This window comes from Mesorhizobium sp. WSM4817, assembly GCF_055811135.1.
The window spans coordinates 72,429-186,748 of the sequence record NZ_JBVVQQ010000002.1 but is presented as its reverse complement, the minus strand read 5'-3'; the positions used below and the strand labels follow the sequence as shown (position 1 = coordinate 186,748).

102 protein-coding genes and 1 pseudogene (1 of these 103 only partly in view) are annotated in these 114,320 nt (G+C 60.6%); 37 read left to right on the top strand and 66 right to left on the bottom strand.

All coding sequences use genetic code 11. From position 1 onward, the window contains the following. Positions 1–200: the final stretch of an acyltransferase family protein gene (locus tag AC0L2K_RS03560; protein WP_473530622.1), read on the top strand. Its footprint begins 856 nt before the window's first position; only the last 200 of its 1,056 coding nucleotides appear in the window; the start codon falls outside the window, past its left edge; its stop codon occupies positions 198–200. Positions 201–999: 799 nt separating this feature from the next. On the opposite strand, the gene AC0L2K_RS03555 is transcribed toward AC0L2K_RS03560, so the two are convergent. Then, positions 1,000–2,289, bottom strand: coding sequence for a glycosyltransferase family 4 protein (locus tag AC0L2K_RS03555; RefSeq protein WP_473530621.1), 1,290 nt, complete (start codon positions 2,287–2,289; stop codon positions 1,000–1,002). Between the two features lie 23 nt (positions 2,290–2,312). Continuing rightward, positions 2,313–3,275 carry an NAD-dependent epimerase/dehydratase family protein gene (locus AC0L2K_RS03550; RefSeq protein WP_128245266.1) on the bottom strand — a complete coding sequence of 321 codons (963 nt, stop codon included), beginning with the start codon at positions 3,273–3,275 and terminating at the stop codon, positions 2,313–2,315. A gap of 325 nt (positions 3,276–3,600) precedes the next feature. Here AC0L2K_RS03550 and AC0L2K_RS03545 point away from each other — a divergent pair, with 325 nt between their 5' ends. After that, positions 3,601–4,941 carry a nucleotide sugar dehydrogenase gene (locus tag AC0L2K_RS03545; RefSeq protein WP_287175395.1) on the top strand — a complete coding sequence of 447 codons (1,341 nt, stop codon included), beginning with the start codon at positions 3,601–3,603 and terminating at the stop codon, positions 4,939–4,941. Positions 4,942–5,144: 203 nt separating this feature from the next. Here the strand turns inward: AC0L2K_RS03545 and AC0L2K_RS03540 are convergent, their stop codons facing one another. Genes AC0L2K_RS03540 through AC0L2K_RS03530 form a run of 3 tightly spaced genes read right to left on the bottom strand, consistent with a single transcriptional unit; the run spans position 5,145 to position 8,127 of the window. After that, positions 5,145–7,523 (bottom strand): FG-GAP repeat domain-containing protein, encoded by a 2,379-nt coding sequence (locus AC0L2K_RS03540; RefSeq protein ID WP_473530620.1) that lies wholly within the window; start codon positions 7,521–7,523, stop codon positions 5,145–5,147. Beyond that, positions 7,520–7,957, bottom strand: coding sequence for a PIG-L deacetylase family protein (locus AC0L2K_RS03535; protein ID WP_473530619.1), 438 nt, complete (start codon positions 7,955–7,957; stop codon positions 7,520–7,522). The genes AC0L2K_RS03540 and AC0L2K_RS03535 overlap by 4 nt, the downstream gene beginning before the upstream one ends. Continuing rightward, positions 7,888–8,127, bottom strand: a complete 240-nt coding sequence (locus tag AC0L2K_RS03530) for a PIG-L family deacetylase (RefSeq protein ID WP_353817072.1) — start codon at positions 8,125–8,127, stop codon at positions 7,888–7,890. Before AC0L2K_RS03530 ends, AC0L2K_RS03535 begins: the two co-directional genes overlap by 70 nt. A 409-nt stretch (positions 8,128–8,536) precedes the next feature. Here AC0L2K_RS03530 and AC0L2K_RS03525 point away from each other — a divergent pair, with 409 nt between their 5' ends. From AC0L2K_RS03525 to AC0L2K_RS03505, 5 genes are all read left to right on the top strand, one after another. Continuing rightward, positions 8,537–9,790, top strand: coding sequence for a class I SAM-dependent methyltransferase (locus AC0L2K_RS03525; RefSeq protein WP_287061278.1), 1,254 nt, complete (start codon positions 8,537–8,539; stop codon positions 9,788–9,790). Continuing rightward, positions 9,787–11,010: a class I SAM-dependent methyltransferase gene (locus tag AC0L2K_RS03520; protein WP_473530618.1), complete on the top strand. Its 1,224-nt coding sequence runs from the start codon at positions 9,787–9,789 to the stop codon at positions 11,008–11,010. Before AC0L2K_RS03525 ends, AC0L2K_RS03520 begins: the two co-directional genes overlap by 4 nt. Before the next feature lie 773 nt (positions 11,011–11,783). After that, positions 11,784–13,229: a lipopolysaccharide biosynthesis protein gene (locus AC0L2K_RS03515; protein ID WP_128245263.1), complete on the top strand. Its 1,446-nt coding sequence runs from the start codon at positions 11,784–11,786 to the stop codon at positions 13,227–13,229. 157 nt (positions 13,230–13,386) lie between these two features. After that, a complete protein-coding gene (locus AC0L2K_RS03510; RefSeq protein WP_287061281.1) occupies positions 13,387–13,533 on the top strand; it encodes a hypothetical protein in 147 nt (48 codons plus the stop codon). Beyond that, positions 13,530–13,811, top strand: coding sequence for a Rossmann-fold NAD(P)-binding domain-containing protein (locus AC0L2K_RS03505; protein WP_473530617.1), 282 nt, complete (start codon positions 13,530–13,532; stop codon positions 13,809–13,811). Before AC0L2K_RS03510 ends, AC0L2K_RS03505 begins: the two co-directional genes overlap by 4 nt. Before the next feature lie 61 nt (positions 13,812–13,872). Here AC0L2K_RS03505 and AC0L2K_RS03500 read toward each other — a convergent pair whose 3' ends face one another. The 4 genes from AC0L2K_RS03500 to AC0L2K_RS03485 are packed head-to-tail and all read right to left on the bottom strand — an operon-like array spanning position 13,873 to position 18,393. Next, entirely contained in the window at positions 13,873–14,862 is a 990-nt protein-coding gene (locus AC0L2K_RS03500) for a hypothetical protein (RefSeq protein ID WP_287237082.1), read from the bottom strand. A gap of 40 nt (positions 14,863–14,902) precedes the next feature. Beyond that, on the bottom strand, positions 14,903–15,862 hold the full coding sequence (locus AC0L2K_RS03495) for a glycosyltransferase family 2 protein (RefSeq protein WP_128245261.1): 960 nt from the start codon (positions 15,860–15,862) through the stop codon (positions 14,903–14,905). 30 nt (positions 15,863–15,892) lie between these two features. Further along, positions 15,893–17,113 (bottom strand): class I SAM-dependent methyltransferase, encoded by a 1,221-nt coding sequence (locus tag AC0L2K_RS03490; RefSeq protein WP_473530616.1) that lies wholly within the window; start codon positions 17,111–17,113, stop codon positions 15,893–15,895. Then, on the bottom strand, positions 17,110–18,393 hold the full coding sequence (locus AC0L2K_RS03485; protein WP_473530764.1) for a glycosyltransferase: 1,284 nt from the start codon (positions 18,391–18,393) through the stop codon (positions 17,110–17,112). The genes AC0L2K_RS03490 and AC0L2K_RS03485 overlap by 4 nt, the downstream gene beginning before the upstream one ends. A gap of 346 nt (positions 18,394–18,739) precedes the next feature. On the opposite strand from AC0L2K_RS03485, the gene AC0L2K_RS03480 reads away from it, so the two are divergent. The 3 genes from AC0L2K_RS03480 (at position 18,740) to AC0L2K_RS03470 (ending at position 21,992) form a co-directional block, all read left to right on the top strand. Further along, the gene (locus AC0L2K_RS03480; protein WP_128245259.1) at positions 18,740–19,606 is read left to right on the top strand and encodes a glycosyltransferase family 2 protein; all 867 of its coding nucleotides are present in this window, start codon (positions 18,740–18,742) and stop codon (positions 19,604–19,606) included. 178 nt (positions 19,607–19,784) lie between these two features. Then, positions 19,785–21,080 carry a polysaccharide biosynthesis/export family protein gene (locus AC0L2K_RS03475; RefSeq protein WP_288141948.1) on the top strand — a complete coding sequence of 432 codons (1,296 nt, stop codon included), beginning with the start codon at positions 19,785–19,787 and terminating at the stop codon, positions 21,078–21,080. 138 nt (positions 21,081–21,218) lie between these two features. Then, positions 21,219–21,992: a TylF/MycF/NovP-related O-methyltransferase gene (locus AC0L2K_RS03470; protein ID WP_473530615.1), complete on the top strand. Its 774-nt coding sequence runs from the start codon at positions 21,219–21,221 to the stop codon at positions 21,990–21,992. Between the two features lie 12 nt (positions 21,993–22,004). Here the strand turns inward: AC0L2K_RS03470 and AC0L2K_RS03465 are convergent, their stop codons facing one another. Then, positions 22,005–23,480, bottom strand: coding sequence for a hypothetical protein (locus AC0L2K_RS03465; protein WP_288141918.1), 1,476 nt, complete (start codon positions 23,478–23,480; stop codon positions 22,005–22,007). Positions 23,481–23,624: 144 nt separating this feature from the next. Here AC0L2K_RS03465 and AC0L2K_RS03460 point away from each other — a divergent pair, with 144 nt between their 5' ends. Then, positions 23,625–23,867, top strand: a complete 243-nt coding sequence (locus tag AC0L2K_RS03460; protein WP_128245256.1) for a hypothetical protein — start codon at positions 23,625–23,627, stop codon at positions 23,865–23,867. Between the two features lie 75 nt (positions 23,868–23,942). On the opposite strand, the gene AC0L2K_RS03455 is transcribed toward AC0L2K_RS03460, so the two are convergent. The 8 genes from AC0L2K_RS03455 to AC0L2K_RS03420 form a co-directional block, all read right to left on the bottom strand. After that, entirely contained in the window at positions 23,943–24,530 is a 588-nt protein-coding gene (locus tag AC0L2K_RS03455) for a sugar transferase (protein ID WP_473530763.1), read from the bottom strand. A 717-nt stretch (positions 24,531–25,247) separates the two neighbouring features. Then, positions 25,248–27,188 carry a GNVR domain-containing protein gene (locus AC0L2K_RS03450; protein WP_288141947.1) on the bottom strand — a complete coding sequence of 647 codons (1,941 nt, stop codon included), beginning with the start codon at positions 27,186–27,188 and terminating at the stop codon, positions 25,248–25,250. 59 nt (positions 27,189–27,247) lie between these two features. Continuing rightward, positions 27,248–28,018: a response regulator transcription factor gene (locus AC0L2K_RS03445; protein WP_128245255.1), complete on the bottom strand. Its 771-nt coding sequence runs from the start codon at positions 28,016–28,018 to the stop codon at positions 27,248–27,250. Between the two features lie 409 nt (positions 28,019–28,427). Continuing rightward, entirely contained in the window at positions 28,428–29,147 is a 720-nt protein-coding gene (locus AC0L2K_RS03440) for a Crp/Fnr family transcriptional regulator (RefSeq protein ID WP_473530614.1), read from the bottom strand. 1,041 nt (positions 29,148–30,188) lie between these two features. Then, a complete protein-coding gene (locus tag AC0L2K_RS03435) occupies positions 30,189–31,328 on the bottom strand; it encodes an acyltransferase family protein (RefSeq protein WP_128245253.1) in 1,140 nt (379 codons plus the stop codon). A gap of 816 nt (positions 31,329–32,144) precedes the next feature. Further along, complete coding sequence (locus tag AC0L2K_RS03430; RefSeq protein WP_473530613.1) at positions 32,145–32,876, bottom strand: glycosyltransferase; 732 nt, start codon at positions 32,874–32,876, stop codon at positions 32,145–32,147. 78 nt (positions 32,877–32,954) lie between these two features. Next, complete coding sequence (locus AC0L2K_RS03425; RefSeq protein ID WP_128245251.1) at positions 32,955–33,770, bottom strand: glycosyltransferase family 2 protein; 816 nt, start codon at positions 33,768–33,770, stop codon at positions 32,955–32,957. 106 nt (positions 33,771–33,876) lie between these two features. Then, entirely contained in the window at positions 33,877–35,040 is a 1,164-nt protein-coding gene (locus tag AC0L2K_RS03420) for a glycosyltransferase family 4 protein (RefSeq protein ID WP_473530612.1), read from the bottom strand. Between the two features lie 116 nt (positions 35,041–35,156). Between AC0L2K_RS03420 and AC0L2K_RS03415 the strand changes: the two genes are divergently transcribed. Continuing rightward, complete coding sequence (locus tag AC0L2K_RS03415) at positions 35,157–36,221, top strand: glycosyltransferase family 2 protein (protein ID WP_473530611.1); 1,065 nt, start codon at positions 35,157–35,159, stop codon at positions 36,219–36,221. A gap of 30 nt (positions 36,222–36,251) precedes the next feature. Here the strand turns inward: AC0L2K_RS03415 and AC0L2K_RS03410 are convergent, their stop codons facing one another. The 10 genes from AC0L2K_RS03410 to AC0L2K_RS03365 all read right to left on the bottom strand — a co-directional run bounded on the left by AC0L2K_RS03410 (position 36,252) and on the right by AC0L2K_RS03365 (position 47,021). Continuing rightward, a complete protein-coding gene (locus AC0L2K_RS03410) occupies positions 36,252–36,941 on the bottom strand; it encodes a sulfotransferase family protein (protein ID WP_473530610.1) in 690 nt (229 codons plus the stop codon). A 5-nt stretch (positions 36,942–36,946) separates the two neighbouring features. Then, positions 36,947–37,720, bottom strand: coding sequence for a sulfotransferase domain-containing protein (locus AC0L2K_RS03405; RefSeq protein ID WP_473530609.1), 774 nt, complete (start codon positions 37,718–37,720; stop codon positions 36,947–36,949). A gap of 318 nt (positions 37,721–38,038) precedes the next feature. Beyond that, positions 38,039–39,238 carry a glycosyltransferase family 9 protein gene (locus tag AC0L2K_RS03400; protein WP_473530608.1) on the bottom strand — a complete coding sequence of 400 codons (1,200 nt, stop codon included), beginning with the start codon at positions 39,236–39,238 and terminating at the stop codon, positions 38,039–38,041. Further along, positions 39,228–40,415: a glycosyltransferase family 9 protein gene (locus tag AC0L2K_RS03395; RefSeq protein WP_473530607.1), complete on the bottom strand. Its 1,188-nt coding sequence runs from the start codon at positions 40,413–40,415 to the stop codon at positions 39,228–39,230. Before AC0L2K_RS03395 ends, AC0L2K_RS03400 begins: the two co-directional genes overlap by 11 nt. Positions 40,416–40,423: 8 nt before the next feature. Beyond that, complete coding sequence (locus tag AC0L2K_RS03390; RefSeq protein ID WP_473530606.1) at positions 40,424–41,602, bottom strand: hypothetical protein; 1,179 nt, start codon at positions 41,600–41,602, stop codon at positions 40,424–40,426. A gap of 6 nt (positions 41,603–41,608) precedes the next feature. After that, on the bottom strand, positions 41,609–43,414 hold the full coding sequence (locus AC0L2K_RS03385; protein WP_473530605.1) for an ABC transporter ATP-binding protein: 1,806 nt from the start codon (positions 43,412–43,414) through the stop codon (positions 41,609–41,611). 168 nt (positions 43,415–43,582) lie between these two features. Then, entirely contained in the window at positions 43,583–44,410 is an 828-nt protein-coding gene (locus tag AC0L2K_RS03380) for a hypothetical protein (RefSeq protein WP_473530604.1), read from the bottom strand. Between the two features lie 146 nt (positions 44,411–44,556). Then, positions 44,557–45,363 carry a polysaccharide pyruvyl transferase family protein gene (locus AC0L2K_RS03375; RefSeq protein ID WP_473530603.1) on the bottom strand — a complete coding sequence of 269 codons (807 nt, stop codon included), beginning with the start codon at positions 45,361–45,363 and terminating at the stop codon, positions 44,557–44,559. Positions 45,364–45,411: 48 nt separating this feature from the next. Continuing rightward, positions 45,412–46,149, bottom strand: a complete 738-nt coding sequence (locus tag AC0L2K_RS03370) for a TylF/MycF/NovP-related O-methyltransferase (RefSeq protein WP_473530602.1) — start codon at positions 46,147–46,149, stop codon at positions 45,412–45,414. A 302-nt stretch (positions 46,150–46,451) separates the two neighbouring features. Further along, positions 46,452–47,021, bottom strand: a complete 570-nt coding sequence (locus AC0L2K_RS03365) for a transglutaminase-like cysteine peptidase (RefSeq protein ID WP_287394686.1) — start codon at positions 47,019–47,021, stop codon at positions 46,452–46,454. 584 nt (positions 47,022–47,605) lie between these two features. Between AC0L2K_RS03365 and AC0L2K_RS03360 the strand changes: the two genes are divergently transcribed. Then, positions 47,606–47,848, top strand: coding sequence for a hypothetical protein (locus AC0L2K_RS03360; protein WP_287237070.1), 243 nt, complete (start codon positions 47,606–47,608; stop codon positions 47,846–47,848). Between the two features lie 212 nt (positions 47,849–48,060). Here AC0L2K_RS03360 and AC0L2K_RS03355 read toward each other — a convergent pair. Next, positions 48,061–48,282 (bottom strand): annotated as a pseudogene (locus AC0L2K_RS03355) (plasmid stabilization protein). 233 nt (positions 48,283–48,515) lie between these two features. Here AC0L2K_RS03355 and AC0L2K_RS03350 point away from each other — a divergent pair. The 8 genes from AC0L2K_RS03350 to hutC all read left to right on the top strand — a co-directional run bounded on the left by AC0L2K_RS03350 (position 48,516) and on the right by hutC (position 56,604). Beyond that, positions 48,516–49,289: an SDR family NAD(P)-dependent oxidoreductase gene (locus tag AC0L2K_RS03350; protein ID WP_473530601.1), complete on the top strand. Its 774-nt coding sequence runs from the start codon at positions 48,516–48,518 to the stop codon at positions 49,287–49,289. Positions 49,290–49,391: 102 nt separating this feature from the next. After that, positions 49,392–50,537 (top strand): ABC transporter ATP-binding protein, encoded by a 1,146-nt coding sequence (locus AC0L2K_RS03345; protein ID WP_128245238.1) that lies wholly within the window; start codon positions 49,392–49,394, stop codon positions 50,535–50,537. A gap of 35 nt (positions 50,538–50,572) precedes the next feature. Continuing rightward, positions 50,573–51,679: an ABC transporter substrate-binding protein gene (locus AC0L2K_RS03340; protein ID WP_023799632.1), complete on the top strand. Its 1,107-nt coding sequence runs from the start codon at positions 50,573–50,575 to the stop codon at positions 51,677–51,679. Positions 51,680–51,744: 65 nt separating this feature from the next. Then, complete coding sequence (locus tag AC0L2K_RS03335) at positions 51,745–52,689, top strand: ABC transporter permease (RefSeq protein ID WP_128245237.1); 945 nt, start codon at positions 51,745–51,747, stop codon at positions 52,687–52,689. Further along, complete coding sequence (locus AC0L2K_RS03330) at positions 52,686–53,486, top strand: ABC transporter permease (RefSeq protein WP_027156432.1); 801 nt, start codon at positions 52,686–52,688, stop codon at positions 53,484–53,486. The genes AC0L2K_RS03335 and AC0L2K_RS03330 overlap by 4 nt, the downstream gene beginning before the upstream one ends. Before the next feature lie 35 nt (positions 53,487–53,521). Continuing rightward, positions 53,522–54,844, top strand: coding sequence for a histidinol dehydrogenase (hisD, locus tag AC0L2K_RS03325; RefSeq protein ID WP_287394689.1), 1,323 nt, complete (start codon positions 53,522–53,524; stop codon positions 54,842–54,844). A 6-nt stretch (positions 54,845–54,850) separates the two neighbouring features. Then, positions 54,851–55,873, top strand: coding sequence for a zinc-dependent alcohol dehydrogenase (locus AC0L2K_RS03320; protein ID WP_287394690.1), 1,023 nt, complete (start codon positions 54,851–54,853; stop codon positions 55,871–55,873). Continuing rightward, on the top strand, positions 55,870–56,604 hold the full coding sequence (gene hutC / locus AC0L2K_RS03315) for a histidine utilization repressor (RefSeq protein ID WP_023799637.1): 735 nt from the start codon (positions 55,870–55,872) through the stop codon (positions 56,602–56,604). Before AC0L2K_RS03320 ends, hutC begins: the two co-directional genes overlap by 4 nt. 176 nt (positions 56,605–56,780) lie before the next feature. On the opposite strand, the gene AC0L2K_RS03310 is transcribed toward hutC, so the two are convergent. The 3 genes from AC0L2K_RS03310 to AC0L2K_RS03300 form a co-directional block, all read right to left on the bottom strand. Beyond that, complete coding sequence (locus AC0L2K_RS03310; protein ID WP_128172146.1) at positions 56,781–58,130, bottom strand: SLC13 family permease; 1,350 nt, start codon at positions 58,128–58,130, stop codon at positions 56,781–56,783. Positions 58,131–58,355: 225 nt separating this feature from the next. Further along, the gene (locus AC0L2K_RS03305) at positions 58,356–59,876 is read right to left on the bottom strand and encodes a malonate--CoA ligase (RefSeq protein WP_473530600.1); all 1,521 of its coding nucleotides are present in this window, start codon (positions 59,874–59,876) and stop codon (positions 58,356–58,358) included. A gap of 22 nt (positions 59,877–59,898) precedes the next feature. Continuing rightward, the gene (locus AC0L2K_RS03300) at positions 59,899–61,293 is read right to left on the bottom strand and encodes a malonyl-CoA decarboxylase (protein ID WP_287394692.1); all 1,395 of its coding nucleotides are present in this window, start codon (positions 61,291–61,293) and stop codon (positions 59,899–59,901) included. Between the two features lie 199 nt (positions 61,294–61,492). On the opposite strand from AC0L2K_RS03300, the gene AC0L2K_RS03295 reads away from it, so the two are divergent. From AC0L2K_RS03295 to AC0L2K_RS03285, 3 genes are all read left to right on the top strand, one after another. Beyond that, positions 61,493–62,143: a GntR family transcriptional regulator gene (locus AC0L2K_RS03295; protein ID WP_128245230.1), complete on the top strand. Its 651-nt coding sequence runs from the start codon at positions 61,493–61,495 to the stop codon at positions 62,141–62,143. 268 nt (positions 62,144–62,411) lie between these two features. Beyond that, positions 62,412–62,885: a hypothetical protein gene (locus tag AC0L2K_RS03290; protein WP_128245229.1), complete on the top strand. Its 474-nt coding sequence runs from the start codon at positions 62,412–62,414 to the stop codon at positions 62,883–62,885. Positions 62,886–62,988: 103 nt separating this feature from the next. After that, positions 62,989–65,064 (top strand): sigma-54-dependent Fis family transcriptional regulator, encoded by a 2,076-nt coding sequence (locus AC0L2K_RS03285; protein WP_287394693.1) that lies wholly within the window; start codon positions 62,989–62,991, stop codon positions 65,062–65,064. A 186-nt stretch (positions 65,065–65,250) separates the two neighbouring features. Here AC0L2K_RS03285 and AC0L2K_RS03280 read toward each other — a convergent pair whose 3' ends face one another. The 8 genes from AC0L2K_RS03280 to AC0L2K_RS03245 all read right to left on the bottom strand — a co-directional run bounded on the left by AC0L2K_RS03280 (position 65,251) and on the right by AC0L2K_RS03245 (position 74,231). Further along, positions 65,251–66,294: an NAD(P)-dependent alcohol dehydrogenase gene (locus AC0L2K_RS03280; RefSeq protein WP_473530599.1), complete on the bottom strand. Its 1,044-nt coding sequence runs from the start codon at positions 66,292–66,294 to the stop codon at positions 65,251–65,253. Between the two features lie 38 nt (positions 66,295–66,332). Further along, complete coding sequence (gene groEL / locus AC0L2K_RS03275) at positions 66,333–67,964, bottom strand: molecular chaperone GroEL (RefSeq protein ID WP_287394694.1); 1,632 nt, start codon at positions 67,962–67,964, stop codon at positions 66,333–66,335. Between the two features lie 77 nt (positions 67,965–68,041). Continuing rightward, a complete protein-coding gene (locus AC0L2K_RS03270) occupies positions 68,042–68,842 on the bottom strand; it encodes an iron-sulfur cluster assembly protein (protein ID WP_287394695.1) in 801 nt (266 codons plus the stop codon). A gap of 5 nt (positions 68,843–68,847) precedes the next feature. Continuing rightward, the gene (locus AC0L2K_RS03265; protein WP_128245224.1) at positions 68,848–69,870 is read right to left on the bottom strand and encodes an amidohydrolase family protein; all 1,023 of its coding nucleotides are present in this window, start codon (positions 69,868–69,870) and stop codon (positions 68,848–68,850) included. Between the two features lie 73 nt (positions 69,871–69,943). Further along, positions 69,944–70,315 (bottom strand): MmoB/DmpM family protein, encoded by a 372-nt coding sequence (locus tag AC0L2K_RS03260; RefSeq protein WP_091589951.1) that lies wholly within the window; start codon positions 70,313–70,315, stop codon positions 69,944–69,946. A 17-nt stretch (positions 70,316–70,332) separates the two neighbouring features. Then, positions 70,333–71,391 (bottom strand): aromatic/alkene monooxygenase hydroxylase subunit beta, encoded by a 1,059-nt coding sequence (locus tag AC0L2K_RS03255; RefSeq protein WP_287394696.1) that lies wholly within the window; start codon positions 71,389–71,391, stop codon positions 70,333–70,335. A 50-nt stretch (positions 71,392–71,441) separates the two neighbouring features. After that, positions 71,442–72,503: an NADH:ubiquinone reductase (Na(+)-transporting) subunit F gene (locus tag AC0L2K_RS03250; protein WP_128167864.1), complete on the bottom strand. Its 1,062-nt coding sequence runs from the start codon at positions 72,501–72,503 to the stop codon at positions 71,442–71,444. Positions 72,504–72,557: 54 nt separating this feature from the next. Beyond that, the gene (locus AC0L2K_RS03245) at positions 72,558–74,231 is read right to left on the bottom strand and encodes an aromatic/alkene/methane monooxygenase hydroxylase/oxygenase subunit alpha (RefSeq protein ID WP_023799652.1); all 1,674 of its coding nucleotides are present in this window, start codon (positions 74,229–74,231) and stop codon (positions 72,558–72,560) included. A gap of 561 nt (positions 74,232–74,792) precedes the next feature. On the opposite strand from AC0L2K_RS03245, the gene AC0L2K_RS03240 reads away from it, so the two are divergent. From AC0L2K_RS03240 to AC0L2K_RS03225, 4 genes are read left to right on the top strand one after another with little or no spacing between them, the layout of a single operon-like run. Further along, positions 74,793–75,302 carry a hypothetical protein gene (locus AC0L2K_RS03240; RefSeq protein WP_473530598.1) on the top strand — a complete coding sequence of 170 codons (510 nt, stop codon included), beginning with the start codon at positions 74,793–74,795 and terminating at the stop codon, positions 75,300–75,302. Further along, the gene (locus AC0L2K_RS03235) at positions 75,280–75,591 is read left to right on the top strand and encodes a hypothetical protein (RefSeq protein WP_473530597.1); all 312 of its coding nucleotides are present in this window, start codon (positions 75,280–75,282) and stop codon (positions 75,589–75,591) included. Before AC0L2K_RS03240 ends, AC0L2K_RS03235 begins: the two co-directional genes overlap by 23 nt. 14 nt (positions 75,592–75,605) lie before the next feature. Then, positions 75,606–76,733, top strand: a complete 1,128-nt coding sequence (locus AC0L2K_RS03230; RefSeq protein WP_473530596.1) for a WD40 repeat domain-containing protein — start codon at positions 75,606–75,608, stop codon at positions 76,731–76,733. Between the two features lie 32 nt (positions 76,734–76,765). Next, on the top strand, positions 76,766–76,939 hold the full coding sequence (locus tag AC0L2K_RS03225; protein ID WP_167366274.1) for a hypothetical protein: 174 nt from the start codon (positions 76,766–76,768) through the stop codon (positions 76,937–76,939). Positions 76,940–77,210: 271 nt separating this feature from the next. On the opposite strand, the gene AC0L2K_RS03220 is transcribed toward AC0L2K_RS03225, so the two are convergent. Next, on the bottom strand, positions 77,211–79,379 hold the full coding sequence (locus AC0L2K_RS03220) for an amylo-alpha-1,6-glucosidase (protein WP_473530595.1): 2,169 nt from the start codon (positions 79,377–79,379) through the stop codon (positions 77,211–77,213). A 75-nt stretch (positions 79,380–79,454) separates the two neighbouring features. Continuing rightward, positions 79,455–80,549, bottom strand: a complete 1,095-nt coding sequence (locus AC0L2K_RS03215) for a glycosyltransferase family 4 protein (RefSeq protein ID WP_128172134.1) — start codon at positions 80,547–80,549, stop codon at positions 79,455–79,457. A gap of 180 nt (positions 80,550–80,729) precedes the next feature. On the opposite strand from AC0L2K_RS03215, the gene AC0L2K_RS03210 reads away from it, so the two are divergent. The 7 genes from AC0L2K_RS03210 (at position 80,730) to AC0L2K_RS03180 (ending at position 86,125) form a co-directional block, all read left to right on the top strand. Continuing rightward, positions 80,730–80,876: a hypothetical protein gene (locus tag AC0L2K_RS03210; RefSeq protein ID WP_202363833.1), complete on the top strand. Its 147-nt coding sequence runs from the start codon at positions 80,730–80,732 to the stop codon at positions 80,874–80,876. 51 nt (positions 80,877–80,927) lie between these two features. Further along, entirely contained in the window at positions 80,928–81,128 is a 201-nt protein-coding gene (locus AC0L2K_RS03205; RefSeq protein ID WP_128172133.1) for a hypothetical protein, read from the top strand. A gap of 320 nt (positions 81,129–81,448) precedes the next feature. Beyond that, a complete protein-coding gene (locus AC0L2K_RS03200) occupies positions 81,449–82,204 on the top strand; it encodes an ABC transporter ATP-binding protein (protein WP_287061335.1) in 756 nt (251 codons plus the stop codon). Beyond that, positions 82,197–82,943 carry an ABC transporter ATP-binding protein gene (locus AC0L2K_RS03195; RefSeq protein WP_128245217.1) on the top strand — a complete coding sequence of 249 codons (747 nt, stop codon included), beginning with the start codon at positions 82,197–82,199 and terminating at the stop codon, positions 82,941–82,943. Before AC0L2K_RS03200 ends, AC0L2K_RS03195 begins: the two co-directional genes overlap by 8 nt. A gap of 54 nt (positions 82,944–82,997) precedes the next feature. Beyond that, the gene (locus AC0L2K_RS03190; RefSeq protein WP_413468402.1) at positions 82,998–84,185 is read left to right on the top strand and encodes an ABC transporter substrate-binding protein; all 1,188 of its coding nucleotides are present in this window, start codon (positions 82,998–83,000) and stop codon (positions 84,183–84,185) included. A 69-nt stretch (positions 84,186–84,254) separates the two neighbouring features. After that, a complete protein-coding gene (locus AC0L2K_RS03185) occupies positions 84,255–85,142 on the top strand; it encodes a branched-chain amino acid ABC transporter permease (protein WP_027156409.1) in 888 nt (295 codons plus the stop codon). Further along, the gene (locus tag AC0L2K_RS03180; protein ID WP_473495896.1) at positions 85,142–86,125 is read left to right on the top strand and encodes a branched-chain amino acid ABC transporter permease; all 984 of its coding nucleotides are present in this window, start codon (positions 85,142–85,144) and stop codon (positions 86,123–86,125) included. The genes AC0L2K_RS03185 and AC0L2K_RS03180 overlap by 1 nt, the downstream gene beginning before the upstream one ends. 95 nt (positions 86,126–86,220) lie before the next feature. Here AC0L2K_RS03180 and AC0L2K_RS03175 read toward each other — a convergent pair whose 3' ends face one another. From AC0L2K_RS03175 to AC0L2K_RS03120, 12 genes are all read right to left on the bottom strand, one after another. Beyond that, positions 86,221–87,075 carry a PCC domain-containing protein gene (locus tag AC0L2K_RS03175; protein WP_287394706.1) on the bottom strand — a complete coding sequence of 285 codons (855 nt, stop codon included), beginning with the start codon at positions 87,073–87,075 and terminating at the stop codon, positions 86,221–86,223. Between the two features lie 10 nt (positions 87,076–87,085). After that, positions 87,086–87,844 carry an SDR family NAD(P)-dependent oxidoreductase gene (locus AC0L2K_RS03170; RefSeq protein WP_473530594.1) on the bottom strand — a complete coding sequence of 253 codons (759 nt, stop codon included), beginning with the start codon at positions 87,842–87,844 and terminating at the stop codon, positions 87,086–87,088. A gap of 10 nt (positions 87,845–87,854) precedes the next feature. Then, positions 87,855–89,480 carry an acyl-CoA synthetase gene (locus tag AC0L2K_RS03165; protein ID WP_473530593.1) on the bottom strand — a complete coding sequence of 542 codons (1,626 nt, stop codon included), beginning with the start codon at positions 89,478–89,480 and terminating at the stop codon, positions 87,855–87,857. Continuing rightward, positions 89,477–89,647 (bottom strand): hypothetical protein, encoded by a 171-nt coding sequence (locus AC0L2K_RS03160; protein ID WP_287172632.1) that lies wholly within the window; start codon positions 89,645–89,647, stop codon positions 89,477–89,479. The genes AC0L2K_RS03165 and AC0L2K_RS03160 overlap by 4 nt, the downstream gene beginning before the upstream one ends. Next, positions 89,644–90,495 (bottom strand): IclR family transcriptional regulator, encoded by an 852-nt coding sequence (locus AC0L2K_RS03155; RefSeq protein WP_287172635.1) that lies wholly within the window; start codon positions 90,493–90,495, stop codon positions 89,644–89,646. The genes AC0L2K_RS03160 and AC0L2K_RS03155 overlap by 4 nt, the downstream gene beginning before the upstream one ends. Positions 90,496–90,503: 8 nt before the next feature. Further along, the gene (locus AC0L2K_RS03150; RefSeq protein WP_473530762.1) at positions 90,504–91,307 is read right to left on the bottom strand and encodes an SDR family NAD(P)-dependent oxidoreductase; all 804 of its coding nucleotides are present in this window, start codon (positions 91,305–91,307) and stop codon (positions 90,504–90,506) included. 80 nt (positions 91,308–91,387) lie between these two features. After that, positions 91,388–92,404 (bottom strand): TRAP transporter substrate-binding protein, encoded by a 1,017-nt coding sequence (locus tag AC0L2K_RS03145; RefSeq protein WP_128167878.1) that lies wholly within the window; start codon positions 92,402–92,404, stop codon positions 91,388–91,390. A gap of 29 nt (positions 92,405–92,433) precedes the next feature. Further along, positions 92,434–94,278: a TRAP transporter large permease gene (locus tag AC0L2K_RS03140; protein WP_473530761.1), complete on the bottom strand. Its 1,845-nt coding sequence runs from the start codon at positions 94,276–94,278 to the stop codon at positions 92,434–92,436. Positions 94,279–94,569: 291 nt separating this feature from the next. Further along, on the bottom strand, positions 94,570–96,147 hold the full coding sequence (locus tag AC0L2K_RS03135; protein ID WP_473530592.1) for an ABC transporter transmembrane domain-containing protein: 1,578 nt from the start codon (positions 96,145–96,147) through the stop codon (positions 94,570–94,572). Further along, on the bottom strand, positions 96,126–97,208 hold the full coding sequence (locus AC0L2K_RS03130) for a P-loop NTPase family protein (RefSeq protein ID WP_473530591.1): 1,083 nt from the start codon (positions 97,206–97,208) through the stop codon (positions 96,126–96,128). The genes AC0L2K_RS03135 and AC0L2K_RS03130 overlap by 22 nt, the downstream gene beginning before the upstream one ends. 155 nt (positions 97,209–97,363) lie before the next feature. Continuing rightward, positions 97,364–97,768, bottom strand: a complete 405-nt coding sequence (locus AC0L2K_RS03125) for a type II toxin-antitoxin system VapC family toxin (protein WP_128172121.1) — start codon at positions 97,766–97,768, stop codon at positions 97,364–97,366. Continuing rightward, positions 97,765–97,998 (bottom strand): AbrB/MazE/SpoVT family DNA-binding domain-containing protein, encoded by a 234-nt coding sequence (locus AC0L2K_RS03120; protein WP_254023080.1) that lies wholly within the window; start codon positions 97,996–97,998, stop codon positions 97,765–97,767. Before AC0L2K_RS03120 ends, AC0L2K_RS03125 begins: the two co-directional genes overlap by 4 nt. Positions 97,999–98,159: 161 nt before the next feature. On the opposite strand from AC0L2K_RS03120, the gene AC0L2K_RS03115 reads away from it, so the two are divergent. Further along, entirely contained in the window at positions 98,160–99,104 is a 945-nt protein-coding gene (locus AC0L2K_RS03115; RefSeq protein ID WP_473530590.1) for a lipid kinase, read from the top strand. 103 nt (positions 99,105–99,207) lie between these two features. Here AC0L2K_RS03115 and AC0L2K_RS03110 read toward each other — a convergent pair whose 3' ends face one another. From AC0L2K_RS03110 to AC0L2K_RS03095, 4 genes are all read right to left on the bottom strand, one after another. Beyond that, positions 99,208–99,702, bottom strand: a complete 495-nt coding sequence (locus AC0L2K_RS03110) for a hypothetical protein (protein ID WP_473522467.1) — start codon at positions 99,700–99,702, stop codon at positions 99,208–99,210. Positions 99,703–99,972: 270 nt separating this feature from the next. Then, positions 99,973–100,758 (bottom strand): ABC transporter ATP-binding protein, encoded by a 786-nt coding sequence (locus AC0L2K_RS03105; RefSeq protein ID WP_287258349.1) that lies wholly within the window; start codon positions 100,756–100,758, stop codon positions 99,973–99,975. Beyond that, positions 100,752–101,819, bottom strand: coding sequence for a FecCD family ABC transporter permease (locus tag AC0L2K_RS03100; RefSeq protein WP_473530589.1), 1,068 nt, complete (start codon positions 101,817–101,819; stop codon positions 100,752–100,754). The genes AC0L2K_RS03105 and AC0L2K_RS03100 overlap by 7 nt, the downstream gene beginning before the upstream one ends. Next, positions 101,809–102,939 carry an ABC transporter substrate-binding protein gene (locus tag AC0L2K_RS03095; RefSeq protein WP_473530588.1) on the bottom strand — a complete coding sequence of 377 codons (1,131 nt, stop codon included), beginning with the start codon at positions 102,937–102,939 and terminating at the stop codon, positions 101,809–101,811. The genes AC0L2K_RS03100 and AC0L2K_RS03095 overlap by 11 nt, the downstream gene beginning before the upstream one ends. Positions 102,940–103,052: 113 nt before the next feature. On the opposite strand from AC0L2K_RS03095, the gene AC0L2K_RS03090 reads away from it, so the two are divergent. Further along, the gene (locus AC0L2K_RS03090; RefSeq protein ID WP_287258347.1) at positions 103,053–103,841 is read left to right on the top strand and encodes a class I SAM-dependent methyltransferase; all 789 of its coding nucleotides are present in this window, start codon (positions 103,053–103,055) and stop codon (positions 103,839–103,841) included. Between the two features lie 44 nt (positions 103,842–103,885). Here AC0L2K_RS03090 and AC0L2K_RS03085 read toward each other — a convergent pair whose 3' ends face one another. From AC0L2K_RS03085 to AC0L2K_RS03050, 8 genes are read right to left on the bottom strand one after another with little or no spacing between them, the layout of a single operon-like run. After that, positions 103,886–105,508 (bottom strand): GMC family oxidoreductase, encoded by a 1,623-nt coding sequence (locus AC0L2K_RS03085; protein WP_473530587.1) that lies wholly within the window; start codon positions 105,506–105,508, stop codon positions 103,886–103,888. Beyond that, a complete protein-coding gene (locus AC0L2K_RS03080) occupies positions 105,505–107,019 on the bottom strand; it encodes an FGGY-family carbohydrate kinase (RefSeq protein ID WP_473530586.1) in 1,515 nt (504 codons plus the stop codon). Before AC0L2K_RS03080 ends, AC0L2K_RS03085 begins: the two co-directional genes overlap by 4 nt. Positions 107,020–107,044: 25 nt before the next feature. After that, the gene (locus AC0L2K_RS03075) at positions 107,045–107,887 is read right to left on the bottom strand and encodes a class I fructose-bisphosphate aldolase (RefSeq protein ID WP_473530585.1); all 843 of its coding nucleotides are present in this window, start codon (positions 107,885–107,887) and stop codon (positions 107,045–107,047) included. Continuing rightward, positions 107,860–109,596 (bottom strand): glycerol-3-phosphate dehydrogenase/oxidase, encoded by a 1,737-nt coding sequence (locus AC0L2K_RS03070; RefSeq protein ID WP_128172112.1) that lies wholly within the window; start codon positions 109,594–109,596, stop codon positions 107,860–107,862. The genes AC0L2K_RS03075 and AC0L2K_RS03070 overlap by 28 nt, the downstream gene beginning before the upstream one ends. A gap of 18 nt (positions 109,597–109,614) precedes the next feature. Beyond that, a complete protein-coding gene (locus AC0L2K_RS03065) occupies positions 109,615–110,610 on the bottom strand; it encodes an aldo/keto reductase (RefSeq protein WP_473530584.1) in 996 nt (331 codons plus the stop codon). Then, positions 110,607–111,587, bottom strand: a complete 981-nt coding sequence (locus tag AC0L2K_RS03060) for a sugar-binding transcriptional regulator (protein WP_128167893.1) — start codon at positions 111,585–111,587, stop codon at positions 110,607–110,609. Before AC0L2K_RS03060 ends, AC0L2K_RS03065 begins: the two co-directional genes overlap by 4 nt. Positions 111,588–111,615: 28 nt before the next feature. Further along, positions 111,616–112,605, bottom strand: a complete 990-nt coding sequence (locus tag AC0L2K_RS03055; RefSeq protein WP_128245196.1) for an ABC transporter permease — start codon at positions 112,603–112,605, stop codon at positions 111,616–111,618. A 19-nt stretch (positions 112,606–112,624) separates the two neighbouring features. Beyond that, positions 112,625–114,166: a sugar ABC transporter ATP-binding protein gene (locus AC0L2K_RS03050; RefSeq protein WP_473530583.1), complete on the bottom strand. Its 1,542-nt coding sequence runs from the start codon at positions 114,164–114,166 to the stop codon at positions 112,625–112,627. Between the last annotated feature and the right edge of the window lie 154 nt (positions 114,167–114,320).

Genomic DNA, 114,320 nt, shown 5'->3' with positions numbered 1-114,320 from the left:
GAAGGAATGATATATCGTACGGCGTGTATCTCTACGCATGGCCGATTCAGAAGCTACTGATCATGTACGTTCCGGCAATCACGCCTACGCAGCTAACGATCTTGACCTTGCCTATAGCAGTCTGCGCGGGCTTTCTCAGCTGGCATCTTGTTGAGAAACGCGCGATCCATATGCGGCTGCCGATCCTCCGCACTGCATAGTTCGGCTGTCGTTGGGCCGGTGCCCATGTTTGAAGACGACCTCGGTCGAAGGCGACGGCTCCGCCCGTCGGATAGACGCGGTTTCGCTCGCCGGACCGCCATCACATGCTCGACGTGCCGGTTCCCATTGGCGTAGGAGGCGGGCAGAATGGTTACTCATAGTCCATCGATGCCATAAACGACGCGATCGCCCGGGACCTTCAGCTGAAGCCCCTCGCGCCTGGCGTCGTCGAGTTCATAGATCACCTGTGGGCGGTGCGCACTTAGGACCGACCGCTTCGGCGAACACGCAGATGGTGTCGACCTGTTGGGCCGAGCGCTCTGCTCAATCGCGGCAGCGCTTTGCGCACCGGTTCAGATGCGTAGGCGCGCCCTGCCGCCCCCCACGCGGGCGCGCCGCAATCGATGTCGTAGACAACGTCACCTGCGTTCAGGTTCGATGCAAGTAGCTGCTGGACCGGCGGCTCGTAGGCGCCCCGCGCAAAATCTGGGTCGCCGCCTCTCGTTACGATCCTGAGGCCACCCGCCTCGCCACCAGCAATGCGTTGCGATTTGGAGAACAGATTGCGGAGCGTTACAGCCAGGTTCACTCGGCCTCTCTCCGCCCTTTGGGCTGGGTGCCCCTGACGCCCGTTACGGAAGAGAACGGCGGGGCCTGACGGGCCTATTTCAATCCGACATGGTTGGCCGTAGACCGATACGCTCACTGGGTTGAGCGCTACACTGAGGGTCGCCGCATGAGCATCACATCGGCCTACAAGCTGCGAGGCACTTGGCGATCGCCGCCCACCGCTAAGGCTCAATGGCTCACGATCTTTGTGGAAACATGGACCAGCGTGCCTGGGCGCAGTTTCTGATAGACGGACTTGAGCCGTTCTGCGCGCGCCTCCCACGAATACAGCTCGACGGCACGCTTGCGCCCCTCGTTTCCCATTTCGCTTGCCCGGACGGTATCCTCCAGCATCGTGATCAATGCCTGGGCGAGTTCGCCAGGAGCATCGACTTCGACCAGCATCCCGGTGCTGCCAGCTAGAATGGATTCACACATCCCGCCCACGCGCGTTCCAACCACCGGTATCCCGCAGGCCATGCCCTCCACGACCGATATTCCGAAGCTCTCGCTGAGTGACGGATTCACCACAATGTTGGCCTCATGGTACGTCGCTACGAGGTCCTTGTGGGGCACGTTGCCCACGAAGTGAACTCGATCACGTAACCCGTGGCTCTCGATAAGTTCTTCTAAGTGTTCCCGATATTTGCAATTGCCCCAGCGATCGTAGAAACGGCTCAACGCGGTAACCCGCGGATCCGACGAGAGGCTGGTCAGGAAGTCCGCCGGGAGCGGAGAATGCGGCCCTGCGATCCGAAGTTCCACGTCCGCGAACCTGGTCGCAACCTCACTGAAGGCCTCGATCAGTGTGTGTAGCCCCTTCTCTGGCGACACCCGCCCAACGAACAGGATGACATGTCGGGTTCTGGTGGATGCGGAAGCCCGCTGCTCGCTCGGCCGAAAGTAAGAAACGTCCACGCCATTACCGACAGTGGCAACGACGCCAGGATAGTCCGGGAATGCAGAACGAAAGGTGCTTGCGATGTGGTCGCTGACGGCGACCACAGCATCCACCACCTTGAGCTGACGGGCCACCTGATCGCGGTCACGCTGTGACAGCCACTCACACTGCATCTCAAGCACGAGCCGATGAGATGAGCTGGCTGCTTTCAGTTCGCGGCACCATGCCCAGTAATTCATCAAATGGACGATATCTGGTTGATCGACGGCGAGGTAGCGACGAACCTTGTTACGATATTGCGAGTGGTCATCGGCCTTCCGATCCAGCCGCAGCCAGCGCGCCAGGCGCGGAAACTGGTGGATGATCCGCTGCAGCGCGCGGTCGCGCCGCGCCGCAGCCCGCCGCACCGCGAACGGCAGGTCCGCGGGCACCGTATCGTCTCGATAATGCTTGCCATAGAGCGTAATCTGCAGGCCTTCGCCGAGCCGCAGCGCCGTATTGTAGACGATCAGACCGATTGAGTTTTGAACAGGCGGAAAAAGTCTATCGTACGGCTGACCGACGTATACGAGCTTCATGTCACTCCCCACCGTCAGCTCGTTCAGGCGACTCTTCTAAGTGCAGGGCGGTCTTCGGGTCGGGAGAGGTGGTCGGCGAGGCGGCGAATGCCCTCTTCGAGCGGCACCAGGGGACGGTTCAATATAGCCTTCATCTTGTTCGTGTCAGGACAGCGGCGCGTCATGTCGCCCTCCGCAAGGGGCGGTCGGAATTCCAACTTCGATGACGAGCCCAGCACTTCGATGACAAACTCGGCCAGCTGTCGAATGCTCATTTCCACGTCGCTGCCCACGTTGATCACTTCGTTCTCGTGCGCGCGCGTTCGATGAACCGCGATGCAAGCGTCAACCGTGTCGTCGACATAGCAGAAGGTGCGGGTCTGCGAACCGTCCCCGTAAATCGTCAGGGGCTCGCCGCGCTGGGCGGCACGCACAAATCGCGGCAGAACGAAATCCTCGCTCTGACGTGGTCCGTAGGTGTTGAAGAAGCGAAAAATGGTAAATGGCAGTCCAAACTCACGCTGAAAAGTGCGCAGATAGACCTCTCCAAGATTCTTCACCACTGCATATGGCAGACGAGAGTTAAGCGGCGTGGTGCTCTCGTTTTGAGGAATCTCGAAAGGCTCGCCATATACCTCCGATGACGAAGCGAAGTAGACACGCTCGGCGCCGGTGTTCTTGCATAGCCTCAGCACGTTCTCGATACCGGTGATGTCGCGCAGCACGAGCAACGGATTTGCCAAAGTCCGCTGCACACCGACCACGGCTGCGAAGTGGAAGACGTGGGTGAAATGGAAACGGTAGAACAACGACGAGATGTCGTCGAAATCGTTCGCATCCGCCTTTACTACGGTCAGATTGCCCGCGTCTATTTGTACCTTGTCTCGACTTCCGGTCGACAGGTTGTCAGCGACGACCACCTGGGTCTGAGGTAGCTTGACCAACGCGCGAGTGAGGGCGCTGCCGATATTGCCCGCTCCACCAGTTACCAGGATCGATTGCATCATATTCCCCACCTCAACCGAACAGTTTAATCGTCTGACGCAGTGTGCGTCCCTTCGCCAAACGCGACATCTTCGATCTCGCGAGCGAAGGTGGCCCCTAGATCCTTTAGGACGTCGCTTGAAAGTTAAATGTGGCAGCGCCAGGTTTATTTGACAACGTGGCTTGGGGTAAGCATTTCGGCTGTTCTCCCAATGGTGCAATCCATGCTATTTTCAGCTCTGGGGCTGGCTAAGCACATACATTTTGCTGATTGCTGTGAACTGCTTCCCCGCGGTAATTGAGGCGATCCTTTATTGTCGACATTGAAGCGAAAGTTGCCAGCATCTCATGCAAACTGCTCCAGATCTTCAGGAACTGGTTAACCGCATCCGAACGCGGGACTATACCATTGGCATCATGGGCCTTGGCTACGTTGGCCTGCCGCTCGCCATGATCTCGCTGGACGCGGGGTTCAAAGTCATCGGTTTCGACATCGACGCGTCTCGGGTTGCACTTCTTAACCGCGGAGAAACAGGCATAGATCATTTGCCTGGTGCTGCCATCAAAGTGGCTGTCGACAGCAAGCGGTTTCGCGCCACCAGCGATTTCGCCGACCTAAGCGAACCTGACGCGATCTTGATAGCGGTGCCAACGCCGCTTACCAAAAACCGGGAGCCGAACCTGTCGTTCGTCGAAAACAGCGCACGTGCGATCGCGGAGCGGCTGCGCCCTGGTCAACTTGTCGTTCTGGAGTCGACGACCTGGCCAGGAACGACGCGGGAGGTCGTGCAGCCGTTGCTCGAGGCGACGAATCTTTCTCTGGGAAAGGACTTTTTCCTCGCCTATTCGCCCGAACGGGTGGACCCAGGCAACGACGTACACACCACCGCCACAGTTGCAAAGGTGATAGGCGCCGACGATCCATCGTCCCTACAAGTTGCAAAGGAACTGTATGATCAGATCATCGTGCAAACCGTTCCCGTTGCCTCCACCGCAACGGCAGAGGCTGTGAAGCTGACCGAGAACATATTCCGCTCTGTGAACATTGCGTTGGTCAATGAGCTAAAGGTGATTTTTGACAGGATGGGCATCGACGTCTGGGAGGTCATCGAAGCCGCCAAGACCAAGCCGTTCGGATATATGGCGTTTTATCCAGGCCCCGGCCTCGGCGGGCACTGCATCCCGATCGACCCATTCTACCTGACCTGGAAGGCAAGAGAGTACGAAGTAACAACACGCTTCATTGAGCTTGCCGGTGAAATCAACACGAACATGCCGCATTATGTGGTTGACCGCCTTGTGGAGGCCTTGGACCGGCGAGCGAGCCGCGGCCTGAGCGGTTCGCGGATCTTGGTGATCGGGATGTCCTACAAGAAAAACGTGGGTGACACACGAGAAAGCCCATCGTTGAAGCTGATCGACATCATGGAGCGACGCGGGGCAGTCGTTGATTACCACGACCCCTACGTACCGGAGATACCCGGAACAAGAGAGTACGCCAACCTGGCAGGTCGCCCCTCTGTGGACATCTGCGCTAGCAGTTTGGCATCGTATGATGCCGTTGTCATCTCGACAGATCATGATGCGATTGATTGGCACAACATCACCAAGCACGCAAAGCTGGTGCTCGATACCAGAAATGCTTGTGCGCGCAGTCAGTCACGCACCGACAACGTCGTAAAGGCATGAGCGTCCCGACTTGCGCACTGGCTTGGTCAACCTGCTAGCGACAACGTCGAATAGTTTAACACGCCGAGCGAATGAATTCATTCAGCGCAGCGCAATTTTCCCGGACTTGAGCGTCGAGGCATGAGCGCCGGCGCAGCCGTGTAAACAGGTGGAGCCGGCCGAGCTCGCTACGGTTCATGCTGCGCCGGCCGATGCTCCCACCGTCAGCGGGCCTTTTGGTCGCCATCAGCATCCTTGCCGACCGCGTCATTCCGCCAGACATGGATCGGTTCGAATGCGTCCCATGCGATCGACACAATGTCGAGATCCCCGTCACCGTCGAGGTCGACCGTCCTTGCTCCGAGATGGCTTTCCATCCCTTCGCCGACCAGCTGCTCGATGAACCGTCCCCCACCCAGATTATGCCAGCTCGAGAGGCGAAGTGCGCCGCGATGCTCGCCCATGATAAGATCCGCCCTGCCGTCCCCAGTCATATCGGACACTGAAAGGCTATTAAGGGAACCGCGCGAGGTGATTTCGTGTTGCTCCCAGTCGGAGGAGCTGTCGCCGGGGTTTTGCCACCAATACGCCTTAGCGCTGTCGGCATTGCCATTTTCCTCGGTCACGACGATGTCCGCACGTCCATCGCCATCAAGATCGGCGGCCGCGACGCGGTCGGGATAGACCATTTCAGGAACTTTTCCAACATGCCGAAGCTCCCAGTCTGGCGAGCCGTCACCTGGATTGCGCCACCATGCGGCCGTCTTTGCATCGCCGGTCGTGGCGACAAGGTCAAGTAGACCGTCGCCATCGATATCGGCGAATGCGATCCCTTCATCAGACGCTTCGGCGCAGATGCGGGTGCGCGGCCATGGCTCGACTGTTGGATCGTCAGGAATCTTAAAATAGAAAACCCCACCCCCACTCGAGACCGCCAGCTCTGGCTTCCCACCTTTTACGACCTGGGCTAGGGCATGGCCCTGAGAGCCGAGCTCATGACTGGCGGCGGGAACCTCTCCGATCTCGTGCTCTTCAAAGCGGTGCGCTTCAATGTCCTTGGCATGGAGCCACACCAGGTGCAGAGCCCTGCCTTCGCCGCGCTGTGCTATGACCTCCCCGCGCCCGTCACCATCGAGATCCAGGGCTGCGACCGCGTCCACACCCTCGGGAAGCGGTGTCCGTTCCCATTCTGTGTTCCAGGCTTCGGACGGTTGACGGTACCAGAACGGACCCGAGATGATGTCAGTGAGATCATCACCATCCATGGCGGAAAAAGCGACCCCAAAGGAGCGGACGTGCCCGTTCGTGATACGATGATAGGTCCAGCGATCGAGGCGGACCGATGCAGGCGGATCCAGCCGATTGATCCACACTCTGACTGGCGGGTTGCCCACCCAGTTCGCCCCATAGATGTCAAAATCGCCGTCCCTGTCGACATCGGCGACGACGCCGTTGTGGAGACCCACATCGTCGATCACTTGACGGGCCCAGCGCGTTCCTCGCCCGTCGACATTGTAATGAATCGCGAGCTTGCGCTCCTCGGTCGTATGCATCTGCCCGACAACGACATCGTTGTCCCCGTCTCCGTCCATGTCGGCGGCCTGCAGCGTATGGGCGCCCGCGACAGAAGGCTGAATGACATGGCGGATCCAGCGGCCCGTCGGTCCGGCGAGGGGCTGGAACCAGGCGACGTCGTCAGTGTGCTCGGAACTTGAAGTCAGAATGTCGGCGCGGCCGTCCTGGTCAAGGTCGGTGACGAGCGCCTTGAATGCAGGATTGAACGGACCAAGCTCATAGCTGCGCCATAGTGCTGCATCGCGTGCTGCCGCTGCGCCCGGATTCGACGCCCATACTCCGTGCAGGACGAGATCGACATCAGCATCGCCGTCAATATCACCAATTGCCATTCCCTCTTCGCCAAGGTTGAAGAAAAAGCCAACGCGGGCCCAGGAGTTGGGGCTTTCTTGGAAGAAAATCATCACTTCGCCAGGCGCCCGAACGACGATATCAACGAGGCCGTCCCCGTCGAAATCAGCCGCCTTGATGTCTTTGCCCCAGCTGCCGACTGCACCGATTTCCCGACGATTCCAGCTGGGACCGTGGGTCGGGTTACCATTCGGCCGCGGGTTCTCGAACCAGACGAGATTGACAGCATCGGGCCCATCGGCCGTGACGATGTCGGGATCACCGTCCCCGTCGATGTCGGCAAGCACTCCGTCGGTGGTGAACTCGACGCGAGGCCTCGCGATTACGGTGTGAACCAGATCGGGCCACCGCCACCAAGACATCGCATCCTCGGGGAAGCCGCCAAGGACGAAATCTAGTCGACTGTCGCCGTCTATATCGCCAACAAGCTTTACGTCTCCTGAATAGGGGGCAATCTCTTTGCGTTCAAAAACAAGACCCGACTGTAGAATTTCTTCGGGAGGCCCCTGTCCCCGAGCGGCCTCGCAACTTGCGAGGGTGTACCCGATCACCAGGACCGCGATCAGGCGGCCGAACATGCTAAATGTTGATTTCGCAGCGTGTGAACATTTCGTAGTCGGCCAGCGACCGCCCGACGAAATCTCCCCCTGACAAGTCCGACAGCGTCCGCCATTCATCTTGGTTCTCCAGGCGCTGCATCTGCGCGCATGCGCCGCCAGCGCTTCCCGCATATGCCGATAACGTCGCCAAGATAGGCGAGGCTATTGAGCGTGGACGACGCAATGGTACCAATCCAGACTGGATACTCTAATACCGCAACAGGGCGACCATAAGCACGAAGCGCCGCGCGAACTACTGCATTGACGGCGACATGATCGGAAGTCGGATCCTTTGCATAGTTCACGAAAACGCTCCGCGGCCGCCATGATTTGAGCATCGACACGACCGCATTTGTTATCTCATGAACGTGATGATTGGCCGCCCCGCCTGGAAGGCGTAAGAATGTAACACTTTCGGATGCGCCCAGACGATGCACTGCTTCTATGGCTCCGGCCTCGCGTGTCCGCAAGGTTTCAGGATGCCTAAGGTCGCGGTGAGGAGACGGCGCCATCGGTGACAAAAAACAAAACGGACCTGGGCACCCGAGGCAATCTTTTTGGCCGCAACGCCACCGCAACCCAGCATCTCATCATCCGGATGCGGCACAACAACGACAGCCGACGCTGACCAGTCGCCTACCTCAAACGGCCTAAGTCGCAGTCGCAATTGACTAGCAAGCATGGTGCTGAAGGTCCGCCTAATCCCCATTGGTGCGCTTCCATCATCCGTTCGCTCGCATTGTTGAACGCCGATCGCCCATGGTAACAGAACTCACTGGCGTTCGAGGCCTGTGTCTGTTGGTGGGGAAGACTTTTATGAAAGTGGGTACCCTCGGGGGAGGATTTGGGACACGGCTGGCCGAGGAAACCGAGAGCCTGCACGCGTTCAAGCCGCAATGGACGGCCGACGCGGCGTCGCGCAGCTCCACGAGGCATTCGGCACTGTTGGTCTCTTGCTTGAAGAGTTCGAGGGGAGCGCTTCAAGCGCATCGCCCACGTGAAAAAGCTGATCCGCGATTGCGAACTGGACGAGCACCTGGTCTCGTTCCCGTTCTGGCCAAAGCAGACTGAGCAGGGCTAAGGGGGACGATATGGACATGATGTGCCTAGATGCGAAGTCGGTGACCGAGCGGGCCTGCCGATCTTGCGGTGGAAGTGGCATTGAGACGTTTCTCGAGTTCGGTAAAACGCCACTGGCCGATCGCCTTCTCACCAGCAGCGACATCAGCGAACCGGAGCCCATTTTTCCGCTGCGCGTCGCGTTCTGCAAAGACTGCAGCCTCGTCCAGATCACCGAGACGGTGAATCCGATAATCCTTTTTGCCGATTCTTATCCATATTATTCTTCTTTCTCCCCTGCTCTCTTGAAGCATTCGCGTGCGAATGCGCTTGATCTGATCAACCGCCGCGGTCTTGGCCCGGAGAGCCTTGTCATCGAATTGGCCAGCAATGATGGTTATCTGCTGAAGAACTACGTCGAAGCGGGAATCCGGGTGCTCGGAATTGATCCCGCCGACGGACCTGCCGCCGCTGCCGAGAGGGTCGGCGTGCCCACGCGCTGTGCGTTCTTCACCCGCGATCTCGCTGAAACGCTGCGCGCGCAAGGCATGCGCGCGGACATTGTCCATGCCAATAACGTGCTCGCCCACGTGGCCGACACCAACGGATTTGTGGCAGGAATTGCCCGACTTCTCAAGGATGACGGTGTGGCGGTTATCGAGGCACCCTATGTCGAACCTTTGATCGAACATTGTGAGTTCGACACGATCTATCACGAGCATCTTTGCTATTTTTCAGTTACTGCACTGGACAAGCTGTTTCGCCGTCACGGGCTTTACCTCAACGAGGTCAAGCACCTTTCAATCCACGGCGGTTCGCTGCGCCTTTACGTGGAAACGCGCGAGAACGTGGGTGCGACAGTAAAGGAACAACTTGCCCATGAGGCCTCGCGCGGGATCGATGCAATCGGCTATTTCCGCGATTTCTCCACCAAGGTCGACGCGCTGAAGCGCGACCTTTCCACGCTCTTGCGCCGGTTAAAGTCGCAGGGTGCCACGATTGCCGCATATGGAGCGGCAGCCAAGGGAGCAACGCTGATTAACACCGTCGGCATCGGGTGCGACCTCGTGGACTTCGTCGTGGATCGCAACGTCCATAAACACAACAAATATATGCCCGGACAGCGCCTGCCGATCCGCTCGACTGAAGCGCTTCTCGAGGTGCAACCCGATTACGTCCTTCTCCTTGCTTGGAATTTCGTAGACGAAATTCTCGATCAACAGGCCGAGTATCGTGCACGCGGCGGAAAATTCATCCTCCCCGTCCCAACGCCGAGAATCATATGACAAAACAGGCGGACCGCGCGCAAATGGCTTGCCTGAAAGCCGACGGACCGACGCAGTCGGCGGGTTCCATTCGAACCGATTGCTTGGTCTGCGGTCAGCGAAATCTGCTCAATTCGGTGCTATTCGAAGCGTTGCCCCTGCTCTGCAACGCGCTTTGTGCGGACGCGGCATCGGCGCGCGCGGCACAGACCGGCAGATTTGCGACTACCTTCTGCCTCGGCTGCACGCACGTCTTCAATGCCTCATTCGAGGAAAATCGCATTGGTTATACGCAAAGCTACGAGAATTCGCTTCATTTCTCCCCCCGTTTCGTGGCGTTTGTTGAAACACTGGCCGAGCGCCTGAGCAGGACCTACGCGCTCTCCGGGAAGACGATCGTCGATATTGGATGCGGCAAGGGGGATTTCCTGAAGCGGCTCAGCTTGATCAGCGGTGCGCAGGGAATCGGTTTCGACAAGAGCTTCGAGGACAATCGGGGGGAGGTGGTCCCTGGCGTACGATTTATCAACGACTGGTTCGGCGATTCCTACGCGGATTTGCGTCCGGACCTGGTGGTATGCCGCCAGGTTCTCGAACATATCGCCGAGCCGGTGAAATTCCTGCGCGCCCTTCGCGCCCATCCGGGCATCGGACCGGAGACGGTGTTCTTCTTTGAAGTCCCGAATGTCCTTTACACGCTCCGAGATATGGGAATCTGGGACCTCATTTATGAGCACGCCTCCTATTTCACGCCCGCTTCGCTGAACGCGGCGTTCGAGACAGCTGGCTTTCGAGTGCTGGATGCAGGGACGTCTTTCGGCGAGCAATATCTTTACATTGAGGCGCGGCCGGCTGCCCCCAAGTACACTACTTCCGTTGACAGCCGCGAGATCGAGATGCTCGTCCGCGATTTCGAGCGCGCCTATCGCGACAAGATCGAGCGATTGGGTGGTTACATCGCGAGGCGCAATCCCCAGCAGACCGTCGTCTGGGGAGGGGGATCGAAGGGCATTACATTCGTCAACGTGGTGCCAGGCGCCGATCGGATCCGCGCGATCATCGACGTGAATCCGCACAAGCAAGGTCGCTTTGCCCCAGGAACCGCCACTCCGGTCCTTGCTCCGGAGGCGTTGCGCGGCCAGCCAGTCGAATCAATCATCGTCATGAACCCGCTCTACCGCGAGGAGATCACCAGTCTCGTAGCGGAGCTCGGCTTCACACCGGAGATTGTGGTTGCATAAAAGTTCAATTCAACCGCGGCGGCACGAAGCGCAGAACGGGATTGGCAGGGGATACTCCAATGACCGTGCCGGTCGGGATCAACACGGCCATTCCACCAAGGGTCATCGGACTTTCTCGTCTCGTTATAGCCCGACAATCTGGCAGAGAGCGCTCTCACTTTGATTGCCGCGGGCACCTCGTTTGCCCTTGAATATCAGCCAGCGCGGAAAGAGGTAGCCCCCGCTTCTTGATCGCCTGTGCGGATGGGCGTGTGGGACGCGGGATGGTCCCTCGGTAATCGGGCTGCACCAAACTGCCCGGAGGGGCGTAAGACATACGTCGTTTGGGGACGTTTACGTTCCCACGCTCCGGCGTAAGGTTTGGCAAGATGCACTCGAACGAATTCGAATCCCAGCGACGCGCCCGCAGCGATAACCGCCTAATTTGATTGCGCTACAAAGAGGATTTCCAGAGGAGCTGCCTATGACCAATAAGAACTGGAAGCAGCCATCCTTCCTCGCCAACCACAGCATCCTCAGCCATGCGTGCTTGTGGGGTGGTGGAATAGAATGACGAGCAAGCATGCGAAACGCCATCTGTGTCCCGCGACAACTCTGCGTTCGCGAGGTTCCAGCTCGATAAACGGTAGCCGGAGAGAGATCGACGGCTCTCCTTTTTATTCACGTAGACCAGGCCAGATCGCTAGCGGCGCAGCTGTGAGACGACGACGGAAAGCCTTGACTGCGCGATCGAAAGTCGCAGTTCCGTCCTCCAACGGGCAAAGAGACATGCGATGACATCGATCGGCGCGAAGATTGTCACCGGCGCAGCTTGGACAGCAGTCGAAACATGGGGGCGGCAAGCAGCCATGTTTGCCGTTTTTGTCGTATTGGCCAGGCACCTCGGACCTGAAGCATTCGGCCTCGCCGCCCTCTCCATGGTTGTACCCGTCATTCTTGCTGTTCCGGTCACGACCGGAATACCGGAGGCACTCATTCAGCATCCTAAAATTGAGTCCTTACACTTTGACTCGGCCTTCTGGCTTCTCGCCGCGAGCGGCGCGGTGATTAGCGGGCTCATCTGGATGTCTGCCGGTTTGATTGCTGCAGCGTTCGGACAGCCCATTCTCGAAGATCTCATCCGCTGGAGCAGCGTGGTCGTCGTAATCCAGGCCCTCTCGTCGGTACCTGCGGCTGTGTTGAAGCGCCAACTCGAGTTCCGCTTGTTCGCGTTGCGTACGCTTGCCGGCACCGTCGTCGGCGGCACACTCGGCATCGTCTTGGCAATAGGCGGTTTCGGCGTATGGAGCATGATTTGGATGCACCTTGCAAAAGCGACTGTGGAAACCGCTGTCCTGCTCGTTGGCAGTTCTTGGCGACCCCGTCTGACCTTCTCCTATGCAAAGGTTCGTGACCTATTAGGATTTGGTGGCCCGCTTATCGTCCAGACTTTTTGGAGTTTTTTGAATGAGGAAATTCCAAAGGTCCTACTCGGTACGTTCCTCGGCCCCCACGCGGTCGGAGTCTATGCTCTCGCCCGTCGTCCGCTCGACCTTCTGGTGCAAGTATTCCTCAGTCCGCTGATGGCTGTCACTATGCCCACCGTGGCACGGATTCAAGATCAACCCGAAAAGATCGACCGCTTCTTCAACACGACCGTCCGCATCGCCGGGATAGCGGGGTTTCCTGCATTCATCGGATTTGCCGCGATCGCACCGATCGCGGTTCCCTTTATCTTCGGCCCCCAATGGGCCAGCGGGGTCGTCGCTGTCCAGATTCTCATGCTGCTGGGCCTGCAACGCACGATTGACAGCCTCTGCGCGTTTACGATCCTTGCAATGGGTCACTCCAGGTTGATCCTGAAGTTGAACATAGCCTACTCTGTTGTCGCAACGATGCTGTTGTCCGTCACTGCGCAGATCAGCCTCGAGATGACAATGGTGGCGCTCGTAGCCTGCGGCCTGGTCCTCCTACCAATCTTCCTCTTCTACGCTCAGCGCATCGCGCGTATCGACGTGCTGAGACCCCTTGAGATCTTCCCACGACTGGCTCTCGCCGCCCTCCTGATGTTCGGCGCCGTCAGCGCGTGGCTAAGCAGCGCGCCTGAGCACGCCTCACAGGAGACGCTTCTTATTAGCGCAATTGTCCTTGGAGCCGCTGTCTATTGTACGGCTCTCTTCGTGCTGGTGCGCTCTGACCTGTTCAATGCGCGAGACTTGTTCCTCAGGCTTCGCGGCTAGTTTGGTGTCGGGCGCGACCTGTAGAAGAACCCGGGGAAATAGGAGCCCTTCCAGCCGGCGCCGGTGGCGCCCCCAACCTCTCGGCGGCAAAGCCAATCATCTCGCGCAAGAGATCGGAATCCGGAGTCTTCTCCTCGAGCGCGCGCAAGTTCTGTCGATGACCACCGCAAAGCCGCTCGATCGCAACAGCGCTATCGAGGGCGCGCTCGCGAGCGGCGTCGCTACCGCCGAGCTACACCACCTGTGGGGACGCGACCGTGACCAGTACCTCTTCATCGAAGCAAGCCTCCCGAAACCGGGATGACCGCTGGTCTTTCAAGACTGGAAGGATTGATACGTTGGTCCGCCGCTTCGACCAAAACTATCGCGACAAAGTCGCCTGGTGGCGCGATTACCCATTACCTTGCCTGGGGTGCGGGATCAAACGGTATCACTTTCGTCAACGTCGTTCCCGAGGGCGCGCGGATAAGCGCTCTGGTCGACGTCAACCCGCACAAGCAAGAGCGCTTTGCTCCAGGCACAGGCACAGCTGTGGTTGGGCCGGAGAGCCTACGCGGCCGACCGTGCGGTCAATCATCGTGATGACCGCTCTATCGAGACGAAGTTGCCCAGGCGGCACACAAGCTTGGTCTCGCGCCCGATATCATCGTTGCCTGAGCCGGCGACCCAGACTTTGCGGCTGACGGCCTGACTTAACCACTCCTTCGACGTCGATCCGTTGCAGGTTGACCGGCCTCAGCCAGCAGTGTCGCGTATAGTCGGTCGAGCGGCGCATAAACTGCGGCCATCTAAGTGGCGTCTTGGGCAGCGCCCGCCAAAGGGACAGCGAGTTAAGGCCGATCAGAAAGCGAGACCGGATGAGCTGCCCGCGCCGGTCCACCGCTGCATAGGTTACGAACCCGCGAAACGCAGCGCCGAACCTCTTCAGCACAGCATCAACCTGCACGTCATAACGCTCGTTGGCGGCGAAACCTTGAAGCGACTTTGTTGTCCCGACGGGCCGCGTGTGTCTCACAACGACATCGTCAACGATGGCGTACCGCAACCAAGGCATGTCAGTCAGGCGGGTCCAAAGAAGGTCTATTCCCGTCTCGTAGCCGAGCCCGAACAATTTCAATGCCGTTTGCAGGCACCTGGCGCTGAACACCGGGCACATCATCTCGACCGTGTTGGTATATCGCAATAAATATCGCTTGCCGATGACAAGCGTCGCTGCGTAGGAGAAATAGCTGTCCCAAGACAGTGCTGGCTGAAACAGATCAAGTTTATAGCGGCGGCCTATGGCGAACAGACGATTCAAGTCCAGCTTCGTCGTCTCGATGTCATCGTCGATCAGTGCAATGAGATCATATCGCATCACAATTTCAGGGTAGCATTGAAACAAGGCATGATAGCCGGCGATCTTGCGCCCCGGGAGAAATACGCTGAACTCGTCCTGTCCATGGGAGACGCCAGCCTCGTAGGCGGCGACGAGAAGATCGAAGTCGGCGTCGCCCGCCCCCTCAGTCCAGCCGGCATGCAAAGAGCTACGCCCCGCCCGGACGATCACCAGATTTCTCTTGCCCGAGCCCTCCGGCAATTTTCGGAAGGCTGACACTGTTGAGGCCGCGGGCGTGACTTGGCGAAGGTTCATACAAAGCCTCCCGACGGGCGTCGCACCAGATCACTCGTTTCTAGCCAGGCGATCGGTTTGACACGGCATGAATGCGTTTCAGCGCTCCCAGGCCGGCGCCGCGGAGCTTGGTACGAAGCTGCGGAGATATGGCGCCTACAAGCTCCAGGAACAATCTTGCGATAAGCAGCGGATCCAAGATCCACGCAACCAGATGAAGCAGTGTCATGCCCAACGGTGCTGTGCGCCTGTGCCGATAGGCAATTGCGACGAGGTGTTTTAGCCGCCTCGACAATTCAAAGGCATTCGCCGCGGAGTCACCAGGATTTTGCCAAGCCAATCGCTCGGAGCTTGGCAACCGCACCGAGCGCGTCGGATGGTCACGGCTGTACAGTATCGCGTTGGGCGCATGAACAAACGTCCCGAGAAGAGCCATCTCGGCCAGAAGCGCACAATCGGAGCCGTAGTAGGGCTCGTGCAATGTCGTCTTGGCTAAGGATTCCCGACGCCAAAGGCCGAACATCGCAGCATCCCAACCGTGCGCAGCAACCATCAACCGGAAGCGGGATGCGGGCCACGGTCCTTCCATGTCCGGCAGCACCCTTTCGACATAGGAAGTGAGCTGCCCTGTCTCGTCGATTCCCAGCAGGCGCGGGTAGGCAATAACGTGGCGGGCATTCGCGTCAAGCGCACGCACGCAGTCTGTCAAGAAACCACCGCTCAAGAGGTCATCGTGCGCGCACCATTTGAAATATTCGCCTGTGCTCAGCTGGAAAGCTCGATTGAAATTGGCACCGGCGCCCAAATTGCGCGCGTTTCGGACATAACGGACGCGCTTGTCCAGCCTCGCGAATTCCAGACATATATCGGCTGTTCTATCCGTCGAAGCGTTGTCGGTGATGACGAGTTCGAAATCACCGAAGTCCTGCTCGAGGATCGACCGGATCGCTTCGGCGACGAAATTCTCGCCGTTGTAGACCGGCATACCAAGGGACACTTGCGGCGACTTAGGACGTTCCATTTCGGGTTCTTCTTTGACGAGAGAGCGCAATCAGACCGCGACGACTTCCGCTCGAAGGTCCAGCGCAATCAAGGATTGCGTCACTTCATTCAGGTATATCGGGTTCATGACGATGACGAGATCAGGGGGAGCGTCCAACAAGTCGCTTGGCGCGATGACCGGGTGCCCGGTTCCGGGCGTAAACTTGCCTTGCTTGTAGGGGTTGATGTCGACTGCTGCCCAGACTTCGTCTCCAAGCTGCAAGGTCGTCAGGAACGACACTGCCTTGGAGCCGCCGCCCCACAGGACGACCCGCCGGCCGGCGGCGTGCGCGGCGCGAATGCGCTCCTGCCAGCAAGTCTGAGCGGCTCGCACGCGGGCGGGAAAGGTTTCCGCCAAACGGTGCATCACTTCCAGATCGTGCTCGAGCGGTAGTCTCGGCGTCGTCCGGCCGGCTGACGGCCGGGCGTACTGAACGATGTACTGGTTGTCGTAGACGAGCTCCAGATCGGTAACGTCGAAACCTTCCTGGCGAAACAGGCGTGCGTGCGCGCCAGGACTGAAATAGGAGCAATGCTCGTAGTAAATGTCCCAGAACGCGCTCTCCACGAGCACACGTTTTGCATCCGGCGTCTCGAAGACCGCCCAATCCTGGGTCCTCTTGCCGATCATCTTGCGGATCAGCCGCACGAAACTCGACACCGAGCTTACGTGTTCGAGCGTGTGGCGACAGAGGACCGTATCCGCCTGGAGATGCTGGTAGTCCGGTCCGAAAAAATCGACGATGATCTTGACGTCGCCGTACTCGTCATTACGGCCTTTGTCGGCTCGATAAGCTGGATCGATGCCGAGCCCGGTGGCGCCGGCCGTCATGCAAAGTTCGCGGAGAAATTCACCCTTGCCGCAGCCGATCTCTAACACGTGCTTGCCGGCTATCGCACATTTTTGTGCAATCTCGCGTGCAAGTCCCTTCGCGAAATTGTTGAAGGTGCTGGAAAAATGCTGGGATTCCTCGAAGTTGGTGGAGTACCCCATGATCGTCTCGTCAAAGGCCCTGTTGAATATGAACCCGCATGCTTCGCAGAATGCGAGGTCAAGGTCGCGACGAGGAAAGGCATGGGCTTCTTGGGCCGAGTTAAGCAGGACGCAACTATGCACCGGGATGGCTTCGACCCGGTAGATTGACCGGCTGACTGGCGCCGAGCAGCACGGGCACACGGCCGATCGAAGCGTTTTGCCGTTACTTGCCATGGGAAGGTCAAATGAGTTCATTGTAGAATTGGCTCGACAAGTGAACCGGTTATATCGCGCGTCGAGCTCTCGGCTCCGAAGAGTTCATTGTACTCGGTTGCGCGAGCGAGTTGGACAGACTGGGCCAGGCCAAGGGCGTCGAGAATCGCCAGGTCGAATCTTTCCTCGGAGAACCGGGTCGCGTTCATGCGACAGGCGTGCGGCATAATGGACAGTGCATTTTTCTCGAATAGATCAATGGCCCCAGCTACGGAATCGACGGCCTGACGGTCGAAGAGCACACCTGTCGGATGGGCGCTCTCGCCAAGCGGCCGGACAATGTCGCGCGCACCTCCGCGGCCGAAGGCGATCAATGGAGTACCACACGCTTGGGCCTCGGCAAGCGTTATCCCGAAATCCTCGCATCCAGCGAACACCATCGCACGAGCATTGGCGATTTTTTCGATGTATTCATGCCGCGGCAGATAACCGGTGAAGACTATGTTGGAGCCGGCAAGCGATCGCAGATGCTTGGATTGTACTTCGTCGCCTACAACAACCAGGCGACGCGACGGCGTTTTGCTGAACGCCTCGATTATCAGATCCGTACGCTTATACGGGGCGTGGAACGCGGCCGTGACGTAGTAGTCATCCTTGTTGACCACGAATTTAAGATCCTCGATGGCGACCGGCGGATGGACTACCCGCGCGTCGCGGCCGTAAATCCGTTCGATTCGAGAGCGGACATAATTCGAGTTTGCCAGCATCAGGTCAGGACCATGTGCCGTTCGGGTGTCCCAGGTCCGCAGCCTGTGAAGCATGTAACGAAAGGCTAGACCTTTTGGTCCAAATCCCAGGCCGGCTTGCTGCAAATAGGAGAATTGTTCGTCCCACGCATACCGCACCGGACTGTGCACATAGCACAGGTGTAGTTGGTCTGGGCGAGTCAGAACGCCTCGAGAGAATGCGGCCGAAGAGGAAATTACCGCGTCATAACCCGTGACATCAAATTGTTCGATCATAAACGGACAGAGAAAGAAAAGTGACCTGTAGTACTTTTCCACGAACGGAAGTCGATTCATGCCGGAAACGTGGAAAATTACGCCTGGAAAATACTCTTCCTTGATTTCCTTCGGGAGAAAATCAAAGAGGGTGAAGACCTCGGCTCTTGGAAAAGTCTTGCAGATACGAGCAAGGACCTGCTCCCCTCCCCGAAAGTTGGGGCACCAATCATGCACGACGGCGATGCGGGCGTTGCGGTCTATCGCGGCAAATGGTGTCTTGCTGATGGATCGCAAATGTTTGGCATCACGGCCCACCATAGTGGTTGCTTTCGGCTGTCGCACATGGCGCATGCTTTGCCCCTCACGGAATGTTGGCACTTTTTTTTTCCGGAATTCTTGTTGCCCGGATGCTCAGCGACTGTGTGCCGTCCGTCCCGTCCAAACAAGTTGCCTATCGGGTTAAGCGCCGCACCCTCCCGAGGCCGGATGTACTCCAACGAGGTACGTCTACTACTTCGATGGGCCTAAGCAGGCCTCAACGCTAACCTTATGCGCAGGCTGTATCGGCGCGGCCGGCGGATTAGGATCACAGCGCGCTCACTTCGCAAGCAGTGGTCGCACGCCGTATCTGTAATCCATTGCTCGCGAGGAGAGTTGATCGTCGATGAAAGTGGTGGTGATCGTCGCAACGTTTGGTCGCAAAGAACAAGTGGCTCGGCTTCTCGCACAGCTTGAGCGACAGACCCTGCTCCCTGACGCCGTGATACTGTCGGCCCCCGACGCCAGCCATATTCCCGGTAACACGGTTTGCCGGTTTCCCGTATCGCGCGTCGTCGGAAGGACCGGCTTGCCGGCGCAGCGCAACATCGCCCTCGACGTCGCAGGCGACCGTTTCGACATAATCACCTTTTTCGACGACGATTTCATTCCGGCGGACGACTACCTCGAAGGCGTATCGAAGGCGTTCAAGCAGCAGCCCGACTGGGCAGTGATGACGGGACACGTGCTTAAGGACGGCGCGACAACCGCAGGGCTCACATGGGACGAGGGCATCCAGGCGCTTCGCGAGGCCGGCCCTGCGACTGAATCGCGTGGGGTGGATCAACTCAGCGCCTATGGATGCAACATGTCGATCAGGGCCGCATTCATCAACGGCCTGCGCTTCGACGAACGGCTTGCGCTCTATGGCTGGCAGGAAGACGTTGATTTCACCAGCCAGTTGAGAGCCAGAGGGCGGGTCGTCCGTTTGCCGTCGATCCGCGGGGTTCACCTCGGCATCAAGAGCGGTCGCGTAAACGGCATCCGTTTCGGCTATTCCCAAGTGGCGAATCCGATCTACCTCGTCCGCAAAGGCACCGTCCCATCGACTTTCGCACTTAGATTGATGGGCAAAAATCTGCTCGCCAATCTCATGCGCAGCCTCTGGCCGGAATCCTACGTCGACCGGCGAGGGCGTCTGCGCGGCAATCTCCTGGCCCTTTCACATGTGGCAAGGGGCCGGGTGGAGCCCGAGTATATTCTGAAGATCTAGTGCAGAGGTAAGAGAAGATCTAGTGCAGAGGTAAGAGATGCTCCAGGAACTGCCCTTTTCAGTCGACAGCGACGCTCGCTCAAATCATCGAGTTCGGCGCCTGGGCCAGTTGTCGGCTCAGCGCAAAGGTTGGCGCATTCTCCACGTCGTGGTGTATGCGGGGATATCCCTGGCCGGCATGTTGGGTGCCTCGGCTGCAAACGACAAAGAGTATGTGCTCGGTCCGCAGGACAAGCTCCGCGTCAAGGTCTACGAATGGCGTGCGTCACGCGACAAGATTTTTGGCTGGGATGCTCTCAACGACGAGTACACGGTCGGTCCCAATGGCTCCGTTTCGCTACCGCTGGTCGGCGAAATCAAGGCCGCCGGACTCACCACCGGTGAGATCGCAAACTCGATCGGCGACAGCCTCATGAAAAGTACCGGCCTTGCCCGAAAACCGAATACGGCGGTGGAAATCGTCCAGTTCCGACCGTTCTATGTTGTCGGCAAGGTGACGCAGTCGGGAGAATTCGCATACCGGCCTGGGCTGACCGTGTTGCAGGCATTGAGCATCGCGGGCGGGTTGCGGACTCGAGAGGACAGGGACGCCAGGTTCGAGCGCGAAGTGATCCAGGGCGAAGGGGATGTGAGCCTGCTCAGACTGAACGAGGCCAGTCTCATCGCTCGCAAGGCACGACTCGAGGCGGAACTCTCGCATGCCAGCGACATTCAGTTTCCGGCCCAATTGACCTCCCGCATTCAAGACGACGTCTTTGCGATGCTCTTGAAGCAGGAGCGCCTGATCTTCCAGGCGCGCAGCGAGGGATTGGACACTCAGGTCAGGGCGCTTCATGGTCTGCGCGAGTTCCTCCAGAAGGAACTTGCCTCGCTGGAAGCGCAACTCGTTTTCCTCGACAAGCAAATCGGCTCAATCCAGAAAGAGTTGACAGCGGTTTCAGCGCTTGTCGTCAAAGGCCTTGCGGCGGCCCCGCGCGAGTTTTCTCTAGAGCGGGCCCTTGCCCAGGCGCAGAGCGAGAGGTTGTCGGCGGAAACCAGTCTGCTGCGCGGGCGTCAGGAAATCAGCAAAACTGACATATCAATTCTCGAGCTCCAGGATGGGCGCAAAAATGAGGTAACGATCGACCTGCGTCAAACGCAAGCTGAGCTCGATGCTCTCGAAAGCAAGACAGAGACGGCAAGGCGGCTATTGTACGAGTCCGCGGTATCTGCCCCGAGCCTTCTTGCCCGCCGAACTGATGCGGAGCTGGCTGCGCCGATCTACACGATTTTCCGGCCGTCGGCGGATGGTGCGACAGTGCAAATCCAAGCTAGCGAAACGAGTGCCGTCGAGCCCGGAGACACGATCAAGGTTGAAATACCACTGGCTGAGGATGAAACGGGCGCGCTGGACCTGACATCGACCGAGCGGCACGAGGCGCCGGGAATAGAACTCAAGGCAGAAACCGCCGGCGATACGGGAGGCGTTCCGTAGCCTCCCGGCGGGTCTTGCTAGAGGGATTGGGTAGAAACGCGCGACTGCTTGATGTAGATCAGGTAACTTCCTTGACCAATACACGCACTATATAGCTCTATCGCCATCGCGCGCTTTGATAGGAAAAGAGACTTCGCTATGCAAGCAACTGAACTACCGAACGTCTTCTTGACCAACACGTTCGATGAATGGATTCAACAGAAGCCATCCAAGTCTCAGACGGTTCGCTTTGCCAACAAGGTTCTCCGAAAACTTGGAATAAATCTCGTCCTCGCACCACCTGTTCGCACGGGCTGGATGACCAGTGTTGAACAGAGAATGGACATGTATCACTTGGCAGGCGCAGCGCTTTTCTACAACGTACCGGGAGACTTCTGTGAATTGGGATGCCACGAAGGCAAGTCGGCCGTGGTATTCCAACGCATACTTCAGCACTACGATCCAAGCAGGAACCTTCACTTGTATGACAGCTTCGAAGGTCTCCCGAACGCCAGTGCCGAAGACGGCCACGCCAACGCTCACAAGGGCGACATGGCCACTACGAAGGATGTGCTCATGGCAAACTTCAAGCGTTTGAATCTTCGGCAGCCTATTCTTCACCAGGGATGGTTCGAAGATACGCTTCCCACACAGTTGCCGGACAAAATTGCATTTGCGCATCTGGATGGTGACCTATACGACTCGGTCAAGGTCAGCTTGGAGTATGTGTATCCTCGCCTATCAAAGGGTGCTGCATGTCTGATAGACGACTACAGTGATCCTGGATTGTTCGACTCAGTCGATCTCTATCCGGGGGTAAAGAAGGCCTGCGACGAGTTCCTTAGCGATAAACCCGAAAAGGTTGCGCTTTTGTATGGTGGATTCGATAGCACTATGGGTTTCGGAGCTCATGGATACTTCCGGAAGCTCTGAGCCTATATCGCTTTAAGCGCGGCCGGGAACAGTGCCGACCTGCGATTCAATCACCTGTTCGCTGGAATCGCGCGAATGCCGGAGCGTCCTTACAGGAGCCTCAGCAACACTGTCGTCTTCAACAGGCAAGAACCGGCTGACAAGAACGACGGCGAGAGGAATCAAGAATACGATACCCGGGTCGGCGCCGCCGCTTGCCAGGGATCCAGCCACGAGCGCCGATAAGGCGCAAGCGCGGACACTCGACGCGATCGCGTCGACCTCGGGATCGATGCGACCGCGGCCACCCCGCACCCCCCGCACCAGCATTGCCAACAGAACTGTCATCATCGCGGTGCCGAACAGCCCCAACTGGGAAAGCACCGCGATCGGCCAACTCGAGGCGCGCGAGCTTCCCAACCCGACCCCCAGTCCACCTGTATCGAAGAAAGACTGCAGGCTTTTGTAGTTCCAGTAGCTGCGCTCTTGGCCGGAGGCTGATGTGACTTTGTTGATTACCGTGTTGTCGACAAGCTGCAAGACCGGATCGAAGAAATGCGGATAGAACAGACTGGCGGCCATCGCGGAGAGGAGCAAGGGCGGTAGCAACGCGATAAGCAGTGCCTCCCCCACCCTCAGCCGACCTGAAGCGAGCGACTTCACGATGGAAAAGACAACGGGCACGCTTACGATTGCAAGACCAACGTAGGCGGTCGACGATGTCGACAGCAGCAGGAGAACAAACAGGGCCGCTCCTAACCCCAATGCGAATTTGGATCCGGTCTTGCGCCAATAGGTGTAGGTGAACGCCAGCCCTGCCAGCGATGCCCCACCGAACGACGATGCCTCTGAAAACGCCCCCGCGATCCGCCAGAACCCAGCTTCCGTGACCTGCGTCAGCATGGCGTAGTTGGCCGTACGGATCGGGGCAAGGATGTCGCCGGCACCGAGCACCTTGCCCAGCAAATCCAGGGCGCCCATCAGCACGTGCAAGCTGAACCACAGGAAGAAGCCCCGCCTGATATCCGCTAACGTGCCGCTGCGCCGAAGCAGCAGACAGGCCGCCAGGAACGTCAGCCCTCCCAGAATAAAGTATCCCGCCTGAGAGATATTGGCCGATACCGGCGCCAAGGCCGCTTCGTAGACGCCCCTGCCGGTGCGGGAAGTGACGAAGGCGCTTGTCTGCCCTGCAAAGAGCCTCGGAAATAACAGCGCTCCGATGCAGACATAGATCATCAGCGCGCAGACGATCCATGCGGCACCTATACGAACGAAGACCGCGCCTATTTCTCTCCAGATTCCCCGTCGAGCCAGCGCGGCTAGTATCACGAGCATATCAAAGACGGTAAAGATAAGCGGCGATGAACCGCCAAGCGAGGTTATTGTCCCGATGGCCGTCGCACCAAAAGCCAGCGAGGCAATCAGTGCAGTGATCAGCGACCAGCGCATATAAACGACGAGGGCCAGCAGTCCCATGCAAATCAGTGCCCCAACGAGGGAAACCTGCATTTCACACTCCGACCATCAATGATCCAGACCCTGACGGCGCCGCCGGAACCCCTGAGCTAAATGGTTCACAAAAACGAGCGACTCTGATTTCATTGGGACAGGGTTGGTCTTGCGCAGCGTAAATTGCCCCGGAAGGAGGTCGCCGTGTTGCTTGCCATTGTCGGCGTTGCGGGCGTTGCCCTGACAATAGGGCTTACGCTGCGCGCGCCGGCGCTGATAGTGGCGACCTTGGTGGTGATCGTCGGCAGCATCGCTGGAGGCAGTTTTCTTCACCTGTCTGTTCAAAGCACCATCCGCTCGACGTTTTATCTTGTTGTCGTCACCCAAATTGCCTATCTGGTCGGCCTTGCAATTGCCGTGCTGCGGCATCGCCCAAGGCGACAATAGGGTGCCGGCAATCCCTTGCGGGCGCCAATCGCTTGAGGCCGTTTCTGCTGCACCACCCCCCCGACATAGCAAAGTTCAGGAGGTCTGATCAAACTTCATCATGGCCGGTATCGTCCGCATCAGGATCGAAAGATCGCGGCGTAGAGACCATGTCCGAACGTACTGCGTATCCAGCAATACGCGATGCGAATACTCGGTCGTGTTTCTCCCGTTTATCTGCCAGAGGCCGGTCAGTCCTGGCCGCGTCTTCAAATATTCATGTGATGCGGCACCATAGCGTTGCAATTCGTCGGCAACGACAGGACGCGGGCCGACGCAACTCATGTCGCCCCGCAAGATGTTGAACAACTGCGGCAGCTCATCCAGGCTCGATTTGCGAAGCATCTTTCCGAAAAACAGGATACGCGGATCGCAGCTCAGCTTCTGATTGGCCGCCCACTCCTGGGCGGCTTGTGGATTGCAACTCAGATGCCGTTCGAGCACCTCCTCGGCATTCGGCACCATGGTGCGGAACTTGTAGCAGTCGAATGCCTTTCCATTGAACCCAATGCGCCGGTGAACGAACAGCACCGGACCGCCTGTGGTCGCCTTGATCAGAAGCGGGATCAGAACCAGGATCGGACCGGCCAGGATGAGCGCTGTCGAGGCTACCATCAGATCCAGCAGCCTCTTGCCCCAACCGCCGAGCGGCCGTCGGCTTTCGCTCCGTGTATCATCGTCAATGCTTGCCGTGCGCATATCCGGCTCAAACGGAACGGCGTCATGGTCATGGCTTGCGTTGAGTTGAGGCGACGAAAGGTCTGGCGTGTTCGATCGTGCGGCCGCGTCGCTTTCGCGCCGAAGAAGCGATGTCGCGGGGGGCCTGGCTCCGACCAGTAGAGCCCAGCCTTCAACAGCCGGGTCTTCGCACTGCCGCAGGTTGCTTTCGCTCACGTTAGACATCTTCCGCTTGCGCTCGATTTTTCAACTTATAGCCTGCATCTTGTCGAGGACGGATGATCTCCGGCAAGCAAGGAAAAGGTGGTAGATCGGGGGTGTTTGGCAGCGTGGCCTACCCCTTAGTTGCTAGGCCGGGTACGGACGAATGGCTGCTCCGTTCAATGCCTGGCAAGATATCGGAATCGATTTTTCGACTCGCGATGCCCCGAAGGGGCGCGGATTCCCTTTGACGGGCAAGTGTCGGATTGACGGGGCGGTGTCGAGACTTGCCGCGGATTCTAAAGCGCGCCGCATTTGAACGGATTCATGCGACGCGCTTTAAGTTCTTGTTTTTGATGCATGTCGTTATCGCAAAACCGCTGCGCACCCTCGGTTCAAGCCGGGTTCAAGGCCGAGGGCATGCTTTTGCGCGCGACATGCCGCCGAGAGGAGGACAGGATGTCAGCGCGGCGCTTGACCTGCGCGCTTCCGGTAACGCCGGGCCGAAACAGTACGAACACGTGTCATCAACACGCCAAGGACGGAGGAATTGGTGTTTTTGAGTGTCTGCGTCAGGTCTTCCAGCTGATCAAGCGACGTCACGCCCCACTGCGCCACCACAATCACGCCATCAAGAAGCGGGCAGAGAGCAAGCCCTTCGGCACCGGAACTGAACGGTGGCAGTTCAACAATGACGATACTGTAACTGCCAACTTCGTTCAGCAATTTCTCCATATTATCGGGAACAAGCAAACTCGCCGAATTCGACGCATCGTTCTTCAAGTAATAAAACGATGTCTTTTCAATGAATCGGATTTGCTTGCCGACGTCTTTGGGGCTGCCGGAATCCCGATCGATCATATCGAAATCGGCGGAAAAGAGACGTTCGTTGGCCAGTGCCGACTTATCGTCGGCGTTGATCACGAGGGTCGCCGTGCCCGACCCCCCACACAGCGCCGCCAGATTGCTTACAACGGTGCTCTTTCCGTCGCCGGGGGACACGGATGTAATTCCGATGCGACGCCTTGAAGGGTTGGCCCCGGCCAGGCCCATGATCGCCTTGACGCTCCTGAGGCTGCCGCTGAATGAAGAGTCCGGGTTCCTGAGCACCTCGTCAAGCCGGCCAAAACCACCCCGCCTGAAGCTGACCGGCGGCAATTCTCCAATACAGGCCAGGCCCAGTTCGCGACGGATCTGACGCGGGGTCCTCACGTTCCGATCGAGCCCGCGTCGCGCCACGGCGAACCCGATGCCAGCTACCATCCCGGCAAGTGCGCCAAAGGCGAGGATCAGCGTCCTGCGCGGCCGACTTGCCTTCTTGGGGCTCGTCGCGGACGTGATGACGCGAGCATCGGCGATCAGATAAGGCTGCTGGTCGACCGAGTTTGTATACGCCGCGAGCAGGCTCTCATACATCTTTCGATAGGTGTCGGCGGTAACCTCCAACTGCTCCAGCGTAATCTGGTGTGTTGGCTGTCCTTCGCTGTGTGCGAGGTCCTGTCCGGCGACGGACGTCTCGTCCTGACCGATGCTGTAGTCGTGTTTTGCGCGAAACTCCTGGGCGACCCGGGTCGCCCGGTTCATCTGATCACCGACCTCCCGCATCCGCCTTTCCAACCATGCGATGCCTTCGCTAGCCGTTGCCGTTGTCGTTTGCACTTGCTCGCGCACGAACGCTTCCGCCGTGGCGTTCGCGATGCGTGCCGCCAACGCCGGATCTTGAGACTGGAATGTGATGTCCATTGCATAGGAGACACCGACACGCTGGACATCCAGGCCATCGCTGAACATCTCCACCGCCTGACGCCGACGCTCGGATTCCAGCTGCGGGCTGTTCGCCTCCATTCGATCCGGCCAGGGAAGCACGCGATGGAAGAAATCCGTCAGCGCAGCATTGCCGGCATGGAGCCCGCCGGCATCGACGATGCTCATCCAGGCTCTGCGAAACCTCTCGCCTATGGTCGGACCGTCCAGATCTCCGAAAGTTGGATTGTCCATGAGTCCAAGGTCATCGATCACCATCATCGCGATCTTCTGGGAGCGCAGAACCGCAAGTTGGCTCTCGACCTGAGCGGTATCGAGCGACAGGTTCACTTCGGCGGGTTGCTGCTGAAGGTTTTTGGGTATCTTCGGTTCGATCAGGATCTGGGTGCGCGCCGAATAAATCGGATCCGAGGTTGCAAAGTAGAACGTGGCGCAAACGATTCCGGCGACGACGAACGCCAGAATCGAGAAAAGATACTGCCGAGCAAACGAGACAACGTCAGCGAGACTGATAAAGTCCTGCGGTGCGTCCGCCCCGAGCCATGGCTTGTGAGCAATTGCCGCCGACGGCCGGTCTAGCATGGCTTCAATCCATATCTGCAACAAAAAGAGCGGCGAACTGCAACGGTCGAGCGGCATCGCCACCGATGGGCACCGGTTCGAGCATGCAGCCGCGCCACTGTTATGATGACAACCGTTTAGCTCGATCGGCCCAACAGGTGGGCGCCAGGAAACATCTCATTGAGCTTGTAGACGACCTCCGTCCTGTTCGTCGCCTTCAGCTTCTTCATGATGTTGCGGATATGGACCTTGACCGTGCTCTCGCGAAGGTTGAGCTCATGAGCGATTATCTTGTTCGCCTTGCCACGCCTGAGAGCCTGGACGACCTCTTCTTGCCGCTCCGTGAACACACTCGCCATGGGCCTTGTCATATCGGCGGTTGTGTCGATTGCCTTGTGCTGGGCAAGCACGCTGCTTGCCGGCACAAATGTGCCGCCGGCAAGGACAAGATTTACGGCTTCAACACAGATCTCGAAACGGATCGATGAAGGGATGTAGGCTTTTGCGCCATAATTCAACGCCTTCAGAATCTGCTCCAGATCGTCGGTATCGGCCAAAATCAACACTGGAACCGGGTGGGCCTCGTTCACGAGATCGGCGATTTCGCTGCCGGTCCTTGGATCTGTCACCTTTCGGCTGCCCACGTTCAGCAGAATAGCCGATATCGACAGTGCATTCTCTTGATGCCGCCACTCTTCGATCGAGCCGAACGACAGGATTTCCTTCCCGATGCCATAGGCGGTTAGGCATTGCGCAAGACATTGTCGGTCAAGCACTCGCTCGTCTAGCAGAGCCAGGCAAGATTCGGTCAAGCCATGTCTATGAAGATGTATTCCATTCCCAGCCTTGCGCGATACGAATTCAAGTGCACCGGGTGATTTGCTATCCAGTTGAATTGTCGGAACCATGAACTTACTCCCCAAACTCTACCCAACGTTTCGAGACCAGTACGATATGTACTGCAAGCAAATACTATTTCCCGCGAACGATGATCTGTTCGCGTCGCCTTCACTATAATCTCGGGATTTCCCAAGCCCCACCTTGGACAGCACTACCCCGTCCATAATGTTTATCGCCGAAAAGATGTGCCTTCACTAATTTAGGTTAATAAAAGGTAAAAAATTTTTTATCCCTTCACTTGGCCCTAGCAATTTGGTCTAGGAGGGATGGTAGCCAGAGAACTCACCGACTGGAATCTGGGCCTCGCGTTGTTTTGCCAGGCGCGGCGGACCGTCGGTAAAGATAGCCGGCGTCGCCGATGGCAGTGCGGCTTCAAGGCGCGTCGCGCCGCCTTTGCATCGTGCGCCAAAGTAAGTCTCAACCATCGATATACCTGTCATCGAACTCCGCAAACTTCGTTACGCCCAGCCGATCCAGCACGCGGACATGACCTTGGCGGAACTCCAGAAACCCGCGTTCCCGTAATTCCCGCAGCATTCGATTTACATGGACCGGCGTCAGGCCGAGCGCGTCCGCGAGGTCGTACTGGGTGAGAGGGCATGCAAAGCCAGTGCGGTTGGCAGCGCCGACGCGCTCCAAGCGCGCTCTTAGTTCGAGCAGCAAGTGCGCTGTACGCGCCAAGGCGCTGCGTCGACCTATATTGGTGAGGTGTTGGGCAACAAGCGCTCGCTGGCGCGCGAGCGTTTCAAGAAAAAGCGAGGCTATGTGGGGCGACTTCGCTGCTCCAAGAGCAAGCGTCTTGGCCGAGGCTTCCAGCACCGCAAGGTCGGTTTGAGCCACAAATGTCTGGAGAGCAGCGCCCGTGTACGTCTGTGGCAGGACAATGTCGCCCTTCAGGGCAAAGTCCAAAATCTGTCGCTGTCCACCGGCAAGGTCATGAGAAATGCAACCCCAGCCAGACTCGATTATGAAGACGCGATCGCCGTCCTCCCCCTGATTGACGATAGCGGTCTCCGCCGCATATCGCTTCGGCATGAAGCCTAGCGCCTTGATATACGCCTTATCGTCGCTTTTGACTGCGACTGACGTCGGACGGTTTTCATTCTCACTCAATGAAAGGTTTGTAGCATACGTCATTCGAACCCCGCCAATCCTCCCCCTGATACCCTCCCTAAGCAAAAACGTACTCCAGCTTTGACGTGTTGAGTACCCTGCACGGGCTACAACCATTGGGTGATATTGCACTGCACTCTCACAAAAAAGCAAGGATCACGCCTGATCGAGCGCAGTAGGACCCGAATTCATCATAAAGCTCGACCGACGTTCTGCACCATCCATTCGAATGGTGAGGTCTCCGGCGGTCGGAAGCGATTGATGGACACCGTGCAACTTTCGACCACGCCACCCTTCCGGATGCTTACGGCTTTCGGCGTGACTGGCTAGCCTACCGACAGCAAGGCCAAGCATTGCTGCTGACTTGCGGTCGCGCTTAAGTTGTCGGGGGCGAACCGGCGGTCGTTCAACATCGGGCGGAACGTGCCGCTACCCCATCCATGCAACCTTCTGATTTCACTCCCAGATAGCACCTTGGGTTCCGCCAGATCGAGCAGCACCGGGTCACTCAAGTGCAACCGCTGCAGGCCAGATGCCTCACAAAGCCGGCAGGTCGCGCTGGGCCCGGTACGAGAATTCCTCATTGCGGTGACAAGGTTTGAACGGACGAGAGCGTTCATTCACAGATTCGGCCACTTCGGCTCGATGAGTAACGCTGCAGTTTCAGGACCGGAACGCGTCGATTGACCGTCCCTCTTTCGAGCCAAACTGTCTCCGGGTTCAGCCGCGACACAGGCGCGAGTACTCCATTCGCGTTAGCTCTGAAGCCCCGATTGCCTCGCACGTGCGAAGAGACGCTCGCCACGCACCCTGAAGAGGGCGACGCGCCTTCAGACGAGCGGCCGCCTCAACCGCCCTGTTGCGCTCCATAGGGTTGGTGCTCCCGCCAAGTCGCGGTGGCTCCGGTTGCGGCTTGCGGCCGGATTGGTCCGCCCTGGCGGACCGATACTCAGGTCACGCCGAAATTGTCGCCTTGCTCGGCCCGTGATTATCGATGTAGTCGCCCGGATCCCCTGCTCACCACGCAAAAGCCGTGGGATTTCCTGCCCTCCTCTCGGAGACGCGCTAAACTGCCATTTGATCTCGCTTGGCGTCGGGTCTAGGAAACTCTCGCCTGATGGCGTTTTGAATCCGCTTTTCCAGGGACATGACCGCCATGCTCAAACCCAAAACGCATAGCATAGACAGTACAAAGGCAAGGGGCGTCGAAAAACCTAATGAAAACAACCACCAGACCACAACCATTCCAACCGAGTAATGATTCAGATATACTGGATAGCTAATTCCCCCAATGTATCTCACAAAATTCCGGTAGCCTGAAATATTGTATTTAATGAATTCATTATACCTTATTCCTGCTGCCATTGCATACATGCACATCAACCACACAATCACCGCGGCGGTTTTATATGCATAACCGCGTTCAACCGACATAAAAATTTCAGCAGTGCCCATACAGCCAAAAAACAATATCAATATCGTCTTCCCCGCATGTCCCATTTCGCTACGGCCGTCGCCGCCGTTCCTGACAAGAAAGATGATCATGCCGGTCGCGAAGAAAACGCCGTGCTGCAGCAGAAGCAGTTTGAAGGGGAACCGCGAAAGCACTGATATCGCTTCTTCCGGCCGCGTGGACGGCGGCAGCAAGTGCAACCCGGAGAGAATGAGAAGGTATACCGAGCTCGAAAACCCTATTATTTTGGCCAGATCATAGAGTGATAAGCGAAACCTCGACAAAATTGACGCGGCTACCAAGAGGTAGAATACGGCCTCGACGACGAGCGACCATACGACCCCGTCGATATAAGGGCCCTTGGGAGACAAGGTTACCGATCTGAAAAAATCCATCAGAAGATGGGAAAAATCCTCGCCATAGAGAGCTCGTGCGGCCAAGCTGACGAGCGCGGACAGCCACAGGGCGGGCAAAATACGCGTAGCGCGCATGCGCGCGAAGCGCAGCGCTTGCGACGCGCCCCCTTCGCCTGCAGCGCTCATGGCAATGACGAACCCGGAAATTACGAAAAAAACTTCGACCCCTACAGCACCCAAACCGGCAAACGCCGACAGAAAACCGAAGGCGACATCGCTTCCCTCGGTGACTGACGCACTGCTCCAGGCGAATGTCGCGAAATGGTTCAGCAGCACCAAGAGCGCTGCAAAAATGCGCAAGAAGTCCATGACGTGGTAGTGGACATTGCGTTCCATATAATGTTTCCGAACCTTGCCAGAGGCCAAGGCCGAATACTATCGTGAAACGGTCAGTACGCCTGCTGCTACATTCGGACATAGCCGAATTGATTAACCGTCGGATATGCCCCGTTTCGTGGGCAGATCCACCGAACTGCTACGCCTGGATTGCTCGGCGCCTTGATATGTTGAGCAGCGTTGCGTCCGATCGTTGCCATTGACGAAGAATGCTACGCGCCGTCTTCCAAGGTGACCGCATGGCTGTTGCTCATCGCCGTCTTGCCGCGACCTCGCAAGGGATAGCTGGTTGAGACGGTGGATGGCGGTGAGGTTCCTACGGCTCCACCCGCTCTACTCCTAATTGGTGTCGCCCTCCTAAATGATGCCGTGCTAATGTTCTAGCCGGCTTGGGAGGTTCCAATCGACCTCATTGCGAATGTTTTCGCCGGCACTTGGGCTGCCGGGGTGCTTGCTGCCATCTGGTATGTCTGGAGGCGGCCCTCGCTGCCCATTGCCGAAAACAAGCAAGACCGCGATTTGCGGGAATGGCTGGACGGGCAGGTGTAGAGGCGCTTGTGCCGGGACGAAGCAGCGCCCGACCCTGGTCGAAACGATACGGGCCTCCCGATGCCCGCGAATAGCCCGCCCAACCCGGTGTTCGGCGAGGCCATGCCGCAGCACGGCGCGCCCTCGAAATAGCGAAGACCTGCCGCCAGCGCGGCGTGTTAGCCAAGCCTGGCAAACACGCGCGGTCAGTTCACATATCTGCACGAACCGCCTTGCCGACGACCTCGACGAAACCTTCGATATAGTCGAGCCGATCGGTTGGACTGGCTACCGGCTCGCCGAGCGCGAAAGGGCAGCTTCCGTTTGATCGGCACTGCTCAGGAATTCGTCGCGTTCGACTATCCACAGATCCGCATAGTCGACATTCTGCCACTCGGCAAACCACGGACCGCCACTTGTATAGTGGACCGCCTTGGGTGTGCCATGCGCCGGCTTTTCGTTCCAACCTTCAAGCCAGTTCCACTCTACCGGCAGCGAGCCCAAATCCTCATCGGCGACCCACTGCATTCGATGGAGGTAGGCGCCACTTTCGCGGTTCACGACCTCCGGCGTAAGCGATTTAACCGAAGGGTGCGCGCAATTGAACAGCATCAGCGAGGACCAGTTTTTTCGTGGGTAGGATGTCTGAACGACGCCATCCATCTTGGTGGTAGCCTTCGGCGTATAGTCGTGCTGGACGCAATAGACCGCCTTATTCGACTTCGTGTATTCCAGCAATCCTGCGACGTCACCTAGCCACAGGAAGTCGCAATCGCAGAACAAAGCCCAACCCGTATAGTCGGCGAGAAAAGGCGTGAGAAACCGCGTATAAGTGAACTCTGTTGACGCGAGCGGATCTTTTTCCCTCCAATACAGGTCACGGGCACGCAGCTCGTCCTGTTTGATTGGAATGACGGAGACAGGCACCGAAGCGTTTTTGAGCAAAGAGTGCCGCGCCACGTCGTAGGCGATCGGCTCGCGGCTGTCCCATCCAACGAATACCCTAAACGCATCAGTCATATTCAGTACCTTGGCTCCAATTTCAAAACGGTCATACACTAACCATCTGGCAACAGCTCGGCAACAATGGCGCGGAAATTAGCCAGGGCGATTTCTGAAACCCGCGGATTTGCCCTTCACCCCGGCCCGGCTCTCCTCGGCGCACCTCGACTTGCCGCCCAAGGCGACAAGCGCCCATTTCTGATAGGTGTAGCCGGCCGAATAAGCGGCGACCATCGCACCGGTCGAACCGTCCAGAAACCCCAGCCTGAAGACATAGCTGTTCATATAAGCCCAGACCGAGCGCAAAACCGCCTTGCTGATCGAGCTTTTTTTCCCCTCGGCAAGCAGCCGCGCGGCGGACGCTTGCGCGTATCTGCCGATCTTGTCATGCGCATCCGCCAGGTCGGCGATCGAGTCATGCTCCATGGGATGGGACAATCGCGAAACCTTGCCATTCACCACCACCTTCTCATGCACGGTGTCGTTGCTGAAGCGGCCGGACTGGCGACGGAAAAGCCTAAGCACCAGATCGGGCGACCAGCCGCCATGGCGGACAATGCGCCCACAAAAGCGCGATCGTCTTGGTATTTCGAAGCCGTCACAGCCTTTCGGGTTGGCGATGGCGGCCCTGATTTCCGCGGCCAGCGGCGGCTCGACCCATTCGTCGGCATCAAGCGAAAGGACCCAATCGCCTGTCGCCGAGGCGAGGGCGCGGTTTTTTTGCGCGCCGAAACCCGGCCAATCGAGGGTGATCAGCACCTTGGCCCCGAGCCCGCTGGCGATTTCCCTGGTCTGATCGGTACTGTTATTGTCGAGGACGACGATTTCGTCGGCAAAATGTACCGAGCGAAGGCAACGTGCAATGCACGCTTCCTCATTGCGGCTGATTATGACGACTGAGAGCGCAGGCACGGTCAGACGGTTCCGGCATCAAAACTGCAACTGTTGTTAATGAAACTGTCCCCCCGGCCGGTTGGCGCTCTGGTGATACTAACGGATTCAAAAAATATGTCGAAAATCATTTCAGGTCGAGACTTTCGTAGAGCGATATCATTCTCCTGATCATGACGTTGAAATCGTAGTGTTCGGCTGCCGCCCTGACCCTGGCCGCAGTCTCAGGCCGTGACGACAGCTGCAGCGCGCGGGCAAGCCCGGCGGCGAGGTCGTCTACGCCTGCTGCGTCGCAAACAAGCGTCGGCTCGAAGCGATCGACAAGCTCGCGCGCCCCGCACCCGGTGCTGACCACGGCGGGCAAGCCGCTGGCCATGGCTTCGATCACGACTGTGCCGAATGGATCATAGATGGAAGGCAGCACGGCAATGTCGGCGGCGCCGTACCATGGCAGCGTATCTTTTTGCGGCCCCAGCATGCGGAGCCTTGCACCAAGACCAAGCCTGTCGCCGGCCTGCTTGAAGGCATCGGCGCGCGAATCGTGGCCAATGACCCATAACTCCGGCTCACCATCGAGCATTGCGACAGACTTCATCAAGGCAAGAAGTCCTTTTCGCGCAAAACCCGAGCCTACGAAGAGAACGACCGGCCTGTCATCGTTGACGCCAAGCCGTGAGCGGACCACGGCCCGATGCTGTTGGCGCAACTTAGGGTTGAAGAGGTCCAGGTCGACCCCGTTGGGAATATGGTGCACGCGCTCGGCCGGATAGTCGTAGTGACGGACAACGTCCTCAGCCACCATTTTCGAAATGGCAATCACCGCTTTAAGCCGTGGGCTGGCATAGGTCGCGCGCTCGAGGCGCAGCGTCTGGCGGTGAAACGGGCTCAGCGCCATCGCTGCCCTGCCAAGCCGCGTCTCGAAACGCCGTCGCTCGGCAAGATAGGCGGCATGGACGCCTTCCCCAGCCCGGAAGACGTCGCAGCACGGAAGGCGATCGTTGCTCTGCACCAGGGCCGGCGGCATTTCGGCGATCTTGCTGCAGGCGGCTCGAGCAAAGGACGTCGCCCGCAGGTAGCGGGGAAAGCGGCGGCCGGCGCACTGGATGAACTCTATGCCTTCGTGTCGCGGCCAGTCGCCTGACAGCACGGCCACCGGCCGTTGACGCGCGGCGAACGCCGCCATGATGTTTTCCAGCATGATCTCGCCTCCGCCAAAGGGCGCGTAGCGCTGGCGCACGAACAGGATCGGACGGTCGGATTGATTTTCGATGCCACGATATCCCGCGTGCATTGGGTCTGCGCTCCGGCCCCATTGCCATCCTAGATGTCTATAGGGGTCGGCGCGCGTCGGCAACAGTTGGAAAGCTAACCGCTGATTGTTCACTGCTGCTTGCGATTTGCCTAACGGTGCTGCATGTAGAAATTAACTGCAAACAGCGGATCAGCGCCAGCTCCAGCCGGGCGGTGACCGCCATGAGGGGAATCGACGGCTTGAGCAAAGCAACCTGGCCCGCCATTGTCCGCCGGACGATTACCGATACCGCCCTATATCGGCTGAGACACACTTTCGGAACACGGGCAGAAGTGTCATCGCTTCGGCCGATAACGCCCCTTAAAGAAAATGACCTGCCTTTGATCCTTGTCATCCGCAACGAGGCCGACAGGCTACGTCCCTTCCTGAAGCACTATCGCGAGCTCGGCGTCACCAGATTCGCCGTCCTCGATGATCGCTCGACCGACGGAACAGCTGAGCTTCTGGCCGAGCAGCCAGATGTCGATGTGTTCAGTTCGCCGATCACCTATTCGCAGTCGGACCTGGGAAATCTTTGGCGACAGCGTATTGTGCAGATTTATGGTCAGCTTCGCTGGTATCTGACCGTGGACGCGGACGAATATCTCGTCTATGACGGCATGGATCAGCATCCGTTCGGCGCGTTGGCCGACTGGCTCAAGCGGCGCGGAATGACACGTCTGCTGGCGCCAATGATCGACATGTATCCGAGCGGAAACATCTGGGACGTACCCTTCGATCCTAGCTTGCCGCCATGGCAAGTTGCGGACCATTTCGACGGCAGCGGGTATGAGGTGGCGAGAAGCCCCCGGCACCTGAAGATCACAGGCGGCCCGAGGACCCGGCTTTTCGCCAGGCAGCACAAGTTGACCAAATTTCCTCTGATATACGTTGATCGCCAGACGATTTTTACGTCGATTCACTCACCGCTGCCTTATTGGCGAAACTATACAAAGGCATTTGCTGGCCTGCTTCATTTTAAGTTCTTCGCCGATTTCAACAACAAGGCGCAAGTCGCGGTAGCGGAGGGTCAGTATTGGAACGGCGCTTCCAAATATCGCCAGTATCACGAGGTATCGAGCGGTAAAGCGGCGCTCAGCGCGGTGAACGAACAGTCATTGCCGTATGAGGGAGCTCACAGCCTGTTCAAAACGGGTTTGATCGACAGAATTGATTGGTAGACCGCATTTCTTGCAGATGCCTATCCGATATCAGGCATATCCGAATGCTTTCATAAGCTGGGCACCTCGTCCTTGTACCAGGTCCTGTAACTCGGCGTTTCCGAGTTCGGAGCGCCATCTTCCGCTTCCGTCATAGATCGGCTGATTGACCTGTTGGTTCCGGAGCACAGCATGCGGCGTCTCGACGCTGGCGTCGGTTGGCTTGAACCATTGCTGCGGGTTCTTGTGGTAGTCGAGCAGGTCTGGACTGAAGGACAGATCGAGAAAGCCGCAGATGCGCTTGACGATCCTTGCCGGATCCTCGACCAGATCCTCATAGCGATAGATCAGCACATCCGGTGCTTCCTGTTCGGCAAGAACGAGCGCATTGTCGTCGATCCAGCGGTCGAGCGCTTCCGCTGGATCGCCGAGACGTTTGGCCAGCGACGCCACGACGTCGCGCCCATCCCGCACCGGCATCACGAAACGCGCGCCAGGCACGAGCCGGCGGATCCGGTCGACGCGACGGATGTGCCGCGGCGTCTTTTCGAGCAGAAAGGTCTTTCCAGCCTCGAACGCCGCCCGCTTCAGCTTCCAGTAGCGGAACACCGCCAGTGGCGTCCACTTGAAGAAAATATTGGTTTCCTGGAGTGGCAGGTAGACGTCTGGATGCGACGCAAGGATCGTCGCAATCAACGTCGTCCCGCTATGGCCGCAGCCGCAAATGAATCCGGTCCGCATCACCGCTATTCTGAAGCCACGAGATGCGGTTGGCCTATCGGACGATATTGCAAACCATACTCGCTGAAGACCTTGCCCAGCTTTGCCCAATATTCAAATCTCTGTAAAAGGTCATCGCAATATGCCACGTCGTCGTCGGAAAGGTAGTCGCGGTAGCCCCCTATCTTGCCCTTGCGAACTTTGAAGCTTTCAGGATCGTTCGCGTCGCTGGGCAACAATGCTTCACCGTAGCGTCCGGCAAGATCGCCCTTCGCTTCGCTGGTTCGCATCCTGTCGAATGCCCTCGCATCGGCCACTTCGATGAGCGTGCGATCTTCGGCTTGTGTTTCCAGGAAATCGAGTATGGAGCGGAGAACGCCGACGGCGTCTCGATGAATGTCCTCGTATTGAACGCAACGCATCGCACGCATGCGTGGTGCGGCTGAAAACCAGTTCAGGTTGAACCTGGCTATCTTTTCGATCCCGTGATTTTCACTTCTGATAAAATCGCTGAATGATCCCGCAGGAAGTTTGTGTCGCTTTTGCACCTGAAAATACCCCGAGACCACCGTATCCCTTGGGTCCCTGACCAAAAGTATCGTTCGCCTCTTCCTGTACCGCGATTTGTTCTCTTTGAGACTGGACGCGGGCCTGAGTTGCTTATGGTCCGTTCCGTCGTGAATCCACTGAGCCGTAACGCCGAGGTCATCCAGCATGACGCGCAACCAAGTTCGCCCGGATTTTGGGAATGATACGATAAGCGGACGCTCGTCGGCCTTGAAAAAACTCGAAAAAAACATGGATACAGCCCTCCTTTAGGTGTCCGGGTTAGTCCCGTTCATCTTGACTGTTGCAAACAATGCCCCTTGCTCTGCGGTACGCCGGGCAGCGGAAAAGGCTTTCGGCTTTCGCCTCGACAGTGTTGAAACGAAGCTCACTCGATTGCCCCGCTCATTCCAAACACTCCTGGCTTTTCGACCTTTTTCAATAGGTCTCGTTCGTCACAAGCTTCACCGCTCGGGCACGACCCTTGAACAGAGGTCCGCTCGCGTATGGTTTCATTGCCGGACGATGGCAAGGAAAATCGACAGGGCGCGATGCAAGCTTCTGTATAGCGGCTACCGGCCTTTTGCTTGAACGTCGGACGATGATGTTTCGAGCAGGCGCTCCAGGTTTTTCTCGGCCCCGTCCATCACCGCAGCCCAGGGTCGTTCCCGCTTCGAGACCAGCACGGCGGACGGATAGTAAGGCGTGCGGGCGCCCTCGACCGGCCAGGAACGTTTGAAGCCGTCACCAAGGATGAAGACCGAAGGGATGCCGAGTGCGCCGGCCAGATGCGCCCCGGTGTTGCTGATGGTCACCACGGCGTCCATCGCCGCGACCTGCGCGGCGAAAAGATCCATGTCGACGAGTTGATCCACCAAGACGTCGTGCAAGATGCGCGCGGGATCACCATCGGTCAGGATTTTCAGGTCGGGCTCGACCTGGCCATATTGCAGCGAAACGAACTGCAGGTCCTGTCGACCGAGCAGGCCGCGCCATGCCGTGAGTGGCGGCAGGTCCTTGCCAGGATTGGAGCTGCCCCATGCGACGCCGACCAATGGGCGGCCGTCCTTGCGATAGCGGGCGCGAAGTTCAGTGACCCGCGCCGGATCCGGCTTCAGGGGAACAAAATGCTCCCGGATCGTGGTCTCATCCGTCTCGAACACGGCAGTCAGATGCTGGACGCCGGCAAAGAGCTGGGCCTCGCCATAGGCTGCCTTGGTCCCGGGACCGACGGCTCGCACATCGGCGGCGGGAAATGTCCGCTGGAACAGAGGCACCAGGCGGTGCTCGACCAGGACGATCAGACGAGCGGCGCGGGCGAGCGCGCGGCCGACGGAACTCGCATGGTGGATCGCGGTGGCCAGACCCTGCTTTTCGGTTTCCATCAGATCGACGAGCAGGACCTGGCCCGAGATATCCTGGCCGAGCCATTCGCCGTCGACGCGGCCCTCGACGATGTGGCGCCGGGCGATCTTGAGCTCGGCCGCCGGGCCGTAGGCGCCCATGCGCATCAGCGCCTTGCTGAGCTCGTCGAGCAGGTGGACCTCGCGCCTCGACTTCGCGATCGATCCCAGCGCCAGGGCTTTCGGCAGCGCCGCCGACCAGTCGCGCGCCTCGATGCTTCGTCTATAATCCGCCATCTGATCGGCAATGTCGCGGTCACGCCAGCGCAGGAAAAGCTGCCGCCGATGACGTCGGAACCAGACCTTGTAATTATAGCCTGCGAGCGCGATAACGCGGCGGACCCGGCGAAGCAGTTGACTAGCGTCCATCACCAACTCCACCGACGATTTGCGCAACCCGTCCACCAGCTTCCCGCATCGCGGCCGCCCACGCCCGGCCGCCCTTTCGCACCAGTCGAACGTTTGGATATGTGGCCACCGTCTCGCCGAAGGCAGGCCACGACAGCCGAAACCCATCGTCGAGCAGGACGACGGTCGGCACGCCGAGCGCTCCTGCCAGATTGGCACCGGTATTGCTGATCGTCACCACCGCGTCGAGGGCGGCGATTTGCGCGGCGAAGCGGTCCATATCCGACAATTGGTCCACGGACGCGTCATGGATGATGCGTCCCGGTGCCCAGCGCTCGAATTCGGAGAGCGCCGGCCCGACATCGCCATATTGCATGCTGACGAAACGGCCCGGCAGACTGCCGAGCAGCGCCCGCCAGTCGTCCAGGGCAGGCAGATCCTTGGCCTTGTTCAGGCTTCCCCAGGCAAAGCCGATGAGAGGACCGGGGCCGCGACCGAGATAAGTGCTGCGCAGCTCGGCGACCAATCGGCGGTCTGGTTCCAGCGGGACGAAGGGCGCACGGGCCGCAGGATCATCCGGCCAAAAATGCGTGGCCAAGGTCTCGAAACCGGCGAAGACATCGCCGTTCACCGACGTCACCTCGGCTTCCCGCTCAAGCCTGACATCGAGCGCCGGATGTGTCCTGCGGTAGAGCGGTGCCAGTCGCGGTTCAACGAAGACGATGCATCGGTGAGCAGCCGCGACCACGGGGCCAAGCAACGATGCGAATTGAAGAAAAATCGCAAGATCGCCTTCGCGGCGATCGACGACAAGCGTGCGACCCGCAAGGTCGCTGCCATCCCATTCGGGCCTGTCGGGCACTTGCTTGCTCGAAGCGATGAACTGCCAGGTGCGGTTGCCGCCGTCGAGGCGTCTCAGTGCGCGGCCGGCTTTTTTGACAAGCCCGCGATCGCCAAGCTGCTCACCGAGCAGACCGAGCGCCAGCGCATAATCCCGCGCCCTCTCCCAGTCACGCCGCTTGACGCTCTGCGTCATCAGGCTTATGTGCCGTTCGACACTCTCGTCAGCATGGCGGGAGGGACGTCTGAAAAACTTCTTGGCCTGATCGAGAACCTTCTGCAGCCGCTTGCCGTCAACACCTTGCGGGCGCAAGTCGGCGGCTTTTGCCTTCTCAAGGATGGATCGTCTGTTCGGCACGGCGACCCTCAATTATCGCTAGACAGCGTCGAACGCGCCGTCAGAATCGACGAGAGCCGCCGGCCGACGTCGTCGAGCACTACCGGCCACGGACGTCCTTCCTTGCGCATGACGACGCCGTTCGGATACCAGGGTGTTCGATCGCCAATCGCTGGCCACGCTGTCTGAAACTTGTCGTCGATCAGGAAAATAGTCGGCACACCGAGTGCTCCGGTCAGATGGGCCGCCGTATTGCTGATCGTTAAGACCGCATCGAGTGCGGCGACCTGCGCGGCGAAACGGTCCATATCGACCATTTGATCGACACTTTCGTCAAAGATAAGACGGTCGTCATTGCCGTTGCGCAGGCGCCGCAGCGCCGGTTTGATCTGCCCGTACTGAAGCGACACGAATGTCGCTGGCGTCTGGGCGATGAACCGTGTCCAGTCGGGGAAATCAGGCACGTCCTTGCTATGCGATTTGCTGCCCCAGGAGAGGCCCACCAGCGGCAGATCCGTCATCGAGCAATAACGCTTGCGGAATGTCTGGACGAGTTCAGGATCTGCCCGCAGCGGCACGAAATCGGCGGCAAGTCTTTCGGCATCGCGGCCGAAGACCCAGGCGAGATTTTCGAAGGTCGCAAATTTGTCGCCGACGACATTCTGCTGCGCTGGGACCACGGTCGCATTCGGGAACGTCCGCTGCACAAGCGATACCAAGCGCGGCTCGACCCGAATTGTCGCGCTTTGCGTACATGCAGCGGCGGCTCCGGCCAGTCGCGCATGGCGGATAACCCGGCCAAGACTGCGAGGGTCATCCTCTACAAGATCGATCAGCAGTGTATCAGAACCGAGATCTTCTCCAGTCCATTCATTGGCACCTTTTCCTTTTCGTAGCCGGCGAGCGGAAAGCCGAAGCTCGGCCGCCCGTGCGAAGTTGCCCAGCCGTTCGAACGCCTGGCCCGCCTTCTGCATCATTTCAGGGTCGCGGGCACGATCGGCCATGATGGCCATTTCATTGGTACTTGCTTCAAGCCCTGTCCAGTCCCGGCGCGCAATCAGCGCGTCGGCCCTGGCCTGCTGCTCAAGAACGGAACGAGGCTTGGAGCCGGCAAACAGCGTCCGCACGGCCTTTGTGTACCGGCGCAACTGCAGGCCCAATCCACCAATCACGTACCGGATGTAGGAACCGTGGTAAAAACTGGTCATCGGCCGTCAGCGCAATACGCTCTGGCGCAGCGTTTTGCCGCCTTCGACGAGCGGAGCGGACGCTTCCAGATGGAAGATCGAGCGATAGATTTCGCTGCGCCTGGCGAGTTCGTCATGAGTCCCAGAGTCAGCCAGCATGCCAGCGTCAAATACCAGAATACGATCGGCCGCCTTGATCGTTGAAAGCCTGTGCGCAATGCAGATCACCGTGCGCTGAAATGCATCGTCGAACGCAGCCTCCATGACCGCCCGTTCGTTTTCGCCGTCGAGCGCGGATGTTGCTTCATCGTAGACAATCACGGGCGCATCCTTGAGCAGGGCGCGCGCGATGGCAACGCGTTGTTTCTGCCCGCCCGACAGATTGGTACCGCCCGGCCCGACAAGCGTGTCGAGCCCGTTTTCAAGGTTCGAAGCAAAACTTGTGACCCGGGCGAGTTCCGCCGCGGAATCGATTTCTTGATCCGTGGCGTTCGGACGTCCGTCACGAATGTTGTCACGGATAGAACCTTCGAACAGGAAGATATCCTGTGACACCAGTGCGATATTGTCGCGAACGTCGGCCAGGCTGATCTTCGCAATATCCTTGTCGTCGATGAAGATCCTGCCCCTGCCCGGCTCCATCAGGCGCAGGATCAGATTGACGATGGTGGTCTTGCCAGCGCCGGAGCGGCCAACGATCGCCAGCTTCTCACGAGGTCGCACCTCGAAGGAAACACCATGCAGCGCCGGGCTGTTGCCGCCATAGGAGAAGACCACATCTTCAAAACGGATACCACCCTCGACGCCGGTGAGGTGCTCGCCTGCGGTTGCGAGTTGTCGCTGTTCGGGCGTGTCGATCAAACCATACATCTGCTCTACGGCCACCATTTGCTTCTGGATGTCGACATTGACCCGGGCGAGCCGCTTGGCGGGCTCATAGGCAAGCAGAAAGGCGGTTATGAAGGCCATGAATTCGCCCGGCGTCTTGCCGTTGCCGAGGGTCTGCCAACTGGCATAAATGAGGAAAAGGCCGATGATGAAGCCGCCGCCTGTCTCCATCACTGGACTCATCAACGCCGATGTCCGGTTGATCTGGATGCCGCGCCTTTCCATCTTGCGGACAGCCTTAGCGAAGCTGGCGATCGCCTTGTCCTCGAGCTGGAACGATTTGATGGTGCGAATGCCGTCTATGGCTTCCGTGCCGATCGACTGAACCTGTGCCGCCAGCTCTGTTTCGCCCCTTGCCAGCGACTTGATCTTTCGCGTGATCGTGCTCACCGAGAGGAAGATCACCGGCAATGCCGCCGCCGATACAAGCGACATGGTCGGGTCCTGTACGACCATGACACTTGCCAGTCCGACCAGGGTCAAAACGTCGGAGGCCGTGTTGCTCGTCAGCGTGATGATGACGGACGCACCGGCGCGTGCATTGAACATTATCTTGGAAATGAATTTGGCCGGATGCTGATTGACGAAATGGCCAATGTCGAGGCGCATCACCCGGGAAAACTGCCGGTGTTGGAGGTCCGACACGATGGCCCTGCGGACGTTTCCGGTCGTAATGGTTTGACCGTATGCCGCGATGCCCTTGACAGCGGAAAGTCCGATGATTGCCGCGCTGATACCCCAAACGGCGGCGGCGTTCCTGTCGATATAGATGCTGTTGATCATGTCACGCATGATCCAGGCAAATCCGGACGTCGCCGCCGCACCGGCAATCGTGCACAGCAAACCGGCGAGATACAGCTTTATGTGCGGCGGCAGGTTCTCGAGGATCAGGCGCTTGACCAGCGGGTACGCCAAGGCCGCTGAAATTCGTCTCTTTGCGCTCATTCGGTTTCCTGCTGCGATGTATACCGGCACTTGGTTGACCTCTGGCGACTCCCTTGGTCTCCGCGCTTCGTGAATGCGCGAGGGATATTCACCCGAATCAGTACGTCTGTGGCTTCGTTCCCGACCGCAGTCAATGGCGCTGTCTGCAAAATCGCTACAGGATACGTTTCATTCGGTGGTCCTGCGCTCACTCCAAGTACTTCTGCCCCTTTCGGTTATCTTTGATATGCCGCGCTCGTCACGCCATTTCCTGCCTATGTCCTTAATTATTTCGGGTTGTGCAACCCCGGGCAAAACGCGGCATTCGTAACGCGAAGTAAAATTCGTCAATGGCGGATTAATATGCGAGCGCTGCTGCTTTTCAGGGTCAAGATCGTCTCTCAAAAGTGAACTGCAACGCCTCACAAAATCACCGGAAAAGAAGGCCGGACTGGTCCCAAAACTAGAAATCTTTCGTTTCCAAATCGTCAGGCCTAGCAACTTTACTTTCTCCGTACGTCTACGATTCTCATCCCGCCCGTTCCATCCAAGTTCTTTTGTTACAAGCTTCACTGCGCGGGTGCGTCCCTTGAACAGGGGAAACACCCGATCTGGCGTGATCGATTCAAGCGCCAGCCAGTCATCTTCCAAATGCAGCACGAGTGGTGATTTCACTTGAGACCAAAGCACCTTTACGGCACGCCCAAAACTTGCGGTCTCTGGTTCTGAAATGGCAGCATTGGGGAAATATCCAAGGACAAGACTGCGGCACTTTTCGTGGTCGCTCTCGTCTCCGCCAAACGGATCGATGTTCACATAGACTCCACCGATACGGAAATGCCGAAATACCATCTGTTGAAATGATTGCAGTGTTTGCGAGAGCAGTTCGGGCCTCCTGCCGCACACAAGCGTTACGTCGATGGCAGGGTGATTGTTTGGCGACATGAGTTGCAACTTTTCGTTTTGGTGGAGCTGATTGCGTATGATTTCCTGCCGCATGGCTGCAAGGAAAATCAACGGGCCATCACTGCGTCTGATTTTGCTAAATCTGACCCAACTGCGTCCTCCTAGTCGGTCAGGCCGAGTGGGAGATGCGGCTTGTTCAAGTGTGGCTACGAACCGCGCTGCGAGGAGCGAATGCAGTCTAAACGGTCCCTCAAAATTCAAAAAGGGAAACTAGCGAGAAGTGAACCCAGCCGGACTGCGTCAGGTTGGCGCGCATCTGCTGGAATGGAATTACCTGGCTGGGCGAGAACGTCTTCGAAATTAAGTACATGCCATGAGTCGCCACGAAATGCCTCGTAATCACGATATTTGAAGCCGTCGCCCTTGATACGCCTATCGCCTTCCATCCTGACAGACGGAACTCCGTAGGCATCTGCAACGATGAGGCCGTGCAGACTGTTGGATATCACCATGTCCGACTCGGCGATAGCATGTGTGATCTTCTTGGGGTCATCTAGAAGATCAACAATCTTCCAGTGACGCGGAAGGGACGATGCATATTTTGCCCGGAAATGGCGATTGGTGACGAAGTGAGGGACGACCGCCACGGCGTTACTGGTGGTCGCCGGCTTCGGCCAAATCCGCGGGAGCAATAGCGCTGGGTCACCTGTCGCCAGACCCGGCTGCCCGAGCTTTTCAGCACTTAGAGGACCGCGCACCGCATGGAACGCCAGCTTTTGCGGCCAAACGGGTAGTCCGGTACTGCTCATGAAGCCAGATCCCCAAACGTGCAGCGTTCGCCAAGGCCTCCGGTTGATGAGTTTTACGCCCTTTGGATATCGCCGATGATAGGAATCGATCACGCTCCCGATAGAAATGAGTTCCGCTCGGTCCCGGCCTACAAATTCGGGTTGCAAATTGAACAAAGCGGGCAACAGCACCGCCATGAGATTGTCCCCGTAATTTTCTGGCTGCGCTCCGAATGTCTTCCCGGTGGAAGCGGCATAGACCTTTATCTTTCGCATCGAATGTCGTCTTATCTGCCTTTTTACGCAAAGTGAATGCAGGGGGCGTTAGCTTGCCTTTACGACAATCGCCTGCCCGGTTGGAAGTTCGATGATGCCTTCCGGGCGGTTCTCGAAGAATTGGTCAAACGCCTTTCGAGCGCCAGGGCAAAGCGCGGAGCCGTAGTCATCACAGATGATCATGCCATGCGCTGCGACCCGGTCGTAGAAGAAGGCAAGCGCGTCACGTGTTGGCTCGTATAGATCGACGTCAATATGGATCAGGGCGAAACGCCGGTCGGACACGCTGGAAAAAGTGTCTGGTATCCATCCGACATGAAAAGTGGTGTTGCTGAAGTCGGAAATATTCTCCCTGGCCACGCCCTCGTCGGTGCTGAGATCGCCGGACTTCCATGGCATTCGGCCGTTTGGCTTGCGATCCTCTACGGTCGGTTCCGAGAGGCCGGCGAACGAATCGAAAAGATGGTAGTGCCGTGGCCGAAGATCGCTCATCAGCATGAACATGGTCGAGCGGCCTTGTCTTACGCCGCATTCGGCCACATCGCCGTCGATGCGCTCGATCGATCGCAAACAGCTTTGCAGGACGAAAGCACGGGGATCCGGAATCCCGCTTATGTCCTTGACCCGCTGCAGCGCCTTTCGGAAAAATGGCTGGTCCTTCCAGACCATATGACTGGAATAAACATAGAAGCCGTATTTGTCGGCCTTCTTCTGAGAGACCTTATACCAGGCCACGCCTCTGCGTTTTTTCGAAATGACAGCAAGTGCCGCGTCTCTCAATTTCATCCTGTATCCTCCAGCATTCGACATGTCCATAACACGGGCAGAAGAGAAAGCTCTACCGGCATCAGGCGCGGAATGAAATCGAGTTCCGGCTGAGGGACATTAGCTTATCGAGCGCCGCAAGGAAGCGCTTCCCGGTGCTCGTAATAAGCCTATGCCTGGAATGGAACTCCCATGCAGTGCGACTCAAGATCACGGGTCATGTGCCTGGGCCGGTGCGGAACAGGCGCGCAGCCGGGCATCCCTGGCCGTTCTCCGGCATGAGCGCCAGCGCCAGGCATTGTCGATCCGCTAATTCGGGAGGTTCAGTCGACTGCCCCGACCAGTACATCGGGGTGTTCGATTATCGCGACCCAGCGCCCGGTATGCGTAGACGACTGCCTTTTTATAAATCGATATCCAGTTACCGACCAAGGCTTCACATCGTCGTTGAGGTTGTCGAGCACATAGTCGCCTTTGTCGGTCTTGACGGTCAGCACCGCGTGCCCCTCGCCGTCCTGCTTCCTGACGACAGTGATCAGAAGGTTCGACAGCGATATGCCCTGCTGCCTGAGCAACTGGCGCTTGAGCAGGACATAATCCTCGCAGTCGCCGAGCGCGCTGTCAGGATAGGACCAGAATTCCATCATGCCGTGAACGTCCAAATCGCTCGCGGGCCTGACCGATCTGTTCACCAGCTTGTTGACGGAGGCGAGCTTGCCTTCCATTCCCGCGGACAGAAGGACTGGAGCGCTCTTGCCTGATCGTATTGCGCACTCCGCGGCCCGCCGTCTGCAGAATTCGATGTAGCCGACAGGGATGGAGGTTGGCTGCCCGGTGGCCATGGCGCCAGGCACGACGTCGGCCGAAGCCTTCTCCATCGGCGTCGCGGACATCATCAAGCCTATTAGTAGGCCGGCACACAGCCATGCCCGCGGTACCACCAATCCCATTCGCCCCGCCCAAGAGGTAACAACCCGAAACAATCTTTAATACCGCGTTACCATCTTTTTTTGGGCGCATCAACACAGCCGCCGCACAATTTAAAGCGACGGTGGCGAACCACCTGACGATGGACGCCGCGCGGTCGCCCGATCAGCAAATTATGCGTTCACCCGATCAGGGGAATTGTCCCGCTTTTACGTCATCGGCGTTCTTCGGCAGCTCCGCTTACCTGGACCTGATGACGGCGCCCGACAGGTATCTGGCCGCGCAAACGCCGACAGGCGGCCGAAAAAAATTGTAGCCAAATTTGTCGAAGTCCAAGAGCTGCGGGCCCTCGCATGGATTCTCATACATTCGGATACACTTCGATAGCACTCGGGCAAACCTCTGCGACAGGCCCAGCGTAGTTTCATCCGTGAGCAGGAAGCCTCGTCATGATGGCGAGACAGAGAGCCGACGGGATTTCGCAAAGCAGGAGTCAATTCCGCGCGAGCCGCCGTCGGCGGGTCTGCTCGTTATTGAAAGGAACAGCACGATGAACAAAATTGTAACCGCTATCGCCCTCCTCGCCCTGTCGACAGGAGTCTCGCTCGCTGCCAATCAAAACCCGGACCGCGACCCGACCCGCGGCTTCGCTACTGGCGTCGACAACAGCGGAATGACCTTGGATACCAGTCACACGGCTTCCTTGCCTCAACCGGTGGTAGCTCCGAAAGAAGAACAGCCACAGCCGGGCAAGGTCCTTAGGGGTCGTGCGCCATGGGCGGGCAGCCGTTGAGACGCTGAACTTTTCCACCTATGCAAAATTGTCCAATCACCCCGCATTCAGCGGGGATGGTTGGACAAGGGCGCTCAGGAAAATCGCGCCGATAGGGTGAATTCAATGTCTCGGGCGAGCGTGTCGAGGCGCCATGGCGAACAGCCATGCAATCACGGCAGGCTCGGGCGACTTCTTCAGCGTCTCGGAAATGAATCTGGCAGCAGGGAAGATCAAAGCTCCGCATCAACCTGCCGAGGGCCCCGGATCGCTGCTTCAAGGTCGATTTCGACGCCATAAGCAGAACGTCGACGCCGGCTCACGACCGGCTTGCCGAACCTCATAGGATTCCAGCGCGCGCTCAACCACGTCGGCGATCGAGCGGTTCTCGCACCGAGCCAGCCGGTGCGATCACGCGCCTTTGCACTGCGCACGGAAAGCCGCGGTTCGACCATGTGGGACTCCCTTTGCCGTTGATCGAGCTTAATGGCTTTACCAGCGAGACGCCAGTTGATGGCGCTCTGTTGGGGCATCCGGGATGCCGTCGTTCAAGCGATCGCCGCAAACCGGCGCCGCGCCGTTTAGTGGCACCCCCGCAATAGCGCAAGATGTATAGACAACCGGCCGCAACTGGTGTTCGTTTCCAATCCGACCGCATGGTTTTTTTTCGGGAATGCAGGAAACCGCCATGGACGCCGCTCGCCTGTTCGACCTGACGGGAAAAAAGGCGCTGGTGACGGGCGCCAGCCGCGGCATCGGCCAGGCCATGGCGGAGGCGCTCTCGGCGGCCGGCGCCGATGTGGCGGTGACCGCCCGCGACGAAAATTCCCTTCGTGAAACGGCGGACCGAATTAGCGCACATGGGCGAAGGTCGCTTTGCCGGTCCCTCGACGTGCTCGACACCGATCGCATCCGCGTGGTGGTCGACGAGGTGGCGGATGCCTTTGGTGGGCTCGACATTCTGGTCAACAACGCCGGCTACGAAAAAGTCCAGCCCTCGCTCGACGTGGACGAGGCGGTATGGGACCGCATCGTATCGACCAATCTGAAGGGCGCCTTCTTCTGCGCGCAGGCTGCGGCGCGGCGGATGGCTGACGACAACAGCGGTGGCGCGATCATCAATCTTTGCTCGCTGACCTCCTATGTCGGCATTCCGACCGCGGTACCCTACGGCTCGTCCAAGTCCGGGCTCCTGGGCATGACGCGCGCACTCGCCGCGGAATGGGCATCGCTCGGTATCCGCGTCAACGCCATCGCTCCGGGGTATTTCCATACGGCGATGACGGACGCCTTTTACCAGGATCCCGACTGGCAGACGGCGATGCTGGCCATGATCCCGCAGCGGCGCTTCGGCACGATGCAGGATCTGGCCGGCGCTATCGTGTTTTTGGCGAGCGGGGCATCCGCCTATGTCACCGGGCATTGCCTCCCGGTCGACGGCGGCTATCTCGCATCCATCTGAGCGACTGAGAGGATCGTGTAGACCGAGCTTGTATATGGTTGTATATACCACCTGATACGCTGGACGTTCTTGCATGCGACCGGCGACAAAAGGGGAACCACAATGCAGGAGCGTTTTCGGGCCGCAGCTTCGCACGAAGCGGAAGGCGACAGGGAAATCGCCGTCACGGTCCGCAACGTCGGGATGGACTTCGATGGGGTTCAAGCCGTCAAGAACGCGTCCTTCGATCTGCCGAAGGGCCGGTTTCTCACCATTCTCGGGCCGTCTGGGTCCGGCAAGACAACCCTCCTGCGGATGATCGCCGGGTTCCAGACCCCGAGCAGCGGCGAGATCTTCATCAACGGTGAAGCGGTGAGCGCGGTGCCACCGCACAAGCGGTCGATCGGTATGGTCTTTCAGAGACTTGCCTTGTTTCCTCATATGACGGCGGCCGAGAATGTCGCCTTCCCGCTGAAGATGCGTCGGCGCGACGCACGCACCATTCCCGACCGCGTCGAGCGATATCTCGCTCTGGTGCGGCTCGGAGGCTATGGCGGCAGGCGCATTCACGAACTGTCCGGCGGGCAGCAGCAGCGCGTCGCGATTGCGCGCGCGCTGGTGTTTGAGCCCGACCTGCTGCTTCTCGACGAGCCGCTTGCCGCACTCGACCGCAAGCTGCGCGAGGAAATGCAGCTCGAATTCCGCCGCATCCAGCGTGAGCTCGGCGTCACCACGATCAATGTCACCCACGACCAGCGCGAGGCGCTGGTAGTTTCCGACGATATCGTCGTCATGGATCAGGGCGAGATCCAGCAGAAGGCACGGCCGATCCACACCTACCGCCAGCCACGCAACGCCTTCGTCGCCAATTTCATCGGCGTCACCAATTTCATTGCCGGCACGGTACGGGCCGTATCGGAAATGGGCGATGTTTCCGTCGTTCGGGGTGATCTGATGCTTGCCGGAAAGGTCGGCGATCCGGTCAATCCGCCTGCCGAGGGCGACAAGGCATCGGGAGCGATCCGCGCCGAACAGATCCGTCTCGCCGGCGATGCTGCGCAGCTGTCGAAGCTTGATTGCATGCTGGCCGGGACTGTGACCGACACCATCTTCGAAGGCGAGCGCATGGTCTATGAGGTAGCCTGCGCCGCAATTGGCGACGAGGTCATTCGCGTTTTCGACCATGATCCCGCCGCGCACACGCAGTTCGACATAGGCGAAAGCGTGTTCCTGGGGTGGAATGCCAGGGACATGCTTGTTTTTCGATAGAACCGGAGACCGGTCAAACCCAGAGGAGAATGCAGATGAAGCGCTTTAAGCCGACATTATCCCATCTTTCCCGCAGAACCTTCCTTCAGGCCACCGCTGCGCTCGGCGGCGCCTCAGCGCTCGGCCTGCGCGGCGCCTATGCGCAGGAACCGGAAAAGCCGGCGGAGATCATCGTGCGCGCCTGGGGCGGCAGCTGGGTGGATAGCCTGAAGGCCGGGGTGTCCGACAGCTTCACCAAGATGACGGGGATTGCTGTCCGTCACGACCTGACCGAAGACAACGAGATTCAGCCCAAGGTCTGGGCGGCCGTGGCGCAGAAACGCGTCCCGCCGATCCATATCAACTGGGACACCACCACCAATGCCACGAAATCGGCACTGCGCGGCGTGACGGAAGACCTCTCCGACCTGCCGAACCTCGCCAATGTGACGGACCTTGCCAAGCCGGCCGGCCTGGAAGGCTTCCCGATCGTCAATACCTACGGTTATGTCTATGTGCTTGCCTATCGGCCTGCCGCATTCCCGGATGGACCGCCCAAGTCCTGGAAAGATCTGCTTGACCCGAAGTTCAAGGGTCGGCTTGCCTTCTACAATGACGGCATCGGCTTCCATTTCCCCGCCCAGGTCGCCGGTGGTGGCAAGCTGGAGGACATTCCCGGCAACATGCAGCCGGCATGGGATTTCATCACCAAGATGAAGGCACAGCAGCCGCTGCTGGGCGAAGATCCCGACTTCACCACCTGGTTCCAGAACGGCGAGATCGACGCCGCCTGCACCATCTCGACCAACGCCCGGGAGGCGCGCAAGAACGGCGTCAAAATCGAATGGGTGGTGCCGGAAGAGGGTGCAAAATTTGACACTGACGGTCTGTGGATCCCCAAGGGCCTGCCGGAAAACGAACTCTACTGGGCCAAGAAGTACATCAATCACGCCTTGACCAAGGAAGCCCAGCAGATCTGGCTGGACGGGCTTGGCTTGCCGGGCGTGGTGCCGGGCCTCACGCCGCCCAAGGATCTGGTGGGCGATCCGTCCTATCCGACCACTGAAGCGGATTTCCAGCGCCTTATCCGCATCTCGTCGAAGATCCAGGTCGAGAACGAGAGCGAGTGGTTTTCCAAGTTCAAGGCGATCATGCAGGGCTGACGCCGGTCGGCCGGTGCTGCGCTCGTGCGGCACCGGCTCCTTCACGACGTCGGATACGGGTTTTCATGCGGGCAGCCAGGACAGCCTATCCCCTGACATGGCGCATCATGGATGTGCTGGAAGGCGTTGCCGCCGCTGTCTGGCCGGCGCGGTTCAGGCGCGCAACGCCCTATCTGATGCTGCTTCCGGCGGTGCTGCTTGTCGGGCTGCTCGTGCTTGGTCTCATCCAGATCGCGGATGCCAGCCTGCGCACGCTCGACACCACCACCTTCCAGTTCTCCGACGACTATTCCATCGCCAATTTCCGCCGCGCGCTGACGGAGCCACTGTTCCTGGTCGTCGCGCAGCGCAGCCTCGTTGCCGCCCTGATCGTCACCGCGGTGACGCTGGTCTTCGCCTTTCCCTACGCCTATCTGATGGTGCGCACGCGTTCGCCAGGATTGCGCAAATTCCTGCTGATCGCGCTGTTCCTGCCGTTCTTCATCGGCCAGGTGGTGCGTGCCTATGGCTGGCTGATCATCCTCGGCAACCAGGGCATGGTGAACGAGGCGCTCGGCCTTGTCGGGGTGGCCCCGATGCGGCTCATCTATAACTATCCCGCCGTGCTGTTCGGCCTCGTCCAGTACATGCTGCCGTTTGCCGTACTGATGCTGGCGCCGGCGCTCACCGCGATTCCCGAAGAGCTGGAGGCAGCCGCTGGATCGCTCGGCGCGAACTGGGTTCGCACGTTCATCCACGTCGTGCTGCCACTCGCTCGTCCAGGCTTCGTCGGCGCCGGCGTGGTGGTGCTGACGCTTTCGCTCACCGATTTCGCAGTCCCTGCGATCCTTGGCGGCGGCTCGCAGGATTTCATCGCCAACGCCATCTACGACCAGTTCTTCCGCACCTCCGACCAGGGTCTCGGCGCGATGCTGGCGCTTATGCTGGTCGCGCTCGGGTCAATCCTTGTCGGCTTGGTGTTCGCGCTGTTTGGAGCCGGAACGCTCGCCATGGGGAGGTCGCGGGCGTGAGCGGCTCGCGCAGCAAATCGATTGTCCTGTGGACCCTGGTGACGATCGCCCTGGTGACGCTTTCGGCGCCGACGATCGTTGTGCTCGGCGCTTCGTTTACGGGCGGCAACATCATTACGTTTCCGCCGGATGGACTGTCGCTGCGGTGGTACGCGCGTATTTCGCAGGCCTCCGACCTGCGCAATGCTTTCCTGCGCACGCTCCAGGTCGCGACGGTCTGTACGATCGTTGCCATTCCAGTGGGCACGCTGGCGGGCATCGCGCTGGCGAAATATGCGGTGCGTTTTGAGAAGACGATCCAGATCTACCTGCTGCTGCCATTCACCATCCCGCTGATCGGATCGGGCATCGGCCTCATGCTGATCTTCGGCAACGCCGGCATTCTCGGCCAGCTCTGGCCGGTCGGCATCGCCTGCTGCGTCATCAACCTGCCCTTCATGATCTGGGCGGTCACGGCGAGCGCCACCGGGCTTGACCCGGATCTTGAACTGGCCGCCGCCAATTGCGGCGCGCCGCCGCTCCAGGTGTTCTTCTCCGTCACCTTGCCGGCGGTCATGCCAGGGGTGATCACCGGCTCGCTGCTGATGTTCATCCTGGCGCTCAACGAGTTCCTGGTCAGCCTGCTGCTCGTCGATGCCCGCATCGTGACGCTGCCGGTGCTCATCTACAACTCCATCCGCTCGATCATCACGCCGGATCTCGCCGCGATCTCCGTGGTCTTCATCGCCTGCTCGGCTGTCGCCGTTTTCCTGCTCGACAGGCTGGTCGGGCTCGACATCTTCCTGAAATCGAAATGAGGAAAGCCGGCTCGTCGGGCCGCAAAGGAAATCCTATGCCAAACGTATCATTCCACGATTTGAGACAACTCGACGCCGCCGCTCGTTCGGCATTGATGCGGCGCTCAGAGACCGATCTCTCTGGCTTTATGGAGAAGGCCGCGCCGATCATCGAGGCGGTCCGAACAGAAGGCGACGCCGCGCTCGTTCGCTTCGCCCGCGACTTTGACAAGGCAGATCTCGATGCCACGCGACTGAAGGTCAGCCCCGCCGAGTTCGACGCCGCCTTCGGCATGGTCGACGAGGACGTGATCGCCGCCATTCGCTTCGGCATCGACAACATCCGGCATTTCCACGAAGAGCAGAAACCGGAAGCGATGTGGCTCAAGGAAATGCGGCCCGGCGCCTTTGCCGGCGACCGCTTCACGCCGATCCGCTCGGTGGCGCTCTATGTCCCGCGCGGCAAAGGGGCGTTCCCTTCGGTGACGATGATGACCGCAGTGCCCGCAGTGGTGGCGGGCGTTCCGGAGCTTGCCATCGTCACGCCGCCGGCGCCCGATGTTTCGGTGGACGCAGCGACGCTGGTTGCGGCGCGCCTCGCCGGCGTCGAAACGGTCTACAAATGCGGCGGCGCGCAGGCGGTCGCCGCGGTCGCCTACGGCACAGAGACGATCACGGCCGCGCTCAAGATTGTCGGTCCAGGCAGCCCCTGGGTGGTTGCGGCCAAGCGGCTGCTTGCCGGCGTCATCGATCCTGGCCTTCCCGCCGGCCCGTCTGAAGCGATCATCCTCGCCGACGACAGCGTGCATGGCGGGCTGGCCGCGCTCGACCTCCTCATCGAGGCGGAGCACGGACCGGACTCGTCTGCCTATCTGGTGACCCACAGCCGCCGCGTGGCGGAGGAGGCACTGGCCGCGCTGCCGGAGCACTGGGCGCGCATGACCGAGCAACGGGTCGCGTTCTCCACCGCGGTCCTGACCGGCGCCTGTGGCGGCATTGTGCTGACGGCCTCGATCGAGGAGAGCTACCGCTTCATCAACGACTACGCACCGGAGCACCTGGAGATCCTCTCCACCGACCCCTTCGCGCACCTTGGCCACATCACCGAAGCTGCAGAGATCCTGATGGGACCGCACACGCCGGTCTCGATCGGCAATTTCGGGCTGGGCCCCAACGCCGTGCTGCCGACCAGTCGCTGGGCGCGTACTTGTGGACCGCTCTCGGTCACGGATTTCGTCAAGCGCTCTTCGATCGGCTACGTGACGGAAGCGGCCTATCCGGAATTCGCGCGCCATGCCCGCACACTTGCCCGCTATGAAGGCTTCTCCTCGCATGAACACGCCGTCTCCGACGTGCGCGACCGATATCTGGCGCGGTAGCGGATGATGAAGGCGGCCAGACTCCATGCGGCGGGCGATTTGCGGGTTGAGGACGTGCCATCTCCCGGCGAACCAGCGCCTGGCTGGGTGCGGCTCAAGGTGACGGCCGCCGGCATTTGCGGCTCCGACCTCCACAACTTCCGCACCGGTCAGTGGATCAGCCGCGCGCCGAGCGTCGTTGGACATGAGTTCGCTGGCGAAGTGACTGCCGTGGGGGCCGGCGTGTCCCAGTTTGCGCTCGGAGACCGGGTCGTGGCCGATTCGCGCTTCTGGTGCGGCGAGTGTCCTGCCTGCCTGGCCGGCCGGCATAATGTCTGTGCCAGACTGGGCTTTGTAGGCGAGATCTGCGACGGCGGCTTCGCGGAAGAGACGCAGCTGCCGGCGCGGCTGCTTGTGCGCCACGACCCCACGCTCGATCCCGCGATCGCCGCCATGGCGGAGCCGCTGGCGGTCGCCCTGCACGCGGTGCGGCGGCTGGCGGCGCCGGCCGCAGCGCCGGTGCTTATCGCTGGTTGCGGCCCGATCGGCGGATTGGCTGCGCTGCTCCTGTCGCGGCCAGGCGAGAGACAGGTCCTCGTCGCCGACCGCAATACGGCGCGTGCGGAGCTTGTGGCCAAGGTGAGCGGCGCGACCGTCGTCGACCTGGACGCCCTGCCCTGTGATCCCAATCTGCGCCATGCCCCCAATCTGCGCCATGCCATCGACGCGACGGGCAGCGTGGCGGCGATGGCGCGGCTGCTCGATGTTTTGGCCGTCGGCGGCACGCTGGCGCTGGTCGGCATTTCGCATGGCCGCCTCGACCTCGACCCCAACTTGCTGGTCGAGCGCGAGATCGCGCTTGTCGGCTGCCACGCCTTCGCCGACGAGCTTGCGCCGGCCGTCTCGATGCTGGGCGATCTCGCGCCCGCGCTGTCGCGCTTCGTGTCCGACGAGATCGCGATCGGCGAAATTCCCGCCGCTTACCAGCGCCTGATCGCCGGCGTGAGCGGCGGGTTGAAGACCATCGTCCGGATGGAGAGCGGACGATGATCAGGCTTACCGAAACCGCCGGGCCGCTCTACGAAAAGGTCAAGGACTACGTGCTTGGCAATATCGGCAGTGGCAACTGGCCGAAGGACCGCAGGCTGCCTTCCGAAAACGAGCTGGTCAGCACGCTCGGCGTCTCGAGGATGACGGTGCACCGGGCGCTGAGGGAACTGACCTCGGAAGGCCACCTGCTGCGTATCCAGGGCGTAGGCACCTTTGTGGCGCCGCCGAAACCGCAATCGGCCCTCATCGAAATCAGGAACATCGCCGGCGAGATCGCCGCGCGCGGCGCACGCCACAGGGCCGAGGTCATCGTCCTCGAGAAGATTCGCAACCCGGCGCTGGACCTCGTCGTCGCCTTCGAGTTCACGCGCCGCAGACCGGTCGCCCATTCGATCATCGTGCATTTCGAAGACGATGTGCCCGTCCAACTCGAGGAACGCTTTGTCAATCCGGCGCTCGCACCGGACTACCATCGGCAAGATTTCGTGGCGACCACCACTTACGACTACCTGCAGCGGGCGACGCCGCTGACGGAAGTGGAGCATGTGATCTCGGCCGTCGCCGCAGAAGAGATGGCGGCCCGCCATTTGAAGATCCGACCCGGCGACCCATGCCTGCTCCTGCATCGGCGGACCTGGTCGGGCGCGGCGGTCGCCACCGTCAACAAGCTCACCTATGTCGGCAGCCGCTATTCGCTGGGCAGCCGCTACGCGCCCTCACCCGCCGCATGAGCAGCGACAGCCCGCCAGGCAGGGCGGGCGGCGCTATCGGCCAAACGGCTGCCTTGATAGGCAATCAGCTCCGCCTGCGCCGCCTTTTTTCTTGTTGACGCCGATCAGATCATTTCGGGTCAAGCCTGGCCGCCGGTCAAATTGCACCGGAGCGGCCAGACTGATTGGCCGACCGTTCAAACCAAACCGGGGACCACGAAAACCAGCCAGGCGATGACAGGGCCGATGATGGCGATAAGCGCGCTGTAGATCAGCAACGTCTTCAGCACGCCCTCGCGCTCTGCTTCCCGGGCATTGGCGACGACCAGCGCACCGTTGGTCGAAAACGGGCTGGTGTCGACGATGGTGGTGGAGATCGCGATCGCCGCAACCACACCTATGGCACTGATCTGTCCCTGCAGGAGGAAGGGCACGGCCAGTGGAATGATGGCTCCCAGCAATGCCGTGGACGAGGCGAATGCCGATACAATGGCGCCGGTGAAGCAGAGGAGGAGTGCAACCAGCAGCGGCATGCCCAGGCTTGAAATGCCTTGGGCGACGTAGTCGATCGTGCCGATCTTCTCCATGACGCCGACATAGGTGATGATGCCGGCGATCAGGAGCACCGTCGACCAGCTGACCTTGTCGATCGCTGCCTTTTGGGTCTTTGGCGAGAGGAGCGCGAGCGCGACCGCGACGGTGATCGCCACCAGGCCGACATTGAACTTGAAGACAAGTGCGCCGACCGCGAGCGCGGTTAGGCCGACTAATGTCGTCAGCCTTTCCGTAGTCAGGCCGGAAAGCGCCGACACATTTTTTGTCTGCTCCTCAAAGACGTGATGGCTGATCGGAGTAGCCGGCGTGCCGCCGTGGCCGACGATTGACTGCGTGACGCCTTCGGGGTGGAGGTCAGGCAGCGGTCCCGACGCGACCGAATACTTACGCAGCACCTTCGAGCCGCCGAAGACGAAGAATACGAGGACGGCGATGGCCAGATTGAAGAAGAAGCTGGAGAGAAACAGTGATGTCGGCGCGAACGGCAACCCCGCCTTTTCGACGATCTGGTTGGTAATGCCGCCATAGACGCTGATCGGCGAAAAGCCGCCCGCCTGTGCACCGTGAATAACCATCAATCCCATCATGACCGGATTGATGCGGTACTGGAACGCAAAACCCAGCGCCACCGGGGCCAGGATGGCGACCGCCGCAGGTCCAAGCGCACCGAAGCCGGTGATGACGGCCGCGACCAGGAACATGACCCAGGGAATCCACGCCACATGTCCGCGCACCAGTTTGACCGCGCCCTCGACCAGCCAATCGATAGTACCGTTGATCTGGGCGATGGCGAACAGGTAGGTAATGCCGACCAATGTCAGGAAGAGGTCGCTCGGGAAGCCAGCAAATATTTCCGCCGGCTTCATCGCCATGACGAGCGAGCCGACCAGAAAGGCGCATGCGAAGGCGAGCGCGCCCATATTGATCGGCTGCATGGTGGCGATCACGAACATGCCGATCAGCAGCGCAATCGACAGAATCTGGATGTTCATAGCTTCCTCCCTCGGGAAACGCCTTCAGGCGCCCGTTCTCATTTCCATCGGTGGTAGATCAGCCTGCGTTGGTCTCGCTCCCAAGCACCAACGCAGGGTCGTCAGCGCCTCCTAGAGCCGGATGATTTCAGGTCAAGTCGACCTGAAATCTGAATTCGGCTCTAAATCAAAGAGATAGAGCATGATGTCGTCCGAAAACCGCTTCACACTTTTCGGCATCATGCTCTAGGAGGCGGGCATGTAAAGGTTGCTGAACCGGTCGCGCAGAAGGTTCTTCTGCACCTTTCCCATGGTGTTGCGCGGAAGTTCCTCGGCGAAGATCACCCGTTTCGGCTGCTTGTAGCGCGCGAGGCGGTCGCGCAGCGCGTTCAGCACGGCCTTTTCGTCCATTGTGGCACCGGGCTTGAGCACCACGATGGCCGTCACCCCCTCGCCGAAATCCGGATGTGCAATGCCGATGACCGCACTCTCGGCGACGCCGTCGAGTTGATCGATCTCACCCTCGACTTCCTTCGGGTAGATGTTGTAGCCGCCGGAGATCACCAGGTCCTTGTCGCGGCCGACGATGTGGAGATAGCCCGCCTCATCGATCTTGCCGAGGTCGCCGCTGATGAAATAGCCGTCCTTGGTGAACTCCGCCGCGGTCTTTTCAGGCATCCGCCAATAACCCCGGAAAACGTTCGGGCCCTTGATCTCGATCATGCCGGTTTTGCCTGGTCCGAGCGTCTCGCCGGTGGCCGGATCGGTGACCCTCACCGACACGCCCGGGAGTGGGAAACCTACTGTCCCTGCCCTTCGCTCGCCGTCATAGGGGTTTGAGGTGTTCATGTTGGTTTCGGTCATGCCGTAGCGTTCGAGAATGGCGTGACCGGTGCGCTGCTTGAATGCGGCGTGCGTTTCAGCGAGCAACGGTGCCGAGCCGGAGATGAACAGCCTGATATTGGCGACCGTCTCCCGGTTCAGGCCCTCATGCTGAAGCAACCGGACATAGAAGGTTGGCACGCCCATCATCAGCGTCGCCCGCGGCATCAGAGCAAGGATTTCCTCCGGATCGAACTTTGGCAGCAGAAACATCGAGGCGCCGGCGATGAGCGTGACATTGGTCGCCACGAAGAGCCCATGCGTGTGAAAAATCGGCAGCGCGTGGATCAGCCGGTCGGCTGCCGTCACCTGCCAGCATTCGCGCAGTGCTATTGCATTGGACAAAAGGTTGTCGTGCGTCAGCATTGCGCCCTTGGAACGGCCGGTGGTCCCGGATGTGTACAGGATCGCGGCGAGATCGTCAGGCGCGCGCGCCGCGTCGAGAAAATCGTCAGACTCGTCCCGGGCCAACTCCATGAGCGACCCGGCGCCGTCCGCATCGAGCGTTTCGACAATCGCGCCGTAGCCGTGCGCGATCGTCTCGACATCAGTTCGCGACTTCGAGGAGACGATGACGAGCCGCGGTTCGGCGTCACCGATAAAATAGTCGAGTTCAGCCAGCGTATAGGCGGTATTCAGCGGCAGATAGACCGCCCCGCAGCGCACGCATGCGAGATAGAGCATCAGAGCCTGCGGGCTCTTGTCCACCTGGACCGCGACGCGGTCGCCCGGGCGAACGCCGAGCACATCAATTGCGCTGGCGATCTGTCCGGAAAGCCGCAGCGCATCTGCATAGGTCCAACGCTGACCATCAATGGTCTCGATGAAAATCGACTCGCCTGACTTGGCGGATGCTCGCATGGCGTCGAACAGATGATTGCTCATTGAACTCCTCCCAATCTGCTTATTAGGTTTTCTGCATTTCGGTGCGGCGTCGACGAACCGGGGCCGCGATATGGGTGTCGGTCGAAGCGGTTGCCGCCAGTTTTCTCACCTCCGGCGAAGCGGCTATTTCGCCATGCTGAGCCAAGGCTTCGTGGTTCGCCTCGATGTCGTCCAACTTGTAAAAGTAGTTGACCATCAAGCCGTGGGACTGCCGCATCGCCTTGGCGGAGCGATCGGCGAGGAAGTTCAGCCGTTCAAGGCGAGCGCCGTTGCCCAAATGAAAACGCGCCACAGGATCGACCGGCCGTCTGCCGGTGGCCCGTTCCCTAATGAAATAGCGTGCGGCGAGCGGGAGAAGCACCGCTTCAACGAGCCGTGCCTTCTGCGGATTGTCCGCCCAGCCCGGATCGTCCAGCAGCTCGAGCGTCTTTAGGGTCCGATCATCGAGGCTCGCATCGGCCGCCTTGCGCAGTCTTGCCAGCCAGCCAGCGAAACCCGGAACCGGCGACAGCGTCACGAAGGTCTTCAAGCCAGGCAGGTCGCGGCGCAAATCCTCCACCACCTGCTTGATCAGAAAATTCCCGAAAGAGATGCCACGCAGTCCGTCCTGGCAGTTGGAGATCGAATAGAAGACAGCGGTGGTGGCGTCCTGGGCCGTGATCGGCGAACGGTTTACATCGAGCACATCAGCGATGGCGGAGGGAATCGCCCTGGTCAGCGCAACCTCAACGAAGATCAGCGGATCGTCTGCGAGACGCGGGTGGAAGAACGCAAAGCACCTGCGGTCGGCTGGAGCTAGCCTCCGCCGCAGCTCCTCCCAGCCGGCGATTTCATGCACCGCCTCGTATCTGATGATCTTCTCCAGGATGTCGGCCGGCGTCGACCAGTCGATCGGACGCAGGGTCAGAAAACCGCGGTTGAACCATGAGCCGAACAGGTGGGCGAAGTCGGCATCGACGGCGCGAAACGGTTCCGTCGCATCCTTCATGGCTAACAGGCGCTCGCGCATCTCCACCAGCCTCGCTGTGCCTTTGGGGGCCAGGTTCAGTCTGCGCACCAGTTCCTGGCGACGCGGCTCGGCGGCCTGGTGCAGTTCGATGACGGCGTCCGAACTCCTGTCGCTGCGGTAGCGCTCGATGGCTTTGTCAAGCTTGGCGATGTCTGGGCCGAACTGTTCGTGCAGCATACGCGCGAAGTCTTGCTGACCGGCCGCGTCCAGTTGGGCCCAGCGCTGAAGGACCTCGGCGGCCAATGCCATGCCCGAGGCCTCGCCCCGGCTCGACAACAGCATGTCGCAGAGTGTTTCGATATTCGTCTCGGCTTGGACCGGTTCGCTGCGCGCCCCTGCCGCAACCAGCCTGCGGCCGCGATCGGTAATGCTTTGCACCATATCGCTAAAGAACGAGATGCCTGCCATGTCGGAGTCCCTCCTGGCAAAAAAATCGAAATCGGCGCAAGCAGACCCGCCGCGCGGCCTTGACGCGTGCCGGTGCTCGGATGCATCCACCCATTTGTGTGCGACTTGCCTTTTGTGGTATTGTTCTTAAACGCTCTTGTACGCAAAGTCAATGTTCTTGCATACAAGATTTATCATGCTGCATTGGAAGGCCCAGAAAATGTCGGAGAATGTCGTTCAGCGCCTACGTGACGAGATTGAAAACGGCATAATCTCGAACGACTTCGCCCCCGGTGCACGACTGGACGAGGTGCAATTGGCAACACGCTTCGGCGTATCGAGGACGCCGGTGCGCGAGGCGCTGATGCAGTTGAACGCAATCGGGCTGGTGGAGATCCGGCCGCGCCGGGGTGCCGTGGTGATCGATCCGGGACCGCACCGCATTTTCGAAATGTTCGAGGTGATGGCGGAACTTGAAGGCTTGGCCGGTTCGCTGGCCGCGCGACGGTTCACCGATACCGATCGCACCACCATCCTAGCCGCGCATGCAGATTGCGAGCGTTCGTCTTCGGCCGGCAACAGCGACGCCTATTATTACGATAACGAGCGCTTTCACAAAGCTATCTACGCTGCCAGCCACAGCGGTTTTCTGGCCGAGCAGTGCGTCGCGCTGCACCGCCGCCTGCAGCCCTACAGGCGTCTCCAACTGCGCGTGCGCAACCGCGTTGCCACGTCGTTCGCCGAGCATGGCGCGATCGTGGAAGCAATCCTCGCTGGCGACGCGGAGCAGGCGCGCACGCTCCTACGGCAGCATGTCAGCATCCAGGGCGAACGCTTCAGCGATCTTGTAGCGACGCTGGCGAGCAGATAGTCCGTCACAAGTCGAGCCTCTCGCCTTTCACCGTCGCCTCAATGAAGCCAAGCCGCATGCTGAGGCCGGCATGGCAGCGGGCGTGCATCTGAGCAAGCGGGCGTTCCGGTTATCGGAAATCCCGTGTAGCAGCCGCCTGCTACCAGCAAAGCAAATTTTGGCGCTAACTTGATATGAATGGCGAACTTCGCCGAGGCGGTGTAGGGTTCACCGTAAAAGAAGAATTGAGCCGTAGAAACGGCGACGCGGAGCGAATCTGGGAGGATTCATGGTCGAGATTATCTCCAAGCGGGATGGCCCGCGGCGCGAGGACGCACAAGTCAAAAGACTGATCGAGCAGAACCGCTCGACCATCGTCCGCCTTGCCGACCAGATCAGCGGTGGCGGCTATTCCGCTTCCAGGAAGCCACGACAGCAACCAAAGGCGGAAGGTCTGATCATCCATGTTGGCGGCGGCGCGGCACCGGTTGCCGAGGCCAAGCCGTCCATCCAAGTCACCATGAACGGCCGCGTCATTTCGAAGGATCGGAACACCGGCCGTCAACTTCATCACATCGGCGATATCCGCGACCGCGGCGGCGACCAGGTCTTCGTGCTGGCAACAAAGCAGAATGGCTTCTTCTCGCCGGTCGACGAAATCGTTGCCGAGGCGCTTGCCGACATGGACGGATCCCGCCTCGCTGCCACCTATACCGAAGAACAGCTTGCCTTCGACATCGGCGCGAAACTCGGCATCAACTGATCAGGCTAACGCCTGGGCGTGCTTCTTCACGTCCAACTCGCGGCAGCCTACGAACGCGACAGCATACAGAAATGGCATGCCTCAAAGGTTCTGTGATGACTGAATGAAACGCGAGATAGCCCCCAATCAGATGAAGATCGATGCCCTTCCGGCACGTAGGTCGCTGGCCACCGGCCAAATGGCTCTGAGCAACATCGACTATGACGAGCATGCCACCATGCGCGCCTGGGAGAGTTTCCTGGCTGACGAGCCCAAATGCGCCGGCGATGCTGTCCACCCAAGCCACGTCCGCTCCCTCATTCACGATTCCTGGTATCGTAGTGCCACCGGCGGCATCAACGCTCAAGGCATTGAAGCGCCGCTGAGCAGTGATCGCGACGAAATCGAATATCTTACCCGGGCCAATGCAGAACTGCTTTCGGCGGCGCGGCGGTCGTTCGCGTCGCTTGGCCAGTTACTGGACGGGACCGGCGCGATGCTGGTTCTGGCCGACAGTGACGGCGTGCTGATCGACGCCATCGGCGACAAGAAGACGCTGCATGACGGCATGGATATCCACTTGGCCATCGGCGGCAAATGGAACGAGGATGCCGTCGGGACGAACGGCATCGGTACGGCGCTGTGGACCGGCGAGCCGACTTTCGTGCATGCGGCCGAGCATTTCTGCGCTGGCATCAAATCCTGGACCTGCGCCGGCGCGCCGATTCGCGACCCGCTGGACGGCAAGATCATCGGTGTGGTCGACCTGTCAGGCTATTCGCCGATCTTCAGGCCGCACAACACCGCGCTCGTCGCCGCGACAGCCCGGCAGATCGAAAAGGCATTGGCCGAACAGCAGCAGGAACAGCGCACGCGCCTGCTCGAAGCTTTCATTTCATCGGCTCCCGGCTACCGCCGAAAGGACGGGCTGGTAATCGTCGACCACCGCGGTCGTGCCATCTTCTGCAACAATGTGCCTGATGGCGAGGCCGCTGAGATGATGGACGGCCCGATGGAGCCAGGCCGTGGCCGCTGGCTGATGAACCTTCCGTCCTCCGGCTCCGAAGCCGACCTTGCCAGGGCGCTGCCGGCCCATCTGCGATCCTGCCATATCACCCCGCTCAAGCTCGATGGCGACCTCCGCGGCGCGGCGCTGGTGTTCCCCTCCGTGCCGGCAGTCTCCACTGCGGCGGTGGTCCACCGGGAAGTGAACAAGCATCTTCAGGATGCTGTCGCCATGATCGTCGGCGAAAGCGAAGCGCTGCATGCCGCCATCGACGTCGCCCGCCGCGTCGCCCGGTCGAGCAGCGTAACATCGCTGTTGGTCGAGGGTGAAACAGGGGTCGGGAAAGAGCTGTTTGCGCGGCTTGTCCATGCCGGCAGCCGGCGCACCGCGAACGATCCGTTCATCGCCATGAATTGCGGGGCGATCACCAGGGACCTGTTCGGCAGCGAGTTGTTCGGCCATGTCGCCGGCGCCTTTACCGGCGCCTCGCGTGAAGGCAAACCGGGGGTTTTCGAGCTCGCCCATGGCGGCGTCCTCAGTCTCGACGAGATCGGCGAATTGCCGCTCGAGATCCAGCCGTTTCTGCTGCGTGTCCTGGAAGAGCGCGTGGTCAACCGCATTGGCGACAGCCGGGGCCGCCCGGTGGATGTGCGCCTGGTCGCCTCGACCAATCGCGATCTCAAGCACGAAATTGCCGCAGGCCGATTCCGCCGCGATCTCTACTATCGAATTGGCGCGGTTTCGATCACTGTTCCACCGCTGCGCGAGCGTGGCGAGGATGTGCTGCTGCTGGTCGAACATTTCAACCGGCAGATCGCCACCGCAGCGGGCGAGGACCCGCTGGAATTTTCCCAAGAAGCGCTCGATGCCCTGCTCGCCTATCAATGGCCGGGCAATGTACGCGAACTGAGGAACCTCATCGGGCGGTTGCATGTCCTGGCGCGGGGCCGAGATATCGGGCTCCACGATCTCCCCGGTGAAATCGCGGCGCCCAGCGCCACGTCCGATGATGGCAAGACCCTGTCGGCCGAATCGCCTGGAGGCACACTCGTCGAGGCGGAACGCCAGGCGATGAAGAACGCATTGGCAGCCGAGGGCGGCAATCTCAGTCGGGTCGCGCGGCGGCTCGGTATTTCCCGGCCGACGCTCTATCGCAAACTCGACCAATACGGCATCCGCCGCGGTTTCCTCTAGGATCAGAACCGTCACCGGCACAAAAGCGCCGCGCGGCATTCGCGCCACTGGCTGGGGAAAATCATGCCAATGGTCAGCGAAATCACCACAGCAGCGCCGATCTTGGTGATGCCGCCCGGACCCTTTCTCTCCCTCTAGATGTGACCGGACACCGCACCCGACCGCGCGAAATCCGGTCCATATATTTCAGGGCACGATGACGCCGCGGCCGGTGAACCGGCGGTTCTTGAAATCGTCGAGCGCAGTGTTGATGCTGGCAAGGTTGTATTCGGTGTAGTGCATCTTCACCTTGCCGTCGGCGTTGAGCTCCATCAGTTCGACAAGCTCGGTGAAATTGCCGACCAGGCTGCCGCCGATGTTGATCTCCTCGATGACGAGATGGGCGGTCGGCACATTGATATTGCCGCCATAGCCGACGACGAACAGTTGCCCGCCCTTGCGCACCATCTTCCAGCAGATGTTTTCGACGCCGAGCTCGCCGACGAAATCGATGACCACATGGGCGCCTCCGCCGGTGATCTGGCTGACCTCCTCGATGACGTTCGGTCCGCCATCGAGGACGAAGTCGGCGCCGAGATCCTTGGCCAGCACCTGTGCTGCCGGCTCGCGATCGACGGCGATGATGCGGCAGCCCGAGATCGCGTGCAGCGATTGCAGCGCGATGTGGCCGAGCCCGCCTATGCCGAGCAGCACACAATAGCTCCCTGGTCGCAGCAGTTTGGCGGCGCGCTTGGCGGCGCGATAAGCGGTGATGCCGGCGTCGGCAAGCGGCGCCACCTCGATCGGTGTGACGTTGGCGTTCAGTTTGATCAACGAACGCTCGCTGGTGATGAAATACTCCGCGAAACCGCCGTTCATGCCGAGGCCCGGAAATTGGCCGTTATCGCAGTACATATCCTCGCCGTGGCGGCAGTTGAGGCAGATGCCGCACAAGCGGAAGGGGTGGCAGATCACGGCGTCACCGCGCTTGACCGACCTGACGCCGCTGCCGACGTCCTCGACCCAGCCTGCATTTTCATGGCCCATGATGTAAGGCAGCAGCGTGCCCTCTGGATCCATGGTCGGCTTCCACACACCCTCGATGATGTGGAGGTCGGTGCGGCAGAGGCCGGCAGCACCTACCCGCACTATGACCTCGTCGGGAGCGGTAATGGTCGGCGCCTTGACCTCCTCGACCCTGAGCTGGACATTCATATGCGGGTCGTATTCGTAGAGTCTGGCAGCTTTCATCGTCGTATCCTTTCAACGTCGAGATTGTTCGGATTGCTTCAGGCGCGGCCGAGCTTTTCAGAGCCGCCGCCGCGAGCCGGTCCGGTCGTCGGGTCCTCGTCCTCGGCGAGATGGCCGATCAGCGTTTCGGTGGTCAGGATCAGCGTCGCCACCGAAGCTGCGTTGGCGAGTGCTGTGTAGGTGACGCGGACCGGATCGATGATCCCTGCCTCGAACATGTTCTGGTAGCTGCCGGCAGACGCGTTGTAGCCGTAGCCGCCGTTGATGCGCGTGACTTCCGCCACGACCGCTTCGGGATCGGCGCCGGCATTGACGGCTATGCGCCAGAGCGGCCGCGACAGCACCGATCGCACCAGGCGCACGCCTTCGGCGACATCGCCGTCGACGTTCGCCGCCACCTTGTCGAGCAGCGGCGCGATCTGGGCAAGCGCCGAGCCACCTCCGGCGACCACGCCCTCTTCGGATGCGGCGCGCACCGCATTCAGCGAATCCTCGATGAGCTGAATGGTTCGCTTTTGCTCGACCGGCGTGACACCGCCGGCATAGAGAATCGCGGTGCCGCCAGAAAGCTTGGCCAGGCGTTCGCGCAGCTTGTCCTGATCGATATTCGGCGGCGAAGCTTCATACTGCCGCTGCACCTGAGCGCGACGCGACGCGATTGCCGCGTGGTCGCCGCCGCCGCGGATGATCGAGGTGTAGGACGAACTGGTCTTCACCCGGTCAGCCGTTCCGAGATCGTCGGCGGTGATGTCCTCCAGCCGACCGCCGAGGTCGCGCGCGATCACCTTGCCGCCGGTGATGATCGCCAGATCCTCCATCATCGCCTTGCGCCAATGGCCATATTCCGGCGGATGGACAACGAGGTATTTTCCAGGTCCTTGCTTGCCGAGCAGCGTCACCACAACTTCCGGCGACATTTCCTCGGACACGATCAGCAGCGGCCGACCATCCTCGGCGGCAATGCGGCGAGCCGCATCCAGCGCCTCGGGCTCCTTGATCTTGAGATCGGTCATCAGGATGTACGGCCGTTCGAGAACAGCCTCCATCTTCTCCTGGTCAGTCACCATGTGATGAGAGAGATAGCCGCGGTCGAAGGACATGCCCTCGACCACATCGAGCGTGGTCTCGGTGGTGACGCTGAAGTCCGTGGTGATGACGCCTTCGGCCCCCACCCGCTGGTGGGCTTCCGCCACCAGTGCGCCAAGATTGGCATTGGTCGCCGCAATGTTGGCGACCGAGGCGAGAATGCCGTTGCCCTTAGCCGGTTTGGCCGAAGCCTTGAGCGCCGCCACCACCGCTGTCACGGCAAGGTCGATGCCCTTGCACAGATCGACGGATTTCACGCCGCGTTCATTCGCCTCCACACCGCCCTGGATGAGCGCGTTGGCGAGCACGATGGCAGTCGTGGTACCGTCGCCGGCGACCTCGTTGGTTTGCATCGACACTTCGCGAACGACCTGCGCGCCCATGTTTTCGAAACGGTCGTGCAATTCGATCTCGGAGGCGATGCTGACACCGTCACGGGTCACCATCGGCGTGCCGATCGGCCGGTCGATCATGGCGTTCATGCCTTTGGGGCCGAGCGTCGGCTCGACGGCAGCGGCCAGCCGAAAGACGCCACGGGCGAGAGCGCGGCGGGCGTCGGAGTTGTGAAGCATTATTTTGGGCATGATTCCTCCTTCCGCCTTACGGGCGGGTTGTTGGTTAGGGGCCTCGTGCGAGGGAGGCCGTTGTTTTCGGCTCTACTTCAGGCGGTCGGCGCGGCTCGTGCCGGCACGCGATCCATGATGAAATCGACCAGTGTCGGTTCGCCGTCGACCACATCCAGTTCCTTGTATCTGGTCTGCTTGAGCCCACGGCAAAGCGCGCCGTTGAACTCCATATTGACGCGCACACCGCGCAGTTCAGCGAGATGGGCGCCGAGTGCGGCAGTCGGTATGCGTTGCCCTTCCCAGGTCACGAAGACAGGATCATCCGCCCGGCGGCCGGGAAAACGCTCGATCAGAGCCGCCCGGTATCTCGGCTTCTGTTTGGCCGCTTCGCCCGCCTCGAGCCGCGCGACGTCGTATGCCGGCAGGTCCATGCCGAGGATTTCCCGATCCGTCAGACCATGCTGCCGAAAGCCCCGCAAAACCGCCTCCTGGCGCCGCTTGAATGCCTTCATCCTGAAGGTTTCACGCAAGGCGCCGAGATCCTGATCCTCGGCAAGTTCAGCGAAAATATCGCCGAATGTCTTGCCGGCTGCCATGCCGCGATTGACCTCTTCCGCGAACATGTGGTCGTGCAGCTTGACGCGATAGGCCGGCGACCATGAGAGTTGGTCGAGCGCCTTGCGGACGCCGTCCAGCATCAGGAACGCGAAGTTGGGCGAGCACCAGTAGGTCGGCAGGCGGAAATCTATCTCCACGCTGCCATCGCCCGTCATCACGGCTCGCTCGACGAAGCCCATCTCGGTAATCGGTTCGTCGAGTTCGGGGTCGTTGACCTCACCAAGGCACCGCCAGAGCTCCTTCTCGCGGTTGCCGGAAACGCTGGCGGCCGTTGCCATGGCCCCTACTCCGCCGCGATGCTGAAGGGCGAACTGGCGAGCGCCTTCTTCTTGGCTGCGATGTCGATGTTGTAGAGACGCGCGGCATTAAGACCGAGGATCTTCTCCTTGATCTCGTCGGTCAGTTGCACGCCGCGTTCTGCGGCGATGTCGTCGGGGATCTGGTAGGCCCAGAATTTCTCGACCAGCCAGCGTGGCGTCCAGATCGCGTAGTCGGAACCGAACAGGATTTTCTCCGGCCCGATCCAGAACAGCAGTTCGGCGATGACCTCGCCAAAATAGCGCGGGCGGGCATGGATGAAGGGCAGCGCCACCGCAAGCCCGCCATAGACGTTGGTTTCCTGCGTCGCGATCCAGCAGAAATCGTCGAGGCGCGGCAGGCCGCAATGCTCGATGATCCAGTTGAGGCCCTGGAAATCCGTCGCCGCGTGATCGACGTCATGCACGTCGAAGGCATCCTTGCTGAGCGGCAGGATCGTCGGGCCTTTGTGGACGTGGATGTTCCTGATGCCAAGCTTGTCGCAGAGTTCGAAGCATTTGTAGGCATCGGGATCGGTGAGCTTCCAGCCCTTGGAGGCGCCGTTCCATTCGGCCGTGTACATCTTCACGCCCTTGACGTCGTAGGTCTCCTTGAGGAAATGGATGTACTCAAGCGCCTTCTCACCGTCGCGCGGATCGAAGGCGCCGTTGACGATGAAACGCTCCGGATAACGCTTGGCCACCTCGGCGTTGCGTTCGATCGTGTTGAAGCCGTTCTTGTAGAAGTCCTTGAGATAGGTCGACTGGACGATCGCCATATCGTCTGGACCGTCGATGAACAGGTCGCGATAGAGATCGTCGGCACTGTATTTCTCGAACTTGCTCTTCTCCCACAGCTGGTCCTTGGGGCTCATCCCCGTGTGATAGGCGTAGAAGCAATCGATGAACTGCTTGCCGTGAATATTCTTCTGGTTCTCCGGGCTGCCGTCCCAGAAATGGGTGTGGCCGTCGACCACGAAAATGTCCTTGCCTTCCGGTGTCCTAAACATTCTTTCCTCCGCAAGATGCGTGTTGATCGGTTCGGCGTGCCGCAATCAGGCGGCACGCCTGATTTTTTGCCGGCTATTCGATGTATTCGAACATCTCGTCCATGTTGCCGAACAGGATCACGGTGTTGTCGTCGATGCGCACCATCCGCCCGTAGTGGGTGGAGCTGTTGACCTCGAAGGTTTCCGCCGTCATCTCGCGGCCGAGATATTCGCTGATTTCATCCATCTTGAAGATCAGCTTGCCGGTGCCATCGATCCGGATCATCGCCGGTTGATAGGTTACGATCACGTTCGGCTTCAGGCCCATGAATTCGGCGATGGCTCTGGCCTCGACCGAGTCGTTCATGGTGACGCCGCACTGATGCGAAATCGTCTGTTCGAAGGTGATGTCCTTCATCGCCCTGAAGATGTTGGATTGCGATGCGTCGCGTGCTGCAGTTGACATGACGGTTTCTCCCTGTGTCAGCGCTTGAGGCCAAGTTCGCGGAGTATCTGACCAATCCGTTCCTCGGATTTGGCACGGACATCCGCAAAGGCGACCGGCTTGGAATGCGGCATCGACCAGATCGGCTGCAGGCCGGTGGCTGCCTTGTCGGCGAGCGCGCCGTGTTTCTCGACCCAGCCCTGGAAGAGCTTCTTGTTCGCCGCGCCGTGCTTCTCGTCGTTGGCGAGCATGTGCATGAGGTCGATCGTGTTGGCGAGGTTGCGTTCGTAGTCGGCCTCGGCTGCCGAGATCACCGCAGGCGTTATGAAGTCGTGGTTGGCGGCAGCGATCTGCATCAGGAAGCCTGAGCGGAATGCCTCCCCGACCAGCGGCTCGAAGACGATGTTGATGGCGAAATACTGTTCGAGATAGTCGGTCGCGCCCATGATGGTTTCGACCGCCTCGCGGGTACCTTGCCAGTTGTTGTCCTTGAGCCAGGCCTTCTTGCCAAGTTCGTCGTCCCAGCCGGGAAGGTCCATGCCGATCTCGGCAAGGTAGAGCGTGATGTCCTGGGCAAGCCGCAGCTTGTAGGACGAGTTGGTCAGCGTCGCGTTGTTGATCATCTGGGTGTAGCCGTAACGCTGCGCCTGCATCAGCGAGGTGCCGAGCCCGAATTCGGAGTGCTTCCAGGCGCCGAGCTGCGTCTGCAGAATCTTGACCCAGGCCTTGTCGAAGGTCTTGGGCGCCCCCGACTTGCGGGCGTTGTTGATGACGCTCTGCACCATCGTCTCGATTTTCGACTGGCGCTGGTAGTGCGTGCGTTCCCATTCCTGATCGGGGGCGCGAAAGGCATGCCAGTTGGAGCTCTGCGCAGCAGTGTTCTGCTTGACATAAGCGCCCTTGCCGTCGGCAAAGGAGATGATCCAGTCCTGGATCAAGTAACGCTCCGGGTCAGGCTGCACGTCGACCGTCATGTCTTCGTAGTGCGTGGCGCGCTGGCCCTTCGGGTCGAAATACCGGTACTTCCGGCTGTCGGAATCGGCAAAGATCGCCGCGCCGGCGGCTCCGGATCCGACTGAACTCGAGATAGCTGGCATAGTCTTCACTCCCTTGTTGCAGTTGTGGTTGCAGTTGCGTGGCCGTCCCCTCAGTGGGTCGGCGTAGCACCTGTCGATGTGGTGAACTTGTCGAAGAATATCCGCTCGGTCTCGAACCCGTTCATGAATAGAACCGGCTGAAGCGCATCAATCATCGGTGGCGGGCCACAGGCATGGACATCGCCCTGCCCGTCGACCGCAAGTTGCTTGAGCTTGGCATCGACACTCTGGTGTACGAAACCGCGTTCGCCTTCCCATTCGGCGTCATCAGTCGCGTGCGACAGCACGGGAATGAAAGTGACATCCGAATGCTGGCCGACCAGCTCGGCGATCCTGTCGAGATAGAACAGGTCGTTGCGGGTCCTGGCACCGTAGAAGAAATAGACCGGACGTTTCTCGCCGCTCTTCAGATGGTCGTTGAGGATCGACCAGATCGGCGACATGCCCGAGCCGGCGCCGACCAGGACTAGTGGTCCTTGCCGTTCTTCCCGACGGAAACAGGTTCCGTAGGGTCCGACGACGGTGACTTCGGCTCCAACCTTGATTCCTCCGGAATCGAGTTCTCCAGAGAACTTTCCCTCAGGGTATTTTTTGATGATGAAGCAGAGTTTTTCGGTTTGGTCCGGCGTATTTGCCATGGAGAACGAGCGCGTAATCGTCTCCCCTTTTTCCGTGGTAACCGTGATGTCGACATATTGCCCCGCCCAGAACTTTATCGGCGAGCCGAGTTCGATCTCGATGCCGCGAATGTCGTGGGTCAGGTGCTCGATCAGAGCAATCCGGCCGTTGAACGTCTTCACGGCGATCGCTTTCGCCAAAATCTCCTCGTCGTAGTTGAGAAGCTCGACTTCCAGATCGGAGTAGGCGATGCAGCGGCACAAAAGGACGTGGCCGCTCTCCTTCTCCATGTCGTTCAGCGCGAAAGTCGAGTATTTCAGCATGTCGACTTCGCCTTCGAGTAACACGCTCTTGCAGGCCGAGCATTGCCCTTCCTTGCAGCCGTGCGGCAGGGCGATGCCCTGGCGGAAAGCGGCGTTGAGTACCGTTTCGCCATTTTCGACATCAAATTCGACGCCGACCGGGCTGAGCCTGACCGTGTGGGTTTCCGACATACGGACCTCCAGTGAAAGGAAGGGGCGGGACGAACCCGCCCCCCTTTGGCCTGATCAGTTGCAGGGGGTGATCGTGAAGCCGGCCCGGTATTCCGCCAGGTGCTTCTCACGGTCCGCGGGTGACATGGCACGCAGCGCGTTGAGCGGCGACCCGAGCTTGTTGCCTCGCACGTCGTCCAGCGTCCACATCTCCTTGTCGGCGAAACGCATATGCGGCTGCGGGACCAGCGTCTTGCCGTCGGAGCGGACGAAGTTCAGGTCCTTGATGGCATCGGCCAGATCCCAGCCGTCATAGAGCGTCTCCCATTCGCGCTTGCCGCTGAAGCGGCCCATCGCGGGTGTCGGACGGCCCTGATATTCGTCGGCGAACGCCACGGTGGCAGTCCACTTGTCGAGTTCGTGGGCGAAGGTGTGCAACTGGCCGTCGATCTCGCCGACCACCATATCCTCGCGGATCAGGCAGGGAACAAGGCAGGACCAACAGCGATGTGGATAGACGTAGCCGACGTCGCTGTTGAACAGCAGTACCTTCTCGCCCTTGTGGCTGAGCTTGGCGTACCATTTCCAGAAGTCGCCGAATTCGGCGTACCAGCCCGGATATTTGTGCTCGAACCACTCGAAGTCCTTGTCGGTCTGGGCTTCGATGCGCCAGAAGTTGACCGGCCAGCCGACCGCGAAGAACTGTCCGACCTTGTGGACATAGTTCTTCTTGGTGATGCGTTCCCAGGCCGCCTGGACGTCGTCGTGATGGACCTTGATGCCGTATTTCTCGAGCGGCAGCATGTAGGTGCGGTAGTAATCCTCATAGATCCAGCGGTGCCACATTTCCGCGTAAGACTCCTTGTTCTTGTCGCGGTTGGTGGTGCCGTATTCGATGAAGGTGCCGATGGCCGCATCGACGATCGCGTGGTTCTGCCAGAAGGCATAGCGCAGGTCGCGCTCGAGCAGCAGATGATTTTCCGGCTCCTTGAGAGCCGCCATCAGCAGTGAGTGGCCATTACCGATATGCCGGCTCTCGTCCGACTGCACCGACAGGAAGACGGTCGGCAGCGCATAGTCGCCGTTGCGGGCGGCTTCCGAAGGCATGGCGACAAAGAGCGTGTTGGTGAAGGCGGTTTCGGCCACCACGGTCAGGTACATGCAGGCGGCAGTCATGGTGTCGCCGGTGATGAAACCTTCCGCGAACTGCCGGCCGATAGTCGTGGCGTAGCATTTGCCGAAGGCTTCCTCGGTGATGTCGAAGCCAGCCGGATCGATGTAGTTTTCCATGTACCATTTCTTCAGGTTCATCTGGATCGTCGAGTGCCGGAACTCGTCGATCATCTGCATCGTGAAGCCGGTCCTGAGTTCCTCGCCAGGGGCGATACGGGCGACCATCGCCATCGAGCGGGCAGCCGAAATTTCCGGGAAGGGAATGATCGCCAGAAAGAGTTTCATCCACTCGACCCAGCGCGGTTCCACATTGCGGAACATGTCGCCGCGCAGCGCCGCATCCAGCGCGCCGTAGACCCGGTTGTCCTTCTCTTCCTGCATCGGGAAGTAGGACCGCAGGACCTGCTTCATCGGGTCGCGCGGCGTCTTGTTGATCTTGTAGTCCGTCGGAAACGTCATCGCTTCCTGGACGTAGGAAGGATTCCAGCCGAGATCGGCAATCTTCTTGGTTGCCTCGCCGACGGAGATTCCGCGTTGCGAGGTAATCTTGTTGAGCGTCAGAGACGTCATGGTCATAAGCCTCCACCAGGTTTGAGCCGCAGGTCCCTTGACCCCCGGCATGGAGCGGCGCACAGCACCGCTAGTGAGAGTGCGAACGGCACGACAAAGGTTGCGCAGTCAGGCGCGACTCATGGTCCGGCCATTCAAGTGGATCGTGGCAAAGGTTCTCGAGGCGTCTGGCAGGGACCGCGGAGCCAACCGCATATGCGATGGGCGTATCGAAGCGAGGTGACCTGCTTCCTCCGTTCCTTCGTTCTTTTGGCACCGCATCAAAAGCGCGATGGGCTTCTTGTGGAAATGTATAAAGCAAGCGCCGTGCCAACTTGAAAATGGCGCCCGTGCCTGACGCTAAAAACAAATCGCCGCCCTTTCGGCACATGAAGAGGACGGCAACTGTAACGTTCTTTTACAGTTGTAACGTACGCATGTAATATTTAATATCTATTCGCAATTGCGATATATCAAGTTAGCATTCGCAGCAAATTTGAAAAACACACATCATCTATTTTATTCTTCTCCTTTCTCTACTATTTGAGGGCGATGGCTCATGGACGGGCCTCGCACTGGAGAAAAACCGTGGCGAACGACAAAGACAGCCGGAGGCAGCCCGAGCCAATGTCCAGCCAGGCTGATGGCGTCACCGGCGATCTTGTCAGGCTGATGCCCAGTGACCTGGTCTTTGTCATGCGCTTTATGGGCGAGAGCCAACATCGCCTCCAGAGCCACTTCCAAGACCTCATCCGGGCCGAGCTTGCCGCCGGCGGCGTCACCACGGAAACGCATCCGATGATCCATCTGTTCATCGAGAACCATGCGATCCTGTTGCGCGACTTCGTGTTTTCCGGCGTTTCGCTGTCGCGGCAGTTCCGCGTCGAGGAGATCGAGCGCCTTACCGGCGATACGACATCGATGATCCGTGTCGACATCTGGGATCAGCTCAAGAGCCACATCGAAACGGCCGAAAAACAGTTCCAGTCGCAGGCCGGCACATTGCCCAAATTGCTATCGGCTTTCGAAAAACCACCGGACCGACGGCTGGGACCGAAAAATGATGGAGGATCCGATGGGGCAAACTACCAGGCGTGACATGTTGCTCGCCCGCCGGCTCGATCTTGTCGCCAACGTCTCCGCGCTGACTGCCGAGGCGCTGCGGCTCGATCAGAAACGCGCCGGTATCGAGATGGAGGTGCTGCGCCTGGAACTCGAAATCGGCAGGAGCGGCGCCAGCGCGCAACTGGTGCAGGATTTGCATGAGGCGGAGGAGAGAGCCGCGGCGGTCATGCAGGAAGGCGCGAGGTGCGAGCAACGCATCGCCGCCGCGGAAGCCGACGTCGAGGACGTCGACCGCAGCCTCGCGGCGACGGTGGGTAACTGACGAAGGGAATGGTCATGAACCAGCACGCGATACAGAACCTGACCTTGTTCGACCTGCTGGCGCGAAGCTGGCGTCGCCCGTCGGCGATCGCCAACCTGCGCTTCAGCGCCGATGGCTCGGCTGTCGCATGCACCAGCGTGGACGGAACGGTCGCCATAGCCGCGGTCGCGGACCAGGAGCCGCCGGAATCGCGGATCAGGGTGAGCGGCGATCTCGGCCAGACGACGATCCGCCCGCGGGAGAAGCCACCGGCACCATTGATCGCCACCGCTGCGTTGGGGGATGGAGACGTCCCGCTCGCCAGCTATTTTTCCTTCGGCTTCCTCGTTGGAACGGCGGCTGGCGAAGCGGTGCATCTGGCCGCGGACGGCAATGTGATGGAGACGCTGGTCAAGATCGACGGGCCGGTCGTCGCCGTCGACCACAACCCCCGGACGGCCATCACAGCCGCCAGCAACGGCCAGGATGTCTTCCTGGCACGCGGCCAAGGCGATGCAGTACGACTGCGACACGATGCGACACCGTCCACGGATGCGCTAGCCTTTTCGCCAGGCGGAAGGCGCCTAGCCTGCGGCCGGGATGATGGACTATCGATCTGGGCGGTCGACGGCGACGCTACCCCGATACGCGACGTTTCTTTTTCGGCGCGCCCGGTGTCGATCCGCTGGAGTGGCGATGACACATGGCTGGCCTGTGGGCTCGAAACAGGCGGCTTTGCCCTGGTCAGCATGACCGACGATCGCTACGGCATCGTCGCGGGATTTCCATCGCCGGTCAGGACACTGTGCTGGAGCCGGCCGGAGCATGCGCTGTTTGCGTCGGGCGCCTTCCGGATCGCCGGCTGGTCGATGACGGCTCCGCCACTTGACGGCGACACCTCGGGCGCGCTGGAGACCGGCCGAGCCGGGCTGGTTCCGGTCGAGACAGTGGCTGCGCACCCGGAGAAAAAACTGATTGCGGCCGGCTATGCCAACGGCCGGATCACCATCGCCCAGATCGGCGCGCGAGACGAACTCCTCGTCAGGCCGCTGGGCAGCGCGGTGACCGCGCTTGTCTGGTCCGGCGACGGACGCCATTTAGCAGTGGGCGCAGCCGACGGCACCGCCGCGATCGTCACCTTTCCCGCACAGATGTTCAAATAGCAAAGGCAGGCCGCATGCAAAAGGAGCACAAAATGCAAACCGAACCCACCCCCGAGGACGAGAGCAAGGACGAATTCTTCGAACGGCTCGCCAAGCTGTCGGAAGAAATGGTGGCCAAACACGGCAAGGATTTCAGTATGGGCGCATTGGTGCTTGCCGCCCGCTGGATTGCCGAAAACCGCGTCGGCCAGTTGAAGACCAACTAAACTCACGACCAATCAATGCGCTCGAAGCCAAAGCTCCGAAGGAGCTTCAGGCGGAGTCTCCGTACAGGTTTTGCGCTGGGCTGGCTGTGTATGCCATTCCTTCAGATTGCGACTTACCCTGGTCGAGGCTCACCCAGGCGCGACTCAATCCAGCGCTCGCAGATGCCGCAGGTATCACCCTACAGTCGGTGCGCTGGCGATCGGCGCAGGTACCAGTTGCGCCGTAGTCATTGATGGCCGTGTCCATCACGGAGCGCATGGGGAGCCTTAGTTATGAGCGCACCACCAGAGGCACCAGACCCTCATGGCGGTGGTCGAGATAACACACAACACGGTCGCCAATGCGCTCGAAGATGAGATCGACTTTCGCCTCGCCGATGGCCAGGTGGCGGATAACGATGTTGTCGATGCCGATCGGCAGCCGCGGGCGTTCGACGGTGATTTCGCGTTTCCAGCCGTCAACCCGAATGCCCAGGCAAGCCTGCAGCATCATGAAAGCGGCGCCAGCCGACCACGCCTGCGGCAGACAGGCGACCGGGTAGGCCACCGGTGAATCGCTGGCGGCACGCGTAAAGCCGCAGAACAGCTCTGGCAGCCGCATATTGAAACGGACCGCCGCCTCGAACATACCGCTCATCAGCTTCACGACGCTGTCGCGCTCGTGATAGCGGGCGAGACCGGAGGCGCAGAGCGCGGTGTCGTGCGGCCAGATCGAGCCATTATGATATGACATCGGGTTGAATGGGATCTCGTCGTCGGCCAGTGTGCGAACGCCCCAACCGCTATGGAGATGACCAGAGAGCAGCTGGGTGGCGACTGACTGAGCCCGTTCCGCCGACGGCAGCCCGACGTAAAGCAGGTGACCGGCATTGGACGTGCGAACCGCGCATTGCTTGCCTTCTCCGTCGATTGCCAAAGCATAGAAATCGCGGTCCGGCATCCAGAAATGCGTCTCCACCGCCTGACGGATCCTCTCTGCCAGGGCGCTCCAGTGCGCCGCCTTTGCGTCGTCGCCGCGCCTGGCGGCCAGCGCCGCCATTCCCTGATATGCGGCGAAGGCATAACCTTGCACCTCGACCAATGCGATCGGTCCTTTGGGGATCGTGCCGTCGGCATGGAAGATGGCATCGGAACTGTCCTTCCAGCCTTGGTTGAACAGACCCGTGTCGGCCGCCCTGTTGTAGGTTACAAAGCCTTCCCCGTTGCGGGCTCCGACCTCTTCCATCCACGCAGTGGCAGCGCCCAGGGAGTTCCACATGCGATCGACGAACGCCTCGTCTCCGGTGCGATCGGCGTAGGACGAAGCCAGATAGACATAGAGTGGCGTGGTGTCGACGCCGCCATAGTAGCGGCCGAACGGCAGCTCGCGCAGCACGGCCATTTCCCCCTTGCGGGTTTCATGCATGATTTTGCCAGGCTCCGCATCGTCGAATACAGAGGTCTCGGTCGATTGATAGTGGGCAAGGAAGGCCAGGACCCCACGAGCAAGGTCCGGATTGAGCCAAAGCATCTGCAAGGCGGAAATGACGCCGTCGCGGCCGAAAGCCGTCGAAAACCAAGGGATGCCGGCATACGGGTATGGCCCGGTCTCCAGATCGGTCGTCAGCAGCGCGATGTCGGCGCGTGTGCGTGTCAGCCAGTCATTGAACACGCGCCCGGAGCTGAAGACGGTGGCGCCCTGCCGGCGCTTTGAGCGCATGGCGAAGCGGGCTCGCGCAGCGGCCGCGCGAAAGCGGTCGCTGGAGGGGGTTTCTTCGCTGTGGCCGACCTCCAGGTACAATGCTCTGCTGTCACGCCTTGCCACGACAATGAGGAAATCGGCGTGATCGGGGTGCACCTGATCGGGCTTGATCGAGAATGCGATGACCGATTGACGAGCCACATTGTCGAGGCCTTCATATCGGAACGTTACGCTCGCCTCGCCGACCAGTGCGTCATGCGCGCGACCGCGGCGGCTACGCGTAGTGCCGCGCACCTCGAACATGTCACGGAAATCGGCGTCGAAGTCGAGCCGGACCGGCAGAACCACCTCGCGCGCGGAGTAGTTGGTGAACTTGATGCGTTCGAACATGCGGTTCTGCCAGATGAACCGCGTCCGATCGACGTGGACGACGCCCGGCAATGCTTCGCTGCCATTCGGCCCGATAGTGGCTAGATTGGTAAGATTGGCGGTGAATAGGATGTTGTCCTGCGACAGCGAGGCGCCGAGCAGCGACGGCATCCGGCCGCCAATGAACAGACGGAAGCGCGACAATACACGCGTGTCGTCGCGGAAAAGCCCGTCGCCGGTGCCGCGTATGTCACCGTAGCTGTCTGCGACGACGAAACAATCCTCGTGTTTCAGCGCAAATTGCCGATGCGGCTCGCGCGGTGCCGTTTCGTCGATTGCCGGCAGCGCCACGGCTGGATCAATCTTGCGGTCTTCGAGTTGAGTGGTCATGGTCAACCTCCCGTTCAGAAGCGACCAAGGCGGCTCAGGCGCTGATCCGAGCAGCCGAGCCGTCTCCTTGCTCGGTCAGGTAGACATAGTCATCATTGCGGCATTTTTAGCGCGCTTGTTTTGAGAACCAAGTGCGGTCGTTATGTCGTCCGAGAGCGAGCCATAGATCGCTGCATAGTCGCGGCACATGCGCTCGACCGTGAATCGCTCTTCAAAAGTCCGTCGCACCTGTGCACGATCGAGGCCGTTTATCCGCCGTACCGCGTCCACAGCTTCGTCGAGCGTGTCGACGATCAACCCGGACACGCCGTCGTCGACGACCTCCGGAACGGCGCCGCGCCTAAACGCTATCACAGGCGTGCCACAGGCCATCGCCTCGATGGTTACGAGTCCGAAGGGTTCCGGCCAGTCGATGGGGAATAAGAGCGCTGCCGCATTGCCCAAAAAGTCTGCTTTTCGCCGTTCGTCGATCTCGCCGATGAATTCCACGTTCGAATTTCGAAGCACCTGGGGTTCGACCGTCTCCTTCCAATAGGATTGGTCTACCTTGTCGATCTTGGCGGCGATCTTCAGCGGCATTCCGCTACGCGCAGCGATCTCAATGGCCGTTTCCGGCCCCTTTTCCGGAGAGATGCGGCCGAGGAATGCGAGATAGCCCGAGGCTTTCGGGCGAAACGGCAGAAGATCGCGAGGCAGACCGTGATACACCGTTCCGGCCCAACGGACAGGCGGCATGGGCCAGCGTTGATCGTAAGAAATCGAAACCAGCGGAATGTCATCAAACATCGAATAAAGCTGAGCCAGGTCGGGGAGGTCGAGCCGTCCATGGAGCGTCGTAACGGTTCGCTCGGCAAAGTCCCGGACTACCGGGAAGTGGAAAATATCGATGTGAAAATGCAGCACGTCGAATTCATCGGCCCGCCTGCGCACCTGTTCAAGCATCATCACGTGGTGGGGAATGTCGTGCCGAACCCTGGGATTCAGGCGCAATGCAATATCGCAACACGGGACCAATTCGGCGGAAGTGCGTGAATCACCGCTGGCGAACAAGGTCACGTCATGCCCCTGTCGAACAAGCTCCTCAGTCAGATATGAAACTATTCGCTCGGTCCCGCCATAGGTCCGCGGCGGCACGGCTTCGGTAAGGGGGGCGATCTGGGCAATCTTCATCTGCAACACTTCTCGAAAGCGAAGGTCATCCTTCAAAAAGCTCCGACGGCAATCCTCTTCCTCGCGTTCATTGCGGTGCGGTCCTCCTCCTGCGCCAACTCTCGAAGGGCCGATATGTTCCCGGCGGGAACAATCGCCGCGTCAGGCGAGTTCAGGTGGATGGACCAAAAGGAGAACCAGATGGCTACGAAGCTCCAGGACACAAAAGCCGTCAAGGGATCGAGCGGTGAGCACGGCGGCAACCGCGGTGGCAATCAGGACAAGAAGGACAAGCCGCAAAAGAGCAGCCAGGCTGCCGGCAAGGACCCAAAACGCGGCAAGGACTAGCCGGCGCCGGAGGCAGACAATAATGGTTGCGACCATCGAGAGGAGTGACACATGACAAAAACCAATTCGTCTGCGAAAGCCGACCAGCCTGTATCGGGAAAGAAGGCAAATGGCAGCGACAAGGCCAAGCAACCGGCCAAGGGCGGCGCGCAGGCCAGGAACGCCCAGGAATGGGGCGGCGGATCGAAAGCGTCGAAAGGCAAGACCACCCGGGCAGACCGGGAAAACCCCAACTCGAGCCAGCGCAGCTGAGCTTTTCGCATTCATCCAATCAGTCGGCCCAATCAGTCGGGCGGAATTTCGAACGGCTCGGCCGGATGGGTTCGGATTGGGATAGGTTCGGATTACGGCACGTCACGCCTGTCGTTTGCGCCGCTTCGACATTGCAATTCGAATGATCGAAGGCTGCGTGCCACAGCGCCGGCAATTGCGGCCTTGACGCGATGTGCATTAGGTCGTTTGTTGCGGGCGGAAGTGCCACGGGAGGAACCCATGGAAGTCACCCTGGGGGCGGATGGCCTCGCAGCGCGGTTCCACGTTTTCACGCCGATGACCGGCGAGGGCTGCCGCGCATGAATTCCGGGGCGATCCTCGAAGCGGCGGGATTGACTAAGGAATTTGGGGGCTTTGTCGCCGTCAACAATGTCGACCTGACGGTGGAGCGAGGATCGATCCACGCGCTGATCGGCCCCAACGGAGCAGGCAAGACGACCCTCTTCAACTTGCTGACCAAATTCCTCCAGCCAACGCGCGGCGCGATCCGCTACCAGGGCCGCGACATCACCAGGATGCAGCCGGCCGACATCGCGCGGCTGGGCCTTGTGCGCTCCTTTCAGATATCGGCGGTGTTTCCGCACATGACGGCTCTCGAGAATGTCCGCATCGCGCTGCAGCGCCGGCGCGGCGACAGTTTCGATTTCTGGCGCTCCGAAACAGTGCTCTCCAGGTTCAACAGCGAGGGTGCGGCGCTTCTCGCCGATGTCGGCCTGACCGCGTTTTCAGACATCCGCGCCAGCGATCTGTCCTACGGCCGCAAGCGCGCGCTTGAAATCGCGACGACGCTGGCGCTGAACCCTGAAATGCTGCTTCTCGATGAGCCCATGGCCGGCATGGCGCAGGAAGACATCGAGCGCATCTCGGCGCTGATCCGGCGCATCGCCAAGAACCGCACCATTTTGATGGTTGAGCACAATCTGTCGGTCGTCGCCTCGCTGTCGAACCGCATCACTGTGCTCGCTCGTGGCAAAGTCCTCGCCGAAGGCGACTATGCTGCCGTTTCCAAGGATCCGCGCGTTATCGAAGCCTATATCGGGGCCGGACATGCCTGAAGTTGAACTTGCAAGCAGGCCGGCTGCTGGCCCCTCGACGAGACCCCTGCTTCGCGTCGATGGCCTGCAGGGCTGGTACGGCGAGAGCCATGTGCTTCACGGCGTCAGTTTCGAGGTTGGCGAAGGTGAAGTGGTGACGCTGCTCGGCCGCAATGGCGCCGGCAAGACGACGACGCTGAAGGCGATCATGGGAATTCTATCCAGGCGCTCGGGCTCGGTCACCTATGAAGGTCGGGAAACGATCAAGCTGCCGTCGCGGTTGATCGCACAGATGGGCATCGCCTACTGCCCCGAGGAACGGGCGATCTTTTCCAGCCTCTCTGTCGAGGAGAATTTGATGCTGCCGCCGCAGGTGCGCCCCGGTGGGCTCACCGTCGAGCAGATTTTCGAGCTCTTCCCGAACCTGAAGGAACGGCTTTCGAGCCAAGGCACCAAGCTCTCGGGCGGCGAACAGCAGATGCTCGCCATCGGCCGGATCTTGCGGACGGGCGCCAAGCTCTTGCTGCTCGACGAGCCGACCGAAGGGCTTGCGCCGGTCATCGTGCAGCAGATCGGCCGCACCATTGCCCGGCTCAAGGACGAGGGATTCACGATCGTGCTCGTCGAACAGAATTTTCATTTCGCCGCGTTGGTCGCGGACCGTCACTATGTGGTGGAACAGGGGCGCGTGATCGACACCATCCCCAACCGCGAGCTCGACGCCAACATCGACAAGCTGCACGCATATCTCGGTGTCTAGACAATCATCAACGGCGCGTTGCGCCGCAATCGGAGGGAAGTAGCGATGAGAAAAATGGGATTTGTCCTGGCTTCGACGGCGAGCCTGCTGATGGCCGGCGCGGCCTACGCCACAGATGTCAAGATCGGCGTTCTGAATGACCGTTCCGGCATCTATGCAGACATCGCTGGCGAAGGCTCGGTCATCGCGGCCCAGATGGCGGTCGAAGACTTCAAGGCGACGGACAAGGGCATCAATGTGTCGATCGTCTCCGCCGACCACCAGAACAAGCCGGACGTCGGCTCGAACATCGCCCGCCAGTGGTACGACACCGAAAATGTCGATGTGATCGCCGATGTGCCAACCTCCTCGGTGGCGCTCGCCGTCAACGAGATCACCAAGGAGAAGAACAAGATCTTCCTCGCCTCGGGTCCGGCCTCGTCCGACCTCACCGGCAAAGCCTGTTCGCCCAACACCGTCCACTGGACCTACGACACCTGGGCGCTTGCCAACGGCACGGGCTCGGCCATGGTCGCACAGGGCGGCGATAGCTGGTTCTTCGTCACAGCCGACTACGCCTTCGGCCACGCGCTCGAGCGCGATACGACGGCGGTCGTCGAAGCATCGGGCGGCAAGGTTCTCGGCGCCGTCCGTCATCCTTTCCCCGGCCAGGATTTTTCGTCCTTCCTGCTGCAGGCGCAAGGGTCGGGCGCCAAGGTCGTCGGGCTCGCCAATGCCGGCGGCGACACGATCAACGCGGTCAAGCAGGCGTCGGAATTTGGCATCACCCAGGGAGGCCAGGCGCTCGCCGCCCTGCTGATGTTCATCAACGACGTGCATGCGCTTGGCCTCGAAGTGGCGCAAGGCCTCGTGCTCACCAGCGCGTTCTACTGGGACAAGAACGATCAAACGCGGGAGTTCTCTGCCCGTTTCCAGGAGCGGAATGCCGGACAAAAGCCTTCGATGATCGAGGCCGGAGTCTACGCTTCTGTCCTGCATTATCTTAAGGCCGTCGAGGCCGTCGGCGACAAGGATGCGGCCAAGGTGATGGCCAAAATGAAGGAAATGCCGACCGAGGATCCGCTGTTCGGCAAGGGCACCATCCGCGCCGACGGGCGCAAGCTGCACGACATGTATCTGTTCCGCGTCAAGAAGCCGGACCAATCGAAGGCTCCATGGGACTATTTCGAGACGGTAGCCACCATTCCGGCCGACAAGGCGTTCCGCCCGCTCGCCGAAGGCGGCTGTTCGCTCGTCAAGTAAGCGAGCCTCGCCAACGATGCGCCGAACAGCTCGGCGCGTCGTTTTGTCGATAAGTCAGCTGGAGCGACCATGTTCGAACTGCTTGGAATTCCGCCTCAGGTCCTGTTCGGGCAATTGCTGCTCGGGCTGATCAATGGCTCCTTCTATGCGGTTCTGAGCCTCGGGCTGGCGGTCATCTTCGGTCTCCTGAACATCATCAATTTCACGCATGGCGCCCAGTACATGCTGGGCGCCTTCGGCGCATGGATGCTGCTCAACTATCTTGGCGTCGGTTACTGGTGGGCTGTGTTCATCGTCCCGCCGATTGTCGGCGTCACCGGCATCGTGCTTGAGCGCGTCCTGATCCGACGGCTATATCACCTCGACCATCTCTACGGGCTGCTTCTCACATTCGGCCTGGCGCTGATCATCGTCGGCTTCTTCCGCCAGTTTTTCGGCGTATCCGGCCTGCCGTACCCGCCGCCGCCGCTTCTGAACGGCGGGTACAATCTTGGCTTCATGTACCTGCCCAATTCGCGCGCCTGGGTGATCGTGGCTTCCCTCATCGTGTGCCTCGCGACCTGGTTCATCATCGAAAAGACCCGGCTTGGCGCCTATCTCAGGGCTGCGACCGAGAACCCGACCATGGTCGGCGCGTTCGGCATCAACGTGCCGCTGCTGGTCACGCTCACCTATGGTTTCGGCGTCGCACTCGCGGGTTTCGCCGGCGTGCTCGCCGCGCCGATATACGCAGTCAATCCGAACATGGGGGCAGACCTGATCATTGTCGTCTTCGCCGTCGTCGTCATCGGCGGCATGGGCTCGATCCTCGGCTCGATCCTCACCGGCTTCGGGCTTGGGCTGATCGAGGGTTTGACCCGCGTGTTCTATCCGGAAGGCTCGGCCGTGGTAATCTTTGTCATCATGGCGCTCGTGCTGCTGGTCAAGCCCGCAGGTCTGTTTGGACGGAGTGTGTGATGACAACCGACACCAACCCGATCGCCATGGCGGCCATAACGTCGGTCGGCGCCGCGGGCATGCCCCGTCATCACCTTGCGATCTTCGCCGCGCTCTTCGTCTTCCTCATCGCCGCGCCATTTCTGCTCTATCCGATCTTTGTCATGAAGGTGCTGTGCTTCGCGCTGTTTGCCTGCGCCTTCAACCTGTTGCTCGGCTTCGGCGGTCTCCTGTCCTTCGGCCACGCGGCCTATTTCGGCATGGCGAGCTACGTCTCGGCCCATGCGGCAAAGGTGTGGGGCCTGACGCCTGAACTTGCCATTATCGCGGGCACGCTGGTGGCAGCCGTGCTCGGTCTCGCCATCGGCTCGCTCGCCATTCGCCGCCACGGCATCTATTTCGCCATGGTGACGCTGGCTTTTGCGCAGATGATCTATTTCTTCTCGCTGCAGGCGGCGTTTACCGGCGGCGAGGACGGCATCCAGGCCGTGCCGCGCGGCCATCTGTTCGGGCTGATCGACCTGCGTTCGAGCGAAGTTCTCTATTTCTTCGTGCTCGCCATCTTCTTCGCCGGCATATTGCTGATCTATCGGATCATCCATTCGCCGTTTGGCCAGGTGTTGAAGGCGATCCGCGAGAACGAGCCGCGCGCGATCTCGCTGGGCTATCGGGTCAACCGCTACAAGCTCGCCGTATTCGTGCTGTCGGCCACGCTCGCCGGCGTCGCCGGCGCAACCAAGGCCATCGTGTTCCAGTTGGCGTCGCTTACCGACGTCTACTGGACGATGTCCGGCGAAGTCGTGCTGATGACGCTGTTGGGCGGCATGGGCACGGTGTTCGGACCGATCGTCGGCGCGGCAGTCATCGTCACGATGCAAAACTACCTCGCCACATTCGGCGACTGGGTCACGATCGGCCAAGGCATCATCTTCGTTGTCGCGGTGCTGTCGTTCCGGGAAGGCATCGTTGGGGTCCTGGCAAAATGGATGCGAAAACCGCTCTGACCGGGTCGTGAAACCTAAATTTCGGATGATCCTGATCCACGGTCGACCAAGTGGGGCCGCAGCGACACGGCACACAGCGTGGTCAGCATCCTCAACTAGGCAGATTTCTCATCGGATGCGACAACCAGCAGTTCGAACGTCACGCAGACGGGGTTAGCGTCGCGGCGAAGGCGACCTGAGCTTATCACACCGTCCATGCCGACCAGCGCGATGTCGAGCGTGCAACGACCGGAGCGCACAGCGCCGTCCGTGACGAGAACTTCCGTCGCATAGGAGGAGACCGCCGAGCCGTCGTCGAAATCCGCGCCGACCAGGCTGCCGATGCCCTGGATCGAGGCGTGGTCAAAGCCGTGCCGTCGGCAAAGGGCTTCGATCGCCTGGCCGATATCCTCGTTGGGCCTTACCGTGCAGATGGCGGCGCGGCGGCCGCGGCGCTCACCCAGGAGCGGAGCCCTGATCGGCGCGAAAAGGCGAAAATTCGTCTCGGCGTCGTCGCGCACGTCGAACAGCGCGCCCTCGATACCCCAGGCGGTGACCTCAACCGGCTCCGCCAAGCGCGAGTCGAGCGGCAGGAGATGGCCCATGCGCCGCACGCCGTCGGGGGTGCGCCAGATGCCATGGCAATGAAAAAATGCCCGCTCGTCCCGCCGGCCGGCGACGAGGCCCGCATCCTCGATGACCGTTATGCCTTCCGGTGCGAATGTATCGCTGTACCACGCGGCGTGCGTGCCATCTGGAGAGGCGGCGGGGACGACGTAGCGCATTGGGTCAACCCGCGCGTTGCGCAGGCGGATGTATCCGCTGCTGAATCCGGCGACCGCGAGGGCCTGCGCCACGGCGTCATTGATCGAGCTGCCGGCTTCAAGCCGCAGCGTCAGCGGCTCTGCGGCGCAGGGCATCGCTGCGAAACGTTCCGACGCGATCGGACCGGGATGGCGGATGCTGCGCATCGGAGCCATCTCAGGCGACAAGGCCGGCATGGATGAAGCCGCCATCGACGGCGAGAATCTGGCCGTTGATGTAGCTGGCCTCGTCTGAAATCAGGAAAGCCACCGCTCCCGCGATCTCGCGCGGCGTGCCGTAGCGGCGCTGCGGCACGCGATCCAACCACTGCCGGCGGACGTCCTCGGTGTGGACGGCCTGCGTCAGCGGCGTTTCGATCGGCCCGGGTGCGACGGCGTTGACGCGGATGCCATCGACGCCGAGCTCATTGGCCATGACGAGCGTGAGCAGATTCTGGCCGCCTTTCGATGCGCCATAGGCGCTGCGGCCCTTGTTGCCGCAAAGTCCAGAAACAGAGGTGATATTGACAATCGCCCCCGGCAGCTCCCGTTCAAGCCAGTAGCGCGCCGCAGCCCGCGAGACAATGAACGTTCCGGTGAGGTTCACGTCGACAATCCGGCGGAAATCCTCGACGCTGGTCTCGACCGACGGCCGGTCCATCGCTATGCCGGCGCAGTTCACGACCGCGGCGAGGCTGTGCGCGGCGGTGATCCGGCCGATGGCCTCGTCGACAGCCGCTTCGTCGACGACGTTGCAGACGATGCCGCGTTCCTCGCTGAGGCCGAGATCCGTGCAGGCCGAACCCAGCGCTGGCCCGGCGAGGTCGAAGAGGAAGATTTCGAAGCCGCGCTCGGTCAGCAGGCGCGCCGTCTCAAGGCCGATGCCCGATGCGCCGCCGGTGATCGCCACGGCGCGGCTTTGGTGGCTGCTGTTCATCGCCTGCTCCTCATGCCGAGAGCTTCGGCTCGGACGGTCCCAACTCGCCTCGGCGCTCCAGCTCTTCGCGAATCAACTTCTTGGCGATCTTGCCATAGGCCGATTTGGGCATCGTCTCCCACCACACGAAGCGCTTGGGCATCTTGTAGCGGGCGAGCTTGCCTTCCAGCCAGCGCTCAATCGCGATCGTTTCGCGCACAACGCCGGCGCGGGCGACGCAAACCGCGACGCCGACCTCGCCCCAGACGGGATCGGGAATGCCGAGAACGGCGGCTTCGCTTATGTCGGGATGGAGCAGGATCTTCTCCTCGATCTCGCGCGGATAGATGTTGGAGCCGCCGGAGATATACATGTCGGACGAGCGGCCGGTGATGTAGACGAAGCCGTCCTCGGACATGTGGCCCAGATCGCCGGTGCGGAACCAGCCGTTGCGGAACGCTGCGGCGTTGGCTTGCGGGTTGTCGTAATAGCCGGCGAAGACTGCAGGCCCGATCACGCAGATTTCGCCGGTTTCGCCCGGCGAGACGGCATTGCCGGCGTCGTCCTGGATCTCGACCTGCATGGCTGTGCGCTCGAAACCGCAGGTTCCGATGCGCGCTTGCGGACCATCCTCGACGGAATGATAGGAAGGAGGCTGCACAGTGATATTGCCCGTGACTTCCCCCAGGCCAAAATACTGGACCAGAACCGGCCCGAGCTTCTCGAGCGCCCGCTTCTGGTCGGCGCGGTACATCGGCGCACCGGCATAGATGACATAGCGCAACGAGGAATGGTCGAACCGGTCGACGCTGTCGTCCTCGACCAGCATCTTGAGGATGGTCGGCACGGTGAAGGCGTTGGTCACCCGCCATTCTTCGACCAGCGCCCAGACCGTCGGCACGTCGAGCTTGTCGGTTGGCAGCAGGATAGACTTGGCGCCGTGCGCCACCTGCACGAGTTGATGAATGCCGGCCCCATGCGACAGCGGCGCCACCACGATCGAGGCGTCGTCGCGCGTCGTGGCGGGCACCAGGTCGCACAAATGATTGGTGATGACAAAGCCCATCTGGCCATGCGTGAGCACGGCGGCCTTTGGCCGGCCGGTCGTGCCGGAGGTGAAGAAGAACCAGCAGGGATCGTCGCGATCGACGGCGACGCTGGCAACGGTCCGGGCGGCAAAACGGGCGGCGACGGCGTCGTAGTCATCGCCGAATTCGGCCGCGCCGATCGACAGGACGAAGTCGATCCCGGGGGCTGTTTCCCGGCAGGCAGCAGCATGAGCCGGGAAGCCCGCGCCGCAGATCAGGCCACGCGCGCCGCTCGCCTTGGCGAGGTAGGCGACTTCGTCCGGCGACTGGCGGTAGTTCGCCGGCACCCAGACGGCCCCGAGCCGGAAGCAGGCGAACATAGATTCGAACATCTGATTGCAATTGGCCGACTGGACGAGGATTCGATCGCCCTTTGTCACGCCGAACGCGTCGCGGAGTGCAGCGGCCATCGCGTTGACGCGCACTTCCATCTCGCGCCATGTCCACTGCCGCTCGCGCCAGACGAAGCCAATATCGTGCGGATTGCGGCGTGCCGCCTGGGTCAAAAAATGCGAGAGGTTCATGACGCGCGTGGAGGAAGGCGTCACGCCGCCTGCAGCCATGGTCATGACTTCGCGCGCTCCAGCGACGACACGTAGACGAAGATGGCGGCGACGTCGCAGGGCTCGACACCGGCATGAGCAAGCGTGGACGCCGCTGCCGTCGCCATCAACTGCCCGGTGTTTTCCTTTCCTAACGCGGAATGCGCCCGTCCGTCGGTGTGAGCCTCCGTCATTGTGACAACCTCCTGGTGCGCGGCTTTAAAGTGGGGTGCTCGCGCATATGCGCGCGCGAGGCGAACATCTGGGCAAGCCGTTCCTCGACGCGCTTTGCCTCCAGCATGAGATATCCGACGAGTTCGATTTGCCTTGCCGGCTGCATCCGGCTGTCGATCGCCGCGATCGACAGCGCGCCGACTGGCCGTGCGTCGGCGCTGCGAAGCGCAACCCCGACGCCCCAGGAATTGGCGACGATGCGGCCGGGATTGAGCGAATAGCCGTTGGCGCGCGTCGTCTCTACATCGCGCCGGATCTGCTCGACCGGCAGCATTGGGTAGTCGGATTTGAGCACCGCGTCGTTGGCGGCAAGCACCGCTTCCACTTCCTCGTCGGGGAGTGCGGCGAGCATGGCGAGCGAGCCGGCGCCGACGCCCAGTGGGTGCTCGAAGCCGGCCTGCAGCGCGTGGGTCCTGACCGGATAGGTCCCCTCCTCGCGATAGAGGCAGACTGAGTATGTGTCGCGGCGGACCGAGAGGAAGCTGGCATCCTCAGTCTTCTTCGAAAGGCGCAGCAGACTTTCCATCGAGACCTGAAGCAGGCCGAAACGTCGCGAGGCGAGGCTGCCCAGCACGTAGGCCTCCTCGCCGAGATAATAGCGCCGCGTCGTCTCGTCCTGCTCGATCATTCCCGCGCGCATCAGCGCCAGCAGCAGGCGGCGCGTTGTCGGCTTGTTGAGCCCACTTTCCTCGACGATATCGGAGAGCGAAACACCGCGGTCGGCGTGCCGGCCGACCATCGAAAGAAGGCTGAGCGCCCGGTCGACGCTCTGCGAGCCGGTCTGATCGCGGTCTGGGGGCGGCGCCATGTCCATGGTCAGCGGAGCTCGCAGACGGCGCAGCTTTGGCCGCCATCGACAGGCAGGCAAACGCCGGTGACGAAGCGCGCCTCCTCGGAGGCAAGAAACACGGCCGCCGCAGCGACGTCCCACGCTGTTCCCATCCTGCCCATCGGCACCATGGCGTTGCGGGCGGCCACCATCTCGTCAGCCGAGCCGTATTGGCTGGAAATCTGCTGATAGATCATCGGCGTGTCGATCAGGCCCGGCATGATGCAGTTGGCGCGAATACCTTGCGGGGCATATTGCATGGCCAGCGCCACAGTGGCCTGGTTCACCGCGGCCTTGGCCGCATAATAGGCGAAATAGGGATAACCGACGTAGCGTATCGCGGCGAGTGACGAGATATTGACGATCGCACCGCCGCCGCCCTTGAGCATATGCGGCAACACCGCCTTGGCGGTGCGGTAGACCGATCCGATATTGAGATCGAGGGCGGCCTGGAACGCGTCCTCATCGAGTTCAATGGGACCGCCCATATGGGTCACGCCCACGTTGTTGTGCAGGATGTCGATGGCGCCGAACGCCTCCATTGCCGCCGCTGCTGCCAGTTCGACTGAGGCCAGATTGGTCGCGTCGGCCGACAACGCGATCGCCTGGTTGCCTTCGTCGCGGATGATTTCAGCGGTTTCAGCGGCGGCCGCCGCAGCGAGATCGACGCAGGCGACGCGCGCGCCTTCGCGCGCGAAGGCGACCGCGGCTGCCTTGCCGTTGCCCCAGCCGGGTCCGGACGACCCGGCGCCAAAGACGATTGCGGATTTTCCCCTGAGCCGGTCGACCACCATGGAATTCCTTACAAAAATCGCGGCAGTTATCGGGCGGTTGAGCCACATGCCCTGCCCGCCCGGGAACTGCCCTGCGCTCAGGTCAGGCTGGCGCCAACAGCCTTTTCCAGGATGGCCCAGGCTTCGTCGCCGTACTTGCCCTTCCACTCGGAGTAGAAGCCGGCGTCCTTCAGCGTCTGCCGGAACGGGGCCGCATCCGGATGGTTGATCTTCATGCCCTTGGCGGCGAGCTCCTGCTCAAGCGTGGCATTGAGCTTGGCGACGTCCTCGCGCTCCTTCACGCCGGCCTCGTTGAGGTTCCTGGCGACGATCTCGCGCATGTCCTGCGGCATCGCCTCCCAGGCCCGCTTGTTGGCGAGGAACCAGAAGCCGTCCCACATGTGGTTGGTGACCGAGCAGAACTGCTGCACCTCGTAGAGCTTGGCCGTGGAGATGATGGCGAACGGGTTTTCCTGCCCGTCGACGATCTTCGTCTGCAGAGCCGAATACACTTCGGCGAAGTTGATGCTGGCCGGCGCCGACTTGAAGGCGGTGAACATCGAGGTCCAGAGCGGGCTGACCGGGACGCGAATCTTGAAGCCTTCGAGGTTCGCGGGCGTCTCGATCGGGCCGACGGAACTGGTGATCTGGCGAAAGCCGTTGTCCCAGATCTTTTCCATGACGACCAGGTTCGATTTCTCGATCTCGCCGCGCACATATTTGCCGAGGTCGCCATCCATCGCCGCCCACACGGCGTCGTAGTCCGAGAAGGCAAAGCCGATGCCGCTGATCGAGGCATTGGCGACGAGCGTGGAAAGGATCAGCGGCGACAGCGTGAAGAATTCGACGCCGCCCGAGCGAACCTGGCTCAGCATGTCGGTGTCGGCGCCGAGCTGGTTGCTGGGGAATATCTGGATGGCGACGCGGCCGCCGGTCTCCTCGCGGATCTTCTCGACGGCATCCTGCGCGCGCAGGTTCATCGGGTGGGTGAGCGGCAGGTTATTGGCGTATTTATAGTTGAACTCCGCCGCCTGCGCCCCGGCGTAGCGGATGGTGCTCACGAGCGGGATGGATGCGGCTGCGCCAATCATCAAGCTGCGGCGGGTGATGGTCATCGTGTTTCCTCCTGGTTGAATCCGAGTGGCTAGAGATAGGCTACCGACAGCGCCGGGACGGCGGCGATCAGCAACAGGCCGGCAAGCAACGCACCGAGGTAGGGCCAGATGGCGCTCATAGCCTCGTCGGGCGAGACGTCGCCGATCTTGCAGGCGATGTAGAAGCCGATGCCGATAGGCGGCGCCATGAGTCCAATGTTCATCGCCGTCACGACGACCATCGAATAGTGCACGTCGTTGATACCCAGCCGAGCGGCGATCGGAAACATGATCGGCGCCATCAGAACGATCGCTGGCAGACCTTCAAGGACGCAGCCGAGAACCATGAAGACGGCGATGGTGACGAGCATGAAGGAGAACCAGCCTCCCGGCAGGTCGGTCATGTAGATGGCCAGTTGGTTGGCGAAGCCGGTTTGCGTCAGCGCCCAGGCCATTGCCGAGGCGGTGCCGAGAATGAGCAGGATGGCGCCGGACAGCGCCGCCGTCTCGACCAGCATGGCGTAGAATTTCTTGGCGCCGATGCCGCCATAAAACAAGGCGCCGATGACCAGCGCATAGAGCACGGCGATTGTGGAAACCTCGGTGGCGGTGGCGACGCCGCCGCCGACGGCGCCGCGGATCAGGAAGGGAAGCACCAGTGCGGGGCCGGAGACGAGCAGCGTCTTCCAGACGAGCGAGAACGGAGCGCGATGTACGCCTTCCATGCTTTCGCCCGAAGCCTTCCAGCGCGCGAGCACCGCAAGGACGAGCAACAGAACCACGGCGATGACGAAGCCGCTGGTGAAAAGCGCGGCGATCGAAACGCCTGCGACCGAGCCGAGCACAATCAGCACGATCGATGGCGGCACCGTATCGGCCATCGCAGCGCCGGTTGCGAGCAACGCGATCATCTCCTTGGGCTTGTGGCCGCGCCGCTTCATTTCGGGGAAAAGTGCCGGAGCGACAGTCGCCATGTCGGAAACCTTCGAACCGGAAATGCCCGAGACGAGGAACATCGAGCCCAGCAGCACGTAAGACATGCCGGCCTTCACATGGCCGAGCAGCGACGCCATGAATTCGACGATCGCCTTGCCCATGCCTGTCGCGTCGAGCACACAGCCGAGCAGGACGAAGATCGGCACCGACAGCAGGATGAGGCTCGACATCCCCTCATCGATGCGGCCGACAAGCACGATCATCGGCACGTGCGTGCTGAAGGCGATGAAGGCGATCGTGCCGACGCCGAAACAGAAAGCGATCGGCACACCGAGCAGAAGGCAGACCGCCACCACGCCGACGAGAAAGATGACGATGTTGGCGTAGCCGAGCGTGAGGAACAATGGCGAAAGCAGCCAGCCGACCACGGCCAGTGCGGCAATGACTGCGACAGCGGCGGCCAGGTTGGCGAGCGTCGCTGCGCGGATCGCGTGGCCCACGGCGATAACCGACATCAATGCCAGCCCGGCGACAATTGCCGAGGCGCGGAAGCTCATCGGAATGTTGAGCGCTGCCGAGGTGACGTACCACTCTTCCTGTACATACTGGCTTGCCGGCACGATCAGCGCGAGCAGCACCGTCGCCACGACGAGCAAAGCGAGGGCGTCCACGAAGTGGCGGCCGCGCTCGGGGATCAGGTTGAGGAAGATGGTAAGACGCAGATGCTCGTTGCGGTCGATGGCGATGGCCGAGCCGAGCATGGCGAGCCAGAGAAAGGAGATGGAGGCGGCCTCATCGATCCAGACGATCGGCAGCGATAGCACGTAGCGCGAGATGACGCCGGCGAGCAGCAGACCGATGACGAAGACGAGCAGGATCGAGGCCACCGCCTCGACCGGCCACATCAGCCGTGACCCTGGCCGCGCATCCAGCACCTCGGCCGGCGTATCGATGATCATCGTGTTGTTGCTGGCGGCTGCCATGCCTCAAGCTCCTCCGCTCGGACCAGGCAATAACGCCTGCTCACGCCGAAATCGGGAACGAAGCGATCTCCTCCCGCTCATTCCAGATTTTCGCATACAGGTCTATATCATGGACCGATTATTTCGCATAACCGATTTTTGCCATGCAATCGGCTGTATATCAGCGACTTGCGGCGAAAATGCGATCCATATTGTGGATCGATGTCGCTAGTCGCGACTATTTATGGTTGCAACAAGACATGTGGCAGCGCCGAGGCGATCTCCCGATCACTCGCAATCGAGAAGGCAGGTATCATCGAATTCCATGCCCGCAGTGGCTGCTTCGCACGAGACGATCACTGTCGTTTGCGCGGCACGCGCGTGTGCAAGAACGGCCGCAAGCAAGTCCCGGTCCTTGCAGACATCGATGTCGTCGATAAGGAGCACGGCCGCTGATCGAACCAGCGCTCGTGCGGCACGGATCCGGGCGGCCTGCATGGCACTGATTTGAGGGGGCTCCAGTCTCTGGCCGCTGTCTGGCGGTCCATCGACTGCCAGGCCGCACAGCGAGGCCGTGGCGATTATCTCTTCCTGCGGGGTCGCTGAGGGCGCTCCCAGGGCTATATTGTCGACCATTGTAGCCCGCACCAACGGGATCGCCGGCGACAAAAGGGTGATTGCCCGGCGCCGGTCGCGCCGCGAAATCTTGTCGACAGGAATGTCATCGAGGAAAATCGCCAGGCCGCTGTTTTCCTCAAAACCTGCGATGCTGGAAAAAAGCGCGCTGCGTGCTTCAGGCGTATCACCGCCAAGCAGGATCGAGGCGCCGGGCGCGGCATCCAGCACTTTTGACGGCGTGCCGTTTCGGCAATGAAATTCGATGCGCAGCCGCCGGCCTGACGTCGAGCGCGGCAGGGGAACTGGATTCACAGGATCCGCAAGCACCGGCCTTGCCAGGATGGAGGCAATCCGGCGGCGGGACTCGACATAGGCAAGCCGATAATCGGCGGCGCGAGCGAGGTCGGAAAGCTGGCCAACCGTCAGTCCGGCGAGGAGCAATAGCGTGCTGAGATCGCCAACCAGCATCGCCGGGCGGCCCGAAAACGCATAGGCCACGAGAATGACGACGATCACGGGCATGACGAAGTCACTGGACGCGCGCGCAGCCCCCGACCACCCTGCCCGGCGAACGAGCCACATGTTGAGCGCTTCCGACATCCGGTCGATCTTGCGTGTGGACGTTCCGCTTTTGCCGAAATGGGCAAACGCCGCCCGGGCGGCAACGATGTCGCCGAGACGACCGGCAAGCCGTCCCCGCCTCCGCCGGCTTTCGCGGATGGCCCGGTGAAGAAACGGCAGGGCAACAAGACAGACGATCGACCAGGCAAGAACGCCGCAAAGCAGGAACGGCGCAACCCCTGGGACAAGCCAGAAGGCGCCAACCACGATGAGAACGACGGAAGGACCCGCAACAAAGAGGGAAGCCACGCCGTCGGCCAGCCAGGATCTGATGGCGGAGAGGTCGGTGAGGAGGCGGGTCATTACCAGGCCGAGACCGGTCCGGCCGGCGCCAGGCGGCAATGCGAAGAGTTGCTCGACCAGCAGTCTGCGGACCTCGCGCACATAGTCCAGTGCAAAAGCTGCCCCCTGTCGGCGCTGCATCACCCCGAGTGCGAAGAGCGCGATGCCAAGCGAAAGGCTGGCCACGATCAGCCTGCCCTGCCCGAGCGGCTGCGGTTCCCCGGAAACCGCCGCACCGACGATGGCGACAAGAGCGAGCGACGTGGCGGCCTTGGCAAAGCCGATGGCGACAAGAACCGCAAGGGCGACCAGTCGCGTGCCGATCAGGATTCCTGGTAGACGCATTGTGCACCTCCAGCGATCACCATCAGGCGCGGGTTCAATATCCCTGAGACTATGCTTGCCGCGGTCGCCGGATCGGTGAGTTCCTTGACGCCATAGACAGGGACGTTGGCAGCGCCTGCTTCCCGGCGCGCCAGCGGCGAGCAGGTCAAGAGCCCGCTGAGCCCGAGCACGTCGTATCCAAGCTCGCGCAGCCTTTCGCAGCCCGCCACCGCCCCCATCGCATCGCCTGCGGCAAACAGCACGCCGCCGGTCAGCTCGCGGAATTTCGGGGACTTTGCCAGCGCCGCCGTCTCGGACTGGAATAGCCCATCCGCGACCTCCAGAACCGCGATGTCCGCCCCGGTGGCGGCAAGAGAATGCAGCAAATGCTGCGCGCCCTCGACGATGGCATCGATTGGGGCGAGATAGGTCGTGGCAAAGCCGGCAACAGTAAAATCAAGAGCGGCGCATGCTCCGGCATCCATCATCGACCAGAGATCATTGCCGGCTCCGGTTCCGGTCACCTTTGCCGCACCAACTGCGAAACCTGCCCTGGTCAAACCACGCACGAGGCTTGCAGCTGTTGTCGTCTTGCCCGAATTCATCGACGTTCCGAAGACAACGATTGTCGGCGGGGTGAGCCGCGCCGGCTGCGGCGCGACCGCAAAGTCTGCAACGTTCAGAACGCGGCCGCATGAGTTGGTGACGAGGCCGAGCGGCACGATCGCAGTCGGAGACATGGTCTTGTCGTGCCATGCCAACGCCCGCGAAGCCACTCCGCCTGCCGCCACCATATGGCACGGTCCGAGATCTGCCGGAACGATCGCCTCGAACTGATCAGGGGCGTAGCGGTTGCCGTAGGCCAGGACGACTTCGTCCGTCGCGGCAAGTGCCGCCTTGCGTCCCGAGGGCAGCTCGACCGACTTGTGGTGACCGAGCGCCTCGATCCGCGCGAGCACCAGGTCGCCTGCCTTCGGTTCGGCGGGAGGCGAAAGCAACATCCGCATGCGCTCAGTGGGAATTCGGCGGGTCGTGAAAGCCCGCTTGGCCTTCGCGATGCGTTCGCAGTCAATAATTTCCATTGTGGTCTCTCCGGTCACCAAGGGGGCGCTGTTACCTGGGGGAGAACGCGGTCGATCCAGGATTATTCTCGGTGGAGTTGCAATTCTTTTCGCCACGATGGCGTAGACCCAAGCCGCGGGGCCTACGCACACATGTTCTCGGGCAGGCGGGCTGTTCAGGCGCCCGGTGCGATCAGTTTCAGCGATGGAAAATAGGTGCGATAGCGGCCAACGTCGCGGGTGAGCAGCGGCAGTCCATTGACGGCCGCATGGGCGCCAATGAAGAAGTCAGGCAGCACGCCAGTGCGCGATCCGCCCGATTTGCGATACTGCGTAAAGACCTTTCCGGCGAGGAACAGTGCTGCCCGGGGCATCGGAGCCATTTGGAGACCGGCTTCGTCAAGAAACGCGTCGATACTCTCGATGCGGTCATAGCGGACGGCAAGTTCGGCATAGACCGCATCGTTGATCAACAACGGCCCATCGAGGCTTGCCGCCTCAAGCCGGGCGATCGACCAATCCGCCCAGTTCGCATCGTCCGTGACAAGATCGAGCAAAACGTTGGTGTCGACCAGCGTCACGCGTCGCCACGCGTCAGTGCCATGATCGCGTCGGTGTCGAGCCCCTTGCCGGCATGGCCGCGCAATTTCGCGAAGCGGCTCACGGGCTGCTTCTTGTCACTACGCACAATCACCACATTGCCGTCATCGGTGCGGCGGAAATCAACCTTGCTGCCCGGAACGATTCCGAGCAGGTCCCGGACCGGCTTCGGGATGGTCACCTGTCCTTTGGCTGTGACTGTGTTGGTCATCTCATCTTGCACCTTGGTAATACCCATTTTCCACAAGGTATTACCATGTCAGCCGAATTTCAACCTCCGCAAGCGGCTGCCAAAGCCATGATTTTGTGACTTGTTTTCCCAGGCGCCCTGTCGACGTCGTAATCCGCAGGCACGCACCCTATCTACGCCGCATGAATGACATGACGAACAGACGCGCGCTTCTACTCATCAATCCAAAGGCACGACGCGGGCAGGAATCTCTCGCACCGGTCGTCGAGCGGCTGGAAGCCGGAGGGCTCCGCGTCAGCGTCGAGACATTTGAGGCACTGCCCGAGATAGCACGCGACATCGTGCGCCTTCGCCGTGGGGCCGATCTTGTGATCGTGTGCGGCGGCGATGGCTCGGTGTCCTCGGCGGCGGTCGCGGTCATGGAAAGCGGGCTGCCGATGGGCATCATTCCGATGGGGACGGCGAACGATCTGGCGCGTACCCTCGAAATACCGTTGGATCTTGGGAAGGCGGCTGACGTGATAGTAGAGGGCGGACGACGTCTGATCGATATCGGGACCGTCAATGGCCACGCTTTCTTCAACGTCGCGAGCATCGGCCTCAGCACCGATCTTGCCCAGGGGCTGGATCCGGCGCTGAAGAAGCGTTTCGGCAGGTTTGGCTATGCCTTGGCGGCCATGAAAGTGTTGACCAAGGCCCGCCACTTTGAAGCAAGGATTACCGAAAAGGGCGCAACGACCGAAGTCGAGACCTACCAGATAGCGGTCGGCAACGGCCGCCACTATGGCGGCGGCAACGTCGTCGAGGAGACGGCGGAGATCGATGACGGCCATCTCGACCTGTACAGCCTGGAAATGACGAATCTCTGGAAGATGGCGCTCTTGTTGCGCTCGTTCCGCTCGGGCACGCACGGCGCCTGGAGCGAGGTTCGCACAGCCAGATGCGTCGAGTTCGACATCGAGACGAAAAGGCCGATGCCGGTGAATACTGACGGTGAGATCGTCACCTCAACCCCGGCGCATTTCAAGGTCCACCCGAAGGCGATTTCGGTGTTCGCGCCTGCCGCCGCGCGCATACAGCCCCGCACAAAGGTGCCTGGTGACGCGGTCAGCGCAAACAGCGGCTAGACTGGCGACCAAGCGCGCGTCGAACAAACCCAACTGCCTGCGGCCATCTCTCGATCAGGAGTGATCTGGCAACAGCAACATAGCCTTCCGGGCATGTCTTCGATCATTGCTTGAGGAACGCGCCCGTGTAGGTCTGGCCGGCAAGCCTGACGGTTCCGGCCAGGGTTCTGTCGGGCCGCATGACAAAACTGACGTCTGCGCCACTCGGCAGGCGCTCAAGCTTCAACGTAGTCCCCACAATTCTTCCAACGCCGGCGGCCTCTCCCGGATGGTTGTCGCCCAGAGTTCCCCACGCATAGGTGACCGTCACCTTGCCATTGGAAGAAATCGTCTGAACAGCAAGTTTGGCGTCATACATCCCCTCCAATCGTCCGGCCCATAAACCCGAAAAAGCAGCATATTTTGCCGGGACGGTCTTGGCAGGCGGAGTGACCGCCACGGATTGATCAATAATTGCCGAGCCGGAAGGAACAGCGGCAGGATCCGAGGCGGTTTGGGCAGGAATGGGTCCAGGTCCTAACGCAGGTTCGACAGTGGGTCGCGGCGTTTCAGGCGCCGATTGGCACGCGGTTATGGCAAGCGCCGCGAAGCCAAGCATTGCGTTGCACATTCGGCGTGCCATCATCTGGTGCCCCGGCCATCTCTGAATCTAGCGCAGCCTAACCTTATCGCGCGTTTTCATGACCTCTGTCTACCCAAGGTATCTCGTACGACAGTGGCTCGTCGAAGGACGTGCAGTGGTCGTGAGTGAATGCCTCCATTCGTCGCCAAAGCAGCCGCCATGGTGATATAAAACGTATTTGATTCAAAGATTTATGCCATAATTTCGATCTATTTTCTACGCGTTTGGCTTTCGACCACAGATGCCTTAGGCTGCTATCGATGCAGTCGCTGCCGTTTCGGCGGCAACGCCGTCCACCATGACATGACTAATACCCCGCGAGCAGCGCTCGATTCTGGCCTCGACGCGGTACACACCACGCAAAAGCGCCGGCGTAACGACATCTTCCGGCGTGCCGCAGGCGACCATCCGCCCCTCGGCGATGACGATGCATTTGTCGGCGAAGCGCAGGGCCTGATTGAGGTCGTGAATTGCGATCAGCACTGCAATTCCGTGCTTGCGCGCAAGCCCGCGCATGAAGGTCAGCACCTCGACCTGCCGGTGCAGGTCAAGCGCGGACGTCGGCTCGTCCATCAGCAGGATTTCAGGTTCGCGAGCCAGGGTCTGGGCGATGCTTACCACCTGCCTTTGCCCGCCGCTCAATTCTCCGACGTTGCGAAAGGCAAGATCCGAGATGCTGAGCGCGGCCAGGATGCCGTCTATGAGTGCGAGGTCGCCGTCGCTGACCGACCATGCCGAGCCCTGCTTGCGGGCGAGCAGAATCGATTCATAGACGGTCAGCACCGCGTTGGCTGCCGTATCCTGCGGCATATAGCAGATGCCGTCCGGCCCCTTCACCGCTCCCTCGAGGCAGACGCGTCCCGGGCCCTTCAGAAGTCCTGCGATGCGCTTGAACAGCGTCGACTTGCCCGCTGCGTTGGGTCCGATCACGGCGACAACCTCGCCACCCCGGAACATGGGAGTTGAAACATCCGAAAGGACGAGCCGCGCCCCGTGGAAGGCTCCGAGACCATCGAGCCTGATCGTTACCATGAGCGCCTCACATTCGAGAGGATCAGCGAGATGAAGAAGGGAATGCCGATAAGCGAGGTGACGATGCCGATCGGGAAGATCGTGCCTGGAACGAGCGACTTGCTGGCAACCGAACTCGCCGAAAGGATGAGCGCCCCCGAAAGCGCCGAGGCGGGCAGGAAGAAGCGCTGATCTTCTCCGATCAGCATGCGGGCGATGTGCGGACCGACAAGCCCGATGAAGCCGATCGTGCCGACGAAGGCGACGGGAATGGCAGCAAGGAGGCTCACCATCATCATGGTTTCGAGCCTGAGGCGTGCGACCTTGACGCCAAAGCTCGCGGCCTTGTCTTCGCCTAGCCGCAGCGCCGTCAGCGCCCAGGCGCGGTGCACGAATATCGGAAGTGTTGCAAGAAGGATGAGGCTGGTAATGATGAGCTTGGGCCAGGTGGCTTTGGTGAGGCTTCCCATCGTCCAGAACACGACCGCGGCGAGCGCCTGCTCGGAGGAAAGATACTGTACGAGCGACAGCAGCGCATTGAAGGTGAATACGAGCGCGATGCCGAGAAGCACGATGGTTTCGACCGTCACGCCGCGCTTGAGGCTCAGAAGGTGGATGACGAGCGCGGTCAGCATCGCCACCACGAAGGCGTTGAGCGGCACGATATATTCGATCGCGGCCGGGATCAGCGCGACGCCGAAGGCGAGCGCGAGGGCTGCGCCAAAGCTGGCCGCCGCCGAAATGCCGAGCGTGAACGGGCTGGCGAGCGGATTGTTGAGGATGGTCTGCATCTGCGCACCGGCGACCGACAGTGCTGCGCCGACGACTACTGCCATGAGCGCGATGGGAAGCCGGATGTCCCACAACACGACGCGCACCTGAAGCGGCACACTGCCGGGAGAAACCAGGGCGAGCACCACCTGGTCGAGGCTATAGCTTGCGGGCCCGAGCGCGAGGTCGATGCAGAGGCTCAGCAACAGCGCCAGGGCGAGCCCCGCCAGGATCAGTTGCTTGCGCAGGACAAGGGCGCGGTAGAGCCCGCGCCCTTGTTTGGCTGGCAGTGCGGCCGGTTCACTGCTCATCGGAGAGCGAGACCCAATGGCCAGGCCTGTACCCGACCGGCAGGAACTTCTCGTGCAACTCCTTGAAGGTGGCCTCGGCGTCGAGATCGGCGAACAGGTCGGGATGCAGCCATTTGGCCATCTGCTGTATGGCGACGAACTGATAGGGGCTGTTGTAGAACTGGTGCCAGATGGCGTGGACCTGCCCGTTCTCCACCGCCTTGATGCCGGTCAGCGCGGGCCGCTCGGTCAGGCCCCTGAGTTTCTTCAGTGCCGCGGCTTCGTCGGCGCCGGGACCGACGTCGACCCATTTGCCGCCCGGCACATAGGCCTCCCAATTGCCGCCCGTCACAATCACCTGGTCGGGATCGCTGGCGATGATCTGTTCGGGATTGAGCGCGCCAAACGTGCCCGGGATCAGGTCGGCCGCGATATTGGCCCCGCCCGCCATGTCGACGAACTTGCCAAAATTGTCGTTGCCGAAGCTCATGCAGCAATCATCGGAATAGCCCCCGGCGCGATCGATGAACACGGTCGGGCGCTTGGGGTTCTTCTCTGCGATCACATCGGTGACGCGCGCGATCTGGGCCGCGCGGTAGGCGATGAACGCCTCGGCCCGCTGTTCCTGGCCAAGCAGCTTGCCGATCAGGCGCATGCTCGGCTCGGTGTTGGTGAAGGGTTGCTCGCGGAAATCGACATAGACCACCGGAATGCCGACGGCGGCGAGCTTCTCGATGTATTGCGCGTCCTCGGTTGCCTGCTTGGACTCGATGTTCATGATCATCACGTCCGGGTCAAGTGCGATGGCCTGCTCGATGTCGAAGGTGCCGTCCTTGAAACCGCCGAAGGTCGGTATCGCCGCCATCGACGGGAATTTTTCCAGATAGACGGCGTAATTGTCCGGATCGGCCTGGGAGAAATCCTCGCGCCAGCCAACGATGCGCTTGAAAGGGTTGTCGGTATCGAGCGCGGCGATCAGGTAGATCTGCCGGCCTTCGCCGAGGATGACCTTCTCGACCGGCGTCTTCACCTCGACCTTGCGGCCGGCAATGTCGGTGACGGTCTCGGCGCGCGCGCCTGGGATAAGCGGCATCAAGGCCGCGAGCGCGACCGCGGCCGCAAATATCGATTTCAAAATCATTGGGCTCTCGCAATTCAGTTGCCGGCCCCGCTTATGAAACATGAATTGCATAATCAAGATTTTTCTTTTAGAGCAATTCCAATGTAGCCGCTTTGGGGAGTGCGTTTCGGGCAATGACGGCTCACGCAAACTATTCGCTGCGCGACGAGATTCGGGACTATTGGTCCGACCGCGCCGAGACATTCGACCTGCAGGTCGGCCACGAGATTTTTTCCGAGCAGGAGCGTGCCGCCTGGCACGCGCTCATAACCAGGCACATTGGGCCAGGCGCCGGGCGGGCGTCTCTGGATCTCGCCTGCGGGACTGGCGTCATTTCGCATCTGATGCACGATCTGGGCTTTGTGGTGACAGGCCTCGACTGGTCGGAAGCCATGCTTGCCAAGGCGCGCGCCAAGGCACAAAAACGCGGCGCCGATATCCGCTTCATCATGAGGGATGCAGAACGGACGCTCGAGGACAAAGCGAGCTACGATGTCATCGTCACCCGTCACCTGGTCTGGACGCTGCTCGATCCGAAGGCGGCCTTTGCCGAATGGTTCTCGCTGCTGAAGCCCGCCGGCAGGCTGCTGGTCATCGACGGCGATTTTGTCAGCCGCAACTGGGCGACGCGTATGCGGGAACTTTGGGAGAAGCTCACGGCCGGCAAGTCCCAGGTCTCGGACGATGACGGCGCCGCCATGGCCAGACGCCACCAGAATATTCTTGCTCGTGTCTATTTCTCAGGCGGCGCACGGGCGGAAGAGATTGTTCGCTTGCTGGCCGAAGCCGGGTTCGATCAACCTGTCGTCGACTGGAAACTGGGCGCGATCCATCGTGCCCAGGCTCGACGGATGAGTTGGCCCAAGGCGCTCGAACGCGCCACTCAGCATCGCTTCGCGATCTGCGCGACAAAGCCGCAGTAAAGCTCCTCGGCGCTGCCGGCGTCGGTCGCTCCATGCGCCGAGGATTATTTCTCCTGGTTGGCGTCCTGCAAGATCATTTCCGATGCCTTCTCCGCGATCATGACCACTGGAGAGTTGGTGTTGCCGGAAACGATCGCCGGCATGATCGAAGCATCGACGACGCGCAGGCCAGAAATGCCGTGCACCCGCAGCCGGCCGTCGACCACTGCCGTCGAGCCTGCGCCCATCTTGCAGGTGCCGACCGGGTGGAAAATCGTCGTGCCGATATCGCCGGCCTTGCGGACGAGATCTTCGTCGCTTTCATAATGTGCGCCGGGCAGCATTTCCTCAGGCGCGTAACGGGCAATGGCGCGCGCCTTCATCAAGCGGCGGACGTGGCGGAGCGATGCCACAGCCGCAGTCCTGTCTCCCTCGGTAGACAAATAGTTCGGCCGGATCTTCGGAGCCGCCTGCGGATCGGACGCCTCCATGTGGACGGTGCCGCGGCTTTCCGGTCTGAGATTGCAGACCGAAACCGTGACCGCGGGGAAGCGATGCAGCGGCTCGCCCAGCCGGTCAGTGCTCAACGGCTGGACATGGTATTCGAGATCGGGCGTCTCCAGGCGTGGGTCGCTCCTGGCGAAGATACCAAGCTGGCTCGGCGCCATCGACAGCGGTCCGCTGCGACGGATAGCGTATTCGACGCCCATAGCCGCACGGCTGAACAGATTGTGGTAGCGCTGGTTTAGCGTCGAGGCGTTGGCGACCTTGAAGACTGTGCGGATCTGCAGATGATCCTGCAAATTCTCGCCGACGCCTTCCAGCGCGTGGCGAACCGGGATTCCTGCTGCGCCAAGCACGGCAGGTCGGCCGACGCCGGAAAGCTCGAGCAGCTTCGGCGAATTGATCGCGCCGGCGGCAAGGATCGTCTCCCCTGCCCGCGCACGATGCAGTTGGCCGCCCATGCGAAAGACAACGCCGGTGACGCAAGCTCCGTCGAAATCCAGCATCTCGGTCTCGGCGCCGGTGACGACGCGCAAATTCGGCCGTCGCAGCGCGCTGCGCAGGAACGCCTTAGAGGTATTCCAGCGCACGCCTTTCCTCTGGTTGACCTCGAAATAGCCCGACCCTTCGTTGGTCCCGCCGTTGAAATCCTCGGTCCGGGGGATGCCGAGTTCCTCGGCAGCATCGCGGAAGGCATCCAGGATTGGCCACGACAGGCGCTGGCGCTCGACGCGCCATTCGCCACCGGCGCCGTGAAGGTCGTTGGCGCCACCAAAATGGTCCTCGGACTTGCGGAAATACGGAAGCACGTCATCCCAACCCCAACCGAGATTTCCGGCTTGCCGCCAGCCATCATAGTCGGCCGCCTGGCCGCGCATGTAGATCATGCCGTTGATCGACGAGCAGCCGCCCAGAAGCTTGCCGCGCGGATAGTTGAGCGCACGACCGTTCAGCCCGGGCTCCGGCTCGGTCTTCATCAGCCAATCGGTGCGCGGGTTGCCCATGCAGTAGAGATAGCCGATGGGAATGTTGACCCAGTGGTAGCGGTCGCTGCCGCCGGCTTCCAGAAGTAGCACGCGCATGCCTGGATTGGCCGACAGTCTGTTGGCCAGCACGCAGCCGGCTGAACCCGCGCCGACGATGATGAAGTCGTACTGTCCAAAATCGGCAGCGGTCTGTGTCAATTGGACGTCCGTTCGCTTGCCATCCTGTCCCATAGCGGACCCATGGCCTTGTTGATCTCACCATAGAGACGATAGCGCCGCTCATAGACCGGTGCGATCGCGCAATTGGGCTGGTAGCATCGGTCGGGCGCGGTCATCGCGGCGGCGCCCGCAGAGAAGTCGGCAAATAAGCCGACGCCTGTCCCGGCTGCAATCGCAGCTCCCAGCGCACCTGTCTCACGGCTGCGCGCCACGGTCACCGGCACGTCCAGCACATCTGCGAATATCTGCGGCCAAACGGCGCTGCGCGAGCCGCCGCCCGAAAGAACCGCCTGGCTGACAATGGCTCCCGCTCGACGCAACGTCTCGACATGGCGCCGGTGCTCGAAGACGACGCCCTCGAACAGTGCGCGCAGCATATGAGCCCGCGTGTGCCAGCCGGCGATGCCGTAGAAACCGGCACGCGCCTTGCCATTCTGCTGCGAGCCGTAAAGGAATGGGTGGTAGATCGGCATGTCTCCCGCGGGATCGACGGAAGCAACAAGCTCGCTGCAGATCTCGAATGGCGATGCGCCTGCCGGGGGCGCATGCTCGAAGAACTCACGCACGATCCACTCGAGATTTGCGGCCGAAGTGGCGCTCGATTCGATGGCGAGGTAGCGCACCGGATCGAACGTCGACAGCATGAAGATCGACGGATCGCGGATCGGCTCCTGGGTGATAACCTGGTTGACGCTCCAGGTGCCGGCAATGATCGAGGCTGCGCCGGTGCTGGTGACGCCCGAACCGATGGCGCTGGCGACGACGTCGAACAGGCCGGCCACCACAGGCGTGCCCGCAAGAAGGCCGGTGGCAGCGGCGACATCGCGCGTGACATGGCCGGCGATGTCGGAGGCTTCCAGCACATCCGGCAGCAGTTCCATGCAATCGTCGAGACCGTAGGCGGCCAGCAACTCAGGCTCGTAGCGCCGGCCGGGCATGTGCAATAGCCCGCAGCCCGACATATCCGAGGTCTCGGTCGAGCGCGCGCCGGTGAGGCGGTTGACGATAAAATCCTTGCACAGGAAGACGGTACCTATTTTGGCAAAAAGTGCCGGATCATGGCGCTTGAGCCACGCCAGCAGAGTCGGCGACTGCGCCGCCCAGGGCCGTTGCAGGCAGTGGATATAGGTCCGGTCGCCAACGCCTGCGGCCGCCCATTCGCTGACGATGCCGACGCCGCGCGTGTCGAGCGACTGGATGCCGAGCAGCGGGTCGCCGCCGCGGTCCAGCGCATAGAGCCCGTTGCCGTGGCCGGCGCAGCCGATCACCGCGATCGCGCGGGGGTCGATGCCCGACTGGTCGAGGCACTGGCGGATGACCTCGACGGCGTTGCGCCACAATTCGCCGAGGTCCCGCTCGACATGGCCGGGCTCTGGCATGCACGAACGGCCGTCGCGAGCGGCAAGTGCGAGTTCGCGACCGGCGGTGTCGAAGATGATGGCCTTGATGACGGTATTGCCCGCATCAAGGCCAAGAATGTATCGCTGCATTGAAGCTCCTCCCAAGCTGCAAAGATTATTCTTGCTGGTAGAGCTCCCAGGCCGCCGCGCCGTCCGCATTCTCATGGATGATCGCCATCAATCCTCTCACGACGGCACGAGGGTTGGAATGCTGGTATATGTTGCGGCCATAGACCATGCCTGCCGCGCCTTGTGCCATCAGCGCCGCCGACTTGTCGAAGACGGCGCGCAAATCCTCCCTGCCCCCACCGCGCACAAGGACAGGACAGCGTGCCGCAGCCACCACCCGGTGGAAGTCGTTCGGATCGGTCGTCGGATCCGCCTTGATGATGTCGGCGCCCATCTCGCTGGCGAGCCGGGTCAGGGTGACGATCTTTTCGGGGTCGCCGTCGACCATGTATCCTCCGCGCTCCGAATTGGGCAGCATTGCCAGAGGCTCGATCATCAGCGGCAAGCCATACCTTTCACAGTCGGCGCGAACCCTGGCAATGTTGTGGACGCATTGCCGAAACAGGTCCGGCTCGTCGGGCAGCATGAACAGATTGACGACCACGCAGGCCGCGTCCATCTCCAGCGCGCCGATCAGCGGCTCGGCTTCGTTCTGCAGGACGGCCCACATCGAACGATGGCGGGTTTTGTTGTATGGATTGCCCATGTCTACGCGCATGACCAATGCCGGCTTGTCCTTGCCGGGCAGGGTCTGCAGCAAATCGGCCTGGCCATAATTCATCTGAATGGCGTCCGGCCCCGCGGCGACCAGCTGGGCGACGACGCCAGCCATATCCTCCAGCCCTTCCAGGAACGACGGCTCGTTGCATACGCCATGGTCGATTGCGACGTCGAGACAGCGCGCCCTGCCGAACAGCCGGTTCATGCGGACTTTCTTGTTGATGCGCATTCGGCGCTCCTTCCTTGGTCTTTTTGCGATAGCTGGTCGAGATCGACGCCGTGCTGGCGCTGCAGCAGGGCGAGGAAATCGGTGCGCTCGAATGCCTTGCGCGCAGCGTCCCAGCTCCTTTCGACTGCGAGAATATCGAGAACCGCGTCGAGAAGGTCGCAAGAGAGTGCACCGGTGATGGCAATTGTCGTGCGGCGGAGCAGCAGGTCCTCCAACTGCTCGACATATTCATTGGCGATGAGATACTGAATCTCCCGGACCGAGTAGTCGCTGCCAGGCAAGAGCTCGTCCTGTCCCGCTGCCAAAAAAGCGGCGACGGCATCCGCCACGGTGCCGTAGCGCTCGAACAGGCTGCGCATGCGGTCAAGCGACAGGCCATGCGCCGCCGCGCGTTCTGCGCACCATTTTTCGGGGGCCATGGGAAAATGCCGGCCGCCGCCGATCGGCATGTTTTCGGTGCCGACGATGCGCTGTCGGCACAATCGCTCGAGCACGATATCCGCTGCCAGTTCGCCGAACGACCGGAAGGTTGTCCATTTCCCGCCGATCATGCACAGCGTCGGCGGCACTATACCGGCACCCTCGATGAGCTCGCAGAAATGATCGCGGGGAATGCGCCCGGTAAAACTGTCCCGGCTTATCGGTAGCGGCCTCACCCCGGTGAACTGAAAGACGATGTCGGTATCAGCAATCTCGATATCGGGAAACACAAAGGACAGGGACTGCCGGATGTATTGCCGCTCGTCGTCCTCGCAGCGCGCCTGGTCGGGATCGTCGACACGGATATCCGTCGAGCCGACCAGCACATTGCCGAGATAGGGGAACAGAATGCAGATCCGGCCGTCCTCGTTCTCGTAATAGATCATGTGGCCGTCGAGGGCGTCGTGAAGCTCGCGATTATCGACGATCAGATGCGATCCTTTGGTGCCGCCCATAAACTTGGGCGCAACGGCTCCGATAGCCGAATTGGTCAGGTCGATCCAGCCGCCTGTGGCGTTGACGACGAGCCGCGGCTTCACGGCAACTGTTTCGCCAGACAGTCCGTCGTTAAGCGCAAGGCCCGCGTCACCGAACGATATGCGTGCATAGTTTAGCGCTCGAGCCGATGGCCTTTCGTTCATGGTGTCGCGCAGCATCTCGGTACCCAGCCGCTCGGGGTGGCTGACCCAGGCGTCATAGTATGTCGCCGAATTGCGGATAGCAGGATTGATTGCAGGCCAGACCTTGAGTGTTTCAGCACGGCTCCTGAACTTGTGCGTCGGGACGATACGCCGTGCGGCGGTGAAGAAGTCATACATCGCCAGGCCGGTCTTGATGACCAATGCGCCGCGCCGACCCGGACGACGGCTTAGCCCAAGGAAGCGGAATGCACCATTTGCGATGCCTGAGAACAGGTCGAAGATTGGCACTGTGGTTGGCAGTGGCGCAACGTAATGCGGCGCGTTCTTCAATAGCCGATCGCGTTCGAGCAGGGATTCGCGGACCAGCTTGAACTCGCCGTTTTCAAGGTAGCGCAAGCCGCCATGAACCATGCGCGAGAGGGCTGCGCTGGCGCCGGAGCAATAATCGCCCTTTTCGGCGAGCAGGACATCGACGCCCTGCAAAGCGAGTTCGCGAAACACGCTGATGCCGTTGATGCCGCCGCCTATGACGAGGACGTCAACATCGGGGTTCCCGCGCAAGCCGGCGATCGTCTGGATGCGATTCATCTCAGGACGCGCTTTCGATCACGCGTCTATCGCTACGAGGTGCCCGGCCACCGCCGCATCGATGGCCCCCAGTTCCGCCGCGCTCAGTAAAATCTCCCCTGCCCTGGCGTTGTCGAGCGCCTGCGTCGCGTTTCGCGCTCCACACAACGCGAAGGTTATGCCGGGTTGCGCCAGCGTCCAGGCGATGACGATCTGCGCCATGCTTGCCTGGTGGATCTCAGCGACCGGGGTCAGGGCATGTTTCAACGCGGCTACCTTGCGCCGGTTAGCCTGAGAGAAGCGCGGATTGTCTTTGCGCTGGTCGTCGCCGCTGAACTCGCGCGCCGGATCGATGGCGCCTGAGAGCAGGCCGAGTGCAAGCGACGAGTAACTGAGTGCTGCAACTTGATGCTGGCGCGCGATCGGCAGCAATGTCTGCTCGATGTCGCGATCCAGCATCGAATATCTTTCCTGGATCGCGTCGAGCTGGCCAGCGGCGACATACTGCTGCAGCTCGGCAGCATTGAGATTGCTGGCGCCGATGGCGCGGATCTTGCCAGCGGATTTGAGGCGTTCGAGCGCTTCCATTGTTTCGGCAATGGGTGTCGTCGGGTCCTGCCAGTGGGTGATGTAGAGATCGATATAGTCGGTGCCGAGCCGCCGCAGGCTCTGTTCCACTTCATAAGCGATGCCGTCGGCGCCCAGATATCGGTTCACCGGCGTTCCATCCTGATCGAAGAAGTGGTTGCCCTTTTTCGAATGCCAGTTGAGGCCGCATTTGCTGGCGATGACCGCGCGGTCGCGCCGGCCCTTGATGGCCTTGCCGACGATCTCTTCGCTGCGGCCAAGACCGTAAGCCGGCGCGGTGTCGATCAGCGAAACGCCGGCATCGAAGGACGCCTGGATGGCGGCGATCGATTCTGCTTCATCCGTGCCACCCCACATCCAGCCGCCGATGGCCCAGGTGCCGAGTCCCACCGCCGAAGCGACAACGCCGGACTTGCCGATTGAGCGGGTGATTTGTCGAGTATTCATGCTGCATTTCCTTCGGCGAGCTCGAGGATCTTCAAGCCGGTGGTTTCGTCGGTGACGAGAGTGTCTAGGTGAGAGCCGCGCATGGCACTGAGGATCGGGACCACCTTGCTGGCGCCGCTTGCGACCCCGATCGACTGCGGAATGGTCGCGAATTCCTCGAGCGTCAGCGAGACCAGTGAGCGATTGAGGCTGTAGTCCGCGAGCTTGCCGTCGCCGTCTATGAGATGGGCGAGCAGCTCGCCCGCCGCCCCCGAGCGCTCGATGGCCAGCCGGTCGGCGCTCGAGGACGGGTGCAGATCGTAGTAGCTCGAATCGTCAGCCAGGATGGAGCCGATGCCGACGACCGCAAGCGTTGCTTCGCGCGCCTTGTTGAAGACGTCCGAAACGGCCCGGACGCCCATCAGCATGTCACGTTGGGCCGGGCTGTCGGCAAACAGCGGCGCGTGAATCTGATAGGCGCGCCCGCCGAGCTTGTCGGCCATCAGAGACGCGACATGATTGACGTCGGTGTAATGCTTGCCCTGGACCAGGCCGGTCGCGGGAACAACCTCGACGTCGTAGCTGCGGCTCGGCTTGAGGCCGGCGACGACGGCACTCACCCCCTTGCCCCCGGTGATGGAAATCGTGTCGCCGTCCTTGATCGTCTCGAGCACCAGCCTGGCTGCGGCCTCACCGACACGCTGAAGCGCAGTCTGCGGATTGTCCGAAACGGAGGGGACGACGACGGCCCTTTGGAGTCCGCCGATCGCGACAAGTCGCGCCTCGATGTCGATCAGTTGCTCGACCGGCGACTTGATCTTGATCTCGACAAGCCCGAGTTGATGACCGCGTTTGATGAGGCGGTTGACGGTCGCATGCGAGATGCCGAGCTCCTTGGCGATTTCCGCCTGCGTCTTGGCTTCCATGTAATGAAGCACAAGCGCCTGATACATCTGGCGGACGATCGTGACGTCGTCCCGCGAATTGGGTGGTGACATGATGGATGCTCAACTCTCGCGCTGCTGCTCAGGACTTCCTGCGGTGCAGGAAGTGGTCGATCGATACCGCCGCGAGCAGGATGCATCCCTTGATCATGTCCTGCCAATAGACGGAAACGTCGAGCAGGATCAGCGAGCTTGTGACGACCGAGAGCAGCGCCATGCCCAGTATGGCGCCGAAGATGGTGCCCGAGCCGCCATTGAGCGATGCTCCGCCAATCACCGCCGCGGCGATGATGTTGAGCTCCATGCCAGCGCCGAAGGTCGGGGTCGCAGCGCCAAAGCGTGACATATAGATGACGCCGGCAAAGCCCGCGAGGGTGGAGCAGAGAACCGTGACCCAGAATTTGACCTGCTTGGTCTTGATGCCCGAAAATTGGGCCGCCTTCTCGTTGCTGCCGGTATAAAAGACCTTGCGGAAGGCCGTGGCACGCCGAAGCAGAAAATCGAAGATGGCCACGACCACGACAAAAATGACGATGACATAAGGCACATTGCCGAAGCTGCCCTGGCCGATCGCCTTGAACCCAGGCGGCAGGGTGAACAGCGACAGCGGGGTTCCCTTGGTGATGACAAGACAGAGACCGCGCACGATCACCATCGCCGCCAGCGATGTGATGAAGTGATTGAGCCCGATAACGGTCACGAAGAAGCCCATCACCGCGCCGATCAGCGCGCTGGCGCCTATGCCGATGAGGCTCGCGGTCCACGGGTCCAGACCCATCAGGAACAGAGCGCCTGACACGACCATGGAGAAGCAGACCACCGACCCGACGGAAAGGTCGATGCCGCCGACGATGAGGAGTATCGTCATGCCGACCACGACGATGCCTTCAATGGAGAAGCTCATCAGCATGGCGCGGAAATTTCCCCAAGTCAGGAAATGCGGCGAAGCGAATGTCATGGCGATGCACAGCGCCAGCATGATTGCGATCAGCCCCGCCTCGCGCATTGACCCAAGACGCAGCCAATTGCGCCCGCCAAGCCCGGGGGCGCTCGCCTTGATTTCAGCGTCCATGAGGGTTCCTCCGGTCTGTCTAAGCGACATTCTGAACCTGCCTTGCGTTTGATCGTTGCTGCCGGAGACCCGAAGCCAGCAGCATGATTGCCTCTTCGGTCAATTCGTCAGCCCCCAGTTCGCCGACGATGGCACCTTGGTGTATGACAAGCACCCGGTCGCTCAGTCCGATCAATTCCGGAAGCTCGGATGAAATCACGATGACGCCGACGCCCCGCTCGGCGAGATCGCGAAGCAGGCGATGAATTTCCACTTTGGCGCCGACATCGACCCCGCGTGTGGGCTCGTCCAGAATGACCACCTTGGGGCCGACCGAAAGAAGCCTGGCGATGGCGACTTTCTGCTGGTTGCCACCGCTGAGCGTCGACACCTGTGTCTCTATGCCGCCCATGCGCACATTGTGGCGCACGACCAGGTCGGTGGCTTGCTTTGCCTCGGCGCGGCGATCGAGCAGCCCAAGCGGCGTGGTCAGCTTCCGAAGGTCGAGCGCGGAGATATTGGATGCAACCGACAGGTCGAGGAACAGGCCGGACGCCTTGCGGTCCTCCGAGAGGTAGACCAGGCCTGCGCGCACCGCATCGCTGTAGGTCCTGATGCTGATCGGCTCGCCGTTGAGTTCGACCGATCCCGACACTTTCGGGCGCAAGCCGCAAACGGTCTGGACCATCTCGCTGCGACCGGCGCCAATCAACCCGCCGATCCCAAGAATTTCGCCTGCTCGAAGCGTGAACCCAACGCCAGCGGAATCCTGTCGATAGGAGAGATTTTCGACCGACAGCACAGGGCGGTCGGTACGCCGTTCAGGCGAAAGCTTTTCGGGATAAAGCTGCGTGATTTCGCGCCCGACCATCTTGCGCACGACATCATTGGGAGTGACCGAAGCGATAGAATCGGTCGCTACGTATCTGCCGTCACGAAACACCGTGACGCGGTCGCACAGGCTGAAGATCTCCGCCATGCGATGGCTGATGTAGATGATTGAAATTCCGCGCGCCTTGAGATCGCGGACGATTGCGAAAAGGCGCTGCGCCTCGGTCTCGGTCAGCGCGGCCGTCGGCTCGTCGAGCATCAGCACCCGGCATTCGAGCGTCAGCGCCTTGGCGATTTCCACAAGTTGCTGGTTGGAAATAGAAAGATCGGCGACTGGCGTCTCGACCGGGATCGGTGCCAGCAGGTCCATTATCTTCTGCGCATCGGCGTAGAGCCGGCGAAAATTCATCAGCGGCGCGCGCCGATTGTTGACGGCCGCCATGAGGATATTCTCGGCCACCGTGGCATCCTGGCAGAGCGCGATTTCCTGATGGACGAGGCCTATGCCAAGCCGCTGCGCGGCGGATGGCGATGTGATGGTGACGTTCTTGCCTTCGAGACGAATGGCGCCTTCGTCGGGTTGCACAATGCCGGCGATGATATTCATCAGCGTGGACTTGCCCGCACCGTTCTCGCCGCACAGGGCATGAATTTCGCCGCGCTGCAGCGTGAAATCGACCCCGGTCAGCGCTTTGATGGCGCCGAACGATTTCGAGATGTCGCGGATTTCAAGAATGGCGGCGGCAGTCACTCCGTCCCCCTTCAGCGTTGAAATTGATGATATGGCTCGGGTCGAGGGGGGGGGGGCCCCCCCCCCCCCCGCCCCCCCCGAAAAAAAACACCAAAAAACGCCGGGCGGTTTAATCAAATCCCAAGGTGGCGCGCCCCGGGGGGGTGGCGGGGCA

What these genes read in the sequence shown, in the direction of transcription:
- AC0L2K_RS03155 (WP_287172635.1), bottom strand. Translation starts at nt 90,495, where the DNA reads ATGGCGCCGCCCCCAGACCGCGATCAGACCGGCTCGCAGAGCGTCGAC.
- AC0L2K_RS03060 (WP_128167893.1), bottom strand. Translation starts at nt 111,587, where the DNA reads ATGTCACCACCCAATTCGCGGGACGACGTCACGATCGTCCGCCAGATG.
- AC0L2K_RS03485 (WP_473530764.1), bottom strand. Translation starts at nt 18,393, where the DNA reads ATGGTGGGCCGTGATGCCAAACATTTGCGATCCATCAGCAAGACACCA.
- AC0L2K_RS03255 (WP_287394696.1), bottom strand. Translation starts at nt 71,391, where the DNA reads ATGCCAGCTATCTCGAGTTCAGTCGGATCCGGAGCCGCCGGCGCGGCG.
- AC0L2K_RS03210 (WP_202363833.1), top strand. Translation starts at nt 80,730, where the DNA reads ATGGCTACGAAGCTCCAGGACACAAAAGCCGTCAAGGGATCGAGCGGT.
- AC0L2K_RS03170 (WP_473530594.1), bottom strand. Translation starts at nt 87,844, where the DNA reads ATGAACAGCAGCCACCAAAGCCGCGCCGTGGCGATCACCGGCGGCGCA.
- AC0L2K_RS03365 (WP_287394686.1), bottom strand. Translation starts at nt 47,021, where the DNA reads ATGTCCGCGACGCCGATGGAGAAGGCTTCGGCCGACGTCGTGCCTGGC.
- AC0L2K_RS03360 (WP_287237070.1), top strand. Translation starts at nt 47,606, where the DNA reads ATGAACAAAATTGTAACCGCTATCGCCCTCCTCGCCCTGTCGACAGGA.
- AC0L2K_RS03220 (WP_473530595.1), bottom strand. Translation starts at nt 79,379, where the DNA reads ATGACCACTCAACTCGAAGACCGCAAGATTGATCCAGCCGTGGCGCTG.
- AC0L2K_RS03175 (WP_287394706.1), bottom strand. Translation starts at nt 87,075, where the DNA reads ATGCGCAGCATCCGCCATCCCGGTCCGATCGCGTCGGAACGTTTCGCA.
- AC0L2K_RS03100 (WP_473530589.1), bottom strand. Translation starts at nt 101,819, where the DNA reads ATGAGCAGTGAACCGGCCGCACTGCCAGCCAAACAAGGGCGCGGGCTC.
- AC0L2K_RS03235 (WP_473530597.1), top strand. Translation starts at nt 75,280, where the DNA reads ATGGGGCAAACTACCAGGCGTGACATGTTGCTCGCCCGCCGGCTCGAT.
- AC0L2K_RS03445 (WP_128245255.1), bottom strand. Translation starts at nt 28,018, where the DNA reads ATGGTTCCGACAATTCAACTGGATAGCAAATCACCCGGTGCACTTGAA.
- AC0L2K_RS03505 (WP_473530617.1), top strand. Translation starts at nt 13,530, where the DNA reads ATGACCGCTGGTCTTTCAAGACTGGAAGGATTGATACGTTGGTCCGCC.
- AC0L2K_RS03290 (WP_128245229.1), top strand. Translation starts at nt 62,412, where the DNA reads ATGGTCGAGATTATCTCCAAGCGGGATGGCCCGCGGCGCGAGGACGCA.
- AC0L2K_RS03115 (WP_473530590.1), top strand. Translation starts at nt 98,160, where the DNA reads ATGAATGACATGACGAACAGACGCGCGCTTCTACTCATCAATCCAAAG.
- AC0L2K_RS03285 (WP_287394693.1), top strand. Translation starts at nt 62,989, where the DNA reads ATGAAACGCGAGATAGCCCCCAATCAGATGAAGATCGATGCCCTTCCG.
- AC0L2K_RS03545 (WP_287175395.1), top strand. Translation starts at nt 3,601, where the DNA reads ATGCAAACTGCTCCAGATCTTCAGGAACTGGTTAACCGCATCCGAACG.
- AC0L2K_RS03080 (WP_473530586.1), bottom strand. Translation starts at nt 107,019, where the DNA reads ATGCAGCGATACATTCTTGGCCTTGATGCGGGCAATACCGTCATCAAG.
- AC0L2K_RS03135 (WP_473530592.1), bottom strand. Translation starts at nt 96,147, where the DNA reads ATGCGTCTACCAGGAATCCTGATCGGCACGCGACTGGTCGCCCTTGCG.
- AC0L2K_RS03465 (WP_288141918.1), bottom strand. Translation starts at nt 23,480, where the DNA reads ATGCAGGTTTCCCTCGTTGGGGCACTGATTTGCATGGGACTGCTGGCC.
- AC0L2K_RS03140 (WP_473530761.1), bottom strand. Translation starts at nt 94,278, where the DNA reads ATGATCATCGATACGCCGGCCGAGGTGCTGGATGCGCGGCCAGGGTCA.
- AC0L2K_RS03550 (WP_128245266.1), bottom strand. Translation starts at nt 3,275, where the DNA reads ATGATGCAATCGATCCTGGTAACTGGTGGAGCGGGCAATATCGGCAGC.
- AC0L2K_RS03375 (WP_473530603.1), bottom strand. Translation starts at nt 45,363, where the DNA reads ATGCGAAAGATAAAGGTCTATGCCGCTTCCACCGGGAAGACATTCGGA.
- AC0L2K_RS03320 (WP_287394690.1), top strand. Translation starts at nt 54,851, where the DNA reads ATGAAGGCGGCCAGACTCCATGCGGCGGGCGATTTGCGGGTTGAGGAC.
- AC0L2K_RS03470 (WP_473530615.1), top strand. Translation starts at nt 21,219, where the DNA reads ATGCAAGCAACTGAACTACCGAACGTCTTCTTGACCAACACGTTCGAT.
- AC0L2K_RS03495 (WP_128245261.1), bottom strand. Translation starts at nt 15,862, where the DNA reads ATGGAACGTCCTAAGTCGCCGCAAGTGTCCCTTGGTATGCCGGTCTAC.
- AC0L2K_RS03225 (WP_167366274.1), top strand. Translation starts at nt 76,766, where the DNA reads ATGCAAACCGAACCCACCCCCGAGGACGAGAGCAAGGACGAATTCTTC.
- AC0L2K_RS03345 (WP_128245238.1), top strand. Translation starts at nt 49,392, where the DNA reads ATGCAGGAGCGTTTTCGGGCCGCAGCTTCGCACGAAGCGGAAGGCGAC.
- AC0L2K_RS03245 (WP_023799652.1), bottom strand. Translation starts at nt 74,231, where the DNA reads ATGACCATGACGTCTCTGACGCTCAACAAGATTACCTCGCAACGCGGA.
- AC0L2K_RS03510 (WP_287061281.1), top strand. Translation starts at nt 13,387, where the DNA reads ATGACCACCGCAAAGCCGCTCGATCGCAACAGCGCTATCGAGGGCGCG.
- AC0L2K_RS03200 (WP_287061335.1), top strand. Translation starts at nt 81,449, where the DNA reads ATGAATTCCGGGGCGATCCTCGAAGCGGCGGGATTGACTAAGGAATTT.
- AC0L2K_RS03535 (WP_473530619.1), bottom strand. Translation starts at nt 7,957, where the DNA reads ATGGCGCCGTCTCCTCACCGCGACCTTAGGCATCCTGAAACCTTGCGG.
- AC0L2K_RS03065 (WP_473530584.1), bottom strand. Translation starts at nt 110,610, where the DNA reads ATGAATACTCGACAAATCACCCGCTCAATCGGCAAGTCCGGCGTTGTC.
- AC0L2K_RS03105 (WP_287258349.1), bottom strand. Translation starts at nt 100,758, where the DNA reads ATGGTAACGATCAGGCTCGATGGTCTCGGAGCCTTCCACGGGGCGCGG.
- AC0L2K_RS03260 (WP_091589951.1), bottom strand. Translation starts at nt 70,315, where the DNA reads ATGTCAACTGCAGCACGCGACGCATCGCAATCCAACATCTTCAGGGCG.
- AC0L2K_RS03370 (WP_473530602.1), bottom strand. Translation starts at nt 46,149, where the DNA reads ATGAAATTGAGAGACGCGGCACTTGCTGTCATTTCGAAAAAACGCAGA.
- AC0L2K_RS03340 (WP_023799632.1), top strand. Translation starts at nt 50,573, where the DNA reads ATGAAGCGCTTTAAGCCGACATTATCCCATCTTTCCCGCAGAACCTTC.
- AC0L2K_RS03130 (WP_473530591.1), bottom strand. Translation starts at nt 97,208, where the DNA reads ATGGAAATTATTGACTGCGAACGCATCGCGAAGGCCAAGCGGGCTTTC.
- AC0L2K_RS03295 (WP_128245230.1), top strand. Translation starts at nt 61,493, where the DNA reads ATGTCGGAGAATGTCGTTCAGCGCCTACGTGACGAGATTGAAAACGGC.
- AC0L2K_RS03530 (WP_353817072.1), bottom strand. Translation starts at nt 8,127, where the DNA reads ATGCTTGCTAGTCAATTGCGACTGCGACTTAGGCCGTTTGAGGTAGGC.
- AC0L2K_RS03265 (WP_128245224.1), bottom strand. Translation starts at nt 69,870, where the DNA reads ATGTTTAGGACACCGGAAGGCAAGGACATTTTCGTGGTCGACGGCCAC.
- AC0L2K_RS03440 (WP_473530614.1), bottom strand. Translation starts at nt 29,147, where the DNA reads ATGACGTATGCTACAAACCTTTCATTGAGTGAGAATGAAAACCGTCCG.
- AC0L2K_RS03335 (WP_128245237.1), top strand. Translation starts at nt 51,745, where the DNA reads ATGCGGGCAGCCAGGACAGCCTATCCCCTGACATGGCGCATCATGGAT.
- AC0L2K_RS03300 (WP_287394692.1), bottom strand. Translation starts at nt 61,293, where the DNA reads ATGGCAGGCATCTCGTTCTTTAGCGATATGGTGCAAAGCATTACCGAT.
- groEL (WP_287394694.1), bottom strand. Translation starts at nt 67,964, where the DNA reads ATGCCCAAAATAATGCTTCACAACTCCGACGCCCGCCGCGCTCTCGCC.
- AC0L2K_RS03090 (WP_287258347.1), top strand. Translation starts at nt 103,053, where the DNA reads ATGACGGCTCACGCAAACTATTCGCTGCGCGACGAGATTCGGGACTAT.
- AC0L2K_RS03305 (WP_473530600.1), bottom strand. Translation starts at nt 59,876, where the DNA reads ATGAGCAATCATCTGTTCGACGCCATGCGAGCATCCGCCAAGTCAGGC.
- AC0L2K_RS03250 (WP_128167864.1), bottom strand. Translation starts at nt 72,503, where the DNA reads ATGTCGGAAACCCACACGGTCAGGCTCAGCCCGGTCGGCGTCGAATTT.
- AC0L2K_RS03165 (WP_473530593.1), bottom strand. Translation starts at nt 89,480, where the DNA reads ATGACCATGGCTGCAGGCGGCGTGACGCCTTCCTCCACGCGCGTCATG.
- AC0L2K_RS03555 (WP_473530621.1), bottom strand. Translation starts at nt 2,289, where the DNA reads ATGAAGCTCGTATACGTCGGTCAGCCGTACGATAGACTTTTTCCGCCT.
- AC0L2K_RS03280 (WP_473530599.1), bottom strand. Translation starts at nt 66,294, where the DNA reads ATGAAAGCTGCCAGACTCTACGAATACGACCCGCATATGAATGTCCAG.
- AC0L2K_RS03525 (WP_287061278.1), top strand. Translation starts at nt 8,537, where the DNA reads ATGGACATGATGTGCCTAGATGCGAAGTCGGTGACCGAGCGGGCCTGC.
- AC0L2K_RS03095 (WP_473530588.1), bottom strand. Translation starts at nt 102,939, where the DNA reads ATGATTTTGAAATCGATATTTGCGGCCGCGGTCGCGCTCGCGGCCTTG.
- AC0L2K_RS03520 (WP_473530618.1), top strand. Translation starts at nt 9,787, where the DNA reads ATGACAAAACAGGCGGACCGCGCGCAAATGGCTTGCCTGAAAGCCGAC.
- AC0L2K_RS03160 (WP_287172632.1), bottom strand. Translation starts at nt 89,647, where the DNA reads ATGACGGAGGCTCACACCGACGGACGGGCGCATTCCGCGTTAGGAAAG.
- AC0L2K_RS03145 (WP_128167878.1), bottom strand. Translation starts at nt 92,404, where the DNA reads ATGACCATCACCCGCCGCAGCTTGATGATTGGCGCAGCCGCATCCATC.
- AC0L2K_RS03435 (WP_128245253.1), bottom strand. Translation starts at nt 31,328, where the DNA reads ATGGAACGCAATGTCCACTACCACGTCATGGACTTCTTGCGCATTTTT.
- hisD (WP_287394689.1), top strand. Translation starts at nt 53,522, where the DNA reads ATGCCAAACGTATCATTCCACGATTTGAGACAACTCGACGCCGCCGCT.
- AC0L2K_RS03390 (WP_473530606.1), bottom strand. Translation starts at nt 41,602, where the DNA reads ATGACCAGTTTTTACCACGGTTCCTACATCCGGTACGTGATTGGTGGA.
- AC0L2K_RS03185 (WP_027156409.1), top strand. Translation starts at nt 84,255, where the DNA reads ATGTTCGAACTGCTTGGAATTCCGCCTCAGGTCCTGTTCGGGCAATTG.
- hutC (WP_023799637.1), top strand. Translation starts at nt 55,870, where the DNA reads ATGATCAGGCTTACCGAAACCGCCGGGCCGCTCTACGAAAAGGTCAAG.
- AC0L2K_RS03400 (WP_473530608.1), bottom strand. Translation starts at nt 39,238, where the DNA reads ATGGACGCTAGTCAACTGCTTCGCCGGGTCCGCCGCGTTATCGCGCTC.
- AC0L2K_RS03070 (WP_128172112.1), bottom strand. Translation starts at nt 109,596, where the DNA reads ATGAATCGCATCCAGACGATCGCCGGCTTGCGCGGGAACCCCGATGTT.
- AC0L2K_RS03490 (WP_473530616.1), bottom strand. Translation starts at nt 17,113, where the DNA reads ATGAACTCATTTGACCTTCCCATGGCAAGTAACGGCAAAACGCTTCGA.
- AC0L2K_RS03430 (WP_473530613.1), bottom strand. Translation starts at nt 32,876, where the DNA reads ATGACTGATGCGTTTAGGGTATTCGTTGGATGGGACAGCCGCGAGCCG.
- AC0L2K_RS03540 (WP_473530620.1), bottom strand. Translation starts at nt 7,523, where the DNA reads ATGAATGGCGGACGCTGTCGGACTTGTCAGGGGGAGATTTCGTCGGGC.
- AC0L2K_RS03180 (WP_473495896.1), top strand. Translation starts at nt 85,142, where the DNA reads ATGACAACCGACACCAACCCGATCGCCATGGCGGCCATAACGTCGGTC.
- AC0L2K_RS03385 (WP_473530605.1), bottom strand. Translation starts at nt 43,414, where the DNA reads ATGAGCGCAAAGAGACGAATTTCAGCGGCCTTGGCGTACCCGCTGGTC.
- AC0L2K_RS03075 (WP_473530585.1), bottom strand. Translation starts at nt 107,887, where the DNA reads ATGCGCATCAACAAGAAAGTCCGCATGAACCGGCTGTTCGGCAGGGCG.
- AC0L2K_RS03500 (WP_287237082.1), bottom strand. Translation starts at nt 14,862, where the DNA reads ATGAACCTTCGCCAAGTCACGCCCGCGGCCTCAACAGTGTCAGCCTTC.
- AC0L2K_RS03120 (WP_254023080.1), bottom strand. Translation starts at nt 97,998, where the DNA reads ATGACCAACACAGTCACAGCCAAAGGACAGGTGACCATCCCGAAGCCG.
- AC0L2K_RS03410 (WP_473530610.1), bottom strand. Translation starts at nt 36,941, where the DNA reads ATGCGGACCGGATTCATTTGCGGCTGCGGCCATAGCGGGACGACGTTG.
- AC0L2K_RS03230 (WP_473530596.1), top strand. Translation starts at nt 75,606, where the DNA reads ATGAACCAGCACGCGATACAGAACCTGACCTTGTTCGACCTGCTGGCG.
- AC0L2K_RS03350 (WP_473530601.1), top strand. Translation starts at nt 48,516, where the DNA reads ATGGACGCCGCTCGCCTGTTCGACCTGACGGGAAAAAAGGCGCTGGTG.
- AC0L2K_RS03405 (WP_473530609.1), bottom strand. Translation starts at nt 37,720, where the DNA reads ATGTTTTTTTCGAGTTTTTTCAAGGCCGACGAGCGTCCGCTTATCGTA.
- AC0L2K_RS03190 (WP_413468402.1), top strand. Translation starts at nt 82,998, where the DNA reads ATGGGATTTGTCCTGGCTTCGACGGCGAGCCTGCTGATGGCCGGCGCG.
- AC0L2K_RS03475 (WP_288141948.1), top strand. Translation starts at nt 19,785, where the DNA reads ATGTTGGGTGCCTCGGCTGCAAACGACAAAGAGTATGTGCTCGGTCCG.
- AC0L2K_RS03450 (WP_288141947.1), bottom strand. Translation starts at nt 27,188, where the DNA reads ATGCCGCTCGACCGTTGCAGTTCGCCGCTCTTTTTGTTGCAGATATGG.
- AC0L2K_RS03215 (WP_128172134.1), bottom strand. Translation starts at nt 80,549, where the DNA reads ATGAAGATTGCCCAGATCGCCCCCCTTACCGAAGCCGTGCCGCCGCGG.
- AC0L2K_RS03195 (WP_128245217.1), top strand. Translation starts at nt 82,197, where the DNA reads ATGCCTGAAGTTGAACTTGCAAGCAGGCCGGCTGCTGGCCCCTCGACG.
- AC0L2K_RS03270 (WP_287394695.1), bottom strand. Translation starts at nt 68,842, where the DNA reads ATGGCAACGGCCGCCAGCGTTTCCGGCAACCGCGAGAAGGAGCTCTGG.
- AC0L2K_RS03420 (WP_473530612.1), bottom strand. Translation starts at nt 35,040, where the DNA reads ATGCACGCGGGATATCGTGGCATCGAAAATCAATCCGACCGTCCGATC.
- AC0L2K_RS03515 (WP_128245263.1), top strand. Translation starts at nt 11,784, where the DNA reads ATGACATCGATCGGCGCGAAGATTGTCACCGGCGCAGCTTGGACAGCA.
- AC0L2K_RS03310 (WP_128172146.1), bottom strand. Translation starts at nt 58,130, where the DNA reads ATGAACATCCAGATTCTGTCGATTGCGCTGCTGATCGGCATGTTCGTG.
- AC0L2K_RS03205 (WP_128172133.1), top strand. Translation starts at nt 80,928, where the DNA reads ATGACAAAAACCAATTCGTCTGCGAAAGCCGACCAGCCTGTATCGGGA.
- AC0L2K_RS03110 (WP_473522467.1), bottom strand. Translation starts at nt 99,702, where the DNA reads ATGCTTGGCTTCGCGGCGCTTGCCATAACCGCGTGCCAATCGGCGCCT.
- AC0L2K_RS03480 (WP_128245259.1), top strand. Translation starts at nt 18,740, where the DNA reads ATGAAAGTGGTGGTGATCGTCGCAACGTTTGGTCGCAAAGAACAAGTG.
- AC0L2K_RS03055 (WP_128245196.1), bottom strand. Translation starts at nt 112,605, where the DNA reads ATGGACGCTGAAATCAAGGCGAGCGCCCCCGGGCTTGGCGGGCGCAAT.